The organism is Sphingopyxis sp. USTB-05 (genome assembly GCF_023822045.1).
Lineage (GTDB): Bacteria > Pseudomonadota > Alphaproteobacteria > Sphingomonadales > Sphingomonadaceae > Sphingopyxis.
Genome location: NZ_CP084712.1, coordinates 3712672 through 3828014 on the forward strand (window position 1 = coordinate 3712672; position 115343 = coordinate 3828014).

87 protein-coding genes, 3 tRNA genes and 2 pseudogenes (2 of these 92 only partly in view) are annotated in these 115343 nt (G+C 62.6%); 46 read left to right on the plus strand and 46 right to left on the minus strand.

The genetic code is table 11. The features are described from left to right. Positions 1-1001, minus strand: the beginning of a protein-coding gene (locus KEC45_RS17255) for an S-layer family protein (RefSeq protein WP_062176032.1). It extends 11668 nt beyond the left edge of the window; 1001 of the gene's 12669 nt are visible here — the first part of the coding sequence; the start codon lies at positions 999-1001; its stop codon lies beyond the left edge, outside the window. 490 nt (positions 1002-1491) lie between these two features. Between KEC45_RS17255 and KEC45_RS17260 the strand changes: the two genes are divergently transcribed. Next, a complete protein-coding gene (locus KEC45_RS17260; RefSeq protein WP_152682252.1) occupies positions 1492-1986 on the plus strand; it encodes a PilZ domain-containing protein in 495 nt (164 codons plus the stop codon). 37 nt (positions 1987-2023) lie between these two features. Here the strand turns inward: KEC45_RS17260 and KEC45_RS17265 are convergent, their stop codons facing one another. After that, the gene (locus KEC45_RS17265) at positions 2024-15991 is read right to left on the minus strand and encodes an autotransporter-associated beta strand repeat-containing protein (protein ID WP_252171181.1); all 13968 of its coding nucleotides are present in this window, start codon (positions 15989-15991) and stop codon (positions 2024-2026) included. A gap of 548 nt (positions 15992-16539) precedes the next feature. Between KEC45_RS17265 and KEC45_RS17270 the strand changes: the two genes are divergently transcribed. Then, positions 16540-17781, plus strand: a complete 1242-nt coding sequence (locus KEC45_RS17270; protein ID WP_252171182.1) for a serine hydrolase — start codon at positions 16540-16542, stop codon at positions 17779-17781. Between the two features lie 92 nt (positions 17782-17873). Here the strand turns inward: KEC45_RS17270 and KEC45_RS17275 are convergent. Then, a tRNA-Gly gene (locus KEC45_RS17275) sits at positions 17874-17948 on the minus strand. 169 nt (positions 17949-18117) lie between these two features. Between KEC45_RS17275 and KEC45_RS17280 the strand changes: the two genes are divergently transcribed. Both KEC45_RS17280 and KEC45_RS17285 read left to right on the plus strand, forming a co-directional pair. After that, a complete protein-coding gene (locus KEC45_RS17280) occupies positions 18118-19029 on the plus strand; it encodes a tetratricopeptide repeat protein (RefSeq protein ID WP_062176023.1) in 912 nt (303 codons plus the stop codon). Positions 19030-19036: 7 nt separating this feature from the next. Continuing rightward, a complete protein-coding gene (locus KEC45_RS17285) occupies positions 19037-19687 on the plus strand; it encodes an LON peptidase substrate-binding domain-containing protein (RefSeq protein ID WP_062176019.1) in 651 nt (216 codons plus the stop codon). A gap of 155 nt (positions 19688-19842) precedes the next feature. Here the strand turns inward: KEC45_RS17285 and KEC45_RS17290 are convergent, their stop codons facing one another. Continuing rightward, positions 19843-21084: an FAD-dependent monooxygenase gene (locus KEC45_RS17290; RefSeq protein WP_062176016.1), complete on the minus strand. Its 1242-nt coding sequence runs from the start codon at positions 21082-21084 to the stop codon at positions 19843-19845. A gap of 124 nt (positions 21085-21208) precedes the next feature. On the opposite strand from KEC45_RS17290, the gene KEC45_RS17295 reads away from it, so the two are divergent. The 4 genes from KEC45_RS17295 to ribA all read left to right on the plus strand — a co-directional run bounded on the left by KEC45_RS17295 (position 21209) and on the right by ribA (position 26600). Further along, on the plus strand, positions 21209-23521 hold the full coding sequence (locus tag KEC45_RS17295; protein WP_062176013.1) for a DNA translocase FtsK: 2313 nt from the start codon (positions 21209-21211) through the stop codon (positions 23519-23521). Between the two features lie 125 nt (positions 23522-23646). Next, on the plus strand, positions 23647-24279 hold the full coding sequence (locus tag KEC45_RS17300; protein WP_062183235.1) for an outer membrane lipoprotein carrier protein LolA: 633 nt from the start codon (positions 23647-23649) through the stop codon (positions 24277-24279). Positions 24280-24741: 462 nt separating this feature from the next. Next, positions 24742-25536 (plus strand): exodeoxyribonuclease III, encoded by a 795-nt coding sequence (locus tag KEC45_RS17305; protein ID WP_062176011.1) that lies wholly within the window; start codon positions 24742-24744, stop codon positions 25534-25536. Positions 25537-25553: 17 nt separating this feature from the next. Then, positions 25554-26600 carry a GTP cyclohydrolase II gene (gene ribA / locus KEC45_RS17310; RefSeq protein ID WP_062176007.1) on the plus strand — a complete coding sequence of 349 codons (1047 nt, stop codon included), beginning with the start codon at positions 25554-25556 and terminating at the stop codon, positions 26598-26600. Positions 26601-26639: 39 nt separating this feature from the next. On the opposite strand, the gene KEC45_RS17315 is transcribed toward ribA, so the two are convergent. From KEC45_RS17315 to KEC45_RS17325, 3 genes are all read right to left on the minus strand, one after another. Next, complete coding sequence (locus tag KEC45_RS17315; protein WP_062176005.1) at positions 26640-27446, minus strand: LytTR family DNA-binding domain-containing protein; 807 nt, start codon at positions 27444-27446, stop codon at positions 26640-26642. Beyond that, on the minus strand, positions 27443-28567 hold the full coding sequence (locus KEC45_RS17320; RefSeq protein ID WP_062183233.1) for a sensor histidine kinase: 1125 nt from the start codon (positions 28565-28567) through the stop codon (positions 27443-27445). The genes KEC45_RS17315 and KEC45_RS17320 overlap by 4 nt, the downstream gene beginning before the upstream one ends. A 64-nt stretch (positions 28568-28631) precedes the next feature. After that, the gene (locus KEC45_RS17325; protein ID WP_062176002.1) at positions 28632-29156 is read right to left on the minus strand and encodes a helix-turn-helix domain-containing protein; all 525 of its coding nucleotides are present in this window, start codon (positions 29154-29156) and stop codon (positions 28632-28634) included. 125 nt (positions 29157-29281) lie between these two features. Between KEC45_RS17325 and KEC45_RS17330 the strand changes: the two genes are divergently transcribed. Both KEC45_RS17330 and KEC45_RS17335 read left to right on the plus strand, forming a co-directional pair. Continuing rightward, positions 29282-29617 (plus strand): hypothetical protein, encoded by a 336-nt coding sequence (locus KEC45_RS17330; protein WP_252171183.1) that lies wholly within the window; start codon positions 29282-29284, stop codon positions 29615-29617. Positions 29618-29810: 193 nt separating this feature from the next. Further along, a complete protein-coding gene (locus tag KEC45_RS17335) occupies positions 29811-31904 on the plus strand; it encodes a bifunctional (p)ppGpp synthetase/guanosine-3',5'-bis(diphosphate) 3'-pyrophosphohydrolase (RefSeq protein WP_062183230.1) in 2094 nt (697 codons plus the stop codon). Between the two features lie 3 nt (positions 31905-31907). Here KEC45_RS17335 and KEC45_RS17340 read toward each other — a convergent pair whose 3' ends face one another. From KEC45_RS17340 to gdhA, 5 genes are all read right to left on the minus strand, one after another. Beyond that, on the minus strand, positions 31908-36248 hold the full coding sequence (locus tag KEC45_RS17340; RefSeq protein WP_238586513.1) for a hypothetical protein: 4341 nt from the start codon (positions 36246-36248) through the stop codon (positions 31908-31910). Between the two features lie 115 nt (positions 36249-36363). Further along, positions 36364-38295 (minus strand): hypothetical protein, encoded by a 1932-nt coding sequence (locus KEC45_RS17345; RefSeq protein WP_238586512.1) that lies wholly within the window; start codon positions 38293-38295, stop codon positions 36364-36366. A gap of 3 nt (positions 38296-38298) precedes the next feature. Further along, positions 38299-40272, minus strand: a complete 1974-nt coding sequence (locus KEC45_RS17350) for a heme-binding protein (RefSeq protein WP_062175996.1) — start codon at positions 40270-40272, stop codon at positions 38299-38301. 4 nt (positions 40273-40276) lie between these two features. Beyond that, positions 40277-41704 (minus strand): multiheme c-type cytochrome, encoded by a 1428-nt coding sequence (locus KEC45_RS17355; protein WP_062175993.1) that lies wholly within the window; start codon positions 41702-41704, stop codon positions 40277-40279. Between the two features lie 50 nt (positions 41705-41754). Then, positions 41755-43110 carry an NADP-specific glutamate dehydrogenase gene (gene gdhA / locus KEC45_RS17360; RefSeq protein WP_062175989.1) on the minus strand — a complete coding sequence of 452 codons (1356 nt, stop codon included), beginning with the start codon at positions 43108-43110 and terminating at the stop codon, positions 41755-41757. A gap of 158 nt (positions 43111-43268) precedes the next feature. Here gdhA and KEC45_RS17365 point away from each other — a divergent pair, with 158 nt between their 5' ends. Further along, positions 43269-44195 carry a hypothetical protein gene (locus tag KEC45_RS17365; RefSeq protein WP_062183221.1) on the plus strand — a complete coding sequence of 309 codons (927 nt, stop codon included), beginning with the start codon at positions 43269-43271 and terminating at the stop codon, positions 44193-44195. A 207-nt stretch (positions 44196-44402) separates the two neighbouring features. Here KEC45_RS17365 and putA read toward each other — a convergent pair whose 3' ends face one another. Continuing rightward, positions 44403-47498, minus strand: coding sequence for a bifunctional proline dehydrogenase/L-glutamate gamma-semialdehyde dehydrogenase PutA (gene putA, locus KEC45_RS17370; RefSeq protein WP_152682251.1), 3096 nt, complete (start codon positions 47496-47498; stop codon positions 44403-44405). A gap of 97 nt (positions 47499-47595) precedes the next feature. On the opposite strand from putA, the gene KEC45_RS17375 reads away from it, so the two are divergent. From KEC45_RS17375 to KEC45_RS17430, 12 genes are all read left to right on the plus strand, one after another. Further along, positions 47596-48066 (plus strand): Lrp/AsnC family transcriptional regulator, encoded by a 471-nt coding sequence (locus KEC45_RS17375; RefSeq protein WP_062175982.1) that lies wholly within the window; start codon positions 47596-47598, stop codon positions 48064-48066. A 49-nt stretch (positions 48067-48115) separates the two neighbouring features. Further along, a tRNA-Gly gene (locus KEC45_RS17380) sits at positions 48116-48189 on the plus strand. A 165-nt stretch (positions 48190-48354) separates the two neighbouring features. Continuing rightward, positions 48355-49563 carry an integrase arm-type DNA-binding domain-containing protein gene (locus KEC45_RS17385; RefSeq protein ID WP_252171184.1) on the plus strand — a complete coding sequence of 403 codons (1209 nt, stop codon included), beginning with the start codon at positions 48355-48357 and terminating at the stop codon, positions 49561-49563. Positions 49564-49572: 9 nt separating this feature from the next. Beyond that, positions 49573-50424, plus strand: coding sequence for a hypothetical protein (locus KEC45_RS17390; protein WP_252171185.1), 852 nt, complete (start codon positions 49573-49575; stop codon positions 50422-50424). Between the two features lie 178 nt (positions 50425-50602). Next, positions 50603-50776 carry a helix-turn-helix domain-containing protein gene (locus KEC45_RS17395; RefSeq protein WP_252171186.1) on the plus strand — a complete coding sequence of 58 codons (174 nt, stop codon included), beginning with the start codon at positions 50603-50605 and terminating at the stop codon, positions 50774-50776. After that, positions 50766-51368, plus strand: coding sequence for a hypothetical protein (locus tag KEC45_RS17400; RefSeq protein ID WP_252171187.1), 603 nt, complete (start codon positions 50766-50768; stop codon positions 51366-51368). The genes KEC45_RS17395 and KEC45_RS17400 overlap by 11 nt, the downstream gene beginning before the upstream one ends. A gap of 207 nt (positions 51369-51575) precedes the next feature. Further along, positions 51576-51944: a hypothetical protein gene (locus tag KEC45_RS17405; protein ID WP_252171188.1), complete on the plus strand. Its 369-nt coding sequence runs from the start codon at positions 51576-51578 to the stop codon at positions 51942-51944. Beyond that, positions 51941-53842 carry a type IV secretion system DNA-binding domain-containing protein gene (locus tag KEC45_RS17410; RefSeq protein ID WP_252171189.1) on the plus strand — a complete coding sequence of 634 codons (1902 nt, stop codon included), beginning with the start codon at positions 51941-51943 and terminating at the stop codon, positions 53840-53842. The genes KEC45_RS17405 and KEC45_RS17410 overlap by 4 nt, the downstream gene beginning before the upstream one ends. Then, positions 53842-56646: a MobF family relaxase gene (mobF, locus tag KEC45_RS17415; RefSeq protein WP_252171190.1), complete on the plus strand. Its 2805-nt coding sequence runs from the start codon at positions 53842-53844 to the stop codon at positions 56644-56646. The genes KEC45_RS17410 and mobF overlap by 1 nt, the downstream gene beginning before the upstream one ends. A 40-nt stretch (positions 56647-56686) precedes the next feature. After that, complete coding sequence (locus KEC45_RS17420; protein ID WP_252171191.1) at positions 56687-57607, plus strand: nucleotidyltransferase and HEPN domain-containing protein; 921 nt, start codon at positions 56687-56689, stop codon at positions 57605-57607. 219 nt (positions 57608-57826) lie between these two features. Further along, complete coding sequence (locus tag KEC45_RS17425) at positions 57827-58318, plus strand: hypothetical protein (RefSeq protein ID WP_252171192.1); 492 nt, start codon at positions 57827-57829, stop codon at positions 58316-58318. Further along, a complete protein-coding gene (locus KEC45_RS17430) occupies positions 58315-58827 on the plus strand; it encodes an RNA polymerase sigma factor (protein ID WP_252171193.1) in 513 nt (170 codons plus the stop codon). Before KEC45_RS17425 ends, KEC45_RS17430 begins: the two co-directional genes overlap by 4 nt. 189 nt (positions 58828-59016) lie before the next feature. On the opposite strand, the gene KEC45_RS17435 is transcribed toward KEC45_RS17430, so the two are convergent. After that, complete coding sequence (locus tag KEC45_RS17435) at positions 59017-60375, minus strand: hypothetical protein (RefSeq protein ID WP_252171194.1); 1359 nt, start codon at positions 60373-60375, stop codon at positions 59017-59019. A 75-nt stretch (positions 60376-60450) separates the two neighbouring features. Here KEC45_RS17435 and KEC45_RS17440 point away from each other — a divergent pair, with 75 nt between their 5' ends. Continuing rightward, positions 60451-60858: a hypothetical protein gene (locus tag KEC45_RS17440; protein ID WP_252171195.1), complete on the plus strand. Its 408-nt coding sequence runs from the start codon at positions 60451-60453 to the stop codon at positions 60856-60858. Between the two features lie 10 nt (positions 60859-60868). After that, positions 60869-62413, plus strand: coding sequence for a hypothetical protein (locus KEC45_RS17445; protein WP_252171196.1), 1545 nt, complete (start codon positions 60869-60871; stop codon positions 62411-62413). Positions 62414-62416: 3 nt separating this feature from the next. On the opposite strand, the gene KEC45_RS17450 is transcribed toward KEC45_RS17445, so the two are convergent. From KEC45_RS17450 to KEC45_RS17475, 6 genes are all read right to left on the minus strand, one after another. Then, positions 62417-63010, minus strand: coding sequence for a DUF4406 domain-containing protein (locus tag KEC45_RS17450; RefSeq protein WP_252171197.1), 594 nt, complete (start codon positions 63008-63010; stop codon positions 62417-62419). Between the two features lie 281 nt (positions 63011-63291). After that, positions 63292-65148 carry a DUF2357 domain-containing protein gene (locus KEC45_RS17455; RefSeq protein WP_252171198.1) on the minus strand — a complete coding sequence of 619 codons (1857 nt, stop codon included), beginning with the start codon at positions 65146-65148 and terminating at the stop codon, positions 63292-63294. A 3-nt stretch (positions 65149-65151) separates the two neighbouring features. After that, the gene (locus tag KEC45_RS17460; RefSeq protein ID WP_252171199.1) at positions 65152-66888 is read right to left on the minus strand and encodes an McrB family protein; all 1737 of its coding nucleotides are present in this window, start codon (positions 66886-66888) and stop codon (positions 65152-65154) included. A 3-nt stretch (positions 66889-66891) separates the two neighbouring features. Then, positions 66892-68382: a DNA cytosine methyltransferase gene (locus tag KEC45_RS17465; protein WP_252171200.1), complete on the minus strand. Its 1491-nt coding sequence runs from the start codon at positions 68380-68382 to the stop codon at positions 66892-66894. Continuing rightward, positions 68379-68789, minus strand: a complete 411-nt coding sequence (locus tag KEC45_RS17470; RefSeq protein WP_252171201.1) for a very short patch repair endonuclease — start codon at positions 68787-68789, stop codon at positions 68379-68381. Before KEC45_RS17470 ends, KEC45_RS17465 begins: the two co-directional genes overlap by 4 nt. Positions 68790-68887: 98 nt before the next feature. Then, positions 68888-69157, minus strand: coding sequence for an HNH endonuclease (locus tag KEC45_RS17475; RefSeq protein ID WP_252171202.1), 270 nt, complete (start codon positions 69155-69157; stop codon positions 68888-68890). A gap of 870 nt (positions 69158-70027) precedes the next feature. Here KEC45_RS17475 and KEC45_RS17480 point away from each other — a divergent pair. From KEC45_RS17480 to KEC45_RS17495, 4 genes are all read left to right on the plus strand, one after another. Next, positions 70028-70471: a DUF2958 domain-containing protein gene (locus tag KEC45_RS17480; protein ID WP_252171203.1), complete on the plus strand. Its 444-nt coding sequence runs from the start codon at positions 70028-70030 to the stop codon at positions 70469-70471. Positions 70472-70569: 98 nt separating this feature from the next. Continuing rightward, complete coding sequence (locus KEC45_RS17485) at positions 70570-72297, plus strand: ParB/RepB/Spo0J family partition protein (RefSeq protein WP_252171204.1); 1728 nt, start codon at positions 70570-70572, stop codon at positions 72295-72297. Between the two features lie 160 nt (positions 72298-72457). Beyond that, positions 72458-72910 (plus strand): MucR family transcriptional regulator, encoded by a 453-nt coding sequence (locus KEC45_RS17490; RefSeq protein WP_252171205.1) that lies wholly within the window; start codon positions 72458-72460, stop codon positions 72908-72910. A gap of 53 nt (positions 72911-72963) precedes the next feature. After that, entirely contained in the window at positions 72964-73815 is an 852-nt protein-coding gene (locus KEC45_RS17495) for a hypothetical protein (protein WP_252171206.1), read from the plus strand. Positions 73816-73883: 68 nt separating this feature from the next. On the opposite strand, the gene KEC45_RS17500 is transcribed toward KEC45_RS17495, so the two are convergent. From KEC45_RS17500 to KEC45_RS17520, 5 genes are all read right to left on the minus strand, one after another. Beyond that, positions 73884-74393, minus strand: coding sequence for a GIY-YIG nuclease family protein (locus KEC45_RS17500; RefSeq protein ID WP_252171207.1), 510 nt, complete (start codon positions 74391-74393; stop codon positions 73884-73886). A 311-nt stretch (positions 74394-74704) separates the two neighbouring features. After that, a complete protein-coding gene (locus KEC45_RS17505) occupies positions 74705-75823 on the minus strand; it encodes a Shedu immune nuclease family protein (protein WP_252171208.1) in 1119 nt (372 codons plus the stop codon). Between the two features lie 135 nt (positions 75824-75958). Then, complete coding sequence (locus KEC45_RS17510; protein ID WP_252171209.1) at positions 75959-76897, minus strand: plasmid partitioning protein RepB C-terminal domain-containing protein; 939 nt, start codon at positions 76895-76897, stop codon at positions 75959-75961. After that, the gene (locus KEC45_RS17515; RefSeq protein ID WP_252172044.1) at positions 76884-77786 is read right to left on the minus strand and encodes a plasmid partitioning protein RepB C-terminal domain-containing protein; all 903 of its coding nucleotides are present in this window, start codon (positions 77784-77786) and stop codon (positions 76884-76886) included. Before KEC45_RS17515 ends, KEC45_RS17510 begins: the two co-directional genes overlap by 14 nt. Continuing rightward, entirely contained in the window at positions 77783-79276 is a 1494-nt protein-coding gene (locus KEC45_RS17520; protein WP_252172045.1) for a recombinase family protein, read from the minus strand. The genes KEC45_RS17515 and KEC45_RS17520 overlap by 4 nt, the downstream gene beginning before the upstream one ends. Before the next feature lie 187 nt (positions 79277-79463). Between KEC45_RS17520 and KEC45_RS17525 the strand changes: the two genes are divergently transcribed. Beyond that, positions 79464-79823 carry a hypothetical protein gene (locus tag KEC45_RS17525; protein ID WP_252171210.1) on the plus strand — a complete coding sequence of 120 codons (360 nt, stop codon included), beginning with the start codon at positions 79464-79466 and terminating at the stop codon, positions 79821-79823. A gap of 22 nt (positions 79824-79845) precedes the next feature. On the opposite strand, the gene KEC45_RS17530 is transcribed toward KEC45_RS17525, so the two are convergent. After that, positions 79846-80151, minus strand: a complete 306-nt coding sequence (locus KEC45_RS17530; RefSeq protein WP_252172046.1) for a hypothetical protein — start codon at positions 80149-80151, stop codon at positions 79846-79848. 751 nt (positions 80152-80902) lie between these two features. Then, positions 80903-81679 carry a transglutaminase family protein gene (locus tag KEC45_RS17535; protein ID WP_062175979.1) on the minus strand — a complete coding sequence of 259 codons (777 nt, stop codon included), beginning with the start codon at positions 81677-81679 and terminating at the stop codon, positions 80903-80905. A gap of 60 nt (positions 81680-81739) precedes the next feature. On the opposite strand from KEC45_RS17535, the gene KEC45_RS17540 reads away from it, so the two are divergent. Then, entirely contained in the window at positions 81740-82993 is a 1254-nt protein-coding gene (locus KEC45_RS17540; protein WP_152682250.1) for an MFS transporter, read from the plus strand. Here the strand turns inward: KEC45_RS17540 and KEC45_RS17545 are convergent. Beyond that, positions 82966-83727 (minus strand): molybdopterin-binding protein, encoded by a 762-nt coding sequence (locus tag KEC45_RS17545; RefSeq protein ID WP_062175976.1) that lies wholly within the window; start codon positions 83725-83727, stop codon positions 82966-82968. The genes KEC45_RS17540 and KEC45_RS17545 overlap by 28 nt on opposite strands. Positions 83728-83829: 102 nt before the next feature. Between KEC45_RS17545 and KEC45_RS17550 the strand changes: the two genes are divergently transcribed. Then, positions 83830-84468, plus strand: coding sequence for a glutathione S-transferase family protein (locus tag KEC45_RS17550; protein ID WP_062175975.1), 639 nt, complete (start codon positions 83830-83832; stop codon positions 84466-84468). A gap of 1017 nt (positions 84469-85485) precedes the next feature. On the opposite strand, the gene KEC45_RS17555 is transcribed toward KEC45_RS17550, so the two are convergent. Together KEC45_RS17555 and KEC45_RS17560 are read right to left on the minus strand one after the other, a co-directional pair. After that, entirely contained in the window at positions 85486-85668 is a 183-nt protein-coding gene (locus tag KEC45_RS17555) for a hypothetical protein (protein ID WP_062175972.1), read from the minus strand. A 285-nt stretch (positions 85669-85953) separates the two neighbouring features. Next, on the minus strand, positions 85954-86682 hold the full coding sequence (locus KEC45_RS17560) for a Bax inhibitor-1/YccA family protein (RefSeq protein ID WP_062175970.1): 729 nt from the start codon (positions 86680-86682) through the stop codon (positions 85954-85956). Between the two features lie 166 nt (positions 86683-86848). Here KEC45_RS17560 and thpR point away from each other — a divergent pair, with 166 nt between their 5' ends. Then, entirely contained in the window at positions 86849-87466 is a 618-nt protein-coding gene (gene thpR / locus KEC45_RS17565) for an RNA 2',3'-cyclic phosphodiesterase (protein ID WP_083435871.1), read from the plus strand. Here the strand turns inward: thpR and KEC45_RS17570 are convergent. After that, positions 87373-87864 carry a low molecular weight protein-tyrosine-phosphatase gene (locus KEC45_RS17570; protein WP_062175965.1) on the minus strand — a complete coding sequence of 164 codons (492 nt, stop codon included), beginning with the start codon at positions 87862-87864 and terminating at the stop codon, positions 87373-87375. The two genes, thpR and KEC45_RS17570, sit on opposite strands and share 94 nt — an antisense overlap. Before the next feature lie 107 nt (positions 87865-87971). Here KEC45_RS17570 and KEC45_RS17575 point away from each other — a divergent pair, with 107 nt between their 5' ends. Next, positions 87972-89570 carry an MFS transporter gene (locus KEC45_RS17575; protein ID WP_062175961.1) on the plus strand — a complete coding sequence of 533 codons (1599 nt, stop codon included), beginning with the start codon at positions 87972-87974 and terminating at the stop codon, positions 89568-89570. 90 nt (positions 89571-89660) lie between these two features. Here the strand turns inward: KEC45_RS17575 and KEC45_RS17580 are convergent, their stop codons facing one another. From KEC45_RS17580 to KEC45_RS17605, 6 genes are all read right to left on the minus strand, one after another. After that, positions 89661-90203 carry a superoxide dismutase family protein gene (locus KEC45_RS17580; RefSeq protein ID WP_062183216.1) on the minus strand — a complete coding sequence of 181 codons (543 nt, stop codon included), beginning with the start codon at positions 90201-90203 and terminating at the stop codon, positions 89661-89663. Between the two features lie 156 nt (positions 90204-90359). Continuing rightward, positions 90360-91013, minus strand: coding sequence for a glutathione S-transferase family protein (locus KEC45_RS17585; RefSeq protein ID WP_062175958.1), 654 nt, complete (start codon positions 91011-91013; stop codon positions 90360-90362). A 929-nt stretch (positions 91014-91942) separates the two neighbouring features. Further along, the gene (locus KEC45_RS17590; RefSeq protein ID WP_062175955.1) at positions 91943-92368 is read right to left on the minus strand and encodes a biopolymer transporter ExbD; all 426 of its coding nucleotides are present in this window, start codon (positions 92366-92368) and stop codon (positions 91943-91945) included. Positions 92369-92403: 35 nt separating this feature from the next. Then, positions 92404-92925, minus strand: a complete 522-nt coding sequence (locus KEC45_RS17595) for a biopolymer transporter ExbD (RefSeq protein WP_037517271.1) — start codon at positions 92923-92925, stop codon at positions 92404-92406. A gap of 129 nt (positions 92926-93054) precedes the next feature. Continuing rightward, positions 93055-93867 carry a MotA/TolQ/ExbB proton channel family protein gene (locus KEC45_RS17600; RefSeq protein ID WP_193749069.1) on the minus strand — a complete coding sequence of 271 codons (813 nt, stop codon included), beginning with the start codon at positions 93865-93867 and terminating at the stop codon, positions 93055-93057. Positions 93868-93925: 58 nt separating this feature from the next. Beyond that, positions 93926-94582, minus strand: coding sequence for an energy transducer TonB (locus KEC45_RS17605; RefSeq protein WP_062175952.1), 657 nt, complete (start codon positions 94580-94582; stop codon positions 93926-93928). A gap of 340 nt (positions 94583-94922) precedes the next feature. Between KEC45_RS17605 and KEC45_RS17610 the strand changes: the two genes are divergently transcribed. The 3 genes from KEC45_RS17610 to KEC45_RS17620 all read left to right on the plus strand — a co-directional run bounded on the left by KEC45_RS17610 (position 94923) and on the right by KEC45_RS17620 (position 98050). Next, positions 94923-95732: a hypothetical protein gene (locus KEC45_RS17610; RefSeq protein WP_238586510.1), complete on the plus strand. Its 810-nt coding sequence runs from the start codon at positions 94923-94925 to the stop codon at positions 95730-95732. A gap of 118 nt (positions 95733-95850) precedes the next feature. After that, positions 95851-97170: a homoserine dehydrogenase gene (locus tag KEC45_RS17615; RefSeq protein WP_062175949.1), complete on the plus strand. Its 1320-nt coding sequence runs from the start codon at positions 95851-95853 to the stop codon at positions 97168-97170. 55 nt (positions 97171-97225) lie between these two features. Next, positions 97226-98050 carry a hypothetical protein gene (locus tag KEC45_RS17620; protein WP_062175946.1) on the plus strand — a complete coding sequence of 275 codons (825 nt, stop codon included), beginning with the start codon at positions 97226-97228 and terminating at the stop codon, positions 98048-98050. On the opposite strand, the gene KEC45_RS17625 is transcribed toward KEC45_RS17620, so the two are convergent. Beyond that, entirely contained in the window at positions 98047-98448 is a 402-nt protein-coding gene (locus KEC45_RS17625; RefSeq protein WP_238586509.1) for a hypothetical protein, read from the minus strand. The genes KEC45_RS17620 and KEC45_RS17625 overlap by 4 nt on opposite strands. A 136-nt stretch (positions 98449-98584) precedes the next feature. On the opposite strand from KEC45_RS17625, the gene glpX reads away from it, so the two are divergent. Continuing rightward, on the plus strand, positions 98585-99556 hold the full coding sequence (glpX, locus tag KEC45_RS17630) for a class II fructose-bisphosphatase (RefSeq protein WP_062175939.1): 972 nt from the start codon (positions 98585-98587) through the stop codon (positions 99554-99556). Positions 99557-99792: 236 nt separating this feature from the next. Here glpX and KEC45_RS17635 read toward each other — a convergent pair whose 3' ends face one another. Next, on the minus strand, positions 99793-100278 hold the full coding sequence (locus KEC45_RS17635) for an NAD(P)H-dependent oxidoreductase (RefSeq protein WP_062183208.1): 486 nt from the start codon (positions 100276-100278) through the stop codon (positions 99793-99795). A gap of 65 nt (positions 100279-100343) precedes the next feature. On the opposite strand from KEC45_RS17635, the gene KEC45_RS17640 reads away from it, so the two are divergent. The 6 genes from KEC45_RS17640 (at position 100344) to KEC45_RS17665 (ending at position 108420) form a co-directional block, all read left to right on the plus strand. Next, complete coding sequence (locus KEC45_RS17640) at positions 100344-102305, plus strand: alkyl/aryl-sulfatase (RefSeq protein ID WP_062175937.1); 1962 nt, start codon at positions 100344-100346, stop codon at positions 102303-102305. Between the two features lie 202 nt (positions 102306-102507). Beyond that, a complete protein-coding gene (locus KEC45_RS17645) occupies positions 102508-103038 on the plus strand; it encodes a PH domain-containing protein (RefSeq protein WP_062183205.1) in 531 nt (176 codons plus the stop codon). Continuing rightward, the gene (locus KEC45_RS17650; RefSeq protein ID WP_062175934.1) at positions 103035-104552 is read left to right on the plus strand and encodes a PH domain-containing protein; all 1518 of its coding nucleotides are present in this window, start codon (positions 103035-103037) and stop codon (positions 104550-104552) included. Before KEC45_RS17645 ends, KEC45_RS17650 begins: the two co-directional genes overlap by 4 nt. After that, positions 104549-106327 (plus strand): single-stranded-DNA-specific exonuclease RecJ, encoded by a 1779-nt coding sequence (gene recJ, locus KEC45_RS17655; RefSeq protein WP_062175932.1) that lies wholly within the window; start codon positions 104549-104551, stop codon positions 106325-106327. Before KEC45_RS17650 ends, recJ begins: the two co-directional genes overlap by 4 nt. A gap of 114 nt (positions 106328-106441) precedes the next feature. After that, positions 106442-106517: transfer RNA gene (locus tag KEC45_RS17660), tRNA-Glu, on the plus strand. Between the two features lie 88 nt (positions 106518-106605). After that, on the plus strand, positions 106606-108420 hold the full coding sequence (locus KEC45_RS17665; protein ID WP_242774398.1) for a site-specific integrase: 1815 nt from the start codon (positions 106606-106608) through the stop codon (positions 108418-108420). Here KEC45_RS17665 and KEC45_RS17670 read toward each other — a convergent pair. From KEC45_RS17670 to KEC45_RS17695, 6 genes and pseudogenes are all read right to left on the minus strand, one after another. After that, entirely contained in the window at positions 108361-108840 is a 480-nt protein-coding gene (locus KEC45_RS17670) for a phage integrase N-terminal SAM-like domain-containing protein (protein ID WP_242774396.1), read from the minus strand. The genes KEC45_RS17665 and KEC45_RS17670 overlap by 60 nt on opposite strands. Before the next feature lie 167 nt (positions 108841-109007). Further along, a complete protein-coding gene (locus KEC45_RS17675; protein WP_242774387.1) occupies positions 109008-109565 on the minus strand; it encodes a hypothetical protein in 558 nt (185 codons plus the stop codon). A gap of 61 nt (positions 109566-109626) precedes the next feature. Next, the gene (locus tag KEC45_RS17680) at positions 109627-110778 is read right to left on the minus strand and encodes a major royal jelly family protein (RefSeq protein WP_242774385.1); all 1152 of its coding nucleotides are present in this window, start codon (positions 110776-110778) and stop codon (positions 109627-109629) included. Beyond that, positions 110775-111074, minus strand: a pseudogene (locus tag KEC45_RS17685) (tRNA-dihydrouridine synthase); the annotation flags it as partial. The gene KEC45_RS17680 and the pseudogene KEC45_RS17685, both read right to left, overlap by 4 nt. Continuing rightward, positions 111068-111157, minus strand: a pseudogene (locus KEC45_RS17690) (VOC family protein); the annotation flags it as partial. The pseudogenes KEC45_RS17690 and KEC45_RS17685, both read right to left, overlap by 7 nt. Then, on the minus strand, positions 111157-111966 hold the full coding sequence (locus KEC45_RS17695; protein ID WP_242774383.1) for a type 1 glutamine amidotransferase domain-containing protein: 810 nt from the start codon (positions 111964-111966) through the stop codon (positions 111157-111159). The gene KEC45_RS17695 and the pseudogene KEC45_RS17690, both read right to left, overlap by 1 nt. A gap of 96 nt (positions 111967-112062) precedes the next feature. Here KEC45_RS17695 and KEC45_RS17700 point away from each other — a divergent pair, with 96 nt between their 5' ends. Then, positions 112063-112941: a LysR family transcriptional regulator gene (locus tag KEC45_RS17700; RefSeq protein WP_242774382.1), complete on the plus strand. Its 879-nt coding sequence runs from the start codon at positions 112063-112065 to the stop codon at positions 112939-112941. A 31-nt stretch (positions 112942-112972) separates the two neighbouring features. On the opposite strand, the gene KEC45_RS17705 is transcribed toward KEC45_RS17700, so the two are convergent. Then, on the minus strand, positions 112973-115219 hold the full coding sequence (locus tag KEC45_RS17705; RefSeq protein ID WP_242774381.1) for an alpha-galactosidase: 2247 nt from the start codon (positions 115217-115219) through the stop codon (positions 112973-112975). A 1-nt stretch (position 115220) separates the two neighbouring features. Here KEC45_RS17705 and KEC45_RS17710 point away from each other — a divergent pair, with 1 nt between their 5' ends. Continuing rightward, a protein-coding gene (locus KEC45_RS17710; RefSeq protein WP_242774380.1) for a UDP-glucose--hexose-1-phosphate uridylyltransferase crosses the window boundary here: on the plus strand, positions 115221-115343 show its beginning. Its footprint extends 912 nt past the window's final position; the window shows 123 of its 1035 coding nt (coding positions 1-123); the start codon lies at positions 115221-115223; its stop codon lies off the right edge, out of view.

Sequence of the window (115343 nt, forward strand, 5' to 3'; positions counted from 1 at the left end):
CCCGTCTCGGGCGCAAAGCTTCCTGCCGCAACCTGGTCGGTGTCGTTCCGCGCGGTCGGCACATCGTCCACGACCGAAATCGTCAGCGTCGCGGTCGCGGTGTCGCCGTCACGGTCGGTGACGACCACGGTGAACGGATCGGTCACATTGTTGTTCGCGTTGGTGTTGTCGGTCAGCGTGTAGCTGTAGCCCACATTGCCCGGCGTCAGGCTGGTGATGGTCAGTTGGCCGAGCGGGGTCGTGATGACCTGGCCGACTGCCGTGATGGCGGTGCCGTTGATCGTGAGCGTGTCGAGGCCGTCGCCAGCGTCATAAACGATCGAGCCCGTCGTCGTTTCGCTGTTCGCGGCGCTGTTGCTGCCCGCGGGCTCGTTGCCGCGCGCCGGCAGGCCGGCTTCGTTGACGCTCGCGGTCGCGGCGGCGATCCCGGCGGGCTGGTCCGGGGTGACGATGACGATCGTCGGTTCCTCGTCGGGAACATCGGGCAGCAGCTCACGCTCTTCGGGCTGCGGAAAGGCAAGCTGCGTATAGGGCAGCAGGTCGCCCAGCGCATAGGCATCCTGGATCGGCCCTTCGGGATCGGCGAAATTGCCGCCCGAGCTGCGGACGCCGGCTTCGGGATTCAGCTCGCCCAGATTTTCCAGCAACTGCGCGACCGTGCTGGCGGGTACCGTATCGCCGTCGACGACGATCGCCGGAACATCGACCGCGCCGCCGGGAATGACGAAGACCTGACCGTTCGGCAGGGTGATGATCAGGTCGGTGCCCGAGATGGTGATGTCGTCGATCGACGCGCCGGCCGGCAGAACGATGCGGCCGCTTGCGTCGGGAACGAGGATCGCCTGGATCGCCAGCGGAATGATCGACGCGGCGGCTGTCACATTTGCGGCGGCGGCCAGAAACTCGCCGCCCGCGACCGCCCGGTTCGATGGCTCGCCCGATGCGCCGTCACGCTCGGGACCGGTCATTCCATTCCGCGCCGGATTGTCGAAAGCATCCATGTCAATTTCCCTCGAACGCACCTCGCCCTGCCGCAAAAGCGGCACAGCAAAATTGTCACCAATGTCAGTGCGACCTCTGTCCGAGCGACTCGGACCTTCCCCACTCATGAGGAGAGCATGGATTCTCGAGAGTCCGCAAGCGCGTTAACACATTTTTAGCAATGGTTAATTTGCGCTGAGCAGCCATTCATTCCGGCTCAATGGGAAAAATAAATAGAACTGTTATTCAATGGCTTGAAATATCGAGCCGTTCCGGGATGAACGTCCGAAAAAGCCGATTCACGTCCCAATTCGAGCCATAACTTAACACAGCTCGTCGCAAACATCCGACCCTTCTCGCGGGGAATCGGCCCGATTCTGCGCATTGGGTTAAGCGCATCTGACACCGGCATGCAGATAGGATTCCATCCACCCGGCGGGCCGGAAAACGACTTGCGAAAATGCAATATTAAGGGTTCGGGCCGATGACTATTCGCCTGAGGAGACGTTGGTGAGATCCTTGCTGGCCCATATCGCGGCTCCGGTCGAAACGCCGAACCGTCGGCGGATGGAACGCCGTACGCTCCGGCTCGACGTCGCCGCGCGTTCAGCGACCGACGAATCCGCCGTCGTCATCCGCAACCTGTCGCGAACCGGCCTGCTGATCGAGACGGACGCTGCCTTTTCCATCGGCGAGACCTTTCTGTTGGTCCTGCCCGAACTGGGCGCCGCCCCCGCGCGCATCGTTCGCAACGAAGGCCGGCTCTTTGGGTGCGAGTTTCTGACGCCCGTCCCCGCGAGCGCGATCAGCGCGGCGCTGCTCCGGGCGCCGCACGACGGGGAAGCCGACGATATTGCCGACACCGCGACCGCAGGCGATGCGGGCGGGCTCTATGCCCGGCGGCCATCGAGCGCGATCCTTTTCACCGCGCTGACGGCGGTGTTCACTGCCGTCGTCCTTCTCTTCATCGTTGCGCTGGTCTCGCTAAACTTCACGGCCAATTAAACTCCCGCGCCGTCGTCGGCGCGAGAGGAGGACCGTATCAGAACCGCACCCGGAACCCCGCAGTGCCCTTTAGATTATAGCCCGCACCAAAGTCGGCGATCGCCGTATCGCCCGACACTTCGGTGTAGAGGGTGAAGCGGTCGTCGCCCCAGCTATAGCTGCCGCCAAGCCCCAGTTCGCCCGTCAGGCGGTGGTCGCGATTGGCGATCGGCGTCCCCGATACGTCGGCAACCGCGCCATCGAGCCATTCGTATCCGAGATTCATCACGGTGTAGAGGCGCGTGCGGCGCGTATCGCCCGCGCGGCCCTTCCAGCTCGTCTGATGATCGATCGCCAACCCCCAGCGCGTCTTCAGGCTTTCGCCTTTCGCCACCGAAACCGCGGCCGCCGAAGGGTTGGCGAAGCGATCGAAATCGACCTTGGCATAGCTCATCTGGACCTGCGGCGTGATGCTGAGGTTGCGGCCGATCGGGGTCTGCTTGCCGAGTTCAAGGCTGAACGCCTGTCCGTCGCCCTTGTTGCCGCGCGCGAGCGATCCGAGGATGTTCGATTCAAGATCGCTGTCGAACCAGCTAAGCTTGACCTGTCCGTCGACATAAAAGCCCTGCGGCCCGTACCAGGTCATCGTCGCGCCGACGCCATAGCCCTGCGTGTCGATCGTGCCATTGCCGAAGACCGACGCGATATTGCTGTCCGCCGTGCCATAATGCGCGGTCAGTCCGCCGACGAGCGTGGCGCCGTCGCCCCGCTCTGCCAGGACCGCGTCGAGCCCGAGTTGCGCCTGCCACTGATCGACATTGCGGTCGGCGCCGCTTGTCGAAACAAGTGCCTCCGGACGCTGGCGTTCCGATTCGAACCGGCCCCACAGTCCCGCACCGGCAATCGGCGACGCCGCCCACGAGCGGTTGCCGACACGCTGTTGCAGGGTCGGTAACCGGTTCAGCGACTGCAACGCGCCGACATAGGCTTCGTACACGGGCACGCCCGGCTGATAGAGCGGACCTTGCGGATTTTCGCCGGCAAGAAGCGCGGAACGGAGATACCAGTCGCCGTCCTGCGGCGTCGAAACACCATTCTTGTAGAGACGATAGCCATAGGCGCCGAGAACCACGGCCTGCTCACCGTCGAAAAGATAGTCGCCCTCAAGCGTGAAGATACCGTTCGACGCGCCCGCGACGTCGACGATCTTGATCCCCTCCACCGTCTGATCGCCCAATCCGCCGCGGTTGATCACCGTGACTCGCGTATTGCCCGACGTGGCGCCGTTCACGATCAAGCGGTCGGCCGCCGAGGCGTCGCCGCCGAGTGCAGCTTCGATCTCCAGCACGCCGCCATTGCCGGCATAGTCGCCCGCGACCGTCAGCGAGCCGATGCCGCTGCCCGGTGCGACGACGCCCGCGTTCGCGAGGCTGCCGACGCGGCCGGTGCCTTCGAGACGGGCTGCCGCGCCGACGGTGACTGCACCGCCAAGACTTCCCTGCACCGCCAGCGTGCCGCCGGCGACCGTCGTACTGCCGCCGAAACCGCTGTTATCGGCGGTAATGAGCAAGGTGCCCGCGCCATTCTTGGTCAGCCCGCCCACACCCGAGAAGAGCCCGTTGTAGGTAAAGACCGTATCGACCGCGGCCGAAATCGTGCCGCCGCCGGAGACGACGAAGCCGCGCGCGCTGGCGAGGTTTGCGGTCGTTTCGAGCGTGCCGCCATCGAGCGTCACGTCGCCGCTCGCCGCACCAAGGTTGGCGTCGTTCGAAATGCGGAGCGCGCCGCCGACGATCTGGGTGCCGCCGGTGTAGCTATTCGTGCCGCCGAGGACGAGCGTCCCCGCGTCGGTCTTGACCAACTGTGCCGTGCCGGTGAGCGCCGAATTGACCGTCGCGGTAAAGCCCGCGCCCCCCGTGCTGCCGTCGCCGACGCGGATCGCCGCCTGCACCCCGTCGAGGGTGATGGCGTCGCCGGTGATGACATAGCCGTTCGTCGCGAACTGCATCCGCGTGGCCGTTACGGCGCCCGGTGCGTTATCGACCGTGACCGTACCCGCCGTGCCGCCGAAGATCGCAAAGGCGCCATTGGCGTAGGGCGCACTGAGATTGCCCGTCGCGTCGGTCCAGTTGTTGTTGCCCGCGCTGCTCTGCCACACGCCGTTGCCGCCGTTGATCACACCATCGACCTTCGGGCCGGCCGCGCCATCCCAGAAGTTCAGCGTGAGGCCACCGGAATTGACCAGATTGACCTGCCCTGCAACCGAGGTCTGGATGGCAGCGTTGGCGCCCGTCGGCATGGTGCCGAACGTCACGCCGTTGTTCGTCAGCGTGCCGCCATAGTTGAACATGCGATAGATGCCGACGTCGAACGCGCCACCCGTCGGGACACTGACGTTGAGCACGCCGTCGAGGACAAGGTTGCCTCCTACGTTCACAAGGTCGTTGAGCGCGCCGCCTGCGACACCCGCCTGCCCGAATTCGAAATCGAGCTGCGTCCCTGCCGCCAGCGACAGATTGCCGTTGATTGTCAGCGTACCCGCGCCGCCCGCGCCTGGCGCCAGCCTGGCTCCACTGGCAAAGTCGACATTGCCGCCAATCGTCCCCGTGCCACCCAGCGTCGCGGCCGCGGCGACACTGGTTGCGCCCGTCGCCGCCGAATAGTCGCCGTTGACGAACAAGCTGCCCGCTTCGACGGTCGTCGCACCCGTGAAAGACCCGGTGCCGCCAAGCGCAAGCGTGCCCGCGCCCGCTTTGACCAGACCGCCCGCGCCGCCGACCGGCCCGGTCAGCATCAGCGTGGTGCCCGCATCACTGCGGAACACGCCGGCGCCGATCAGCGTGACGGTACGGCCCGAGACAATATCGGTGGTGGTGTGGAGAGCGCCGCCGCCGATCGACAGGCCCCCGGCCGCATCGCCCAGATTGGCATCGCTGCCGATCCGGACCGTGCCGCCGTTGATCAGTGTGCCTCCGCTATAGCTATTGGCGCCGGTCAGGACGAGCGTGCCCGCATCGGTCTTCAGCAGTTGCGCCGTGCCGGCGATCTCCGCATCGATGGTCGCAGTATAGCCCGCGCCTGCGGCGCTGCCATCGCCGACCTGAACGATCGCCTGCGCCCCCGTTAGCGTCAGCGCGTCACCCGTAATGACATAGCCGTCGCTGGCGAACTGCATGCCCGACGCGAGGACATTGCCGCCGCTGTTGTCGATCGTGACGGTGCCGGGAGCCGCGGCGAAGACCGCAAAACTGTCCTGCGCATAATCGGCGTTGATCGAGCCATTGGCGTCGGTCCAGTTGTTGAGGGCGCCCGCAACGCGCCACACGCCATCGCCGCCGTTGAGGGCGCCGTCATGCTTGGGGCCGGCCGCGCCGTCCCAGAAGCTGAGCGCCAGTCCCAACGAATTGACGAGGTTCACCTGACCCGCGACTCCGGTCTGGACCGAAATACCGCCGGTGCCGCCCGGGATAGTCCCCAGCGTCAATCCGTTATCGATCAGCGTGCCGCCATAGTTGAACACGCGATACACGCCGGGGCCAAAGCTGCCCCCGGTCGGGACCGTCACATTGATCGTCCCGTCGAGCGTCAGGTCGCCGCCGACATTGACCAGATCATTGAGCGCGCCGCCTGGGACATCGGCCTGCCCGAATTCGTAGTTCAGGATCGAGCCGCCGGCGAGCGACAGATTGCCGTTGATCGTCAGCGTGCCGGGGCTTTCGCCCGGCGCAAGGATCGCGCCGTCGAGCATCGAAACATTGCTGCCGATGGTCCCAATGCCGCCGAGCGTCGCGCCCGACAGGACCGTCATTGCTCCGGTTGCAGCCGACTGGTCGCCGTTGACCAGCAAGGTTCCCGCGTTGACGAAGGTTGCCCCCGCATAGCTGTTCGCACCGGTCAGCGTCAGCGTGCCGAGGCCTTCCTTGGTCAGCCCGCCTGCACCGACGAAGCGCGGCGAGATGCCGATGTCATGACCATCGGTATCGATGATACCGCCGTTCGCGCCGAACGTGATGTCGTGCGTATCAAGATCGGTGAAAAAATAATCATTGTCCGCGATCGCGCGCAGCACCCCGCCGTCGAGCGTGACGTTCGCGTCGCCGAGGCCGCCGATAAATCCGGCGGTTTCCACGACCGCACGATTATTCGCCGGCCCCTGCAGGGTCAGCGTTCCATCGACGCCCGCTGCGGCGCCGAGATAGACTCCGCCTTCGGACCGCACGCGGCCGCCGTTTTCGATGAGGAGCGAACCGTCCGCCTGATTGCCGATCGTCAGAGTGAAATCCGTCACCAGCCAGTTCGACCCTGCGCCCGTCACGACGGCGCTGCCGTTGGCGTTGGCGCCGATATAGCCCTGGTTACTCGAAACGCTTGCGCCGTTTTCGATGCGCAAAGTGCCGGTACCGAAGCTGCCGATATTCAGTTGCTGGGTGTTGATCCACGTCGAACCCGCACCGGATATGATCGCATCGCCATGTCCCGAAGCACCGACAACGCCGTCGTTGCTGGAGACCGACGCGCCATTTTCGATACGCAGGGTGCCAGTACCGGAACCGCCGACGTTGATCCGTCCGCTGTTTTCCCACAACGAGCCGTCACCGCTGACCAGTACCTGGCCGACACCGTCGCTGTTGGCGCCGATTTGACCACCGACGCTGACGACCTTGCCGCCATCGGTGATGTTCAGCGTACCATTGCCGTCATAGCCGACCCGCACATCGCCGGCATTCGTCCAGGTCGAAGCCACACCATTCGCGCCGACGCCCGAGACGTTGACGATCCCCTGACCGCCGACGTTCGAACCGATCCAGCCCGACTGGGTGCCGACCTGACCGCCCGCGGTGATGTTCAGCGTTCCGCCGCCGAACTCGCCGATGACGATGTCGCTCGTCCCCGTCCACGTCGACGCATTGCCATTGGCGTCCTGCCCCGAAACATTCACTGTCCCCTGGCTGCCCACATCGTCGCCGATATAAGCGATGTCCGCGACGGTCACGAGGCCGCCGTCGAGGATGTTGAGCGTGCCGGTGCCGAGGCGGCCGACACGGAGAATCCCCGTATTGGTCCAGGTCGAAGCGTTACCGCTTCCATCGGTGCCGATGACGGTGACAATGCCCTGCTCGCCGCTTTCGCGGCCAATCATGCCGTCAGCATTGGTCAGCGTGCCGCCGTCCGCGAGCCGCAGTTCGCCGCCGCGGACGTTGGTTTCGCCGGCGAAACTGTTTGCGCCGGTCAGCATCAGCGTGCCGCGGTCAGTCTTGATGACGTCGCCGATGCCGGTCAGGTTCGACGCGATCGTCGCCGTATAGCCCGCACCCCCGATCGTGCCGTCCCCGACGCGAATGATCGCCGCCGCATCGACGAGCGCAACATCGTCGCCCGCGACGAGATAGCCGTCGCTGGCGAACTGCATCCCCGAAGCCGTGACAGCACCGAGCGAAGCGTCGACGGTTACCGTCCCGCCGACGCCCGAAAAGACGGCGAAGGCCGCATCGGTGAACGGCGCGTTGGCCGATCCGTCGAACTCGGTCCAATTGTCGTTGCCGGCGCTTGCCTGCCACAAGCCGTCGCCGCCGGTGATGACGCCGTCATTCTTGCCGCCGTTGACGCCGTCCCAGAAGCGCATGGTGAGGCCTGTGGTGTTGACCAGGTTGATCTGGTTCGCGACCGAGGTCTGCACGAAATAGCCCGCATTGACCGTCAATCCGTTGTCGGTCAGCGATCCGCCATAGTTGATGATGCGATAAACGCCCGGCTCGAAATTGCCCCCAGGGGTTTCCTGGACATTGAGCGTTCCGTCGAGAACCAGGTTGCCGCCTACATCGATCAGGTCGTTGAAAGTACCGCCAACGACATTCGCCTGGCCGAAGTCGACGTTGAGCGTCGCCGCCGGCGCGAGGTAAAGGTTGCCCGCGATCGTCAGCCGGCCCGGAACCCCACCGACATCGCCGGGATTGAGATTGCCATCAAAGATATCGACATTGCCGCCGATCGTCCCCGTGCCGCCCAGCGTGCCGCCGGTCGCTACGCTGACGAGGCTCACTCCCGCCCCAAGAATGCCGTCGACGAGCAGCGTGCCGCCAGCGACCGACGTCGTGCTGATCAGGGCCGAGCTGTCGCCGGTCAGGCGGGTGGTCCCCGCCACATGGTTGATCGTGCCAAGGCCCGTCATGCTGTTGGCGAACAGATAGTCGGTCTCGGTGTGGTTGAAGTTCAGTTCGCCGTTGCCGAGTCCGAATATGATGTTGCCGTTGATCATACCGGCTGCGGCGGCCGCGCCGCCATCGACGCCGCCAATGTTGACCGTACCGGTGGAACCCGCCTGCGCGGCGAGCTGGAGGCCGGACCCTGCGATCGCCTGGCCACCGTCAGCGACCGTCAGAACCGCGGTGCCGGTACCGCTACCGATAACGAGATCGCCCGTCGTGGCGAAGCTGGAGCCCGCGCCCGATACCGTCAGGCGGGCCGCCTGTGGCGCCGTGCCGAACGTCGCAGATGCGAAGGTCGCTGCACCGTTCTGATCGACCGTGAAATTGCCTGCCGTCATCAGCAGCGAACCGACGCTCGTCCAGTTGGAGCCCGCGCCAGTGATCACGACGGCGATGGGGTTGGTGTTACTGGTCGCGGTGCCTATCTGGCTCGCCCCGGCCGTGCGCAGCGTCCCGCCCGCGCCGACCGTGAGGTCGAAGGGCGCGTTGAAGCTCGTGCTGCCCCGAATGCCGCCCGACACATCGGCCAGCGAGTTCGCGCCGGCAATGTTGATCCGGGTCGTCGCGGAGAGAGTGCGCAGATCCAGGTCGCCTGCCCGGATCCGGAGCGTACCGCCGTCCGTCACATTCACGATGGCCGAACCCGCGAAGGGAACATTATTCCCACCGATGGAGTTCGTGCTGAAGAGCGAGTTCGCGCCGTCGATGCTCAGCGTTGAGCGGCCCATGATCGTGCCGCCGCCGGAAATGACGTTGGCCCCGCCAACAATGCGAAGCTCGCCGCCGATTCCGTTGATGGTCGTCCCACCCCCGTAATTGCTGTCGCCCGTCAGCGTGGTCACGCCGGTGCCCGTCACGGAAACACTGCCGGTTCCGGTGATCGATCCGCCATAGGTGTAAGCGTTCGAACGGAAAATGACGAACCGGCCGTTGTTTACCACGTCGCCGACGATCGACCCCGTCGTACCGCTGTTGCTGCCGATCTGCAGCGTACCTGCCTCGATCGTGGTGCCACCGGTATAGCTGTTGTCGGCGGCAAGCGCGAGCGAGCCGGCACCGAGCTTGGTCAACCCGCCATTCCCGCTCATCGCATTGAGAATGCCGTTGGCGGTCGCGGCGTTGGCAATATCGATCGCGCCACCGTTCGCGCCGAGAATATAGGTGTGCGAATTGGCCGAGTTCGGACCGGTCATCCGCAGCGTCCCGCCGTCGAGCGTGATCGTGCCGGAGGGAGCACCAAGGAAGCTGTCGTCGGCGACCGAAATCACGCCGCCCTCGATCCGTGTGCCGCCGGTATAGCTGTTCGTCCCCGTCAGCACGAGCGTGCCGCCGTCGGTCTTCACCAGTTGCGAGGCACCCGTGAGATTGGCGCCGATTGTCGTGGTGAAGCCCGCGCCAGCGGCGGTACCATCGCCGACACGAATGATCGATTCGGGCCCGACCAGCGTCAGCGGTGCGCCGTTCACGACATAGCCGTCCGTCGCGAACTGCATTCCCGCCGTGGTGACCGCACCGCCGCTGTTGTCCACCGTAACCATGCCCGGTGCGCCCGCAAAAATTGCGAAGGTGCCGTCGGTATAGGCCGCGTTGATCGCGCCGTCAGCGCCTGTCCAATTGTTGTCGGCGCCGCCCAGGTGCCAGTTGCCGTTGCCGCCGTTCACGACATTATTGAACTTGGGTCCGACGCCGCCATCCCAGAAGCTGAGCGCCAGGCCTTCGCTGTTGATCAGGTTGACCTGACCCGCGATCGAAGTCTGCACTGTGACATTACTGCCCGCAGGCATCGACCCCAGCACCAAGCCGTTGTCGACGAGCGTGCCGGCATAGTTGAACACGCGATAGATGCCGCCGCCAAAATAGCCGCCGCCCGACCCGGTGACGTTGATCGTACCGTCGAGCGTCAGATTGCCGCCGACGTTGACCAGATCGTTGAGCGCGCCGCCGACGACATTCGCTTCGCCGAACTCGAAGTTCAGGACCGAGCCACCCGCCAGCGTCAGATCGCCGTTGATGTTCAGCGTACCGGGGCTGTTGCCCGGCGCGAGGATGCCGCCGTTCAGCACATTGACGCTGCCGCCGATCGTCCCGCTGCCCGCCAGCGTCGCGCCCGACGCGACGGTCACAAGGCCCGTTGCCGCGGACTGATTGCCATTGATGCGGAGCGTACCGGCGTTCACATTGGTCGCGCCAACGTAGCTGTTGTTTGCGCTCAGCGTCAGGATGCCCGCGCCCGATTTGGTCAGGTTGCCCGCACCAGAAATCAGGCCACCCAGCGCGAAAATCGTTCCCGCGTCGGTCAGGATCGTGCCCGTGCCGGTCAGGCTCGCATTGCGCGCGCTCGCGAAGGATGCGGTCGTGCGCAAGGTACCGTTCGAGAAGGTAAGGCCGCCCGCCGCCGCGCCGAGATTGCCATCGGCCGACACCTGCAATGTACCGCCGAGGATCGACGTGCCGCCCGCATAGCTGTTGATGCCCGAAAGCACCGTCGTGCCGCTGCCAATCTGTTGCACGGCGCCGCTGCCCGAGATCGTTCCCGCAAAATCGACAAGATCGGAACGGTTGAACAGGAGCAAGCCATTGTCGACGACGTCGCCGACGATGCTGCCCGTGGTGCCGCCATTGCCGAGCTGGAGCGTGCCCGCGTCGATCGTCGTGCCGCCGGTGTAGAGATTGGTACCGGTTAGGACGGTCGTGCCCGTCCCCGCCTGTCGCAGCGCGCCGGTGCCGACGATCTGGCCGCCATAGGCCAACAGGTCGCTGCGGTTGAAACCAAGCGTGCCGAAATTGTTGACGAGCGCACTGGCGATCGACCCCGTCGTCCCGCCGCCGCCGACGAACAGCGTGCCGCCGTTGATATTGGTCGAACCGGTGTAGCTGTGGTTGCCGGTGAGCACCCAGGTCCCGCTGTCGTTTTTAGCGAGCGTCGTGACGCCCAACCCGGCGTTGCCGATCGAGCCCGCGAGCGTGTTGTTGCCTGTATTGGTGCCGCCAAGCGCGATCGTGCGCGCCTGGTTATTGCTCGCCAGCGTCACCAGCCCGGTATCGGTGAAGACGATCGCGCCGGTGCCCGACGATTCGATGAAGGTTACACCCGCCGACAAGGTGAAAAGGCGGTTCGTCGTATCGCCCGTACCCGTGTAACGGAGCGTCGAGCCATTGCCGATGATCAGGTTCGACGCCGCCGCCTGCGAGGCACCGATGCTGCTGGCAAGCCCGCCATCGGAAAGTTTGTCGACCGCAAGAACACCGCCGCTGATCGTCGTGACGCCGGTATAGGTGCTGTTTGCATTGGTCAGCACCCAGGTACCCGCGTCGGTCTTGGTCAGGCGAGTCAGGCCCGTGCCATTGTTCGTGATCTGCGCGCCGAAGATGTTGTTGCCGGTGTTCGTACCGCCAAGCGTCAGCGTTTGCGCCGTGTTCGCACTGGCAAAGGTCAGCGGACCCGCATGGGTGAAAGCGATCGCACCGGTGCCCGATGCGTCGAGCTTGCTCGCCGTCGAGGCGCCGAGCGTAAACTGGCGGTTCGTACTGCCGCCCGTGCCGACATATTGCAGCGTCCCGCCGCTAAGCACGAGATTGCTCGCCGCCGCCGAGGACGAACCGATTGAGCTGTTCGCGCCGCCATCGCCAAGACAGGAAACGGAGAGAATGCCGCCGTTGATGACGGTCGTCCCGCCATAGCTGCTCGCACAGCCCGACAGTTGCTGGAAGCTGCCGCCATTCTTGATCAGGCCGCCGCTGCCCGAGATGGCCCCGCCGTAAATGACCCCGGCGCCGCCGCCATTGTTGATCGTCAGCGTCGCCCCGTCCAGAGCGATATTGCCGCCCGTGGCGCCACCGCCGATAAGGTAGAGGACATTATTGTTGAAGCCGTCGAGGTCGAGCAGGACCCCAGCCGTGTCGTCGAGGGATACCCAGCCGCTTCCCAAGGCCGTAGTCGACGCGGCCTGCAAAGTGCCATTTATGACGCGGAAGTTGCCGGCCGCCTTGTTAGACCCCGACAGCAGCAGTGTCCCCGCTCCATCCTTGTTCAGTTGTCCGGCGCCGGCAATATTTCCGGAAAATTCCAGCGTCGTTCCTGCGTTAAAGACGTTGAGGTTGCCGTTTCCGGTCATCGCGAAGCCGCGATCGGTCGAGACGCTGGCGCCCGTATAGACGAGCGTACCACCCGCAAAAACAAGGTTCGACGAAGCCGACGACGAGGCACCGATACCGCTGGCCTGTCCGCCATTGGCGATGCAGTCGATCGAAAGCGCGCCGCCGATCGTCGTGACGCCGGTATAGTCGTTGTTGCAGCCATTCAAAATCTGGGTGAAGCCGCCGGTGCGCGTATAACCGCCGGTTCCGGTAATGCGTCCGGTAAAGAGGCCGCCCGCACCGCCCGTCGTCAGCGTGCGCCCGCCAAGGTCGATCTGCCCGCCGCCGATGATCGCCGCGACGCCGATGTCGAACCCGCCAAGATCCAGCGTCGCCCCGCTATTCACGGTCATAAAGCGGCCACCCGCACCGAACGCCCGCGCCGACCCGGCGCGCAGGATGCCCGCATTCACGGTCGTATCGCCGGTATAGCTGTTGGTGCCGCTAAGGATGAGCGTGCCCGCACCATCTTTAAAGAAGGATCCGGCGCCGGTGGCGACCCCGCCGATCGTCAGCGTCGCCGCCGCATTCGCCACATCGATGCCGCCCTGTCCGGCCGCAAGCGTAAAGCCGCGGTCGATGGCGACGGTGCCGCCCGTATATTGCAGCCGGGCGCCGTTGCTGATCACAAGATTGGCCGCATCGCTGCTCGCCGCGCCGATGCCGCTCGCCACGCCACCGTCGGAAAGCGTGTTCACCGAAAGCGTGCTATTTCCGGCCGACGTCTGGGTGATCGTCGTGACGCCGACATAATCATTGGCGGCGTTCGATAGAACCAACGTGCCCCAACCAGTCTTGGTCAGCCCCGCATCGTCGGGGCTGGTGACCAGGCCGGAAAACTCGACCGTACGTCCGGCCTCGACCTGGATTGCGCGCTCGGCGCCGCCGTTGACAAGTGTGATTCCGCGATCGGTGACCGCATCGACGCCGCCCGTATAAGCCAGCGTGCCGCTTTCGAGGACAAGGTTCGCTGCGGCGGCGCTCGATGCGCCGATGCCGCTCGCGATACCGCCATTGGCAAGTTGCGCGACTTCAAGACGACCGCCGCTCAGCGTCGTGCCGCCGGTATAGCTGTTCGCCGCGTTCAGGCGGACCGTTCCGCCGCCGCTCTTGGCAAAGCTCGTCGCGCCGCCATTGTCGACGATCGTCGAGGCGATGGTGAGCGCGCCCGTGCCGTTATGCTGAACGCCCAGCGTTCCGCCCCCGTTGCTGCCGGTCAGCGAACCGCCCGTGATCGTCTGATTTGTCGCCCCCGTGCTCGGCGCGACGATGATCGTACCGTCGATGCCCAGCCGGTTGCCGGCGCCGATCGTCACGATCGATCCGGACGCGGCGGTATAGCGCAGGCCGCCGAGTTGGACATTGCCGGTCACGGTGCCAAAGAAAGGCGTGTTAACGGCGCCCGCAGTATCGCTGATGATATCGCCGTTCGCCCAGGTTCCCGCATCGTCCTTGGTCGTGTAGTCGCTGGCGTCGAAGGCGAGGATGCCGCCGCCGACGACTTTCGCATAATCCGATCCGTTGATCGTTGCCCAGCCGCCGAGCACGCCATCGGCATTGCTCGTCGTGATTGCACCGCCCGTCGGCAGCACGAAATTGACCAGACCGCCCGCGCGCACGATCGCGCCGAGGTTGAGGTTGACGATACCGCCCACGCCGCTCACCGCACGGACCGTGTTGCTGCCGGCACTGACCGTCAGGCCGTTGAAGCTCTGGTTATTGGTCTCGCCCGCCGCGCCGACCACTTCGAGCGTGCCGCCCGTCAGGACGAGCGCCGACGAGGCCGACACGATATTGCTGACAGGGCCGCCCGCGCCCGAAAAATCGAGCCCGAGCCTGCCGCCGCCAACCGTCGTCGCACCGGTGTAGCTGTTCGCGCCGGTCAGGGTCAGCGAGCCCGCACCCGTTTTACGGAGGCCGCCGGTGCCGGTGATGGTGCCGCCAAAGACCTGCGTGGTCTTGGCATCGACGGTCAGTGTCTGCGCGCCAAGTGCGACGGCCCCGCCACTCCCGGTAAGCGACGGCGCGACGAGATCGAAGCCTCCGAGGTCGAGTGTGCCGCCGTTGACGATGAGCCCTGTCGCCGCACCAAAGGCACCGACAGAGCCAGCGCGCAGCGTGCCATTGTTCACAGTTACAGTACCGCGTTGGCTGTTCGCACCGCTCAATACCCACGTACCGGCGCTGTCCGCGACGATATTGCCATTGCCCGACATGGCACCCGAGAAGATGTTGGTACCTGCGAAGCTGCCACCCAGAGTCAGCGTATCGGGGTTCGGGCTCGCCACGTTGAAGACAAGAGCGCCCGACAGGTCGAGTGCGCCGCTGCCGTTATTGCGGATCGAATTGGTGGCTCCGTTGACGAGCCATTCGCGATTGCTGGCATCGCCCGCCCCGTCATAGGCGAGCGTCCCGTTGACGAGGCTGATCGTGGTGCCCGCGCCAAGCGAGCTCTCGTTGCCGATATCGGCGAGCTTGCCGACGCGAATTTCGCCCGCGAGCGCCGCCACGCCGGTAAATGTGTTGGCATTGCCCAGTTGGACATGCCGCCCCGCCGAGGCGTTGAAGGCATAATTGCCGCCGCTGAGTGTGCCGAGCAAGCGGAAGTCCGCGGTCTCGGCATAGAAACCGCCGCCAACCGAAATATCGACGTCGCCCGTGATTTCGAGCGTGCCCGTTCCCTGATTGCGGACGAGCCCGGCATCGCCGTTGATGTCCCAGTTGCGGTTCGAGCTGTCACCGTCGCCGAGATAGATGATGCTGTCGCTGTACTGACTGGACTGGGCGAAGACGATCGTACCGTTGGCGACCGTCACCGGCGCTCCGAGCGAGCTCGCCTCGCCGAGATTGCCGATCGAGGTAAAGCGTGTCGAGCAGGTGCCGTTGCAGCCGTTAAAGAGTGTGCGTCCGGTATAGTCGCTGAGATCGTTGCTCATCGTGATGCCGCTGGCGGCAAGCTGAACCGATCCGTCACCGCGTATCCGGGCGGCACCCGCGCCCGTTCCTTCGAGGATCAAATTGCCGCCGTTGCCGATCGTTACGGTCCGCGCGGTGTTCGCGCCGCCGATCGATAGCCGGACATTCGACGCCGCCGCGGTGAAGATATTGTTGCCCGCTGCTCCCAATGCACTGTCGGTCAACGCATAGAGGCTGCCTGCGTTGATGTTGATATTGCCCGTGAAGCTGTTCACCCCGCCGAGGACCAGTCCGCCGCCGCCTGCCTTGATCAATCCGTTCGCCCCCGCGAGCGCCGAGTTGATCGTGGTGTTACCGGTGGTCGCGGTGATCGTCGAACCGGCACTACCAAGCGTGATCGTGCCGCCGTTCAGGACGTAGCCTGCCGAACTGAAGGTGATATTGCCGACCGTCACCGGCGCGCCCACGGTTACCGTGCCTGCGGTGCTGCCGAAGATCGCATTGTCGAGGTCGCCGTTGACCCAAGGCTCGACAAATGGACCGCTCACCCCATCGCCATTGGGGCTCCAGTTGAGGTTTGCGAGGTTCCAGGTGCCCGTTCCGCCCGAGCCGACCGCGGTGCCATTGGCGTCCCAATACCGGTCCTCGGCATGCGCGGCCACCGGCGCACATGCCAGCACCGCCGCGAGCGAGGCACCGCAGAGAAGGCGCCGCGAACGCGCCTTCGCGTTCAGATCGCGGCGGCGGGGCATTTTCTTCTCGGTCATGGAATATCCTCGAACGCAAAAAAGCCCGCCCGAAGGGCGAGCGAGACAATGGAGATGATTATTATTTGGCGGCGAAAGGGCGCGGCTTTGAAGGGCGCGCGGCCGACGGGTTATCGTAACCGGACGGGATGCAAGGAAACACGCAACCTCTATTCATTCGACGACCCCCGGCTCCGACGCAGCCGCCAGCAAGCCCGGCAGCGCCTTTCCTCGATTGCTGCGCGAGCCTTTGGCGACCCGCTCAATCTGCCCCAGCCGCCCTGCCTCCGCCGCCGAAACGGGTCATCGCGGAGAACAACGCCAGATTCATCCACCGGAGCGCCCGAAGGATGATGTTGGCGGAGCTACAAAATAATGGTTTTCAATTGATTACCAATCCACCGTAAATCGGTGCATGTTACGGTATCGACAAGAAAATCTGGAACTGGGGTCACATCGCAGATGGCGAAATTTTGCTGCCTTGCGAACATGCGGACGCATCCTCTAATCCTCGTCCGGACAAATGCGCGATAGGGACGCGACCATGCCCGCAGGGGGAGCGAACAAGGATGAGTAACGGCACGATCGCCGGGCGACGGGCCGTGCTGACCGGCGCCGCAGCGCTGATCGCCGGTGGCCAGGCGGCCGCTGGCACCGATGGAGGACCGCCTCGATGTTCGAGCGGCAATGCCGCGTGGATCCCGTCCGACGATTTGGTTCGCGACCTGCCGCGACTGATGCGAATTGCCGGGGTGCCCGGCGTCGCCATCGCGGTCGTGGACCGCGGGACACTCGCGTGGAGCCGGGGCTTCGGCGTCAAAAACATTCTCACCCGCGACCCTGTGCAGGGCGACACGCTGTTCGAAGCGGCGTCGATGACCAAGCCGGTCTTCGCTTATGTCGTGATGCGGCTGGTCGACGAGAAGCGCCTCGACCTCGACAAGCCGCTCGTTGCCTATCGTCGGCCGGCGAACCTTGGCAGCGATCCGAATCTCGAGCGCATCACCGCCCGGCATGTGCTGGAGCATTCGACCGGCCTGCCCAACTGGGCTTCCGCGCCGCTCGTCACGAACAGCGCGCCGGGATCGGTCTACAGCTACTCGGGCGAAGCGTTCATCTGGCTCCAGTTGGTCGTGGAAACGATCATGGGAATGGGCCTCGGCAGCGTGATGCAGGCAAAGCTGTTCGGTCCGGCCGAAATGACCCGCAGCACCTTCGGCTGGGACGAGGCGATCGCAAGCTCGGCAGTCTTCGGCCATTCCGAACCGCCCGAAGGCGAACAAAAGCTTCCGGCCCAGCCGACGCGCGAGTTGGGCGACCGGCTGCTTCGGGTCGCCTCGAAGAGGCGCAAGCCGATCGCGTCGTGGACGTGGGAGGATTCGGTCGCGGCGATGCGCGAGACGGATCCAAAGACGCCGCCGTCGACGCACGATCTTCTTGTCAATTCCGCAGGCGGGCTTCTGATGACGGCGTCCGACTATGCGAAATTCATGACGCTCATGATGGACCGGCCGAACCGTGCGGGGTGGGAGATCAGCGATGCGGCCAGGCGCGCGATGCTCGCCCCCCGGCTCGACGTGCGCGGCCGCGACATTATGCGGGGGCTGGGCTGGGAGATCGAGCAATCGTCAGCGGGTCCGCTGTTCCAGCACAGCGGAAGCAATTACGGGATCTTCAAAACCCTTGGCGTCGGCGACGCGCGAAGCGGGCGAGCGATCGTCGTCTTCACCAACGCAGCAAACGGAAATGCGCTCGCGGCGCGGATCGTTAGGGAGGCGACGGGAATCGACCGGCTGAAGTCACTGATCTGATCGAAAGGGACTTTTGCCCAAAAGTATCGGTGGCAGCGCACAGCCCCCGGCCCCTACGACCGGATCGTTCGCGACGGATTATCGTGGAAAACTGGAGCGGGCGAAGGGATTCGAACCCTCGACCCCAACCTTGGCAAGGTTGTGCTCTACCCCTGAGCTACGCCCGCTCTGGCGGCTGGAAACCGGTCGGTTCCAGCGGGTGAGGCGGGCGATTAGCACCGGCTTTTTGACTCGGCAACCCCTGATTGCCCCGATTGCGCATTTTCTCCGAAGGGTTGGCATATCGCCTGAAATTCCCACATAAGCGGACATATAGATAATAAGGAGCTTTTCCCCGTGGCCACGCTCGGTCTGAACCCCTCTGAAAAGGAAGCCGTCGAAGCCTTCCGCCGCGATGTCGTCGAACCGTCGATGACGAGCCTCGTGATTCTCGATTTCTGGGCGGAATGGTGCGGCCCCTGCAAACAATTGGGGCCGGTGCTGGAAAAGGTCGCCGCCGATTATGCGGACAAGGGCGTCGTGCTGGTCAAGGTCGACGTCGATGCGAATCGCTTCATTGCCGGCCAGTTCCAGGTCCAGTCGATCCCGACCGTTTATGCGATTTTCCAAGGGCAGCCGGTCGCCAACCTGACCAATGCGCGCACCGAAAGCCAATTGAAGTCGATTCTCGATCAGCTTCTCGCGCAGCTCCCGATCGAAAGCGAAGCGAGTGCGCGCGCGGTCGAGATCGCGCCGCTCATCGAAATGGGCGATGCCGTCCTCGCCGAGGGCGACGGGCCGCGCGCGGCGAGCATCTTTGCGCAGATTCTTGAAATGGCGCCCGACAACGCCGCGGCGCACGGCGGGCTGATTCGCGCGCTGATCCTCGCGGGCGACGTCGAGGGGGCAGAGGCCGCACTCGCCATGATCCCCGCCGAAATCGCCGACGATCCGGCCGTCGCGCAGGCGAAAAGCGCGCTGGCGCTTGCCGCCGATGCGCCCGACGCGGGCGAGCTGGCGGCATTCGAGGCCGCGGTCGCTGCAAACCCCGACGATCATCAGGCGCGCTTCGATCTTGCGAGCGCGCAGATCGGTGCGGGCCAGCGTGATGCCGCCGCCGACAATCTGCTCCACATCGTCGCGGCCGACCGCGAATGGAACGATGACGCGGCCCGCGCCAAGCTGCTTTCGCTGTTCGAGGCCGTGGGTCTCGAAGACGCCTGGGTCGCGGCGCAGCGCCGCCGCCTGTCGCTGATTCTGTTCGGCTAAAGCACCCATGGCCGATACCGCGCCCTTGACCATCCAGCGGATCGCGATTTTTCCGCTTACCGGCGCGGTGCTGTTCCCGGGGCTGCACCTGCCGCTCCATATCTTCGAACCGCGCTATTCGGCGATGGTGCAGGAGGTGCTGGCGCGCGACCGGCAGATCGGAATGATTCAGCCGCGCGTCCTGCCCGGCGAAGAGTCGCGCGAGCCGCCCGCACTCTACGACATGGGCTGCGTGGGCCGCATCATCGACGTCGAGGCGCTCGAGGAAGGGCGTTTCAACCTCGTCCTCGAAGGCGTCGCCCGCTTTCGTGTCCGCCGCGAACTCGACGTGACGACGCCGTTCAGGCAGGTCGAGGCCGAGATCGAGTTGGAAGCCGAAGAGGATGCGGTGCTCGCGAGCATCGAACGCGCCAGCCTTGAGCGCGAGGCCAAGCGCTTTGCGGCGCGGCAGGGCTATGTCGTCGACTGGGATTCGGTCGGGCAGCTCGACGACGCCACCCTCGTCAACGGCATTGCGCAGGTCGCGCCGTTCGACGCCGCCGCGAAGCAGGCGCTGCTCGAGGCGTCGCCAATCGACGCGCGCGCCGAACTGGTCGTCCAGTTGATGCAATTCTTCGGCCGTTTCGACAGCGACGACGGCCGCGCCACGCTGCAATAGGCCAAAAGGCCAAGCCCCTAGAGTCTGATAACTTTGGATTGACCCACGTCGTCATTGCGAGCGGAGCGAAGCAATCCAGAGCGGTTTGCGCAGGCTCTGGATTGCCGCGCGGCTTCGCCGCTCGCAATGACGAGTCCATTCAATGTAATCACGCTTTAGATTTCGGCGCCGGCTAGCAAACGCGGCAGGTCGCCGGCCTCGCCGCGCGCTTCATCCATGAAGAAGCGCTTGAGCATCGGCATCCGCTGCACCGCGCCAAGGCCGGTGCGCCGCACTGCGGCGGCGGTACGGCCTGGGATGCCGAACAGGCGGGTAAGCCCGTCGGTTGCGAGGCTGACCATCATATTGTCGAGCCCGCGCCAGCGCTGATAACGTGCGAGAAGCGCCGCATCGCCAAGGTCAAGACCGAGACGCGCACCCTCGACCAGCACTTCGGTGAGCGCCGCGACATCGCGCAGGCCAAGGTTGAGCCCCTGCCCCGCGATCGGATGGATACCGTGCGCGGCATCACCCACAAGCGCGATGCGGTCGGCGACGATCGACGCGCTATGATGAAAGCCGAGCGGATAGGTCATCCGCGGCGCGACAAGCTCCATTGCGCCCAACACGCCACCGGCGCGCTTCTGAAGTTCTGCTATAAAGCCGCGCTCGCCAAGTTTCGCGAAGCCGGGGCCATCCTTTTCGGACACCGTCCAGACGAAGGCCGAACGGTGCCGCCCCTGCGGGTCGTCGACGAGCGGCAACAGCGCGAAGGGGCCCGACGGATAGAAGATTTCATGCGCGACATTGCCGTGCGGTTTTTCGTGCGCAACCGCCCCGATCATCGCATGATGATGGTACGACCAGTTCGCGATGCTGAACCCGGCGGCATCGCGCGTCGGCGAGCGGCGCCCTTCGGCGACGATCAGCAACGGCGCCGCGAGTCTTGTCCCGTCGGCGAGCGTCAACAGGGCACCATGCGCGTCAATCTCTCGCGCCACGACCGCGGCGGGCATTAGCAGACGCACTAGCGGCGCATCGGCCAGCGCGGCAGCGAGCGCGAGGCGAAGCTGGCGGTTCTCGACCATCGTGCCGAGCGGCGGGTCGCCTTCGCCAGTGACAAAGTCGAGTTCGCCGCCGCGGCCGCTGTCGGGAGCGCCGTCGCCCACTTTAATGGCACGGATCGGGCAACCGTGCCCGGCAAGGCGGTCGGCGATCCCCAGCACCTCGAACATCTGCCAGGTCGCGCTGGCGATCGCCGAGGCGCGGCCGTCGAAGCCGGGCGCGATCGTCGCAACGGGATCGGCGGGATCGACGATCTGGACCGACAGGCCGTGATGGGAAAGGGCAAGGGCGAGCGCCTGGCCGACGAGGCCGCCCCCCGAAATCAGGACATCGCTGCGCAGCGTTTCACTCATTTCGTTGCCCTAGCGTGCGGCGGGACGGTTGGAAAGGCCGTGGGCAGGCTCGGGGCCGCGCTTGACGGCGAGTCCCCCCCATGCGCATATCGCCGTGGTTAACTGACAGGGACCGGACAAGAGCATGGCTAGCCGCAAGGCCGCACCAATAAAGGCTGATTGGCGCACCGTTTTCCGCCAAAGCATCGCGCGTTCGCTCGTGATCGCCGCATCGGTGGCGCTCGGCCTCTTCACACTATTCCTCGCGCTCGCGCTGGTCACATATGACAGCACCGATGCGGCGCTGAACACGGCCGCCCACGGCACCGCCGCCAACTGGATGGGCGGCGCGGGGGCGTGGTTCGCCGACCTGGGCCTGTCGATCGGCGGCGTCGGCGTCGCGCTGCTGCTACCGCTGCTCGCGATCATCGCCTGGCGTCTGTGGCTCGGCGAAGAGCAGCCTTATTGGCCGCGCCAACTCGCATACAGCTTCATCGGCATCCTGCTCGTCGGCCTTGGCGCCGAACTCTGGGCGCCCGCGACAAACGCGCCGATGCCAGCGGGCTGGGGCGGGATCATCGCGCTGCTGATCGGTGGCGCGATAACGCCCCTGTTCGCGCAGGCAGGCGAGCCCGCGGCGGCGCTGATCCGCTTTGCCACCATATTGCTGCTCATCGGGCTTGGATTGTGGCTCGCATGGCGGGCGCTGCGGCTGGAGAAGGGCTGGGCCTCGCGCTTCAAGCTGCCGGCGGCAGAGAGCAGCCGCGTCGTCGAGCCTGCGCGCGTGCCAACTGAAGAGGCGAAGACACCGAACCTTATGGAGCGTGTCGTACGCCCGCGTGCTGTCGCCGAACCGAGCGACCGCGCGCCGCCCGAAATCGCAGATCCTGCCGAGCGTAGTCTACCCTCGAAGCCCAAGGCAAAACCGCAGACAGAGCTGTTCACCAATTACCAGCTGCCGTCGATCGACCTGCTCGCGCCGCCGCCGCCGGGGCCGACGGGTCAGATCGACAAGGCGGGGCTGGAACGCAACGCGCGCCTGCTCGAATCGGTGCTCGAGGATTTCCAGGTCAAAGGCGTCGTCACCGCGGTCCGCCCCGGCCCGGTCGTCACCATGTACGAACTCGAACCCGCGCCGGGGACGAAGGCAAGCCGCGTGTCGAACCTGGCCGACGACATCGCGCGCAACATGTCGGCGCTGTCGGCGCGTATCGCCCCCATCCCAGGGCGCACCGTGATCGGCATCGAACTGCCCAACGCGCACCGCGAGTCGGTCGTGCTGCACGAAATCATCGGCAGCGCCTTGTTTCAGGACCAGACCGGCGCGCTGCCGATCATCCTCGGCAAGAATATCAGCGGCGACGCGGTGATCGCCGACCTCGCCCCAATGCCGCACCTGCTGATCGCGGGTACGACGGGTTCGGGTAAGTCGGTCGGTCTCAACGCGATGATTCTCTCGCTGCTCTATCGCCTTGGTCCCGACCAGGTGAAGATGATCATGATCGACCCCAAGATGCTGGAACTCAGCGTCTATGACGACATTCCGCATCTGCTTGCCCCCGTGGTGACCGAGCCCAAGAAGGCGATCCGCGCGCTCAAATGGGCGGTTGAGCAGATGGAGGACCGTTACCGGATGATGTCGTCGCTGTCGGTCCGCAACCTCGCGTCCTACAACGACAAGGTCCGCGGTGCGCTCGCCAAGGGCAAATCCCTGGGGCGCCGCGTCCAGACGGGTTACGACCCCGACACCGGCCAGCCGGTCTATGAGGAAGAGACGCTCGATTATGCGCCGCTGCCGCAGATCGTCGTCGTCGTCGACGAGCTCGCCGACCTGATGATGACTGCCGGCAAGGAAGTCGAATTCCTGATCCAGCGCCTCGCCCAGAAAGCACGCGCGGCGGGCATCCACCTGATCCTCGCGACGCAGCGCCCGTCGGTCGACGTCATCACGGGCGTGATCAAGGCAAACCTGCCGACGCGCATCAGCTTCAACGTTACGTCAAAGATCGACAGCCGCACGATCCTTGGCGAAGCCGGTGCCGAACAACTGCTCGGCAAGGGCGACATGCTCTATGTGCCCGGCGGCAAGCAGATCACGCGCATTCACGGCCCCTTCGTCTCCGACGATGAGGTCCGCGCCGTCGCCGATCACTGGAAAGGGCAGGGCCGCCCCGACTATATCGAGAGCGTCACCGAGGACCCCGAGGACGGCGGCTTCGCGATGGAGGGCGCGCCCGCGGGCGGCGACAGCGCCGAGGATCGGATGTACGCCAAGGCCTGCCAGATCGTCGTTGAAAGCCAAAAAGCGTCGACGAGCTGGCTCCAGCGTCAATTGCGCATCGGCTATAACAGCGCCGCGCGCCTGATCGAGCGGATGGAAGAAGAAGGGCTGGTCAGCCCGCCCAACCATGTCGGCCGCCGCGACGTGCTCACCGACCAATATGGCCAGCAAAGGTGAGGAACCTTCGCGCGCCTTGCGACTTGAACAACATCTGACGACAGGTTCAGCGCGGGTTCAATGCCCGGCTGCGATGACCGGCCACCATGTTTGAAAATGAGAGCCCGATGATCCTGAAGACGAATATGACCCGCCTTGCCGCCTGGACGCTTGCGCCTTTGGCAGCAGCCAGCCTCGCGATCGGCGTGCCCGCAATCGCCCAGTCGTCGAACGCGCTGGCATCGGTGCAGTCGCACCTGAAGTCGACGAGTTCGATGACCGCCAGTTTCGTGCAGACCGACCGCAACGGTCAGCGGCTGAACGGCCAGCTCACATTGAAGCGGCCGGGCAAGATCCGCTTCCAGTACCAAAAGGGCGTGCCGCTGCTGATCGTTGGCGACGGCAGTTCGCTGACGATGATCGATTATGAAGTGCGGCAGGTGCAGCGTTGGCCGGTGAAAAATTCGCCGCTCGGCGCGCTGCTCGACCCCGACCGCGATCTTACCAAATATGCCAAGGTCCTGCCGACCGGCAACGACGATGTGCTGAGCGTCGAGGTCAAGGATCCCAAGCGCCCCGAATATGGCACCATAACCATGGTGTTCGTGCGCGACGGCGCTGCGCCCGGCGGGCTTCGCCTGCGTGGTTGGGTTGCGCTCGATTCGCAGAACAACCGCACGCGGATCGATCTCAGCAACCAGAAATTCAACGTTGCTGTCGCCGACTCGGCGTTCAAATGGACCGACCCGCGTCCCAAGCAGCGCGGCCGCGCGGGCTGATACGGGACCCGTCTCAGCCGCCAAATCAGGGCGCCGAATTCGCGAAATGAATTCGGCGCCTTTTTTCCGGACCAACGGACGTCTCGTATCGACGAACTGCAGGAATGGCGCCGGAGCGTCGATTTTGTTCAGCTTGGCGACAGGGAACAGAGGCTATTTCATATCTCGAAGGCGCCAACACGGCCCCCGGATTTGGGTTTCCCCCTGTTGCCCCACCCGGACTGCCTGGCACCTTCATTCAAGAGCGTGACGAACGCTGACCTTGAACCCCCGTTCCACCGCCCCTGGGACGGGGGTTTAATTTGTCCGGCGTCGGTTTCTGCCGCTGACGCGGCGGGCGCACCAGCCCGCTCCCCCACCCGGCCTCCCATTTCAGGATACGCTGTTGGGACGCTGGGTGGGGGAGCGGGCTGGTACCGCAATCACATTGCGAACAGCGTCACGCGCCGATAGAGCCACCGCATGACTCGCACCAGCATCGCTTCGTGGAACATCAACAGCGTTCGCGCCCGCATCGGCATCGTCGAAAAATTCCTGCGCGAAGAAGCTCCCGATATTCTGTGCTTGCAGGAAACCAAGGTCGAATGTGGTCTGTTCCCGCCCGAGATGTTCAGGCGGCTCGGATATGATCATATCGTCACGCACGGCCAACGCATGCATCATGGCGTGGCCATCGTAAGCAAAGTTCCGCTGTCAGACGTGCGCAAATATGACTGGCAGGCAAATGGCGAAGCACGCCACGTCGGTGTAACGCTGCCATCGGGCGTGCGGCTCGACAATGTCTATATTCCCGCGGGCGGCGATATTCCCGACCGCGAACTCAATCCCAAGTTCGGCCAGAAGCTCGATTTCTTCGGCCGCATGACCGAATGGTCGGGTGCGCTGGCCGATACGCCGACGGTGCTGACGGGCGACTTCAATGTCGCTCCGCTCGAAAGCGATGTGTGGAACCACAAGGCGCTGCTCGACGTCGTCAGCCACACGCCGATCGAGGTCGAAACGCTCGCGCGGCTTCAGGCGGCGTCGAATTGGGTCGACCTTGGGCGTCACTTCGTACCGGCGCCGGAACGGCTCTACACTTGGTGGAGCTACCGCGCGAAGGACTGGGAAGCGTCGAACCGTGGCCGCCGGCTCGACCATATGTGGGTCACGCCCGACCTGATGCCCAAGGCGATATCGCACCGGATCGTCCAGCCCGCGCGCAGTTGGGAACGGCCGTCGGACCACATCCCGCTGATCACCGAGTTCGACTTTTGAGCCATGCCGTCGACCCTGTGGGCGCTCGGAACGCCGCGCGCGCGATCGATGCGCTGCGGCGCGGCTGGCCCTTTCGTCTGATCGGCCCCGATGGCGCGCTCGACCTGATGGCCGTCGAAAGCGCGCGCGACGCCGCGCTGGCCGAATTCGGCAGCCACGACATATTGTTGTCGGGCGAGCGAGCGGTGACGCTCAAGCTCACGAACCAGCGTGTCGCAGCTACGCCGGGTCCAGTGCGCCTCGCGAATGCCGCCCCCGTGGTGGCCGCGGCGCTCGCGATCGCCGATCCCGCGCTCGATCTTGCCAATCCGCTCAAGGGCCCTTTTCATAGCATTGCTACCGGCGGCGACGCGGCTGCGGCCACAGCGATGGCCATGGCCCGCCACGCCGGCCTACTCCCCGCCTTCTTCGTGCGCGAAGCAGCAGGCGCCGCCGAAACCATGTGCAGCATCGAAGATGTTGTCGCCCTGCTCGATCCCGTCCGCCTTGAAATCGCGGCGCGCGCAAAGCTGCCGGTAGAAGCCAGCGAGACCGCAGAGATCGTTGCATTCCGCTCGCCCGAAGAAGCCTCGGACCATGTCGCGCTCGTCATCGGCAAGCGCGACGGCAATCCGCCCGTCGTGCGTTTGCACAGCGAATGCCTGACCGGCGACGTACTCGGCAGCCTCAAATGCGATTGCGGACCGCAGCTCCATGCCGCGCTCCACGCGATGGCCGACGCTCCGTGGGGCGTATTGCTTTACCTCAGACAGGAGGGGCGCGGGATCGGCCTCGTCAACAAGCTGCGCGCCTATGCGCTGCAGGATCAGGGTTATGATACGGTCGATGCCAATCTGCGGCTCGGCTTCCCGGTCGAAGCGCGCGACTTCGCGATCGCCGGGCGGATGCTCGAACTGCTCAACATCCCGCGCATCCGGCTGATGACGAATAATCCTGAAAAGGTTGCGCGGCTGGAGAAGGAGGGCGTCGAAGTCGTCGAGCGCATCCCGCTCGCACTACCGACGAATAAATATAACGAGCAATATCTCGCGACGAAGCGCGATCGCACGGGACACCAGCTCTAAACGAAAAAGGCGCCGGACGATGCCGGCGCCCTCATCAAATCAATGCACGAAGCGCGCGACCACGTCGCGATAGCTTCGGCTGACCTTCACCTGCGCGCCCGAACCCAGCACGAGGAAGCATTCGCCGTTGGTGTGCGGCTTGACCTGCTTGACCTGTGACAGATTGACGATCGTCGAACGATGAACGCGCTGGAAGTTGCGCGGGTCGAGCCGCTTTTCCAGATCCTTCATCGTCTCGCGCAGGATCAGGCTGTTGTCGGCCGTATAGATGCACATATAATCGCCCGCGGCGTCGATGCGTTCGATGCTGTCGACGTCGACGCGGAAGATCTGGCCGCGATCCTTGATGTTGATCATCTTCTCGTAGCGATCGGCAGCGTGCGCGTCGGGCGCGACCTCAGCGTCATAATCCTCGACAGCTTCGGGCGCGACTTCGGCCAGCACGGTCTTGAGCCGTTCGACCTCGGCCACACCGCGCTTTTCGGCGAGGCGTTGACGGACCCGATCGAGCGCATCGGCCAGCCGCTCGGGCTCGACCGGTTTCACCAGATAATCGACGGCCTGCGCCTCGAAGGCGCGGATCGCATGGTCCGAATAGGCGGTGACGAACACCACCAGCGGCGGCTCGACCTCCATCAATCCCTGAATCACCGAAAACCCGTCAAAGCCTGGCATCTGGATGTCCAGGAAAACGAGGTCAGGCTTGTGAGTCTTGATCTTTCGGATGGCTTCGCGGCCATTTTGTGCGGTGTCGACGATTTCGACGTCCGTATGCGGTTCCAGCCGCAACTGCAGGCCCTGAGTGGCCAATTTTTCATCATCCACAAGGATGGTTCTGATCGTCATGTTCTCTCGGTTCCAATCGTCATTTGCCCATCGGGCTGGAACGGAAACTCGATAACCACCGTGAATCCACCCTCAGCGCCCACATGGACATCGAACCGGTGCTGGTCGCCAAAAGCCTGCGCCAACCGGTCCCTGATATTGGCTAAACCCACACCGGTCGATTCCGTTGCAAAGCCAGTGGTGGGGTCGGTCGTTTCGGCTGACAATCCCGCGCCGGTGTCGGACACGGTGATGCGAACATTTTGACCGGCCAGTTGTGCAGAAAGCGTGATATCGGCGCCTTCTTCCTGCGGCGTCACCGCATATTTGATCGCATTTTCGATCAGCGGCTGGAGCAGAAGCGAGGGCAGGCGCGCACGCGAAACCGCAGGATCGATCGCAAAATGGGGCCGCAATCGTTCCTCGAAGCGCATTTTTTCGATGTCGAGATAGAGTTTCAGCGTCTCAATCTCTTGCGCCAGCGTCACCTGCGCGGTCGGCTCGTTCGCGAGTGTGTAACGGAGGAACGCCGAAAGGCGCGACAGCATCGCGTTCGCGGGTTCGGCCTGTTTCAGCAGCACGAGCGTCGAAATGCTGTTCAGCGTGTTGAAGAGGAAGTGCGGGTTGAGCTGGTAGCGCAGCATCGCAAGCTGCGCCGAGGCCGCCTGCGCCTCGAGCCGCAGAACGCGGTCATTCTGTTCCTCTAGCTGGAGGAAATAGTTGATGGCGAAATAGAGCGCCGACCAGGCTGCGAGCGAGGTGGCATCAATATACATGGCGCCGAGCAACAGGCTGGTGAACCCCGCCTCGCTCGCCGGGTTCTGAATCTGCGCCACCCATGCATCGATAAAGGCCCAGAGCGCAGTCGCGACCCCCGCCAGTCCGAAACTGACGCCCCACATCAAAAGCGGGCGGCGACTGATCAGCGCGCGATAACAGGCCGACAGGATCAGCGTCAGCGAGAAACCGGTAATCGCAGAAATCGTCTGCGGGATGAGGAAGGTGAATGCCTGGCCGTTGGCGAGCCCAGACACCCCGCGCAGACCGAGCCAGGCAGCCCAGCCCAATATCTGCAGGTTCCAGAAAGCCCGGACCTTGTTGTCAAAGAAGGGGCCCGGCGAGGACAGTCGGAAGAGCGGCATGGGCGTCTGTACGATGGCGATGGTCAGTCGCCGCGCGGGCGATATCGGAAACCAGTGCGGCCGATCATTCGGCGGCGACCGGCGGCGCCATCGCACCCTCGCCGCGCACGCGCGCCTGACCAAGCGGCTGCAGTTCGGCGCGATGCTTCCACAGCAATTCCTTATAGCCGATCACGCGGCCATCGTGCGCAGTGAGCGTGACGGGACCGATCGGCTGCTCGTCACGCGCATCGACAAGCACCGGGGTAGAGGGCACGCCCGCACCCCATTTTTCGCCCCATTGGCGCAGCGCAATCATCGCCGGCAGCAATTCGATACCCTTTTCGGTGAGCTGGTACCTGACCTTGCGCCGGTCTTCGGCCATGACTTCGCGGGCCATGATTCCATGATCGACCAGACGTGACAGCCGGTTCGACAATATGTTGCGCGCGATGTTCAGTTCCTGTTGGAACTCTTCGAAATGATGAACGCCGTTAAAGGCCGCGCGCAGGATCATGAACGACCATCGCTCGCCCATCGCTTCCAGCGCCAGCGGCAGGGCGCAATTGCCCCCATCCATGTCGTTCAGCAGTTCGCGTAATTTTCCCATAACCGATGCCCTAACGTAAAATCGCCCCGTGCGCCAAAAAAATATAGGGCCTCCGTTGCATTTCGCAACTCAAAGTCTAGGGAGCGCTTCGTAACCTTTCGGTTGCGCAAAAACAGGAGGTCAAGATGCCCAAATTAAAGCTTTCTCCCCTCACCCGATCCTTCACGCTGACGAGCTCCGTACTGATCGGTGGCCTCGCATTCATATCATCGGCCGCGACCGCCGCCGGCGGCGCCTATTATCGCGCCGAACTTGCCAGCCCTGCGCCCGAGGCACGCTTCGTTGCGCGCGACGTCGTGTGGGCTTGCACGGATGCCGGCTGCGTAGCGAGTCAGGGGACCAGCCGTCCGCTGATCATGTGCTCGGCACTGGCCAAAAAGGCGGGTCCGGTGACGAGCTTTGCCGCCGGTGGAAAGGCACTCGAAGCCGACGACCTCGCGCGCTGCAACGCCGCGAAATAATCTGGCCACAAGCCTTTGAAAGCCGCCGCGCTTCATCCGCTTTTGCAGGCGGGGGCGCGGCGGCTTTTCTACATCTTCGCCGGCACCGCGAACGATGCTTCCAACCGACTTTATCAAAGTTGCTGATCTCAAGCAGTTACGCGCAAGCAAATTTCGCATTGCAATATTGCCTGCATGAACGACATTGGACGCGATGCTGAGGCAATATGAACTTGTCGAGCGCGTACGCGCTTATGATCCCGACGTCGACGAGGCGCTGCTGAACCGCGCCTATGTGTTTACCGTCCAGAAGCACGGGAGCCAGAAACGCGCCTCGGGCGACCCCTATTTCAGCCACCCGGTCGAGGTCGCCGGGATTTTGACCGATCTCCACCTCGACAGCGAAACAATCGTTACCGCACTCCTCCATGACACGCTCGAGGACACGCTCACGACGCCGGAGGAGATAGAACGCCTGTTCGGCGCCGACGTCGGTCGGCTGGTCGACGGCGTCACCAAGCTGTCGAAGATCGAGGCGCAGACCGAAAACGAACGCGCGGCGGAAAATCTGCGCAAATTCCTGCTCGCGATGTCGGACGATATTCGCGTGTTGCTGGTCAAGCTGGCGGACCGGCTGCACAATATGCGGACGCTGCATTTCATCAAGAATCCCGAGAAGCGCCGCCGCATCGCCAAGGAGACGATGGATATCTATGCCCCGCTCGCCGAGCGGATCGGCATGTATGAATATATGCGCGAGATGCAGCTTCTCGCGTTCAGCGAGCTGGAACCCGAAGCCTATTCGACGATCACCGGCCGCCTCGCCAAGCTGAGCGCGGGCGGCAAGGACAAGGTCGCGGGGATCAGCCGCGAATTCAAGGAACTGCTCGCCAAGAACGGTATCGAGGCCGACGTGTCGGGGCGCGAGAAGCATCCCTATTCGATCTGGCGCAAGATGCAGGAGCGCCATGTCAGCTTCGAACAGGTGACCGACATCATAGCGTTCCGGATCATCACACCGACCGATGCCGATTGCTATGCGGCGCTCGGTCTCCTCCATCGCAAATGGAAAATGGTTCCCGGGCGCTTCAAGGACTATATCTCGACGCCCAAGCGCAACGGTTACAAATCGCTGCACACGACAATCATGCACCAGCAGAATATGCGGATCGAGATCCAGATCCGCAGCCTCGGCATGCATCAACAGTCCGAATTCGGGCTCGCCGCGCACTGGGCATATAAGCAGGGCGGTTCGGTACCTGACGGGCAGGCGGGATGGATTCGCGACCTCATCGAAATCCTCGAACAGACGCACGACCCCGAAGAGTTTCTCGAAAACACGCGCATCGCGATGTACCAGGATCGCATCTTCGCCTTCACACCGAAGGGGAGCCTGCACCAATTGCCGAAGGGCGCCACTCCGGTCGATTTTGCCTATGCCGTCCATACGGGGCTTGGCGATCGCACCGTCGGGGCCAAGGTCAACGGACGACTGGTGCCGCTGCGTACCCAGCTTGCGAACGGCGATACGGTCGAAATCCTGTCGTCCGACAAGCAGACGCCGCAGCCCGCCTGGCTGGGCTTTGCCGTCACGGGCAAGGCGCGCGCCGCGATTCGCCGCCATGTCCGGTCGAAGGAAAAGGTCGAACTCGCGGCTCTCGGCCGCAAGATGTACGACGAGATCGCCCTGCGCCTACCGAACAAGGTCGGCGACAAGGCACGGATCGCCGCGCGCGAGCGGTTAAAACTCGACGACGATACCGCGCTCTATGTCGCGATCGCGAAGCAGCGCATCACCGACAATGCGCTGCTCGAAGCGCTGGTCCCCGGCATCACCGCCGAGATGAAGACCAAGCCGGGCAAGCTCGTGCAGGGCGCGGCCGTATCGATTGCGGGGCTGACCCCGGGCGTCGCCTATCAACTCGCCGATTGCTGCCATCCCGTTCCAGGTGACCGTATCGTCGGCCTGTCGCGGCCGGGCGAAGGGATCGAGGTGCATGTCATCGACTGCCCGAAGCTCGCCGACGGCATCGACGCGGACTGGATCGATCTGCGCTGGCAGGAAGACAGCGAGGGCGGCAATGCGCGGCTGTGCATCGTGATCCTGAACGAGCCGGGGACGCTGGCCGAAATGTCAGGGATACTCGCGGCCAATTCGGCGAATATCACCAATTTGCGGCTGTCGAACCGCGAGGGCGGCTTTCACACCTATGACGTCGTCGTCGAGGTGCGCGACGTTCAGCATGTTATGCGGATATTGTCGGCGCTGCGCGCGTCGGACACGGTAGTGCAGGCGGAGCGGCAATAACCTCTAGTTCGCGTAGAGCAACGGCGGTCGCCAGGAATTCTGGTCGACTTCGTCGCGGACCTTGTAGACGATCCCGCGGCTGTTGAGGAACAGCTTCTCCATTTCGGGCCGCGTGAAGGGGCGTGAGCCGAGGCGGCCGAACACCGCCATCTGCCCGCCGGTCTCGTCAACCGCGCGGTCGCGGTCGAGGCCCTTCGACAGCGCCAGCGCCGGCGACGGGGTCTTCGCCCATGCGATCAGCTCGGGTGTCGGTTTGGGTGAGAAGCCATAGAGGCCGGGATTGTCGGGGCTGGTGAGCTGCAGCACCTTGATGCCGTTCCGCCCGTCGGCGACATAGCCGAACAGCGACGCATTGGTCGATGCGACGATCACATCCTCGGCATCGGTCAGCGCGCCGCCAAAGGTCAAGCCCGGCCAGACGACCGGCGCCGCGGGGCGCGTGACGTCGACGATGACGAGCCCGTCCTGCTTCGCCGCGACATACATATAGGTGCGCGCGAGATAGATTTTGCGCGCATTCGCAAGGCGTATCGTGCCCGCGGGCACCGCGACGGGCTGTGCCAGATTGGTGACGTCGAACAGCTTCACCCCCTCGGCGTCGGTGACCCAGAGATAGCGGAACTGCACCGCGCTCGCGCGCGCGTCGGTCAGCGGCAATTGCGCGGTGACCTTCGGCTGGAGCGGCGTCGACAGGTCGAGCACGACGAGCCCGGCGTCGGTGGTGATATAGGCCATGCTGCCCGCCAGCGTCACATGCCGCGCGCCGGCGAGCACATTGCCCTCGTTCCAGGTCAGCGCGCGCTTGAACTTGTTGTTGCGGAACTCGGCGTCGGCGAGCGTGTCGATGTCGACGAGCACGAGCCCTTCGATGCTGTCGGTGATGACGGCATAGCGATAGATGTCGTGCATCACCTGTTCGTGGTTCTCGGGGAAATTCTTCACGATATTCTCGTTGCGCGAGACGCTGATCGGCTGCGTCGTCGCAATCGCCATGCACGTCGCATTCTTCGTCTTCACATGCGTATTCTGGCCGAGCGGCGAGAAGGGCGCGCGGATGATGCGTTCGGAGAAGCCCTTGTTGCCGATCGACGCAATGTCATAGACGCGGAACCCGCCCCTGCCTTCCGCTACGAACATATATTCGCCGCGCTGCTGCAGGCAGTTCACCCGGCCGCTCGTGCCCTGAACGATATTGGCGAATTCCTCGAGCGCGTGTGTTTCGCCCGAACCATCCTTGTCGAACGTCTTGCCGCGCACCCAGTTTTTGAGCTCGCGTCCATTCTGTTCGACGTGCAGCTTCCAATAATCGGGATAGGCATATTTCTGGAGATAGGAGCCGATCACCGCCTGCGGCTCGTCCCATTCGGTGACGCGCGTGGCCTGGAAACCGCCTTCCATCCCCGACCACACGTTGAGCCCGACGAAGTTGACGAAATTGGTGCCGAGCAAATTGAGCTGCGCCATGATCGCATTATTGTCGTCGGCCGCCGACAAATGGCAGTCGGAGCATTGCTTCGTTTCCGAACGCCGCACCGTATGCGGGAAGTGCGGCGCGAATGCCTGGCTGGAATAGCCCGCCGACGAGATCGGCGGCTGCTGGATATAGATGCGTTCGCGGTTGATGTTCGTCGATGACAGGACGAGCGCCGAGGTCGACCGCACCGGGGTGATGATACCGCGCGCTTCGCCGTTCGGGCCGGGCTCGCCGGGCTTGGTCAGCTGATGGCGGCCGAGCTGGAACATTTCATCACGCGCCACCTGCGGGTTGTAAGTCGCGAAATTGCGCGTCTCCTCGCCCTCGAAATGGTGCATCTTGGTTTTCCAGTTCGCCTCGATGGGCAAATGGCAACCGCCGCAACTCGTCGTCCATGACAGGTGGCAGGTGAAGCAGGTCATCTTATCTTCGCCGTGCGCGCGATCTTCCTTCGCGACCCCCGGACCCCATTCGAACTTGCCGTCGTCGGCCCCCGCGCGTGCCATCAATTTGGCGCGCGCCGCCTTGGCGTTGAAATGTGGCCCCGGCGTCACCGCCTGCTTGACGAGGCTGACCTGCCATTCGAGCTTGGGATCGACGATCGATCGCTGGATCAGCCCGATCACCTCGGCATCGTCATTATATTGGAATTCGAAGCGGCGGCGCCCATCGGGGTTGCGCAGCAGCGCCAGATTATTTCCCTGCGGCCGCGCCGCGACGTTCGAGGTGAGCAGGTTCGGGAAAGCGTCGGCGGTGCCGTGGCAATCCTTGCAGCTGATCTCGACCGCATTCGCGACTTCGCCCTGGATATAGCCATTGCCATGGCTATCCTGCGCGAAGTGACAATCGGCGCACTGCATCCCCTTTTCGGCGTGGATGTCCATCATATGGACCGCCTTGCCGGGGTTCAGCCCCGGCGGAACGAACTTGCCCTCGACGCCGGGACGGCCCGGGTCGGCGCTCGACAGGCAGAGGTCGCGTTCCTTGGGATCGCTGTAATGGCTGCAGCTCTTGCGCCACTTTTCGGGGTCCTTCGGATCGATGATGTTCGCGGTGTCGGTGCCATAGGTCGACATATTGCCGTCGGCAGTCAGCAGATTTCCGTTGCGGTCGCGCTTGAAGATGCCGCGGAAGTTCCAGCCATGGCCGTGATAGTCGGCGAACTGCGTGTCCTTGTTGCTGTCGTTGACGTCATAGACGTCGCGCAGAAACTCGACATCGGCCCAAAGCCCGCGCGTCGCCGCGCCTTCGGGATTGCGTTCGAGCACCTTGTGGACTTCGGCCGCGGTCGGATAGCGCTGCTGCTTGTATTTCTTCTGATATTCCTCCTCGCTCATCCCCGGCGGGCGCGGCGCGGTGTTTTCCGGCCCCGGCCACATTTGCGGCGCGTCGGATTCATAGTCCCACATCGTGTAGCCGAGGTATGAGTTCAGGAAGATGTTCGGCTGGTGCATGTGGCAAGTCATGCACTGCGCGGTCGGGATCGCGCGCGTGAAAGTGTGGCTGATCGGATGGCCCGATTCCCGGCGTTGTTTCGGCGGTTGCTGTTGCGGCCCTGCGGCAGCCGCCACCGGATCGATCAGCGAACCATGTCCACCGTCGCTGCCATGGCCGTCGTTCGGCGCCATATGCGATGCGTCCGAATGGCCTCCGCCTGCGGGCTTTTTCTCGCCCCCATGGCCGTCATCATGGCCATCGCCGCCGGCCCGGAGCTTTTCGCGGATCGTTGGATCGACCGTGTCGGTCTCGCCGTCGCGGCCGAATTTGGCATAGGTCAGGCTGTGCCGCGGCTCGCGGTCGTTGGCATAGATGACGTGACAGCCCGAACAGCCCGAGTGGCGATAGTCGCCGGGCTGATCGTTCGTCCCCATGAACCACATCAAGGGATCGTTGAGGCGCGTCTTGTGGATGTTGAGGACGGGGATCGAGACGCGCAGGCCGGTGCCGGGTCCACGGTTCGACTGTTTGAGGTCGGGACGCCCCGGCTCCTCGAGCCGCTGGATGCTGCCGGTCGGGTTCGGCAGCCCGATTTCGGGGAATTGCGTGTTGATGTTGCGCCCGCCGCGTTCGAACACGCGGAAAACGTCGCCGGGCGGAATGACGCTCCAGCGCGGCAGTGGGTACATTTTCGCGAGCGCGCCGCGCTTCTTTTCTTCGTCGGTCAGTATCTTGTCGAACCCGAAGCTCGGCTTGCACGCTTCCTTATATTCCTCCGCGGTCAGCCGCGACGAAGGCGACAGGACGCACGCGGGGGCGCCGGTGCGGGTATAGGCCTCACCGAACACATAATTCTTATACGGCACGATGCCGTTGTTATACGCCGCCCCGCCCCACAGCATCGCGCCGGTCGACATCATCGACCGCTCGGTCGCCTCGATCACTTCGAGGTGGCACGAACCGCACGCCTCGCGCGCGACGCGATAGTCGCTGGGGTTCACGAAACGGATGAATTCGGGCGATTCCTTGTTGAGCAATGTATAGCTGCGCTCGGGGTTCGCCGAGCTGTCGTGCCACGCGCCGGGCAGGGTCGGCTGCGGATGCGCGAGCTTCATCACCGCCTTGTTCGTCGGATGCTGATAGCCGAGGCTGGGGGTGCCGCGCTGGGTCGCGTCGCCACCATGGCAGTCGGTGCAGCCAAGCCGGACGGCGGGGCTCGCGTGCATCGACGGTTGGTCGGTGCGCGTGTGGCAGCTGTAGCAGCCTTCCGATTTCTGGACGACCTCGGCTTCGCTCTGCTCGCGCGGCGCGGGCGGCGTGAAGCGATATTCAATCTTGAGCGGCTTTTCTTCCTCCGCGGCGCGGCCAACGCTCGCGCCAAAAGCGGCGCACATCGTCACGAAGGCGATCAGGGCGAAGAGTTTGCGCAGCATCATTTGCCCCCCATCCCGTTCGCATCGAGCGAAGTCGAGATGCCGTGAGAGCACGCGCTTCGGATGGGCGTCTCGACTTCGCTCGACGCAAACGGATGAGAGAAGAACAGCGCCATCAGAAACTCACGATCACATTGGCGAGGACGGAGACATAGGCGTCATTCTTTTTCTTGTTGTCGAACAGATCCTTGAACCCCTTGCCCGGCACCAGCACCGCGGCGCTGAGGCGACCGACGATATTCTGCGTCGCCTTGGGCCGCCAGATCGTCGCGACCGACAGGTCAAAGCCGATGTCCTTGGGGATCGATCCCTCGGTGCGCAGCGCCTGCAGCGACGACGTGTTTTCGAACCACAGATGGTTGAAATTGGTGCTCACGCGAAATTCGGGGGTCAGGTCGAAATCGGCGCCCGCGCCGATGAATACCGTGCCCGGATTGTTGAAGTTCGACTGCCCCTCTTCCTTCGATGAGCGCAGCGAGTTCAATATGCCGTTGCGCCCACTGATCGAAATGACGCGGCCGCCGCCCGCAAAGGGGATCGTCTGGCGGATCCAGTAGCTCGTATCGGCGCCGCCGAAGATCGGATTTTCGAAGATCGCGTCGAAACCGCCCTCGGTCTTGTTATACGGATTGCCGTCACCGGTCGCATAGAGCCCCGACAGGCGGAAGCGCATCCAGTCATGGTCGTAGCTGAGCTCGACCGCACCGAAGCCCGCACGGATTTCGGCGGGCTTGCTGGTGAAAAAGCTGTTCCGGTCCTCGCCGAGCGCGGCATAGAAGCTGGCGGTGACGTTGATCCGCCCGATCCGACCATCGGCGCTGTAACCCAGATAGGCGACGTCATATTCGCGCCCGCGCAAATCGCCGAGCAGCGCCGGGCGCACCGGAAAGCCATTATGGTCGATCTGAACGTCATTTTTTTCGCGGTTCATATTATAGGTCACGCTGACCTGGCTGGTCAGCCCGACGACCGGGAAATCTTGGCGATAGAGATTGGCGGTGAGGACGAAATCGCTGCGCGGTGACTGGGTGATATCGTTGAGGCCGCTGTTGGTGTCTTTTTCGAGCCGCCAGAAGGCCGCAAGATTATATTGGAAGCGATTGTTGTCGCGGTTGCCGAACAGGCGGATGCCGAGCTGGCTGTCGTTGAACAGAAAGCCGCGGAAATCGCTCTGGAACGGCTGGATGCCGAGGCGGATCGAATAAAAGTCGAAGCGGTCGGACGTGTTGCCGAGATGCTTGTCGACGAACAATTCCTGCACCCCAAGGAAACTGTCGTAACGATGGCTCGCCTTTGACGGGCGCACGTCGAGAACGCGCCGTTCGGGCACGTCGACATAATTGGCCTGATAGGCGAAGGTGGCGCGATATTCGATGTCGGGCGGCTTGAATGCCGTCGAACCCTTGATCAGCGCGGCCCCGACGATGAACGTCTGCGCAAAGACGAAGCTGCGATCCTTGCCGAACACGTCAAGGCTACCCGGTCGCTCGGTCGTCTGGACGCCGACGGGAATCGGAAAAGTGCGCGGTTCGAACACCGTGTCGGACACCGCATTGCCGACGAAGAACCAGTCGTCGCCCTTGATCGGCAGCCATTTGACCTTGCTGCGGTCGATCGCGCGGTCGCCCTTATAGGTGTTCTGATGATAGGGATCGAACCAGCGTTCCTTGACGACGCCCAGCGTTTCGATGAGGCGCCAGCGATCGGGAAGCGGCAGCTGATCCTCCATCCCCGGAAACGCCTGCGGCGGCGGCGGGCGCAATGCGCCGACATTGTCCTGCGTCAGCGCATCGGGCAGGTCCGGGCGATAGCCAGGACGGCGGCGGCCTTCGATGATGTCGGTGACAAGGTCGTCCTTGACCATCTCCTGCCAGTCGACGGGCGGCGGCGGCGGAGTCAGTTCTTCGGCCTGCTGTTCGGCCGGCGCTGCATCGCCCAGGACCGGCGGCCCCTCAGGCGTAGGAGGCGGCGGCAACGCCTCCGCTCCCGGCGCGCCCTGCGCCGCGAGTGTCGCGATGACCGGCCAAAGGCTGCCGCCCGTCATCATCGCCTATAGCCCGTCACAGACATTCTGGTTCGCCGTGTCGAGGAACGGCGCGAACGGGCAGCTGATATAGCGGAGGCGAACCCCGGCGCCGACATTGACCACGACGTTGTCCGACCGGATCGCCTTGGGCGCATTGCCGATGCCGCCGATGCGCGCACCGCCATTATGCGCGCCGAGGAAGCTGATCATATCATCCTGATCGATGCCGTCGCCCGACACGCCGATCGCGCCGACCAGTTGATTGCCGCGATAGATGGGGACCGATCCCGGAAAGATCTGGATGCCGTTTTGCAGCCGGTTCTGCCCCGCCGCGACATCGGGCAGGGTCGTGCAGCGCGCGGGGGTATCGGTCGGGCTGGCGCCCGACACAAAGCCCAGATGCGCGCCGAGATTGCCGATGATCAGCGCCGATTGCAGCCCGGTCGAGAAGGGATTGAACTGCGCGATCGGGCGCGACAGCGGCCCTTGCGGACGGCCGACCTCGCCATCGGGGAAATAGGGGCGCGCCAGATTGCCGACCGCGCGATCGGCATAAGCGACATTGCCGGTGAGCGCTACCGGACTGTTCAGGAAGGTCCGCGTCGCGGTGACGAACTGGCTGACGTCGGCGCTGGCATTGGCGCTGAGCTCGGCGCCTGCCTGTGCGTTCGAGAAGAAGGCCGCCGTGCGCGCCTTTTGCAGACTGACATCGGTGCCGAAGATCGGCGCGTCGGGCGAACGCACGATGCCCAGCACCGATCCGTGCGTGTCGACGATGCTGATCGTCACCTGCGCGCGGCTGTCGAGCGGGCGGCGGATCTGCGCGCGGGCGCGGCTCATCACCGCAAAGGCTTCCTCGAGCACCGCGCGCGCCTCGGCCTGCGTCAGCGGCGCGCTGTTCGTCGCGCCGTCGGTGCCCGCGCGCAGCGGATAGCGGTTGGTGCCGCTGCCGTCGGTGAGGACAAAGGCGTCGCGGTTCGAAAATTCGGCGGCGGTCGAGGCACGGATGCCCGAGGCTTCGCTGCCATAGGTGATCCCCGCGGTCACCGCGGCATTGGCATAGCCGATCACCGCAACCAGATTGCCTGCAACGCCGTTGAGGCTCGCAAAGCTGGCGCTGCCGCTGCTCATCACTCCGGCAAAGGTCGCGTCGGAGAAGCGCAGCGACGTGCCGTCGACGGTGATCTTGTCGGCGGTGATCGTGCTGGGCGCCTCGAACCCGCGGGTGCCTGCGAGCGCGATAAATTCTTCGGGATCATTGTCGATGTTGAGGATGTTGGAATCGCTGCCGTAAATCCCGTCGCCCATCACCCCGACGCCGCCGACGAGCACGCCATTTTTATAGAGCGGCAGTCCGCCCGGATCGGCAGCAAGGCCGAGCGGTGAGCGTTTCGGACCGATCAGCGCGGCGTTGCCCGCCGCCCCGAAGCGCGCCGACAGGTCGCTGCACGGGAGTTGACTGAACTGCACCCCGAACAAGGGTCCGCTTTCGAGGCCGACGGTCGTGGGAGCAGGCGGAAAATGTTCCTGGACGATCTGGCTCGCCGTGCGGGTCGAGAAGGCATTGCCGCCGCTCGACAGATAGGCGCCGGTCACGGCTTTCGCGATCGCGCCGCCCTCGGCGGGAAAGGTCACATTTTGCGCGTCGATATTCACGCCATTGGGAGCGGGCGCGGTCGTCGCGGTCGCGCGCGCTCCATTCATGCGAAACACGCCAAGCACATTGCCGACGCGATCGGTCACCGCAATCACCGACGGCAGTCCGCGCGCCTGTGCCTCGGAAATCGCCTGCGCGAGCACGCGTTCGACGTCGGCCGTCGTCAATGCTTCGGCGGCGGGCGGCGTGTAGACCGTCGTCGGCGTGGGCGTCGGGGTGGGTGTCGGCGTCGGGGTCGGCGTGCCGCCGCCGCCTCCTCCGCCACCGCCGCAGGAGGTGAGGAGAAGCGCGCCCATCGCAGCGACGGCGGCCGAACGGAAGAGATGGGTCTTGCTTTGCATGATCTTATCGCAGCGCCCGGATCGCGCTGACCGCGCTGCCAAATGACGCCTGAAATTCGGTCGGCTTATAGGCATTAGGGTCCTTCACCGCGGCATAGGCGCGGTCGATATCGCCGCGAATGCCCGCCGCCGCACCGACGGTGACACGCCCCGACGACACCATGGCGTTGAGCAAAGTATCGACGCCCATCACCGCCTGCTGCGACCCCGAATAATCGGTGTATCGATCGTTGATCGCCTTCGCCGAAATCGCATCGACCATCGCAAAGGCGTCGGCGCCCGAGAAGCTCCGCGACGCAAAGGCGCTTTTGAGCGAAGCGACCGTCTGCGACAGCTGCGCCGCCGCCGCGACCGCGCTGGCCCGGTCGGTCGCCATCGCCTTGTGGAACGCCGCGGTGCGCACCGCGAGTTGATCGGCAAGCGCCGGCGCCGCGAGCCGCGCCGCGGCGGCGAGCATGATCAGATTCTCGTCATTATAGGGCGGCATCCCTTCGGGGATCGAGCGCCCGGGGTTGTTCACGCTGGTCTTGACCGGCTTCGCCTGATCGAAAATGCGGCGGTGGCAGCTATGGCAATCGAGGAAGTAGAATTCGGGGAACATCCCCTCGGTCCCGCGCTTCGTCTGGAACAGCGCCAGGCTGCGTTCGAGCGCGGTTGCCTGTCCGACCGCCCACATCTGGACATGATCGGTGCGCCGGTTCGCTGCCCCGAATTTGCGCCAGCCATAATCCGCATCTTCCTGATGATGCGCCTGGAGCGACGAGAAAAGATCGAGTTCGAACGCGATGCGCGGATGCCCAGCCGCCATGATGCGGTGGGTGACGAACTGGCCGTCCGCGGCCGAACCGAAGTGGCAATCAACGCAGACGCCTGCGCGCACGACCGGGTCCTCGAGCTTCTTCAAACCAGCCGACAGGTTCGCAAGATGCTTGTCGCGCATTTCGCGGTCGGGATCGGCGTTGGTTCCGACCCCCGCATAATGGCTGGCGAGCCATCCGCCCGCCGGGCCATGGCAGGATTCGCACCCGACGCCATCCTCGGCCGGGACGGCGCGCGCGACGCCCGCCGTGCTGTGGCAACCGAGGCACATTTGCGCCTTCGCCGGGTCGCCGATGCCGAGGTTGCGCGCAATGAACTGGCTACGATTATTGCTCAGCACCGCCCAAGCGCGGCTGTGCGCGCCACCGGCGGTCGAGGGTTCCTGCCATTTCATCAGCTCGTCCTGGCGAACGACGGTGCCGTCGCCTTCCATCCGGCCGTGACAGGTCGAGCCCGCGCAGGAGGCAACGCCGGTATAGCGCGCACCGCTTTCGCCCTGCGATTGCGCGGGGGGTGCGAACACGAACGCCGCGATGGCGAGCAACATCAAGCCCAAGGCGGCAAAAGCCGCCCAAGCCCGATCGCCGCGCTCCTTCCCAGCGTGCGTGGTCATCGCAGTACCCCTTTTCCCCAGCCCGGCGCCTTTACGCCTGATGCTGATATTTACACCACCCCAAAAGCCAGCATGGCGTCGGCGACTTTCTTGAAGCCCGCAATATTTGCGCCCTTCACATAGTCGATATAGCCGCCGCCGCGGTCACCATAGGTCAGGCAGCTTTTATGGATGCCGTCCATGATGTCCTTGAGCATCTGTTGCAGCTCGGGTTCGCTCCAGGCGCGGCGGCCGCTGTTCTGGCTCATTTCGAGCCCCGACACCGCAACACCGCCCGCATTGGCGGCCTTGCCCGGTGCAAACATGATCTTCGCATCCTTGAACACATGCACGCCTTCGAGGTTGGTCGGCATGTTGGCGCCTTCGCTGACCGCGATGCAGCCATTTGCGACAAGCGCCTTGGCGTCGTCGCCGAGCAGCTCATTCTGCGTCGCGCACGGCAGCGCGACATCGCATTTGACGCCCCATGGGGTCTTGCCCGCCGTGAAGCTCGCGCCCTTGAACTCGTCGCAATATTCCTCGATCCGGCCGCGGCGATGCGTCTTGTGCGCTTTCACCCAGTCGATCTTTTCCTGCGTGATGCCGTCGGGATCGTGAATGAAGCCGCCCGAATCGGACAGAGTCAGCACCTTGCCGCCGAGCTGGACGATCTTTTCCGCCGCGTGCGTCGCGACATTGCCCGAACCGGAGATCACCGCGGTCTTGCCGACCAGATCCTGCCCTTTCGCCGCGAGCATGTTCGCGAGGAAATAGACTGCGCCATAGCCCGTCGCCTCGGTGCGGATCAGCGAGCCGCCCCATTCGAGCCCCTTGCCGGTGAGCACGCCGGTGAATTCGTTGGTGATCCGCTTATACTGGCCGAACATGAAGCCGATTTCGCGGCCGCCCACGCCGATGTCGCCCGCAGGCACGTCGATGTCGGCGCCGATGTGGCGATAGAGCTCGGTCATGAAGCTTTGGCAGAAGCGCATGATCTCGCGCACGCTCTTGCCCTTCGGATTGAAGTTCGATCCGCCCTTGCCGCCGCCCATCGGCAGCCCGGTCAGAGCATTTTTGAACGTCTGTTCGAATGCCAGAAATTTGAGCACGCTTTCTGTGACGCTCGGATGAAAGCGAATCCCGCCCTTGTACGGGCCGATGGCATTGTTGTTCTGGACGCGCCAACCGCGCTGAACGCGGATATTGCCATTATCATCTTCCCAGCAGACGCGGAAAGACACGACCCGGTCGGGTTCGGCAATACGCCGCAGGATTTGCTGTGCGTGATATTCTTCCTTGTCGGCAATGAAATCGAAGATGTCCTCGGACACCTCCTGCACCGCCTGGACGAACTCGGGTTGCCCCGGGTTACGTTTTTTCACGCCTTCCATGAACGTCGAAAAATCGACGTGATCCGAAACTGCCATGCACCCCTCCCCTGTATGACTGGGAAAGCCGGTGCGACCCCTGACGATTTTATCGTTGACCGACCTTGTATGCCAAAGGCTACACCATCGCCAAGCAAAGGCAATATGACAGCGCGCACACTCCGTATTTTTTCGCGGCGCGCACAAAAGGGACAAAAATGAGCGACAGCAAGGGCATGACAGGCGCAAACCGGACAATCCTGATCGCTGCATTCATATTGCTGGCGACCGCCATCGGCTATGCAATTTGGCGCGATAATGGAGCCGCAAACCCCGATCCCGTGATCGAGAGCGGGGCCGCGCCATCCGACCAGATCGCCGAATTGGAAGCGCGGACGAAACGCGAACCGAACAGCGCCGAGGCATGGACAGCGCTTGGCGCGGCGAAATTCGATATGAGCGATTTCTCCGGTGCCGCCGCCGCCTATGAAAAAGCCGTTGCCTTGTCAGCCGAATCGGCAGGCCTGTGGTCGGCGTTGGGCGAAGCGCGCGTGATGGGAAGCGACAGCGACCCGATGCCTGCCACCGCGCTCGAAGCCTTCAAAAAGGCAATTGCGCTCGATGCAAAAGACCCGCGCGCACGCTATTTCCTTGCTGTGAAGAAGGATATCGGCGGCGATCACAAAGGCGCGATCGACGACTGGTTCGCGCTGCTCGCCGACACGCCACAGGGCGCACCGTGGGAGGCCGACCTCCGCCGCACGATCGAACAGGTCGGGCAAATCCACAAGATCGACGTCGCGGCGCGGCTTGCAAGCACCCAGGCTAGGCCGCTGACCGCTAATGAAATGCCGGTGGCGGCGCGAGCGATTCCGGGCCCCAGCCGCGCCGACATGGAAGCCGCGTCACAGCTACCCAAAGGCCAACAGGACCAGATGATCGAAGGAATGGTGAGCGGGCTCGAAGCCAAGCTGAAAGCCAATCCGGCCGACGTCGACCGCTGGATCATGCTGATGCGCAGCCGCATGACACTGGGCGAGACGGCGAAGGCGGCACAGGCGCTGAAGGACGGGATTGCGGCGAACCCTGCGGCGGCGGGACGCTTGAAAGCGCAGGCACAGATGCTCGGCGTACCGGGAGCTTAAAAAACCGGATTGGCGGGCGGTTTCGAAAGCCATAGACTGCCCGTGCTGCGGGGGGCGCAAAAACATAAGGTCGCCGCGGCCCAATGCCGCGAGACGCTTTCGGACGTATTTGCCCGGGACAGTTGTCCACTCTGTATCGGGCCTCGTGGTTTCCACCTGCCGACTGATGCACGAGACGGTCACGCCTCGCACATCAGCCTTATACGGTCAGCTCGCCATCAGAGCGGCATTGCCGCCCGCCGCGGTAATGTCGGTCGAAATCGACTTTTCTTCGGCAAAACGGTGCAGATAGTGCGGGCCGCCAGCCTTGGGGCCGGTGCCCGACAGACCGCGCCCGCCAAAAGGTTGCGAGCCGACGATCGCCCCAATCTGGTTCCGGTTGACGTAAACATTGCCGACCTGCGCGCGCGCCGCAATATGCGCGGCGACGCCGTCAATGCGCGTGTGAACGCCAAGCGTTAGCCCGTAACCCGACGCGTTGATCGCGTCGATGAGCGCGTCGAGTTCGCCACCCTTCCATGTAGCGACGTGGAGCACGGGGCCGAAAATCTCGCGCTTCAGGTCAGTGACATGGTTGAGGCGGATCGCCACCGGTGGCACGAAATGACCGTCGTCGGGCAGGTTCGTGCGGCCCGCCTCGGCAATCACGCGGCCCGCAGCCCGTGCTTCGGCGACATAGGCAGCGATATTCGCCTGCGCCTCGTCGTCGATAATCGGCCCCACGTCGGTGGCGAGGATCGAAGGATCGCCAATATTGAGTTCGGCCATCGCACCCGCGACCATTTCGACCATTGTGTCGGCGACATCTTCCTGCACGCAAAGGAGGCGCAGCGCCGAACAGCGCTGCCCCGCCGACTGGAAGGCGCTGGCGACGGCATCGCGTGCGACCTGTTCGGGGAGCGCGGTCGAATCGACGATCATCGCGTTCGCTCCGCCGGTTTCAGCGATCAACGTCGCGATCGGACCGTCCCGCCCAGCGAGGCTGCGGTTGATCATCCGCGCGACCTCGGTCGAGCCGGTGAAGGCGACACCGATGATGTCGTTGTTGCTCGTCAGCGCCGCGCCGACGGTTTCGCCGCGGCCGGGGAGGTAATGAAGCACATCACCGGGAATGCCAGCTTCGAGCAGGAGTTCGACCGCGGCGTGCGCGATCAGCGGCGTCTGTTCGGCGGGTTTCGCGAGCACGCTATTGCCCGCAGCTAGCGCCGCGGACACCTGACCCAAAAAGATGGCGAGCGGGAAGTTCCAGGGACTGATGCATACGAACACGCCCTTGCCCTCAAGCATCAGCTCATTGCGCTCGCCCGTCGGGCCGGGAAGCGCGACGGGGTAAGTGAAATCGGTACGCGCCTGCGCGGCATAATAGCGAAGGAAATCGACCGCTTCGCGTACTTCGGCAACCGCGTCGACGAGCGTCTTCCCCGCCTCGTCGATCGCGAGGCCAAGGAAAAGCGCGTCATTTTCTTCCAGCAAATCAGCCGCGCGTTCGAGCCGTTCGGCGCGGAAAGCGCCACCGGCCAGGCTCCAATCGCCCTGCGCCTTGCTAGCCGCCGCGACGGCATCGGCGACCGCCGCCGCATCGGCTTCGATCACCTGACCGACGACGGCACCCGTTGCAGGGTTGCGTACGGGTTCGGCTTTGCCCTTTTGCGGAACGCCCCCGACAATCGGCGCCGCGACGAGGTCGCTCCGCCGTGCCGCGCCGATCGCCGAAACCAGTGCTTCAGGCACGCCGGGTTCGCCGAGGTCATAGCCTCGCGAATTGCGGCGAATGGGATCGAAGAGACCAAGGCCCGTCGCAATATTCGAGGTCGCCGCGCTCGCGACGCTGCGCGGATCGACTGCAAGCTGTTCAGCAGTGACGCCGGGATCGGAAAATTGATGGACGAAGCTCGAGTTCGCGCCATTTTCGAGCAGGCGGCGGACGAGATAGGCGAGCAGGTCACGGTGCGTGCCGACCGGCGCGTAAACGCGCACGGGGCGCGGCGGCGGGAAGAGCGCTACGAGCGCGTCATGCGCACCCTCGCCCATACCGTGCAGCCGCTGCAACTCGTAATCGGCGCCCGCGAACAATTCGGACACGAAGGCGAGTGTCATCGCATTATGGCTCGCGAAGGCAGGATAGATGCAATCCTGGCAATCACGCAGAAGCTGCGCGCAGCGCATATAGTTGAGGTCTGTGTGAAGCTTTGCCGTAAACACAGGGAAATCGCCAAGGCCGAGCGTCTGCGCGCGCTTGATCTCCGTATCCCAATAAGCGCCCTTGACGAGGCGCATCGACAGCTTGACCCCGCGCGTCCGCGCGCGGTTCGCAAGCCAGTCGATCACCGCCGGCGCGCGCTTCTGATACGCCTGGATCACGATGCCGAGACCGGTCCAGTCGTCGGCAATTCCAGCGTCGATCAGCGCCGCGAACACGTCCATATGCGGTTCCAGCCGGTCGCTTTCCTCGGCATCGATCATCAGCGGTATGTTTACCGCGCGGGCCGCCTTGGCGAGTTCGATGACATTGGGGATCAGTTCGTCCTGCACGCGGGCCGCCTGCAGATATTCATAGCGCGGGTGGAGCGCCGACAGCTTGATCGAAATGCCGTGGTTCGCGTGCGGGTCGCCCGGCTTCGCAGCCTTGCCGATGCGCGCGATGGCATTGGCATAGCTGTCATAATAGCGCCGCGCATCTTCTGCGGTCCGCGCGGCTTCACCAAGCATGTCGAAGCTCGCGAGTTCGGATTTTTCCTTGTCGGCGCGTTTGACCGCCGCGTCGATCGTCTCGCCCATCACGAATTGCTGGCCCAGCATCTTCATCGCCGCGAGTGCCGCTTGGCGAATCACCGGTTCACCTGAGCGCCTGATCATCGATTTGATCAAGGTGAGTGGGTTCGCCTTGCTGCCCATCGCGTCAAGCATCAGCGTTGCAGAGCCGAGCGACAGCCCGCGCGACGACAGCGCGACGATCAGCGGGCTGTCCTCATCCTCGCCATCCTTCCAATGGCGTCCGGCAATCTTGTCGCGAATAAGCGCATTGGCGGTCGCATTGTCGGGCACGCGCAGCAGCGCTTCGGCGAGGCACATCAGCACGACGCCTTCCTCGGTCGACAGGCGGTAGCGATTCATCAACTGCGCGACGAGCGTCTCGCGCTCGCCCTCTGCCTTCGCCTTGCGGATCAGTTCGAGCCCGCGACGCGTCACGGCGTCGACGCTGGCCGAAGAGGTGGCGAGAGCGTTGCGCAGTTCGGCGACGATGTCAGATTCACTGCGGCGAGCGAGGGCGCGGATGGGGGCGCGATCAGGGCTTTGGGTCATGGCGCCCGATACCATATCGCTGCAAGTCGATCCGACTTGTTTCGGCGTGTTTCATATATGAATTGACCAAGTTTTGGATCAATCCTAGTTCGTATGCATGAAAAATGCCTCATCGACAGTCGAATTGGATGAATTCGATCGCAAGATTCTCGCGATTCTCGGCCGCGACGGACGGATCACCTTTACCGAGCTGGCATTGCAGGTCGGATTGTCGAAGACTCCGTGCCAGCAACGGGTGAAACGCCTCGTCGACAGCGGGCTGATCGTCGGCTTTCGTGCAATCGTCGATCCCGCCAAGGTCGGCCTCGACCATGTGGCTTTCGCCGAGGTGAAGCTCTCGGATACGCGAGAGGAAGCGCTCAAGCAATTCAACACCGCAGTCCGGCAGATTCCTGAGGTCGAGGAATGCCATATGATCGCAAGCAGCTTCGACTATCTGCTCAAGGTCCGCACCCCGGACATCCGTCGCTATCGCATCGTGTTGGGCGAAAAGATTTCGAGCCTGCCGCATGTCGCGAACACATCCACCTTCGTCGCGATGGAAACAATCTGCGAATCGGCCCGCTAATGCCAAGAGATTGACCGCCGCGCGCGGCTGTGCCAATCGCGCAGGCCATGCGGGTGTAGCTCAATGGTAGAGCAGAAGCTTCCCAAGCTTACGACGAGGGTTCGATTCCCTTCACCCGCTCCATCTTGCTGCCCACGCGCAGTCGCTGATGGTTGAAAAAACCCCGAAAATCCGCTAGTTTTTGAGCATTCACTGGCTTCCGGTGATTGTCCATGATCGCACGTAGCTGAACGATTCGGGGGCATATCTGGGGGCCTTTCAAAAGCCCCTGATGTGCGAGGCCCCCAAATGGCGCTCACCGACACCGCGATCCGCAAAGCGAAGCCAAAAGATAAGCCCTATAAGGTCTCGGATTCGGGCGGCCTTTATCTTTTGGTCAATCCGATCGGCAGCAAGCTTTGGCGCGTTAAATATCGCCTTCATGGGGTGGAGCGTAAACTGGCGCTCGGCGCATATCCTGCAATTACACTCGCCGAAGCGCGAGCGGCGAGAGATGATGCGAAAAAGCAGCTCGCCCATGCCGTAGATCCCAATACTGCCAAGCGGCAGGCTCGAATCGCTGCGAGCATCAGCGCTGGCAACAGCTTCTCAGCGGTGGCTGAAGAGCTGATAGCGAAGCGCGAGAAGGAAGGTGTCGCAGCCACAACACTTGAAAAGCATCGCTGGCTTTTGCGTTTGCTAGGCGCAGAGTTCGGGCGGCGGCCGGTGGCAGACATCACGCCTGCGGAGTTGCTCCACGAGTTGAAGAAGCAGGAACGGCGCGGGCGTTTAGAGACGGCCAAGCAGGTCCGGGGTTTCGCGAGCCGCGTCTTCCGCTACGCCGCCGCTACAGCGCGAGCCGAACGCGATCCCGCACAGATGTTGCTTGGCGCGCTCATCCAGCCGACCGTGAAGCATTTCGCGTCGATCACTGATCCAATGGAGTTTGGCGGCCTACTCCGTGCGATTGAGGGATATGTGGGTGACCCAGCGGTGATGCATGCGCTCAAGCTGACCCCGCATGTCTTTCAGAGGCCCGGTGAACTGCGCCAGATGGAATGGACTGAAATCGACTTCGCGAAGGCAGTTTGGACGCTGCCTGCAACCAGGATGAAAATGCGCCAACCGCATGCGGTGCCATTGTCGCGCCAAGCACTCGCTATTCTGGAAGGTATGCGCGGGCTTTCTGGTAACGGCAAATATGTGTTCCCCTCGGTACGAACACGGGCGCGACCGATCAGCGACAACACGATCAACGCAGCGCTTCGCCGTCTTGGCTTTTCCAAGGAGCAAATGACGGCTCATGGATTCCGGACCTCCGCCTCCTCGTTGCTCAACGAGTCGGGCAAGTGGAATCCCGATGCCATCGAACGCGCCCTCGCTCACATGGTCGCGGGGAGCATCCGGCGCATATATAACCAATCGGCCTATTGGGCGGAACGCGTCGAGATGGCCCAGTGGTGGAGTGATTATTTGTGTCAGCTCCGTGATGGAGGCAATGTAGGCTTCCCTCGCTAGGAGAAGATGGTGGACGACCGGAAGGAAGTATTGCCGCTCCGCGTCGTCGCGGCTCGATTCATCAGCACGGATGACCAAGCCGGACTTACCGAGCTCGACCGTATCACGGCGGAAGCTTGGCGCGTCATCCAGAGGCGATATTGGCTGTTATCTACCTCTTTCACGGCGGCCGCTTCTGTAACCGTCGCTACATTACTGACTGGGATCGCGCTCACTTGGAGTGAAACGCCTGGGGCCGAAATCGTCACGCTGATCGGATTGGGATGCTTCGGTTCAATGCTGGCCATCGCCGCGTCGTGGCGCGTGTTTCAGTATGGCGGGATGAAAGCTGCCGCGCCTCAGGAGCCCACATACGCGGACGTGGAAGACCCGGCCGTGCGGAATCTCGAACGCCTGTTCGCCATCCTCCAACTCGAATCGACGCCGCGCGCCTTTTACTTCGCGCGCAATGGCCGGCGTCGCTACGTCGATCATCGCTATTTCTTCGGCAAGCTTCGCGCCGCCCATGTTGCTAAGGGCGACACCATCCGCAACGCGCTCTTCGGACCGGTGGGCCTCTGGTTCGCGCGCGAACTGTTTCTGGAACTGGACGTCGACAAACTGATCGCTGAAGCCAAGGCGGATCCGAGTCGCAAGGGCGCACCGAAGCAATATGATCACACAAATGCGATCATCGCGCTGATTGATCACCCAAAGGTGCGGGCGCTCGATATCTCAAAGAAGCGCGGCAATCAGAAGGAAATCATCGAGTTGATTGAGGATTGGTATCGCGACAGACGCCTGAAGGTGCCAAGCCAGACGCAGCTTGCGCCTTACGCAAATCAAATTCTGGAGACGATCGCGAAAAATCGTTCGTCTTAATCCTACTCTGAATTACCGGGGAACCACGCATTTGCGTGGTTTCCGGAGGTAGGTAATTACCGGGGAACAGCCACGAACGGCAGATTTCTGGTGCATCCACATGCTGTTGGAACTGTCGGCGCTTAGCTGCAAATGATCCTGTCGCCCGCCGCATCGCGGCACTCCAACGGAGGCGACAATGGATGAACTCGCATACTCGATTAACCGCACGGCCAAGGCGCTCGGCGTGGGCCGGAGCACAATCTACAAGCTCATCAAGACCGGTCAGGTCGATGCGCTCAAGATCGGCACGCGCACGCTTATCACGACCGCGTCGATCGCGCGGCTCACCGAGGCGCGCCGTGAAACTTGATACCGGGACGGCAAATGCCTCGCCCGCACTGTCCCCAACACAATCGATTTTAGGAGGGCAGACCATGTCTGTGATTCGCAATGCGCTCGCCCGCATCTTTCGCTCGCGCGAGACGTCCACCTTACATTTCGACGCCGATGTGCGGACTGCGGCTTTCATGCGTCCGATCATCGAGAAGTTGCTCGCAGATGGAGAGGACGGCGACACCTACCGCGCTGCGATCAATTTCTGGCGCTACGCCGAGCGGCCTCCGTTGGCGGTCTATGATGGCGATGTAAGCCACTGTCAGATCGACGGTCCACTTCAACTGGCAGGTAATCACGCGCTTCCCTTGGGCGGTGAAATCTTCAGCAACGGCGTCACGATTGATCTCGATCCTTTCGAGGCGAACGACCTTCGCGAGCATATGAGAGCAGCTATCGAACGTGCCATCCTGGCTTGGCTTGCGGACAATGGTCGCCGCAAATTTGTGCCGGCCGTAAATCCATATGATCGCCCAACGGCCGACCGCGAAGCCAAGGCAATGATTGCTGATTGGGTCGCTCGCGGAGAAGTGATGCGCCCCGTCACGGAGGGTCCGGATCATGTCTGATACGGACGTCTTTGCGGCAAGGTCGCAGGGCCGCGATGCTACGCATCGGACCCGTAATTTGGATACACACCTCACGCACGGGTGCATCCAGCTTTTCCGCCACTTTTCGAGGGTGCGATCAGGGTGCGCTCCGCCGTCGCTTCGCCGAAGCGACGTAATTCCGCCAAAATTCGAGGGTGCGATCCGCACCCTCAGGGAGGCGGCGCGATGAAGACCATCCAACATTCCATCCGCCTGCCCGCGGCGCTCGATACGGCGCTTCGCGCGCTGGCCGATCGGCAGGGGAAGACGGTTTACGCGATGCTCCGCCGCTGCGTGAAGACAGGGATCGACGGGCAGGCCAATCCTGCGATCAGCAGCTCAGACGATCGCGAACTTGTCGCCGAGGTTGCGTCGATCAGTACGCGATTGGCCGATGTCGAACGCCTGCTAGACCGAACCTTGCACACGGCCTGCGCCGCTTATTGCTATGCGCGCAGCGCCGCGAAGGGGGGCGGCAAGAGCGACGAGGTCATCAGCGCCGAGACTCAGCGGGCCTATGATCGGCAACGGGCGGCAGCGGGGGAACGGTCATGAGCGAGCCTCCCGATCTCCGACTTCATGCCGAGACGCTGCGGCGTCATCTTCGCTACAGCCAGACGCGGCGGTTCAAACGACAGCTCGCGATCTTGGTCTCAGCGATCGCGCTCGGCGGTTTGGCGGCCCCCTATCTGATGCTCGACCCGAGCATCCTTCGGGATACCGGCACCCATTATCACGCGAAGATGCTGTCATGGTTTTCCGGCAGCGCTGGCGGCGATCCCGGGATGGTGATCCATTACGAGGGCGCGGACTATCTGACTCCCGCCCGTACGGTCGCGACCGATCCTTATTGGGTTCGCCGGGCGAGCATCGCCAAATCGTTCGTCATGCGCGGCGCCATGCTGGGGTTTGTCGCGTGGCTTTCAGGTCTTTTCCTGCTCCGCGATGTTGTCGCGCGTAGGCGCGAACGCGCGCTCCGGGATCGCGTCATCGACGGCACCAAGGTGACGAGCGAGAAGAAGCTTGCGAAGCTGGCGCGGGCCGAAGCAGGTTCGCACCCGCTGGCGATCGGTCCCGTACCCTTTCCCCGCCGCCTCGAAACCCGCCACATGGCGATGGTGGGCACGACCGGCAGCGGCAAGACCACGGTGCTGCGCCAGATGCTCGACGGGATCGCCGCGCGCGGCGAAGCCGCGCTGGTCTATGATACCAGCGGCGAGTTCATCGCCCATTATTACCGGCCCGAGTGCGGCGACATCATCCTCAACCCGTTCGATGCCCGCTGCGTCTATTGGTCGCCTTTCGCCGAGATCGCCCACCCCGCCGACGCCGATCGCATCGCGCAGCAGCTCGTTACCGAGACCGGGAAGCAGGACGATGACGTCTGGCTGGAGACCAGCCGCATCCTCGTCGCCAACATGATCCGGGAGCTATGGAAGGAGAATAAGTGCACGCTGCTCGATCTGCTTGAGGCGCTGCAGAAAATGGACAAGGACAAGCTCAAGGCCTGGCTCAAGGACACGTCGTCGGCGCGCACCTTCTCCGACGACGCCGACCGGGCCACCGGCAGCGTGCTCTTCATGCTCGCGAAGGCCGCGAACCTGATCCAGTTCCTTCGGATGCCAGAGGAAGGCGAGAAGGTCTTTTCGTTCCGGGAGTTCATCGCCGGCCTCGACGAAACGAAGGGAGCCAAGCCCTGGATCTTCGTGCCGCGGAAGGAAGAGCAATTTGCGGCATTGAAGCCGCTGCTCGCCTGTTGGCTCGAATGCGCCGCGAGCGCCATGTTGGCCCTGGCTCCGTCATCCGACCGCCGCGTCTGGTTCCTGCTCGACGAACTTGCCGACCTGCCGCGCGTCGATAATCTGACGCGGTTGCTGCCCGAGGGCCGCAAGTTCGGGGCAGCGGTCGTTCTGACCTTTCAGGGCGTGGGGCAGATGCGGCATCGTTACGGCGACGACCTTGCCGAATCCATGCTCGGCTGCTGCAACACCAAGCTCTTCCTCCAGATGGGCGATGGCGAGTCCCGCCGCTGGGCGAGCGACACGATCGGCACCTGCGAGGTCGAGATCCAGACCATGACCGGCGCGCTTGGCGATGGCGACGACAAGCCACGAATGACGCTCGGCCGCCAGCGCAAGACCCGTCCCGCCGTGTTCGAAAGCGAACTCCGCCTCGCACGCTACGAGGGCTATCTGCTGTTCCCCGACGGGCTTCCCGTCGCGCGCATCGGGCTCACCGCCGACCATATCGAGAAACGGGGCCAGCCGCGCCAGCCAGCTTTCGTCGCAGCGAATCCGGAGACGACGCTCTGGCACCGGTCGTTGGAGGCGGCGCCTAAAGAAGAGTCCGACAGCGCGGTGCCGCCACCGGCCGAGGCGCCGGTCGTCGAAAAGCAGAAGGCAAGGAAGAAGCCACCAGCGCCTCTGCCGACTGACGATGGTGGGCCGATCTGATGGTGGCGTCGGTATCTGCGCTGACCAGTTCGTCGCAAGCGAGCAGCTATTATGAGGCCGACGACTATTATGCCGAGGGCGGGCTGTCGCCGTCCGAATGGCACGGCAAGGGCGCCGAGGAGCTTGGGCTGTCGGGTGATGTCGATCGCGACCGATTTCGGGAATTGCTCGACGGCAAGGTCGCGGGCCAGCAACTCGGCACGGTTCGGGACGGCCAGCTCGAACATCGGCCCGGCTGGGATGTGACACTCAGTGCGCCCAAGTCGGTGTCGATCATGGCCGAGGTCGCGGGCGACCGGCGGTTGATCGAAGCACATGGGCAGGCGGTGAAGACCGCGCTCGCGCATGTCGAGGCGCATATGGCCGCGACCCGTGTTCGGCATGGCGGCAGCGTAACGCGCGAGGCCACCGGCAATCTCGTTGTCGCCAGCTTCCAGCATGGGACGAGCCGAGCTCAGGATCCGCAGCTTCATACCCATAATGTCATCATGAATGCGACGCAGGGCGAGGATGGATCGTGGCGCAGCCTCGAACCGCGCGCCATCTATCAGCTCCAGAAGCAGATCGGCGCCATCTACCGGCAGGAGCTGGCCTTGAAGGTTCGCGAACTCGGCTATGAGATTGCACCGGGCAAGGAGTCGATGTTCGAGATCAAGGGGGTCTCGGCCGACGTCATGGCGGCATTCAGTACGCGAAGCGCGGCGATCGAAGCAGCGCTCGGCGAACGGGGAACGACGCGGGAGGACGCCAGCGCCGCCGAAAAACACGTCGCCGCGCTCGACACGCGGCAGGCGAAGGTTGCAGCCGACCATGGCGCGCTTGTCGCCGACTGGCGCGAGACTTCCGACCGGGCGGGATTCGATGCCGAGGCCCAGCTCGCGTTGGTGCGCGCGGCCGAGGCTAGGGCCGCGAGCGGCGTTCATCTTCCCGATCCATCGATCGCCGATCGCGCCGTCGCCCATGCCGCCGACAAGCTTGGCGAGCGGCAGTCGGTGTTTGCGGTCGCGGCGCTCCACGAAGAAGCAGGGCGGGTTGGACTTGGGAAGGTCGGCTATGCCGAGATTGGCGAAGCGATAGGGCGGGCTGCGCAGGAGCGCGAGTTGGTCGACCGTACCTTCGTCGATCGGCGCGGTGCGACGTTTGCCGGGTTCACAACTCGCCAGAATATCGCGGCCGAGAAGACGCTGCTTCGGATCGAGACCCACGGACGCAGTGCGCTAGCGCCGATCGCCTCGCCGCTTGCCGCCGCCAAGGCGGTTGCGGCAGCGGCGGCGCAATCGGAGCGGTCCGGCTTTGGCTGGAACCATGACCAGAAGGCCGCGACCGAGCAGCTCCTTACCAGCCGCAATCGCATCACCGCAGTACAGGGCTATGCCGGGACCGCGAAGACCACGACGGTACTCGCCACCTTCGCGCGCGAGGCCGAAGCGCGGGGTGTGTCGGTGGTCGCGCTGGCGCCGACCGCATCGGCGGCTATGACACTCGGCGAAGCGCTTGGCGCCCGCGGCGATACGGTGGCGCGCCATTTGCTCGTGCCGGAAGATTCGGCGCACGGTCAGCCCGTCGCATGGATTGTCGATGAAGCTTCGCTGTTGTCCGCGCGCGATACGGCACGGCTGTTCGGCCTTGCCGAGCAGCATAATGCCCGCGTCATCCTGGTGGGTGATGTGAAGCAGCTCGGATCGGTCGAGGCCGGCGCGGCATTTGCGCAGCTCCAGACCGCCGGTATGGAAACCGCCACGCTCGGCGAGATCGTCCGGCAAACGAACGACGCGGCCAAGGAAGCCGTGTTGGCGTCGATCGAGGGCGATGCGAAGAAGGCGCTCGCCGCGCTCGATCGCGGCGGCGGCCAGATTGTGGAACATGAAGATCGCGCCGACCGTTTCGCGGCGATCGCCGACCGCTACGCAGGGCTCGGCAAGTCCGGCCGAGCTCGCACGCTCGTCATTGAGCCATCGCGTGAGGGGCGCGACACGCTGACGGCGGACATTAGGGCGGCGCTGGTCAGGGCGGGCGCGCTTTCCGGTCCCGCCGTCGCCGTCGAAAGCCTCGTCAACAAGGGCCTCACCCGCGCCGAGGCGCGCGATCCGATGAGTTACGATCGGGGCGATGTCGTTCGCTTCACCCGCGATTATGCCGACAAGGGCGTCATGCGGGGCGAAGCCTATCGTGTCGAAGCCGTCGATCCGGCGAAAGCCGCCATTGCGCTGAGGTCCGAGGATGGGCGCGAGGTCGACTGGCGGCTTCGCCAATGGGGTGCCGGCAAGGCGCAGGTGTTCGCGCCTCAGAATATGGACCTCAGGACTGGGGACAGCATCCGCTTTACCCGTAACGATCGCGAAGCCGGGCGGATCAATGGCGCGCGCGGCGAAGTCACCGCAATTGACGAGCAGGCGCGGACGGCGACGGTGCTTGGCGCGCGCGGACAGGTGCAGACGCTCGACCTCGATGCCGCGCGCGACCGGCATATCGCCCACGCTTATGTCGATACCGCTTTTGCCGCGCAGGGACGCACCGCCGATTATGTCATAATCCACGCCGACAGCAAGGCGACCAATCTGGTCGACCAGAAAAGCTTCTATGTCGGCATCTCGCGCGCAAAGGAGTCGGCGACGATCGTCACCGATGATCGTGCGAAACTGACCTCGGCGATCAACGAGCGCGCGGGGGCCGTCCAGACCGCGCTATCGCGGGCACCCGTCGCGCAAGCCGGCATATCGCAAGCAGCCATCGCTGCGCCCGACAAGGCGATCAGCGCGGCGGTCTCGCAAGTCGCGACCTCGCTGCCCGGCATGGGGCTTTAGCTCTTGCCAAAGCGCCCGATCTTCTCGAAGATTCCGCTACATGCGTAACGATCTCACCCATCTTCCCGCCGCCAAGCAGCGCGAGCTCGAACGGATCGTCGAGACGATCTTCGAGGAGTTTCGGGGCGCGACCGAGAATGCGACGGGACCGCGCAAAGGTGCGCGCATCCTCAAGATCATCCTGTTCGGCAGTCATGCGCGGGGCGACTGGGTGGAAGCGCCGCTGTCGGCGAACCAGTATAAATCCGATTATGACATCCTCGTCATCGTCAGTCAGAAGGAGATGACGGACCGCGCCGCCTATTGGGCGGCCGCCGAGGAACGTCTCATTCGCGCCTACACGATCGAGAAGACGCTCCACACGCCGGTCAACTTCATCGTCCACAGCTTGCACGAGGTGAATGACGGGCTCTCGCATGGCCGCGTTTTCTTCATGGAGGTCGTGAAAGACGGGATCGCGCTCTACGAAGCCGATGACCGAGAATTGGCTACGCCGAAGCCAAAGACACCGGAACAGGCGTTGGAAGCCGCCAAGGAATATTTCAACGAGTGGCTGACCAGCGCCATGGATTTTTACGATCAGGCAAAACATGCGATGGAGCGCGGGCGTGGCAAGATCGCAGCCTTTGAACTTCATCAGGCGACCGAGCGCTTGTATTCCTGCGTCCTGCTGACGCTGACTCTCTACACGCCCTATAACCATAACATCGCGTTCCTGCGTTCGCTGGCTGAGGGGCTGGACCGCCGCCTCTACGTAGTATGGCCCGAGGCGACGCATCGCGAACGCGCGATGTTCCAGAAGCTGAAAGAAGCGTACACGAAGGCAAGGTATTCAAAACATTACCGGATCAGCGAACAGGAACTCGCATGGCTCAGCGAACGCGTCGAAGAACTGGGCCGCATCGTCCACCAGGTCTGTTCGGACAAGATCGCCGAGCTTGAGGCTGCGGCGCGCCGATAGGCGCTGGGGTCGGGCGACTTGCCGGAACTCCCGGATTCTGACATAATCCGTCTCACGGAATGGAACGACTGGCGGCCATTCCGGGGATTATCCTGCCAGGCATCATGTAGGTCCGGCCGCGTGTCGGACGGTTGCTGATCGCCGCTCTGGCGGCACCACAGCGAACACCGCTTGCCCATCCGCGCCCAATCGTGCGGACCGCCGCGGTGCGAGCTGCAAATGACACCCCCAACAACTGACGTTTACGCGCGCGAGGTCGTGATGGCGCGCGTCGGCCATCTCATCCGGCGCAAGCAGCGCGAAATCGAGCGCATCACCCGCATTCTCCGCAGCCTGTTCGACCCCTCGCAAATCCAGGCGCCCGAGCCGGGATCGATCAAGCGGATCATCCTGATCGGTCCCTATGCAAGGCGATCTTGGTACGAAGACAGCCGGACAATCGAATTTTCCGATTATGAATTTTGGGTCGTCGTCAATCACCCCCTTTTTACTGACGAACGCTGCTGGCGGAGGGCGCGAGAAACCGTCGAACGGGAACTTGTAAATCGCTGCGCCGTCGACGTCGAAATCTATTGTAAGTCCGACGTTCGTACGGCCAGGGCGGAACGCGACACTTTCATTCTCGACCGGATCGAGGCCGGCATCACCCTTTACCGCGCTTCGCGGGATGCACCTCTGCCCTCTGTCGGACGTCGGGGGGGCCGACCATGACTGCCCCCGGTCCGTTCGCTTCGTTCGACGAATTCTACCGCTGCGAGAATCGGCAGCTGTTCCACTTCTTCAGGCGTCGCGTGGGGCGTGAGGAAGCCTCTGACCTCACGCAAGAAGCATTCACGCGCATGTTGCGGACCGGCGCATTCGAGCGGGTCGAGAATCCGCGTGCCTATCTCTTCCGCGCTGCTCACAATCTAGTGATCGAGCGCGCACGCCAGAGCAAACGCAAGGGAAAGGGATTATTCCCGTTCGATGAACATCGTGATGGGCCAGCCGGCCCAGAACAGACGTTGGCCATAGAAGCATCGGATTTGCGGCGAGGTTTACGACGCGCAATTCTTTCAATGCCGCGTCGCACGCGGCGCATATTTCTGATGCACCGGTTGCGGCGCCAGACTTACCGGGAGATCGCCGAAGAAATGGGCATTCGCGAACAGGGTGTCGAATACCACATGATGCGCGCGCTCTCGCGATGTCGGAAGGCGGTAGCGTTTCAACGGTGGTAGCCGTGACGGCGGCGCCGCGCCCCATGCCGGGAGATACACCATTGCCATCTGTCCGAAAAGAGCACCCGATCCGCGCCGTATGACAACGCCTTCGCGGCTCAACCCGCACCGTCACATAACGGGCGTGACCAGCGCGCGTCGTGCGGGAGGACGGGAACGTCTCCCCCTACGATCCGCGCTCTGATCGATTTAATCGCGGTTCAATCGTGCTGGTCTGCCCCATTTTCGTAGCACATCCGCGATATGGCTCGTCAGTCCAACGTCCCCTATGACGTTGACGCCGGCGTTGTCCGGTACTTGCTCAAGAAGCAGCCGAAGCGCTGGCAGTCCTGCAGCTACCTCGAAGTCGATCCACTCCTCGGCATCGCCTTCAACGAGCGCGTGCAGGCTCGTTTGCGTCGCGCCCACGTGGAGCTGCACGACCCACGGCTGGTTGCCGTCGTGGACCCATTCGATCCGCACCGGACCAAGCGCGGCGCTCAGCCTCGCATGCAACCGAACGACATCCTCGACGATCGCCTCGGGTAGTTCTTCCGGCAGGCTTTCGCCAAGCATCAGGCTGTCGCCAGCGCCGGCCTTGCCTTCGATGAACACCATATCGTCGGCGCCGACAAGCGCCGCGCCAGACCATAGGGGGGGCACGCCCTCTTGCGCCAGAACGGAGGCGATCTGGCTGGCGTCAGGATCCTCCTCGGCGAGAAGGGCGAACGGATCGCGCCAGCCGCGCGCGGTGGTGAACAGCCCCGGTTGGGGTTCACGCGGACATGTGCGGATCCAGCGTTCGCCCGATCCGGTCGGACGCCCGAAAGTGAAAGGCGCGACACGGCGCGCGACGACGCTGGTCGAAGGCACGGGCGCGTCAAACCAGTTCGCCGCCAGCAGTCCGAACGCCTTGTCGCCGATATGCCGGCTAAATCGGTTGGGCCAGCGCGGTACCGGTGCGGTGCGGGCGCCCGCGTCGGCTTCGATTTCCCATAGGAGCACGTTGGTCTGGCGCCAGCCGCGCGGACCAGGGTGGATGCTGAATTCGACTCGGTCGCGCGCGTCTCCGGGAATGTCCGGCGCGAAACCATAAACCTGTTCGAGGATGGCCAAGCCCATGTCGCGTGGCAGTGAGGCGATGTCGGGCTTTTCGACCGCGCGCGGGGTGTCATCCGGCGCGAACTCAATGATGGCGTCGTGCGCGACCCCTGAAACCCCGCCATCGCCGACGTCGATCGTCTCGTTGAGAATGAGATGAAGGCCTTCGGCGGCGAGCCGCTCCATATGAAGAAGCACATCCTCGACCCGCGTCAGGCCGTAAACAAATTCGCGGCTGCGCGGATCATCTGGAAGGTAGCTGCGGATATTCACCCGGCCGTCCTGGCTCGCCAAGAGAAGCGCGCCCGCCGCTTCCGCGATGCTGACGAACTCCGCGTTTGCGTCGCGGCCGATGAGTCGCGAATAACTTTGTCGGAGTTCTCCCTCCTCCGGGCGCCAAGCGATGAACTGCGCGACATTTCCGATCCCGGCGAGCCGGTCGAGAGCCTTGTCTTTGTGAAGTGTCATATCCGTCCGGTTTGAGATGTGCGTGTCATATGTAGCCGCATTGGCCTGAAATGCGCCAGCCCTAGTAGCGGCGTAATGGGTGGCGATTATGGTTCTCAAGCCAATTTGAACAAGCTGATCCATATTGGAGCAAGTGCCAACGCGCGATTGCGGGCGGAAAATAGCCGCGCTATTGCCATTGGCAACAACAATGAGTACATTAGGGGAACGATGACAGGCCTTTTGCTAACCCTGTTCGTGATCGGGATGAGCTATCTCGCGGCACGCCTCATCAACGCGCTTCGGCATGTGCTCGCGGGCGGCGTCGATCAGACGGAGGAGTTTCTTCGTTCGGGCGTGACTTTCTCGGGACTCTGGAAAGGCGATGTGCCGGAACAGGAGAGCGGGTCACTGATCACGGTGCGCGAGGGCATTCGCCTTTCCACGAAAAAGGGAAAGGTGAAACTCGTCCCCACCTCTACCATCTCGCGCGACCTTTACTGATCCATCCATCATGGTCGACACCGCTTGGGCGACAAGTGATCTGTCCTTCGCCGGATGGGTCCCCAATGTCGGCAGCCACCTCTCCTTCAGTCTGATCGGCTCGCGCGCCGGCGGCGGCGTCAGCCGTTTCTCGCTCCGCGTACGAAAGCCCGGGCGGATTGCCCGTTTGGTATGCGCGTTCCAGAAGCGCGTGATCGACGATTTTCTGCTTCCGCCCTCGATCGTCAAATTCTGCTATCCGGATATCGAGCATCATTGGTTGTTGCTCGGTGAGACCGAAACCATCGAGGTCGCCCAAGCGGTTGATTGCGCAACCGACGGTGTTGAAAATGCCACGATCCAGACCGCGCCCGACGAACAGGGGGTCTTGATCGGAACGATTTACGCGGTGCCATATGAGGAGGATGGTGACGAGCGCAAAGCGCAGAAGGCCGCGCTCGCGGCAATTCGGGCGCGTATCGACCAAGCCGTGCGCCGAGGCGACGGCGAGGCCGCGATCGCCGACATCCGGGAACGCATTCTAGCGGCCAGCGACGGTGTCAGGGCCGTGCGGTACGCCTTGATGCGCACGGGCGAGGTTCGCGTCTGGTTCGACGAACGTCTGGAGGGCTTCGACGATCACCAGCATGAGCATTTCGCGCGGCAGGCCTATTTCTTCATCAAGGATATGACCCACCGGCACGTTCACCATCATCCATCCGAGGACCAGATCACCCCGCTGGTTCGCTTCGAGACCGATGACAGCGAGACGAGGCGGCGGTGTGAAATTGGATGGCGCCGCGAAACCGTTTGGAACCTGACGCGCTTCAGCGAAAAGCGAATGGGAAATTCACGGCTCAACGAGATGCGCGAGGCGGTGGGCATGCTCGCTTACGCCGACGCCTTTCAGAAAAGCCTTCTCGATCATGTCCGGGATCCGGACGACCCGCTCAAATATGTCCCCAACAGTTCGGTCTACGGATATGATTTCGCCCATATCCGGGCATCGACGCAGGTGCGCATCGATCAGACTGCGGCCACGCGGACCGCCACCGGGCAACTTTTGATTGCGATCTTCGCCGGAGCGCTCGCCTCGCTCTCCCTTCTGACCGGCCTAGTTACCGCTTTCAACATGAGGCTACGCGACGCGAAAGCCCCGAACCTGGTCGATATCGAACTGACGGAATGGCTGCTGCGCTGGGGCGCCGCGCATCCTATCTCGACCGTCACCATATCGGGCATGATCCTCTACACGATATTCGCGCTATTCTTGTCTGACGTGCTCTTCAACAAGCCGAACCGCCCAGCTCAAGGTCTCAGGGGATTGATGCTAAGCCAGGCAATCCGGCTTCGTCTGTCGTCGCGGCGTGCTCATCAGCTTCTCATCGCGGCCTATGTCGTCGTCTTCGCGCTCGGCTTTCTTCTGGCCTGGGGCGGGATAAGCTATGTCACAAGCGGTCAGGCGGCCGCGCATGTCATGATGATATGGGAGGGCGTCGTCGCGTTCGCCTACGGGATTGGTCCAGCGCTCGCCAATTTTTTCGGCTGCGGCTGCGTAACCGTCGCCGCTTCCTGACATTTACGCGGAGTGCGGGAGGACGTGCCCCGGGGCGACCCGTTCGAGGACCGCGCGAAGCCGATTCCGCAGTGGCAGCAGCGCTGGCGTCCGCGCGCCCCGGACTCCCAAATCCTCAATAGCGGCCGCGAGCATCGCGAACCCAGTGCCGGTTGCTAGGGCGTTGCCCTCGATGTCGAAGGCCGGAAGGCTGTGAATGAGCGCCCGTTCAAACTCGAGCGCGCAGCCAATGCTATATTCCCAGCCGGGCATGAAATAGATATCTGCCGCGTGGCGTTCTATCAGAGTCGTCCAGAGCGTCAGATAATCATCCTGTGACCATTCGCGCACGCTAAGACTGGCGGGCTCAACCACAAGTCGAGGGGATCCGGCTCGAAGCTTGCGCGCGGCCGCTAGGATGGCGGCCGAATTGTCTGCGATCACGCGCGCTCGGTCATAATCTTCGCCTTCATGCTCGAGCGCGGCAGCCCAGCGCGGCCCAGTGGTGATCGGACCGCTGAGATAGCTGATCCGGGCGTCTCCGAGCACGCAGAGCCACGCCGACAGGATCAAGGCGTGATCCCGCTTCGCGTCATGGCCGTTTGTGTCGTTGCTCATACCGCTTTCGCCCCTGAATTCCTCGAACTCCTTCTCTGCCAGCGCGCAGGGCGCTTGACCACAGACAATATGCCACGCCGGACCTCGCAATGCGGGAGGGCGGCGAGCTGCCTTAGAGGTGCCATTCGCCGCGTTTCAAGGCAGCTAAGCTCAGCCGAAAAGTCGATCTATATCGTTAGAACGGCCGCAACGTGGTAGTTCGGCCGCTTAGGTGTCACATTATGCGAGCCTTGGCCCGCTGCAGGAAAGAGGAAGCCGATTGCGTTGATGGCAGAGATACCTCAATTGCGAGGAAGGCGATGTTTATCTGCCAAGTAATCCAGAATATCCGACAAAAAGGCTTGTAAAGTTGCCTTGCCCTCAGCCTCTTGTTGAGGCCTCACGACGAACGCGCCCAGACCCGGAAGAACCTCATGATATTCACGCCAAGCGGAATTTCCACCGGAAGGTTCAGAAGCTGATCCTGGATAAAGGATGTAGGCGCCTTGTGAGCGCCTGATGGCATCCTTGTAGGCGTGCATTTTCAGTAGATCGGCCCTTTTGTAGCTTCCGGCCCTTTGCAGCCTCTTTTCATCTCCTAGGTCGATTTCGGTGGGACCGAATAATTCCTCTACAAAATCAACGCTATATTTTGCGTCGAAGTGCACATGGGCTATCGCCTCTTCGAGTTCCGCCCGATCGCTATCTAATGAGGCGGGCCAAATCGAAAGTGTAAAGTCCGGACGCATGGCCTTAGTCCATGACCCAGGTTCAGGGTGATTGCCCGAATATGGTATTCGCATACTGACCGTGCGGGTTTTGGCCGCCTTGAATGTGCGATTATAGCTGAACTGGATGCTCAATCGAACGCCGTTGTGAAGGATTTCGAAGCCTTTCGCAGGGAAGAAGCGACCGGTCTTGAGTTTCAGCCCAAATCCGTTGGTGGATTGCTCCAGAATGTCCTTACTCAGGAGTTCTGAGGCAGCATCACCGAGGCGTGCCGACACGACATCCCATAGAACGAAGAACAACCAATATTCATAAAGCGTCGCAATGTCCCGTTTACCCCCACCGAAAACATCGTCGCCGCCGCTCCAGACGAGACGGGCGGTGCTGCTGAAGCGAAGCCAGCTCCGCAAAATCTCCCGGTATCCCGCCTTTCTTTGAAGAACTGGGCTTGAGAAGGCGATTTTTTCGACTGATCGGACGTCTTCAAAAAGATCGTGGTTCAGTAGCTCGCCGATCTTCATGCGTAGAGGCTCGACCTCTCTGCTTGCAAAGGACGCGTTGGCAGCGCCGGCGGCCTCCAGTCGTCGCGCGATCAGATCGAGGGTATCGAAGAATTCGGTTAGCACGAACTTTACAAACCGGTTTTCAGGTGTGTCGACCGTTTCTTCCAGCGATACAGCCGCGATCCTCGACGGTAAGCTTGGCGTTACCTTGCCATGGCCAGACAGTCGGCCGGCCAGCGGATGAGTCGCCGGGAGGGGGAGCCGCCTCCCCGCGGCGGCGAGATCCCGTCCGAGATTTTGCGTGGCACGGAAAGATTTTGAAAGGTTACGGGTATCGGCGACCGGGATTAGGCGGCTGTGCGGCGTTCGAAGAATTCGCGCAATGGCCTCAGAAAACTCCTCCCCCTCTAACAACCCGCGGATGAAGAAAAACTGCTGCTGTATGCTCTCCGCGGAAGAATTTTCATCCATTTCAAGGCGAACTTGGGATGTCTCGGGGAGATAAGCCAACAAATCGAGCGATGCTTCTGCAATCCGCTCAAGCATGGCGCGATACTCTTCTCGGTAATTGAGTTTAGCCGATCTGACCTCGACAGACGCCATGGCAACACGTTGACCCGACTCCACAACATATAGGCGTAGCAGCCCCGTATGCAGCCCAGTTGAGAGCTCGCCACGGTCGCGGTCTTCGGCACCGACAAGAAAGCGTCTGACGATTGCGGTTTCTTCGATGGTGTAGCCAGGCTTATTGAGTTCGTACTGGTATCGAACGCCCTCCAAAAGTTGCAGAGCCTCCTCGCCATTTTCTGCCGCTTGGGCGGTCGTTATTCGCAGAAATGGGCGTCCTTTTGATTCCGCTACTATTTTTGCGACCGCCACCGTTCCGCCACAGGGACTTTTGAACTCAAGGAACTCTTCAACTGGCATTCGCTATGCCTCGGCGAAGCTCGCAAAGCCGTTTCTGCGCACTCGGTCCAGTAGCCGCACGATCTTGTCGTGCGACGTCGGCAGAAAAGCGCCGCTGTCTTTTGCCGGCAAGGAACCTTCTTGCACCGCGGATTGGGTCGTGAGCTGCAAAGCGCTCAAGTCTCCAGCGCTATCAGCCGACCAAGCGCGATCCAAAGCGCAATAGGTCCCGAGTTCCAGCAATATAGGTTCCAGATGCTTTCGTGCACCGTGGAGCCTTGGCAAGATCTTTTGGCAAACTTGCTCGTCGAAAGCCTGACGCAGCAGATCGCGTTCGGCGTCCCACGGCAAACCCGCTTCGATATTTCGCGCCAGAGAGATATATCGCATAATCTCGTGAGCAGTTCTGAAGCCGAACTCCAGCTCGTATTTTGAGAGCACATCGAAGAGAAACATCATTTCCGCGCTGAAAATGGCCGAAACCGTGGCGTCTAGCTCTGAATCTGCGTTCGCACGGGCCACGAATTCGGCCGCGTGTGCTTCGCCGCCCTTGGCGATGGTATCGGCTTCGGCTTTTCGAGGATTTTCCAGAAATCCGCGCATAGCATGAGGATCGGCGCGAAACTCGATTACATTTGCACGATCCAAAACCTTCGGCGAAAACATGTAGGTGGTCTCGTCGACATTGACCGTCCCAATCACAAAAAGATTGCGGGGCAGGCCCTTCAGAAAGGGTGGAACGTCCCCCCGTTCGGCTGCGTCGCCATGTAGATGCAGGGGTTCGTTCGGTGACTCAATGGCCGACAGGAAATCTGCAAAATACCCTTCAACATGCGACAAATTCATTTCATCAAGAATTAGAATGTGAGGCTCGTCAGGCGCCGCGGAGGCTCTTAAAATGATTTCAACCGCAGCAGTTTTTACATATCGATCCGGGCTTAGAGCGTCGGGATATCCAAGAATGTTTTCGTTGGAAGTCCAATTTGATCCCACCGGCACAACAACATAATTTTCTGCGGAGGGAGAAATCCACTTCGCGAATAGGCGTGCCAGCAGAGTCTTACCGGAACCTGAGAGGCCGGTGAGGATGACAAATCGTTTTGTCTGAAGTGCCAATGGCAGGCGTCGTTCCACGCTCCTGCTAGCGATGAAACCGGACCCTTTAAGATCGGAAAGCCAAGCCTCCATCATCGCCTTGTGCGCCATAAGAAGCTCCCCCGCTTTTGGAAATACGGCCGTTATTTGTTGGGTAATGTGGGCGGCCTTATCAGGATCAATCAACCACATGCTCCGGTCGCTTGGGCCGAGCAGAGCAAGTACGGCCGAATAAAGTTGACTCTCTTCCACTGGAACCGTTCGCGAGCTATCGCCGCCTGACCGGATTGTGATCCAAGACAGAGTATTCGTGGATTTATCGAAGACCATGAACATCAGGTCTTGGGCTCGCATGTCGTATTTCGGCCCAGCGATAGCCTCGCCGGCCAGCCTCCAATTCTTTCCCCCGCCTTGATTGCGGATGGTGCGAGTATCAGCCTTTATCGTGTTCCCTGTCAGGTCAAAGCCATCAAGGTACCGGGAAGAAATATCGATGGGATCTTCATTCGCATCATCACGATCCGGGAACCATTCGTCCAAGACATTGCGATTGATGTTAATAGCTCGCTCTTTGCCAGCGTCTTCGCCGACGGTGCTTCGGGTAAACAGGAACCAACCGAGACCTGATGCTGCAAGGCTCCGCGCGGCGAATACGAGCTCGCCCATTAACTATTCTGCCGCATCTAAGAGGGCGTCCGTGTCGACAATTGATTTGCTTGCACGGTCAATTTGTTTCCGCAACGAATGCGCCACAGCATACGCAAGCAGAGGCGGCACAGCATTGCCGATCTGCGTGAGCTGCGTGTTCATGCTGCCCTCCAGATGAAAGGCATCTGGAAAGGACTGAAGGCGCGCGGCCTCCCGAACGGAAATACAACGCGCTTGGCTGCTGTCGAAATGGATGTGCGAGTACGAGTCCTTGCCAATGTGGGCTGGAACAGTCCTCGCCGGCTCATTCTTCGACATCTTTCGGAATTTGTTAGGATACCGATGATCTTTGTACGGCGGAACGATGCTGTCGCGGAGCAAGGCCCATTCCGGACTTCCCTCAGATATCTGTTTCCCTAGTTGCAGTTCCTTTTCGGCAAGCCGTTCCCGAAAAATTTCCCAAGCTGTTTTCAACGCCTCCGGATACATTCCGCCGCTTGGCATGCGACGAAAGGTTTCATAGTCCCTCGGAGTGTATCGGATCACATTACCAGAAAATGTGTCGCCGGCTTCGAATTCCGGCCATTGTTTCATCTCGCGGGAGAATTCGGAATCTTTTTTCGTGTAACGGAATTGCTCGTCGATTTTGCGCTTGTTCCCTTTGCCCCGGCGGCCATCGAGGTGTTCCGTGATTTTTGGCAAGTCGGCGAAGGCGTCCCCCGCAGAAACAGCAGGCTTCAGGCTAGCTTCCGCATCTGCGTGATCGACGTAGTGGTCTGACGGCTCCAACACTTGCGAGAAACCGGTACCGGAGCGAGAAGTGGAGTATCCTACGGGAATGTCGCAATCGTGCCGGATCAGAGGGAATTCGGGTACGAAACCGAGCTCCTTCCGGACCGCAACAATAAACATGCGCTCGCGCAACTGCGGCACGCCGTACCAAGCCGCATTCAGTAGGCAATAACGGGCCTCATACCCCATCTCATCCGCCGTAACCGCAATTTCCTCCGCGATATTGCGGCCAACGAATTTTCCGATCTCGCGAACATTCTCCATCACAAAGGCGATCGGTCGAAGCTCAGCGACATAACGCAAATAGTGGTGGTACATCGTTGCGCGCTCGTCTTCCCCGTGCGCGTGATCTTTTCCGGCAAGGCGCCAAAGCGCCGCACGCCCCAAACGCGAAAATGCTTGGCACGGCGGTCCACCGATTACGACATCAACAGCTTCGTGAACCTCTTCCAAATCGGTGAGATGCGCCACGGCCTCTTGCGGCGTAGTCTTCGTGACGTCGGAGAAAGAACGATAATGACCTGGAGCTGCGCGCCGACCAAAGTTCTTCTCGTGTGATAGTCTCGCGGCCTCATTAATTTCGACGGCAGCCACCGATTGGAATCCCGCGCGATGGAACCCCAAGCTCATTCCGCCACAGCCGGCGAACAAATCAATCGTCCTTAAATAGCCGCGCGACTGCGCTGCCGCCAACTTTTCAGCCACCCACTTGTCACTCACAAATTCAGCTCCCGAACCAGGCGGTCAACCAGCGCCGCCCGATCTTTCAATTCGCATTCCCATACCGTGATAACGCGCCACCCGATCTCTTCAAGCGCCTTCGCATTTCTCACGTCCCTAAGCGCGTTGGCGCTCAACTTTGCACTCCAAAACTCCCGCCTGGAGTTTGGGAGACGTCCTTCCCGGCATCCGGAATGCAGATGCCAGAAGCAACCGTGGACGAATATGACCGTGCGGTGTCTGGCTAGTACGATGTCCGGGCGTCCGGGCAAATCCTTTCGGTGTAGTCGAAAGCGGAAGCCCATCCGGTGCAGGATTGACCGCACCATCAGCTCCGGTTTCGTGTTACCGGACTTTATGCTCGCCATGATCTGGCTGCGCTTTTCCGGGGTGAAAATGTCTGCCATTGATCGGTTATATCAATGCCGAACATCATGGAAAGGCGCTCCCACGATCTGGTCCAGATGACCGGTAGACGTGTGGGCATCAACGACTTTCCAACCTATCAGTTTGTCTCCTGCAAGAGCAATCCGTGCCATCGTCCCAATTGTAACTGGCGACGTACCTTGCTTGCATAGGCATCGGGTGACAGCACGTCGCGGCCCTTGTGGCGGCTGATATTGCAATAGACACAAGCTGCGACGATATTTTTGTCGCTGTCGCATCCGCCGTCGGCGCGTGGGGTCAGATGTTCGGCAGTGACTTGAAGCAGCCGCGCCTGCCGCAATGTGATGCCGTTTTTGGCGGCAAATGCGGCGGGATTGTCCTTCCACATTGGCTGCTCGCAATAATAGCAGGCCCAGCCCTGGCTTAGGGCCTTTCGATCACGGATCTTCTGTAGTTTGCACATAGCATTCTCGCTTCGACAATCTGGTCAAAGCGGATGCGCCGCGGCCGTATCTAAACGGTTCCGCCCCTCGATTGGGAGCCTTATGGCTTCGCGCTGGACGACACCAAATAATGTCACCCCGCAGTCCGTCAGCGGCAATCTCGAATCCTTTTGGATACCGAGGGTGCGGGATTGTCTGAGCGACTAATCCGCCGAGGTTAAAGCCTTCGGCCCGCTCGCGACAAATAATGCATGGGTTGGAATTGGGCAAGGGAGGGGAAGGCCTTCCCCTGACGTCCGGCCGAAGGTCCGTTCGCACCCTTTCCGCAGGGGCTGGCCGCCCCCGCGACGCCCCAAATTGTGCGCGGTTGCAAATGAGCGCGCGCTGCCGGCGGCAGGCGCCGACAGGGATCGCACGTCTGCCCTGACCGCGCTGCGCACTCGGTCCGCCTATCTTGCCGGTGCGACGGCTAAGCACATCTGCGCACGCACGCCGCACCGCCTGCGGTCGGTCCAAGAGCGCTTTTCTTTTCTCGATCCGCCGGAGGGGCGGATAGGTCCTCGTCGCTGACGATCATGTCGGCGCCGCGCGGCGCGCGGCGGCGTTGTCGATCGGCCTCCCGTCTGTCGCTAGGTTGGCCGGCTCTCCCCTCTGGGCGCGTCCCGGCTTCCCGCAAGCCGCTGCGCGGCTCTTCCTCTTCGTTCCAGCCCTTCGGGTGCGTGCCGCCTTCCTGGCCGCGCCCGGCAGGTCGTTCTCGCCGCCCACCCCCGCTCCGCCGGGGGCCTGATGGTTAGGGGGCGGGAATGGAGGATAGCATGGGAAAGACCAGCGAACGCCGTGATGGGGGCAAGCTCCTGTCCGTTGAACTTCATGACGCCTTGCGTGCCAATGATGAGGCGCGGCGTGCCGCCGTGAGGGCGGGCGCGGTGGAGCCGGACTTCGTGCCGGTTGCCAAATTCTTCTCGCCGGTCGGCGCGGCGACATGGCTCGCGACCGAATTGTGCGAGGATGGCGATACGCTGTTCGGGCTGGCCGATCTTGGTTTCGGCTGTCCCGAACTTGGTTCGTTCAGCCTGTCAGAACTCGCATCGGTGCGCTTGCCCTTCGGTCTAGGCATCGAGCGCGATCTGGGCTTTGCTTCCGAGGTTCCGCTGTCGGGCTGGACCGCTGCCGCCCGCCGCGCGGGATCGATCATCACCGCCGAACAGAATTTCCGCCGCGCTGCGCGTGGCGACGAGCTTCCGAAGTCCGAGGGCTGAGGTTGACGCGGGCGGCGCGTCTCGCCGCCAATCCTAAGCCGGTCCGCCCAATCGCGAAACTCGACGGACCGGCACCTTCCAGAAGAAAGGTGAAGACAATGAAACTCGACTTTATCGACCTTGGCAAGCTGTCGATCAGCAAGACCAATATGCGCTATGCCAAGAAGTTGCCCGATATGGCGGATATTCTGCCTACCGTCCGTGCGCGCGGTGTTCTCGTTCCGCTGATCGTCCGTCCGAACTGCGCCGAGGGTGCTTTCGAGATCGTGGCGGGCGCACGGCGCTTCTCTGCGGCAGCCATCGTCGCGGGCGAGAAGGGGGACGCCGAACCCCTGCCCTGCGCGATCCTCGAAGAAGGCGACGATGCCGCCGCACTCGAAGCCTCGTTGATCGAGAATGTCGCGCGGCGCGATGCCGACGAGGTCACTCAATGGGTCAGCTATACGCGGCTGGTTCGCGAGGGGCGCAGCATCGCCGACATTTCCGATACGTTCGAAATGCCCGAGGCAATGGTGAAGCGCATCCTCGCGCTGGGCAACCTATTGCCGCGCATCCGTTCGCTCTATGCAAAGGAGAAGATCCGCGCGAGCACGGTGCGGCACCTGACGATGGCCTCCAAATCTCAGCAGCGCACATGGCTGGCGCTGTTCGATGACGCGGACGCCTATTGCCCGCAGGGCCAGCAGCTCAAGAATTGGCTGTTCGGTGGCGGCGCGATCAGCGCGGCCCATGCCCTGTTCGACGTCGAGGCGAGCGGCCTTGTGATCATTGCCGACCTGTTCGGGGACGAACGCTATTTCGCGGACAGCGATGCTTTCTGGACTGCGCAACTCGCCGCCGTCGAGGAACAGCGGGCGCGGTTTCTGGACGCGGGGTGGAACGAGGTCGTCGTCCTGCCGAAGGGCGGAAATTTTCGCGAATGGGAGCATCGGCACGCGGCGAAGCACAAGGGCGGGCGCGTCTATATCGAGGTTCGCGATAGCGGCGAGGTCGATATCCACGAGGGCTATGTAACGGCAAAGGAAGCAGTACGGCTCGAAAAGGGCGAGAAGATCGAAGCCGCGCCCAAGGCGTCGCGTCCGGAACTAACTTCGCGGATGCAGACCTACATCGACCTTCATCGCCATGCCGCCGTGCGCGCCGAACTGACAAGCCATCCAGCGGTCGCTCTGCGCTTGATGGTTGCCCACGCCGTCGCGGGTTCGCCGCTTTGGAACGTGCGTATCGAGCCGCAATCGACGAAGGACGACGATGTACGCGAGAGCGTTGAGGTCAGCAGGGCCGAGGCGGTGTTCGACGAGAAGCGGCGCGCGGTGTTGGCGCTGCTCGGTTTCGATGCCGAGGAGCCGACAGTAACCAGTGGTAATTCGATGCCGCTCGCGGAGTTGTACCAGCGACTGCTCGACTTGCCCGACCGTGCCGTGATGGATGTGATCGCTATCGTCATGGGCGAGACGCTGTGCGCCGGGAGCGCGGTCGTCGAGGCGGTGGGCCTCCAAATCGGTATCGACATGGCCGCATGGTGGAGCGCCGACGATGCCTTCTTTACGGGTATTCGCGACAAGGCGTTGCTGACTGCGGTTGTTGCCGAGGTTGGCGGAACGGAGGTCGCAACCGCCAATGCCAAAGAGAAGGGCGCGACCTTGAAGGCGATCGTGCGCGATCATCTGGACGGCAATAATGGCCGCACCAAGGTCGAGGGGTGGGTGCCGAGGTGGATGGCCTTTCCACCTGCCGCCTACACCAAGCGCAGCGGGGTGGGCACCGCTACTGCACACACCGAGGCTGTGACGCACAACGCAAAGGCGCAGCGCGAAGCGGCGTGAACTTAGGGCGGCGGCATCCCGCCGCCCTCCATCCTTGAGAGTGAAAAAATCGCGCACCGCCCGCCCTTTCCGGGCGCGCGGCGCGATGCCCCATCGGTCAAATAGTCGTGGCCGGATGATCAGGCAGTTGATAGGGGACGGGCAGAAAAGGAGATCGCCGATGTCTGACGACACCGAGGATAAGCTGCTCGCGCTGACCGCCGATATTGTCGCGGCGCATGTATCGAACAACAGCGTCGGCATGGCCGATCTACCCGACCTGATTTCACGCGTGCATGGCGCGCTCGCGGGACTTGGTTGCCCGGTCGAGGAACCGGTAGACGAGCAGAAACCGGCTGTGTCGATCCGGGCTTCGGTAAAACCCGACTACATTGTGTGTCTGGAAGACGGCAAGAAGCTGAAAATGTTGCGCCGTCATTTAATGACGCACTACAGCATGACGCCCGATGAATACCGCGCCAAGTGGAACCTCCCGAGGGATTATCCGATGGTCGCGCCAAACTATGCGGAAAAGCGCCGCGCGCTTGCCAAGGAAATCGGCCTCGGCACTAAAGGGCACGGAGGCGGCCGCAAGTCTGCCGCCAAGGTTCCAGCGCGCCGCGGTCGCGACTAACTATCATGCCTTTGGGCTGAGCCCTAGTTTAGGGATTTGGGGGAAGCTGGTCGGTGAATATTCGCGCTTGGCTCGACAACGGCACGGTGTCGGCTCAACGCATGCCTGCCCTCCTTCCCATCCTAATTCGCCAAGCGCGGCTGGAGACCCCGATTACCTACGGGTCGGTGGCTAGGGAACTTGGCATTCACCACCGAGCTGTACACCACATCGCCGGCCATATCGGCCATACGTTGGCCGCTATCGGAGCGCTTCGTGGCTGGAAGGGACGACCGCCGCCGCCGCTACATTCGCTCGTGGTCAACGACGTCACTGGCCTGCCCGGTTCCGGCATCAATGGCTTTTTGTCCAAGACCTACAGTCGTGCTCGCACGAACGACGCCAAGCGCGCGGTTCTGAAAGCAGTCTATGCCGATGCTGCCACCTATCAACACTGGCCCGAACTATGTGAACTCCTCGATATTCCGTTCGACGCCGGCTCTCTGGCCAAGGCTGTCGAGAGAGCGCGTAAATCTAAGGGGCGAGGCGGCGAGGGACCCGATCATTTCAGGCTTAAGACACATGTCGCAACTCATCCTGAGATAGTCGGGCTCTTTGCAGGCAGCACGCATGGCGTAATTGAACGCGCAACCGCGTCGGGGGACTGCATTGACATTCTATTCGAGCGACGCGGTCTTCAGTTCGCAGTTGAGGTAAAACCCCATCATGCGAGCGAAGGCGATATGGTGCGAGGTGTTTTCCAGTGCCTCAAATATCGGGAGGTGTTAATGGCCGAGGCCATTGTAGCTGACAAGGAAATACGGACCCGCGTCGTCCTGGTGCTTGGAGGGAAAGCGACATCCGCGGTCGTAAGCATAGCGCACAGATTGGGTATCGATTTCCTCGAACAGGTTCGAGACCACTAATCGGTAAATTCTCCCCGTGGATTATGCGCCTCGCATTCCAACGATTTGGAGGCGGCTCCAAGCCGTCGTCATCCGATTCCCTGCATGTTCCATTCGGGTTGGACGAGACGGATCAATCCGGCTTCGAGTCCGGGAGCCGTCAGTACAGGAAGCTCCTTCCATTCGGTCGGTTCAGGGGTCGCGACTAGGACTTCGACGCGGCGGCCCTCCGCCAAAGCTTCTAGAATACGACCTTTAATGCGCGCACTGGTCCGCTGACGACTATGGCCACGAACATAATGAGCCATACGGGTTCGAATGCCTCTCTGTGTCAGCCCGATGTAACGGATGACACCATCGACCACGAAGGCATAGACGCCAGGTTCACGGGGCGCCGAAGTGTCTAGCACGAAGACTTCTTCGCTCACTGAGGTCCACTCGCCGATTCGGATGAAACCGGCGTCAAGGAGCTTAGACGGAGGAAAGGGCTCAATAGCCGTTGATGCTGACTTTGCTGTGCGCTTCGCGAGCGCTTCCACCCTATCGACCGGAACTGAGATGGCGTCGATGCCGGCGCTGCGGATCTTCCCAAGGCTCATTCCCGAGCGTTCGAGAACATGCCGTACATGCTGGTAGCGTATCTCCAGAATGCTCGCGATCTCGGTTCTAAAGTAACCCGCCAACGCAAGGGCGCGGATTCGGTCTGCCTTAGTTATGAGGCCGGCTACTACGCTCTCGGGGGAGGGGCGCTGGGCCTCCAAGACCGGTCCAAAAGCCTTAGGCGACATCAATAGTCGCCAAGAATGTTGCCGAGCTGTCGCGCCGCTTCATTTCATCGCCCATACCAAACAGAATTTGGAACTGCGCCCGTTAATCTGCGACGTCGCAGCGCGCATCGAAGGTGGAAGACCTAGAATGGCGCTACCCAATCGTCGTTACCGAAAGCTTCGTCCTTCGCCTCACCCTCATCGATGCTGACATTCTCCACGATGCAACGCGCACGCTGATAGAGTTCGTCGAACGTGATAATTTCCGGCGACCGGATATTTCGTCTATAGAGTTCAAAGCACGCAACCTTGTCGTCATTCCCCATCAGCTCAGCCATGTGGCCAATAACGAGGTAGCTGCGGGGCTCAATCGAATAGGCGAACTCACCGGTATCGTTGCCCTGTTCGTCCTTCAACGCGTCCCGGAACCTTTTGCGACTGAATTCGAACGCGGTTTTCTGCGTTTGCGTCACCGCGGCAGATAGTTCGCCGGAAACGGCCCAGCAACCCGCGCGATACGCGTCTTTCCGTAACAGGTCTGTTGCGTCCCTTTTTATCTCAATCAGCACATACTGGCTGATTTCGGCACGTGTCCGCATTAGTGCGTCCGCGGTTTTGCCGGGAGTATCAAACGAATTGCCGGTTGTTCGCGACTCCAGCTTTTGACCCACCTTATCCAAAAAAACATAGTTCAAACCATGCCCAAAAACCCATGGATTGCGCTCGAAGAATGCCTGCCAAGTGCGCTCATTTTTGGCGCTGCCCAGTAACGCCTCGAATTCCGCAAGAGCCTGTCGTTTCCCTGCGACAGCGTAAATGTCATGGGGCAGCGATGGAGTTTCGGCGATTTCCTTTATGATTGCCGCGCCCTTATCAGTGCCGAGAAGCATACCCAACGCAGCCACATCAACGTTCTCGAGCGAAACTCGCGCCTTCGTGGCCTCCGACAGGTCGAGATGCGAAATGATCGAGAGGAGCTGCGCCATCTGCGCTGTTTGGCAGTGGTTGACTTGGACATGGCCATCTTCTTGCCAGCCGAAGCGCTGATGAAGGCGAAGCTTTGTGATCTTCAACGAGCCGAAGTCCCGACGATCGGACACATAAAAGGCTTTCACCGCTAACTTACAGCGTGAGGTGAGTTCGACTTCGCCTACATCTTCTTCGCTCTCTGCAACGATCGTAGCGAACGCTCCCTTCTTCGCGGGATGAGTGTAAAGCTGATTTGGCTTATAGTTCGCCAGATAATCGACGTCGTCGGACATGGCTTATGCTATCACGACCTACAGGCGGGATCGATAGGCAGTGATGCGATCGCCGGCTTTCCCCAATCTGCGATTGGGGTCCGGCCTCCTAGAACAGTAAACCGGACGGAACGGAATTGTTGCCGGAGGCCCCGGCTAGACGGTCGCCAAATATTGTTGGGGGGCGGGCTCGGTTGCCACTCCCAAGGTCTCTATCTCTGCTATGCGCTCGAATTCGACGAGATATTCTTGGCGATGCAGCGTTAGCCAGCGCGCCACGTTCGGATTGGCAAGTAGCTTCGAGAGATAACCGCGCGCGAGCGTTAGATGAAGATTGTCGATGCCGTAGCTATCCTCAACCGACGTAATACGGCTCTGAAGGACCGCAAGCTCCCGTTCCATTCGGGCTATTTGCTGTCCGTCGGGTGTAGGGGTTCGTCCGGGCCTGCCCTTGTGCTTAATCAATTGGTCGGGTGACGTCGCGGCGAGGAGAGCGCTTGCAAAAACCGAACTGAAATTGTTCTGCCCAGCCATGAGATCGGCGGCTTCGATTTGGCGAATGGGAGACATGCGCCTCAGAATATCGAACACCTTGATCGAGCAATTGGTCTCTTTCAGCTTCTCCGCCACGTCGGGGCTGATTCCATCCAGTAGCCTGAAGCGCTTCACGATTGTGTCAGCCTCAAGGCCGAGCGCTTCTGCTATCTGCGCCGGTGCGACACCTCGTTCGACCGCTCGCACGATCATCCTGTGCTCCTGAACGGGCGGAAGGCGGCTGATACGCTTGTTGTATGTGTAGGTGTCCTCTTCCGTCGCGAGCAGGCATTCGACTTCTTCTATGCCAAGCTGCTTGAGGGCTTCGATCCGCAAATGCCCGTCGAGAAGATAATAGCGTTGATCATTTCCCGGCGCGGCGATCACAGCTGGCGCCTCGACCAGCCCAATGGCTTTTATCGAACGCAATATCTGCCCGTATTTACCGCTTTCGAGTGCGCCTTGCCGCAAGCTTTTAAGCGGCACGATGGCGGCGATCGGTACGGTGACAAAGTCCCTGTCGAACGCCGCGCGGACCCGGCCTTCATCAATCGGCTGCATGACCTGCCATCCTTAGTTCAAGCCAGCGCGGAACCTGGTCGAGGCTCTCGGCGCGTAACATCGTGTGAAACCCATCGTCGGCCAGCAATTCCTTCATCGCCTCGACGACGAAAAGTAGGCGAGTTTGCGCGAACTCGGATTTCTTGACCAACAGTCGCTGCTTCTCCGCTTCGCGCTGGTAAATTTCCATCAACTGACTGGCGGTCAGCCGACGCGATGTCCGCTTGCGGCCGAGCCTCCCATCTGGAAGGCCCTTATTACGGGCTTCGAGACGGGCTTCCAGCAATCGCCGAACCGCCGTCAGCTTCTTCCCTCGCAGATCGCCTTTTTCATATGCGTCGAGCAATATTCGCTGCGCCTCGTCCGATTCCGCGCGTGAAATTTCGATCGCCAAAGTGATAGGGATGAGCCCCGTCTCTACCGCCGAGAGAAGTCGCTCCTCACCACGCGAGATCAAGTTGAGAACCAGATTTACCCAAGACGCCGACACGCCGATTTTTTCCGCGATCGCTGTTTCGGTATGTCCCCGCTTCCTGAGTTCGCCAACCTCGCGGATGAGATCGATTGGCCGGTGATGCCGCCGCGCGATGTTTTCGACGAGGCTCATGACAAGGCACTCGCTTTCGGTCGCCTCGATCACGACCGCAGGTATTTCCTCTTCTCCGAGCATCTGGAATGCCTCCAGACGCCCCTCGCCGCAGACGAGGTCATATACGAGCCCCCCACTACCCGCCCTTCGGCTCACCGTGATCGGGCGCTTCAAACCGATCGCCTCGATATTATCGACAATCTCTCGGTGCTGACGCTTGTTCCGCCCGCGCGGATTTAGGACATTGATCCGGGATAACGGGATCATCTCTATATGCTGCGGGCGTGATACGTCGCTCATGCCACCTCGCTCAGCGGCACCGGTGCCGCGATGTGGTATAAATAATCGAGGCACTCGAACCGATAGGCATCGAGACCCAGTCCATTGTCCTCCGCCAGCCGTAGCCGTCGCGCCGCGAGATCGATGCGGGGAAATAGATAATAGTCGAGCGGTCTCCGGTTCATTCGGTCCATCCGGACGACGATCGTGATGTCCGGGAGAAGGGCGGTGTCGAACCGTGGCTTCCATCGCAGCAAGCCGGTCGGCGTGGACGTGCAACGGGCTATGACTATCGAAAGGCTGAACTCGCCGTTGACGAGAAGCCGCTCGCCTTTGTCGTCCTGGCCGACGACACTGCCCGTCTCGACCAGACCCTCCAGAACATCTTTCACCACATCGGGGTGCAGGCGTCGAAGGGCTCGGTTGATTTCAATATAGCGGTAATCGTGGTCTGGCCGATAACCCACTAAACTGTAGGCTTGCAGCAGGCTCCCGAAACGCGATCCATAAGCACTGCTTGAGGCCATTCCGTCGGATTCGTCGATGATGAGGCCGGAGAGTAGTCCCCGGCGTTCGTAAAGATCGCGAAGTGCGCCGAGCATTTCTTCGTCGCTGAGTCGGAATGAGCGTGCCCCGATAATGGATCGCGCCGCTTCGAACAGATCGCGCTCAACGATCGCATCAAAGGCGCCCTCCGCCCGGATCCAGATGCCCGGATCGTTTCGAACGCGCTTCTTCTTGAGCTTGAAGGATTGTCGGTTCCAGACATTGTCGCCGACATATTTCTCGTTGATCAGCACCTGATGAACTGTGCCTCGGGTCCAAGGACGATCGAGGTCGGTGCGGATTCCGCGGCGATTGAGCCCGTCAGCGATTTGAGCCTCAGTCTGCCCCTCATGAACGAAGGCCCGATAGACATCGCGAACGACCTCCACTTCCTCGCTCGGGCCGAGAGTGAGGATAACGCGATCGGTTTGAATGCTTTTGTGCTCTCCACGCCTCAGCACGGCCTTCACATGACCCTGTTCGTCGACAAGCGTCCGCCGAAGCCCGAAACCCGCGCCGCCGCCTTGGCGGAACCCTTTTTCAATTAGTCGGCCTTGACCCGCGAAAACCTTCGCCGATAGCTCGCGACTATACTCGCCAGCCATGGCGCGCTTGACGCCCTTTACGATCGTCGAGACCGGGCTGCCGTCATTGTCGAACTGCTCCGCGCAATATTCGACGGCGATCCCTGCCCGCTTACAGATATATTCGTAGTAGGCGCTCTCGTCGGCGTCCTGGAACCGGCCCCAGCGACTGACATCATAGACCAAAACCATCGTGAAATCGGCTGTCCCGGTCTGAACATCCTCGATCAATTTTTTGAGAGCGTCCCGGCCGTCGATACTCAATCCGCTTTTTCCGGCGTCGGCATAGGTTCTGACGATCTCAATTCCGCGAGTCTCAGCGTACCGGCGGATTGCCTCACCTTGATTCTCGGTGGAGTAACGCTGGTGATCGGTCGACATCCGCACATATTCGGCAGCGCGAACCGTCGGCGACAGCGCTTCGCCTTCTTTTCGGAACTGATCGGACCATTCTGCCACTTCACCAGCCCCAAATCTAAAGAGGATGGCTCGCAGGGTTCGGCCGTATGCGATCCCCACGAGTCGATGACGCAACGCGGGGTGAGTATAGACGGCGAGGAGAGGTAAGATGTTGCCGAAAACGGGCAAGAGTTTACCGCAACGACAGGCCGACATCACCTTCGCGGAACTGGTTTCAGCCGCGCTCACGGAGGAAGTCGGAGAGACCCATCGAGGGGTCAAAACGCTGATGCGATGGACGGGCGCCAGCGAGCGATGTGTGAAGCATTGGCTCGCTGGAACTCACGCTCCTAGTGGATCGCACCTACTCGCGCTGATGCGACATTCGGACGAACTTCTGCGTCACCTGCTCATCGCCGCCGGGCGGCGCGAAGCTACTGTTGGGCTCGAGCTCGCCAGCTTGCGCTTTAAGCTTCGCGAGCTCTTACTGTTGATGGACGAAGGAGGCGCGCCGCCAATACGTCACTGACGCGCTGCCTCCTCCGAAACTATCATTCGCCCGGCATGGTATTGGTCGAAGCGTAGTCCTTGAACTTGTCCGTAAAGTTCGCGTGATAGTCGTCGATCTGCATCTGCGCATTTTCCTCGGCATCGGCTTGCGAATCGCCGCCCGCCCGGTTGGTCGCCGTAACCGCTGCCTTAAATGCCGATTGTTCTGTGTCGCACGCCGACTTCACGGAAAGTTCAAACTCCGCCTCCGTCACCTTGGCCTCAAGCTGCTTCTTGAGATGCTCGCGGAGGCATTTCGTGAAGGCGGCTCGCGTCGCGTCGACATTGCCGGCCGGTGCTGGCGCCATTGCAGCCAAAAGAATTGAAGCGATAAGCATCCTGCGACTCCCCGTTTGCAGATGTTCTGTGGTTAGAAATTAGCGCAGCCCGAAAAAAATTGGGAGCGCCATTTTGCGCCACCATTCGATCCGGTCGTTCGCCAAGTTAGCCCCTGCAACCAACGCATGCCTCCGCGCGATATTGAATCTGAAGCCAAATGATGGAATTCGCCGCAAGCCGTCAGGCTAGCGCGATGGGTGCCCGGTTCTGGGCTCCCTATCCCTTTCGGGACTGGGCCGGGCACCAATTCCTATTTCGTACGTCAGAACAAGAACTCGGGTTTCCTACAATATTCGGTCGTGTCATTGTCGGCATATGGCAAAGCAAGCGAGAAAATGGCGGGACAGGGCGCTCGCGATCGAATTTTGGATCGCGACCTGTGTGGTGGGCGGTTCCTTTGTTGTTGGCCTTCTCAGAGCGCTGGGTTATCTTTTCGATTAGAGGAGAAGTCGTCGGCCGAACATGTTCAACAAGCTCCACGGTCGGAATCGAACCTCCGGACTTTTAAGTACAGTACTTACGGGGGCTTTTTAGGGGGCCTCCAAATTAGCATCGGACTGAATGACTAGCCTTCCCTTCGGTTCTTGCGATTATTCGATTCCCTTCACCCGCTCCAGCTTTCGTAGCGCTTTGCCACGCTAAATTGCGATCCGCGAAAGCCCGGCCGACCTTGCACAGCGAGGATCGACTGTATGGCTTTGCCACGACGGACCGTTGGATTTATGCCCTCGCCACCGAGACCGACTGGCTAACGAACGCAATATCGCGATAAGCCGTCAGGAAGGATATGTCGGCTGCATCGCGACCGACGCAGATGCGCGCCATCTCCGACGCACTCGCCATGCCTGTCGCATCGACCAGGTGCCAATCGCCGTCCAGATAGACCTCGGCGACGGCGTGAAAATCCTGCGGCGAAACGCGAAGTGCATAAGCGCTGGCCATCCGCGCCGGAATATGCGCGGCGCGGGCGAGTGCGATCATCACATGCGCATAGTCGCGGCACACCCCGCGGCGCTCGACGAAGCTGTCGAGGGCGCCGGTCTCCGAAGTGCTGGAACCCGAAACATAGGTGAAGCGGCTTTCGATCCAGTCCCGCATTCGGCCGATCTTCGCCCCGCCCTCATGATCGCCGAAGCGGCGCTCAACAAAGGCGTGGAACTTGTTCGACGGGCAGTAGCGCGATTCGTTGAGATAGGGGATCGCCTCGGCCGGTAGACGGTGGAGCGGCACCGCGGCGAGCGAGCGAAAGTCGGTGTCGGGCCGGTCGATCTCCACCCGCGCGCGATATTCGGCGCGGAGGCTTCCCTCGGCGCGCAGCCAGATCGGCTCGCAAATGCCATCCGCCGCGGGAACGCGCGCGATAAATTCGGGCGTGCCAACGTCGAGCGAGGCGTCGAGGATGCGCTGGCCATGGCCATTCGCCGCCTCGATCTGCAGCATCAGATCGACGGGTTCGGACAGCCGATAATTTAGGGAGGCGGAAATTTCGAGTTTCATCTATCGGCAACGCATGACGGAGGGTTCGGTGGCGCTAGGGACAGCAGAAAGAAAGAGCAAGTGACGCCGGCGCGGACCATCCCGTTCATTGTCGTGACAATCTTCATGGACGCGGTCGGCTTCGGCATCATCATGCCGGTGCTGCCGCAGCTCGTGATGGAGGTCGGCCGGATCGACCTGCCACACGCGATCGAGGTCGGCGCGTGGATCGGGCTCGTCATGGCGGTTGCGACCTTCCTTGCCTCGCCGGTACTCGGCAATCTGTCGGACCATTTCGGGCGGCGGCGCGTGCTGCTGCTCGCGCTCGGTGGGCTCGCGGTCGACTATGCGCTGCTGACGATCGTCGAGACATTGCCATGGCTGTTCATCGCGCGCGCCTTGTCGGGCATCTTCGGCGGCAGCTATGCGGCAGCGCAGGCCGCGATCGCCGATATCACCAAGCCGGAAGAACGCGCGCGCAACTTTGGCTTCGTCGGCGCCGCGTTCGGCGTCGGCTTTGTCGCAGGCCCCGCTATCGGAGGGTTCCTTGGCGAGATCAGCCCTCGCGCGCCCTTTGTCGCCGCCGCGATCCTTGCGGCCGCCAATATGCTCTATGGCTATTTCATCTTCCCCGAAACGCTGTCGCCCGAGCGGCGCCGCCGCTTCGACTGGCGTCGCGCCAATCCGCTCGGCGCATGGAAAACGATGCGCACGCTGCCCGGCATGGACGGCGTCGCGGGGGTGCTCGTGCTGTGGCAGATCGCAAGCCTTGTCTATCCGATGACGTGGAGCTTTTATTGCATCGCGCAGCTCGGCTGGACGCCGGGGATGATCGGCGCGAGCCTTGCCGCGGTCGGCGTAATGATCGCGCTGGGGCAGGTTTTCGTCGTTGGCCCCGCGGTTGCGCGCTTCGGTGAGCGCGACGCCGCGACGCTCGGGATTCTCGTCGCGGTTGCGGTTTATGTCGGTTACGCCTTCACGACCTCGACCATCGGCGCCTTTTTGCTGCTGATCCCCGTCGCCCTGCAGGCGCCGGTGCAGCCGTCGCTGATGGCGATGATGTCGCGCCGCGCGACGGCGGAGACGCAGGGCGAGGTGCAGGGGATTTCGGCGATGGCGATGGGGCTCGGCCAGCTGTTCGCACCCCTGCTGCTCACCGGCACAATGGCCTATTTTACCGCCGACGGCGCGCCGGTGCATTTCCCGGGCGCGGCATTCGTCGTTGCGGCGATCTTTGGCCTGCTCGCCATCCTGATGCTCCGCCGCCTGCCGCGCGCGACGCGGACGAGCGAAGATGAGGCGGCCGATCAGATACCGCCGTCGGTCACGGCATAGCCGAGCGCCTCGAAACCTGTCGCCAGCATCGCAACGCACGCCGCCACTTGCGTCGCATCGGTCGAGCGGATGACGAAATTCGCGCCGGTCTTGCCTTCGCGGAAGAAGGGATAGCTGCCGATCGCAACGCCGGGATAATCCTTTTCCCCCTGCCGCAGCAGGTCGGCGATTTCGCTTTCGGGCGCCCACGCCCCGATCGTATGCGCAATCAGCGGCGCGCCGCCCTCAAGCTCACCAGTCAACGCGTCGAGCATGCCCGCGGTGATGTGCGGCACCCCCGCCATCACGAACAGATTGCCGATGCGGATGCCGGGCGCGCCCGACATGCGGTTGGGGATCAGATCGGCGCCGTCGGGCACGCGCGCCATGCGCAGGCGCGCCTCGGTCAGTTCGGCACCACGCGCGGTATAATATCGCTCGAGGATCGCGCGCGCCGCCGGATGGATCATAACGCCGACGCCGAGCGCCTTCGCCACCGCGTCGACGGTAATGTCGTCGTGCGTTGGACCGATGCCGCCGGTGGTAAAGACATAGTCATAGCGCGCCCGAATCGCGTTCAGCGCATCGACGATCTCGTCCTCGACATCGGGGACGATGCGCACTTCGCGCAGGCGGATCCCCTGCACTTCGAGCCAGGTCGCGATCTGCGACACATTCTTGTCCTGCGTGCGGCCCGAGAGAATCTCGTCGCCGATCACCAGCACGGCGGCGGTCCATATGCGTTCGTCGCTCATGCCTTTGCCTTAACCCGGAACGATGACAAAACAAGCCCGATGGATCATCGCAATCGTTCCTGATATGTTCCACCCGAATCACGCTGATATGGGAGAAGCGCAATGGCCGACGAACTGATTTTCTTCACCAACCCGATGTCGCGCGGGCAGATCGTCCGCTGGATGCTCGAAGAGGTCGGGGCGCCATATGAACAGCGTATTCTCGATTATGGCACGACGATGAAGGACTCAGAATATCTGGCGGTCAATCCGATGGGCAAGGTTCCCGCGATCGTTCATGACGGCAAGGCCGTGACCGAATGCGCTGCGATCTGCGCTTATCTGGCCGATGCCTTCCCCAAAGCCGGCCTTGCTCCCGATGTCGCCGACCGCGCCGATTATTATCGCTGGCTGTTTTTCACCTCGGGCCCCGTCGAGCAGGCGATCACCGCCAAGCATTTCGGGGTCGAGCCCGACACAGAGCAGCAGCGCATGGCGGGCTTCGGCTCGCTTCCCGCCGCGCTCGATGCACTCGAAAGCGCCGTCGCGGGCAAAGCCTTTGTTGCGGGAGATCGCTTCAGCGCCGCCGATGTCTATGTGGGCAGCCAGATCGACTGGGGCCTGCAATTCGGCACCATTCCGTCGCGTCCGGCGTTCGAGGCCTATGTCGCGCCGCTTCGGACACGCGCTGCGTACAAACGTGCGAAGGAGATCGACAACGGCCTGATTGCCGAAATGCAGGGAGCTGGCACCGCCGGATAGGACTGCAAAAGCCATCGTCTCTGAGGGGCTGTTTTGGGGTGGGGAGCTGTGTCATTGCCCTCTTTGGACATCGCCCGGCTGGATCCGGATCGGATCGGCGCAAGGGCGGCGCAATATTCCAAAGTTCAGGAAAGTTCAGCCCTGTGAGCGCCCCGATTTGCAAGTGGCGGCGTGCAGGATGTGCGCGGCACGTCCTATCATGGTCGTAACCGTAAGCCGGGCCGCGACCGCTTTTTGTTCACCGAATGAAAGAGCCGGATGAAGGCTGGCACGGCCGGATAATGTAGGAAAGACCTTTTTTTGAAGGCGATGTCTGTTTTGGGGTGCACATCCTTATCTAAAGCTCCCGCTCGTTACCCACCGTTCGTCATCCCGGGCTTGACCCGGGATCCCGCTTTTTGACGCGCTCACTGGCTTCGACTTCAAGCGGGACCCCGGATCAAGTCCGGGGTGACGAGGATATATAGGGCAGCTCCCGGTTGCTTCCGGCCATTCCATCCTCATTGACCGTGAACGGCGGATATGGGGTGGAGAGCGGACATGTCGGTGGGCGACGGCGAAGCCCGGCAGCGGACCTAAAATTAGCGGTCCTCCTTGTGCCGGGAGTGATAGCGAAGACGCTTCATCTCGTCCTTTCGATTGGATTTGAACCAGATTGTCCGTTGATCAGGTGTCATTTCTGCGGGCATCGTCCAAGAGCAAGCCTCAAATATTTCATCAGCCATTCGACCAGCTTCCGAATTCGACAACGGCTTTTTCGCCCGAAACAGTTGCTTCGTTGCTTCGGCTCCCGTGCATTGCGAGAAATCGACAACCCAAGGTAGCGGCGTAGTTGCGTTAGCAACAAGCGGAAGGATTGCGACCACTGCGGCGAAAGAGTTTGAAACCCAGTTCATAGCCATCTTATCGGACGATCGACGGCATTTCGGCAAGCCTTGGAATGCCCCAATAGCAGCAATCGGTCGTTTGCCGCCCTTGGATCCGGATCGGGAGCGAGTGTTGGAAACGACGCGGAATCTAGGCTTTCAGGTCGGTGACGAACCCGCGCCAAATCAGCGCCAAGTTCAAAAATGTAAATCCACCAAGAACTGCAGGCCAGTTGCCCCCGAAACCTCCGTCAGCCCATTGCAGGCCTAGGCCTATCAGGATGCTTACGTAAGCAATCCCAAACAATATCTGTTCCGCTGTCGACAGATTCATCGCCGGCCTCCTTAGCGGGGACCATTATGCATAAGTTCGATGTCTGCAATCGGTCGTTTCCGGACTTCGACATCCCGGGCTTGACCCGGGATCCCGCCTTTTGAGGCGCCCACTGGCTTCGACCTCAAGCGGGACCCCGGATCAAGTCCGGGGTGACGACGAAAGATAGGTCGGCTTCCGGCCGTTTGCTGCCGTTACGACCACAACCTACAGGGCTCCTCAGCCCAAAAAAAGAGCCCGGCGAACGCTTCGCCGGGCTCTCTCGGTTCGTGTCTGTCCGACCGCTTAGTCGCGGCTGCCCAGCAGGTTGAGCAGGAAGGTGAACATGTTGACGAAGTCGAGATAGAGCGTCAGCGCGCCCATGATCACCGACTTGCCGACAAAGTCGGTCCCGCGGACATAGAAATACATGCTCTTGATCTTCTGCGTGTCATAGGCGGTGAGGCCCGCGAACAGCAGCACGCCGATCACGCTGATCGCGAGGCTGAGCGCGCTCGACTGCACGAACAGGTTGATCAGCATCGCGACGAGGATGCCCACGACGCCCATGATCAGAAAGGTGCCGAAGCCCGACAGATCCTTCTTGGTGGTGTAGCCATAGAGGCTGAGGCCAAGGAAGGCTGCCGCGGTCGCGAAGAAGGTCGTTGCGATCGACGATGCCGTAAAGGCGAGGAAGATCGTCGACATCGACAGACCCATCACCGCCGCATAGACCCAGAACAGCGCCTGTGCGGCACCGGTCGAGAGCTTGTTGATGCCGAAGCTCAACACCAGCACGAAGGCCAGCGGTGCGAGCGCCACCACCCACATCAGGGGGCTGCCGATCAGCGAGGCGGTAAAGCCGCTGTTATACGCCAGCATCGCGACGATGCCGGTGAGCAGCACGCCCGAGCCCATATAGTTGTATACCGACAGCATGTACGACCGCAGGCCGGCATCGACGGCCTGGTCCATTGCGTTCGCGCCGGCGCCAAAACCGGAAGCCGCCATATTGGGGTCGTTCCAATTCGCCATTTTTCATCTCCATAACCGGCCAGCCCATACCGGCCGTGGATAGTAATATCGGGGGTTTGCCCTCTTGTTTCAAGCGAAACCGGACATCAGCAATATTCCAGCAATATATTAGCTTGTCTGGAAGTTGGGGATCGCGGTTCCTGTCGGCACCGCTATGCTGTCAGCCATGTCCAAGCACCGCCTGTTCGTCGCGTTGCGGCCGCCGCGCGCGATCCGCGACATATTGATCGCCGCGATGCACGGCATAGCCGGCGCACGGTGGCAGGATGACGAGCAGCTCCACCTGACGCTACGCTTCATCGGCGAGGTCGATCACCATCAGGCCGAGGATATAGCGGCGGCGCTCGGCGGGCTTTACGCGCCCACGGTCACAGTGCGGATCGCGGGTGTCGACCTGTTCGAACGGCAGGGGCGGCCGCACATGGTGTGGGCGGGAGTGGAACCGCACGAAGCGCTTGCGGCGCTGCACCGCAAGGTCGACCAATTGCTCGCGCGCGTCGGCGTGGCGCCTGAAACGCGGACATTCATGCCGCATGTCACACTCGCCCGGCTCAATCGCGGATCGGGCCCGGTTGCGCCGTTCCTGGCGCTGAACAGCGATCTTGTGAGCGCGGACTTCGCTTTCGACCATGTCACGCTCTACGAAAGCGAGCTTGGCCATGGCGGGTCGCGGTACCACCCCGTCGCGCGTTATCCGCTGGGCAGCGAGAATTCGGCGACAAGCGCGGCCGCGACGGCGTCGACGTCGTCCCAAGTCGTGGCAAAGCCGTCGTCCGCGCCATAATAGGGATCGGTGACGCCCTGTCCGCCGCGGCCGGGGAGCAGATCGAGCATCAGCCGGAGATCTGCGGTCGCGTCGGCCGGGCGGATTGCGAGAGCGTCGCGCAAATTGCTCTTGTCGGCGGCGAGTATCAGGTCGAAGCGGTAAAAATCTTCGCGTGACAATTGGCGTGCGCGCAGGCCCGATATGTCGATGCCGCGGCGACGGGCTTCAGCCTGCGCGCGGCGGTCGGGCGCACGACCGACATGCCAATCGCCGGTTCCCGCCGAATCGAGCGTCGCGTCGATGCCGGCGCGTGCGAAGGCGGCGCGAGCCGCGCCTTCGGCAAGCGGCGAACGGCAGATATTGCCGAGGCAGAGGAAAAGGATGGCGGGCCTCGCAATTTCTCCATTGCCTCGCATATCGATATGCCTCCCCATAAAGTTGAACCGACTTTCAACTTGCGCCTGTGCCCGGCTCTGCTAGCCATGCTGCATAACAGATAGAGGGTCAGGGAGAGGGTTGCCAGATGGCCGAGACCGCCAGCGAGAATGTCACGTCCGGTGCGCCGGTTCCGGCCGAACCGAAAGCCACCGGATATAGCTGGTACGTGCTGTCGGTACTCGTCGTCGTCTATATCCTCAATTTCATCGACCGGCAGATCATCAGCATCCTGGCCGTCGACATCAAGGCCGACCTTGGCCTCTCCGATGGCGACATGGGCTTCCTCGGCGGGGCCGCCTTCGCGGTCTTTTATGCGCTCTTCGGAATCCCCCTGGGCCGCCTCGCCGACAATTGGAACCGCGTCCGCCTGCTGTCGATCGGGCTGACATTGTGGTCGGCGATGACCGCGGCATCGGGTTTTGCCTATAATCAGGTCAGCCTGACCCTCGCGCGGATGGGGGTCGGCGTCGGCGAGGCGACCGCCAGCCCGACCGCCTATTCGCTGATCTCCGACTATTTTCCCAAGCGACAGAAGGCTACGGCGCTCGCGATCTATTCGTCAGGCCTCTACCTCGGCGGCGGGGTGTCGTTGTTCATCGGCGCGCTAATCGTCGAGGCATGGAACCGGAATTATCCTGCGGGCGGTCCGATGGGGCTCGTTGGCTGGCAGGCGGCATTTCTTGCCGTCGGCGTCCCCGGACTGCTCCTCGCGCTTTGGGTTGCCAGCCTTCGCGAACCGGTGCGCGGCGCGATGGACGGCGTCGCAAGCCCCGGCTGCCCGACCCCCTTTCGCGAGTTCGGCAAGGATCTGTCGATGATCGTCCCGCCGCTGACGCTGTGGGGTGCGGCAAAGCGCGGTCCCGCGGCGCTCGCAATCAACATCGGCTTTGCCGTCGCAATCGCCGCCTTCGCCTGGTGGATGATCCGCCTGACGGGCAATTTCCCCCAATGGTCGGCGGTAGCGCTTGGCTATTATGCGGTCTTTTCGTGGGCGAGCGCGCTTCGTGCCCACGACCCGGCGACTTTCCGGCTGATCTGGGGCACGCCCGCCTTCATCTGCACGACATTGGGCTATGGCCTCGTCAGTCTCGCCGCCTATGCGATCGCCTTCTGGTCGGCGCCCTATGCCGAAATCGTGCTGGGATTGCCCAAGCAGGAACTCGCCTTCATTCTCGGCGCGAACGGCGCGGTCGCGGGTTTCGTCGGGGTGATCCTGGGCGGCCGCCTCGCCGATCATCTGCGCGCGAAAAATCCGGCGGGTCGCATCCTGATGATCATCTTTGGCGTCGTCGCGCCGATCATTCCGATCTGGATCGGCTACACGACCGAAAATTCGACGCTTTTCTATGTCATGAATTTCCTTGCCGGCATGTTTGGTGCCGCCGCACTCGGCGCAGCCGCGGCGACGACGCAGGACCTCGTCCTGCCGCGAATGCGCGGCACGGCGACCGCGGCCTTCTTTTTGGGCACCACGCTCGTCGGCCTGTCGTTCGGCCCCTATATGGTCGGGCAGATCTCTGACCTGGCGGGAACGATCGTCGATGGCAAGCCGGTCGGCGACCTGCGCACCGGCATATTGTCGCTGATCGGGGTTGCGCCGATCGCGCTCGGCCTGCTGCTCTATGCCTATCGCGCGGTGCCCGGCGCCGAAGCGACGATCGCCGAACGCGCGGCGGGCGCCTGACCCTTCGGTCGCGACGCCCGCCAGACGAATCGATCGGGTCTTACGCTCCGCCACCCCCGCCTAAGCAGGAGCGGCTAAGGGGAAGCGCTTTTACTTCGCGGTCTCTTTGACGATCACACCGCACGCGACGCGGCCGCCGCTGTTGCCGCTGGGGTCTGTCTTGTAATCGTCAGGGCCGGCGTGGATCACAAAGGCCGCACCGTCGGCGTCGAGCAATCCGCCGTCGCCCTCAAACCGCGAACCGACCAGGCGCAGCGTCGCACGGCCGATCTGGTCGGGTTCGATGACAAGGTTGGGGAGGTCGCCATGATGCGCACCCATCGGATTGTCGCGGCCATGCTGGACGCCGGTCGGGTTCCAGTGCGGGCCCGCGCTGGCGAAATCGGGCGCGTTGCACTGGCCGACGGCATGGACGTGCATGCCATAGGTGCCAGGCGCAAAGCCGCGCGCAACGAGTTCGATGCGCAGCCCGGTCGTGTCGCGGTAGATGTCGGCACGGCCGCGGTCGGCGCCCTTATTGTCATAGAGCTGGGCATAGGCGTCGGCGGGGGGCAGCGTCGTCGTGGATTTCTTCCCCATTCCGGCGCAGCCGGCGAGCACGAGCGCCCCGATAACAACGGCCCCCTGGGCCATGATCTGTTTCCGGCGTGAACCCATCGTCATCTTGCTGCTGCTCCCTATCGCAAAGTCTGAATCAGAACGTCGCGGCAGCGCGTTTCGATCCCGGTCCGTCGACGATGCCCGCAATCGCCGTCAGTTCCAAGGGCATAAGTCGGCATCGACCATCATTCATTCGGCGAAGGGGGCGGATTCGATCGGGTCGGTTGCTCGCAAAAGATCGTGGCCGGTCAGACGATCCCACCATCCTTGCAAGGCCGTGTGGCGCGCAAGCGCGGCCCTTCCCTCCTCGACACGCACGAAATAGTCGATCATCGGCGCAAGGTGCCAATCGGCAAGCGTGATGTGCCGCCCGGACAGGATCGCGCCCTCCGCCGCGACTTTGTCGAGGAAAGATAGCACTGGCTTTGACGCTGCAAGACCCGCCTCGACCTCCGCCCGGTCGGATTTCTCGCCCACGAACGGGCGAAAGAAGCCGTGCGACGCCACCTGCCGAACCATCGGCCAATAGCCATAGGCGTCGAGAACCGCGACGAGCTGGTCCATCCGCGCAAGACCCGCAGCATCTTCGGGCTGAAGCGACGGTCCCGCGAAGGCGCGATCGACGTAACGCGTGATCGCCCCTGTCTCGAAGAGGCGAAACTCGCCATGGGTGAGCAAGGGGACTCGGCCGAAGGGGTGCAAATCGAGATAGGCGTCGGGCAGTTTATCGAACGGGTCGACCTCGACCATCTCATGCTCGACATTCTTGGATAGCAGCGCCAACCGGGCGGTCCGGCTGTAAACGCTGTATCGATAGCCATGAAGATGAACCCGGTCCGGCATCTGTCCCTCCGCGCTATCCTGTGTTGGCTAAAAGCTATTGGGCGGGAGGGCAATGGTGGCGGTGAATAGCCGCTTTTGGGTGGGGAGCTGTCATTGCTCTCTTGGACATGGCCCGGCTGGATCCGGATCGGAACGGCGCAAGGGCGGCGCAATATTCCAAAGTTCAGGAAAGTTCAGCCCTGTGAGCGCCCCGATTTGCAAGTCGCGGGGTGCTGGACGTGCGCGGCACGTCCGATCTTGGTCGTATCCGTAGGCCGGGCCCCGACCAGCTTTTTGTTCACCGAATGAAAGAGCCGGATGAAGGCTGGCACGGCCGGATAATGTAGGAAAGACCTTTTTGGAGGCGATGTCCGTTTTGGGGTGGGAAGCGGACATCCCATTTTCGTCATCCCGGGCTTGACCCGGGATCCCGCTTTTTGACGCATTCGCTGGCTTCGACTTCAAGCGGGACCCCGGGTCAAGCCCGGGGTGACAATATGGAGAGGTCCGCCCCGACCCTTCCCGTCATTCCATCCAGATTGGCAGTGAACGGCGGATATGGAGTGGTGAGCGGACGTTTGCTACTATGTTGTACCCCGGCGAAGGCCGGGGCCCAGGGCTCTGGAAAGCCGAGCTGTGCGGATTGCCGCCCTGGACCCCGGCCTTCGCCGGGGCACACATTGCCGTCGTTACTGTCCGGTCGTTTCTTCGCTCTCGTCATCCCGGGCTTGACCCGGGATCCCGCTTTTTGACGCGCTCACTGACTTCGACCTCAAGCGGGACCCCGGGTCAAGCCCGGGGTGACGAGGAGAGAATCTGGCAGCTTCCGGTCGACATCGGACATTTCGGTTCGATGCAGACCCGGCCTTCACAGTCGACGCCGCCAAAAAAAAAGGGCCGCGAATTGCTTCGCGGCCCCATGTTTTTTGCCTGACGGCCCTGATCGAAGATCAGAAGACGCGGGCGTATTGCTCGTTACCGACGAAGCCCAGCTTGCCGACGCCGCTGCGCTTGATCACCGCCATGACATTGTCGACGACGATATAGCGTGCATAGGGGTCGGGCTGGACCTGCAGTTCGGGTTCGACCGGCAACGCCTTGGTCTGTTCCAGATACTGCGCCAGCTGAGCGAGGTCGACCGGCGAACCGTTCCAGGTGATCGTTCCCGCGGGATCGATCATCACCTTGTTCTTTTCGGGGTCGACGTTGCTCTGGCTGTCGGTCGGGACCGGCAGGTCGATCTTGACCGCGTGGGTCTGGACCGGGATGGTGATGATGAACATGATGAGGAGCACGAGCATGACGTCGATGAGCGGCGTCGTGTTCATGTCCATCATCGGTTCGTTTTCGTCCCGATCTCCAACTGCCATGGACATGCGATTATTCCTTCGTTCCTAAACGGAGCGCGCCCTTACAGGCGGCCCACCGTACCCGAACCAGGAGCCGGTTCCGAAATGAACCCGATCTTCTGGAAGCCGGCATATTGCATCGTGTAGATCACGCCACCGATGCACTGGTACGGCGTGTTAACGTCGCCGCGGATGTGCACTTCGGGGAAGTTTTCCTCGGTGATGTTCTGCGGACCGCCGATATCTTCGAGCAACTGCTCGAGCTTCTTCTGTCCACGTTCCAGCAGCTGCTTGGAATCCACCGGGGTCTGACCCCAATATACTTCACACGCCGTGCTCTCGGGGTTGGGCTCGCCGTCACCGTCGGTATCAGCCGAACGGATCGACAACAGCACATTCTCAGGCTTCGTCGTCGTCACCTCAAACGCCACGTCGGGCAGCTTCAGGTTCACCGTCTCCAACACCACGGGAACCGTGATGAGGAAGATGATGAGCAACACAAGCATGATGTCCACGAGCGGAGTCGTGTTGATTTCGGACATTGGGGCGTCTTCGCCGCCCTTGTCGCCTACACTCATCGCCATAGGATTAGCATCCTGTCACAAAATTTCTGTCACGGACATCGGGACGGCGTGCCTGGGCCCGCCTTCCCTGTCCAGCGGACCCCGCCTTGTCGCCGCGTGACGACAAAGGCGGGGATCCAGTAGACCCTATTAGGCCTTCTTCGGTGCCGCAGCCGGAGCAGCAGCCTTCGCCGGAGCGATCGAAGCCGGCTTCACCTGGCCGTTCGACATGATCGAACCGAGAACGTCGTTCGAGAAGGTCGACAGACGGCGGGCGATCGCCTTGTTGCGGCTCTGGAGCCAGTTGAACGCGAGCACCGCGGGAACGGCCACGATCAGACCGATGGCGGTCATGATCAGAGCTTCACCGACCGGACCGGCGACGGTGTCGATCGATGCCTGACCCGACGCACCGATCTTCACGAGGGCGCGAAGAATACCGATAACGGTACCGAACAGACCGACGAACGGAGCGGTCGAACCGACGGTCGCGAGGAACGCGAGGCCCGAGTTCAGCTTCGAGTTGATGTGGTTCTGCGAACGCTCGAGCGTGCCGTGCATCCAGTCATGCGCTTCGACGGGGTCGGTCAGCTTGTTATGCTCTTCGTTGGCGCGCAGACCGTCTTCGACGACCTGACGATAGGCGCTGTTCTTTTCGAGCTTCGAAGCGCCATCGGCGAGCGTCGGGGCGCGCCAGAAGTTGGCGTCGACGGCCTTGCCCTGGTTCATCACCTTATTCTGTTCGAACAGCTTGGTGAACAGGATGTAGAGCGTGCCGACGAACATGATCAGCAGGACGAGGAAGGTGACCTGCGAGACGATGCCGCCTTCGCACAGTGCGGGAACGAGACCGTAGGGGCTCGCGCCTTCTTCCTTCACGCACATCGCGGCGGGCATCAGGCTGAGCCCCGCGTCGTGGGCCGGTGCAGCCGCAGCGGCGGCATTTGCGATCAGATTAAACATACTGGAAAATCCCTCTCAAAATATTCGATAAGTTTCGAAACACAGATCCGTCGCGCGATCAGCGCGGAATCTGCCAACGGATACGATTGCTGTAGGTGCCGCCCGTGGGGTTACCCGCGCGATCCTTGCCCGGATTGAACCGGCCACGGCGCTGGATAAGCTTGCAGGTTTCGGCATCGAGGTCGGCATGGCCGCTCGACGAGGTCACGTCACACGAAGTGATGCGGCCGTCGGCGCCATAAGTGACGCGGAACCCGGTGGTGCCTTCACGCTCTTCGCGCATTGCACGGGCCGGATAGTCGTCGTTCGTCGCCCAGCGACCCGGGTTGCCCTTTGGCGTACCGGCGGCGCTGAGATCAGGCGTCGGCGGCGGCGCAGGCGGTGCCGGCGGCGTATAGACGGGCGGGGGCGGCGTCGGCGGCGCCTTCGGCACCGACTGGACCGTATTGGTCGTAACCGGCGGCGGAATCGGCGACGGCGGCGTCACAACCGGCGGCGGCGGCGGCAATTTATTGTCCGGCGGCGGCGGCGGCGGGGGTTCCTCCGGCGGCGGCGGCTCTTCAACGTCCACCACATCCAATTTTTCGGCGAGTTTCTTGACGATACTGATATTCAAGCCGTTAACCAGGCCGTAGCCCAGAACCGCTGTAAGCAGACCAACCAAGACAATCGCCACTACCCTGTTTTTAGGGTCGACATTATCACCATAAGCCATTCAGGGACGACGCTCCTTGCTAGATCATCCTGACACCAATTCCCAACCATCGGGACGGTTGCCAAATGCCCGGATGATTTCCGATGCGTTTTCACAGACCCGACGGCGCTGCATCCGGCTTATTATGTTTTTGCCGGACACTTCGGGCACGTCCTATCGCGGTGGCGGCACATTCGCAAACCCTTTATCAGCGGTTAATGTGCCATGTCCCATGATAGGGATTTCAACGCCGATAACGGTGTCATAAATGACGGAAAGTGGATCGATCATGCGCCTCCCCCACCCGGCCGCTATCGCCGGCATTCTTGCCTTAAGCCTTGGAATCCCCGGCGTTTCCGCAATGCAGGCGCCGATCGCTGCGCCGACCGCCAGCCCGTACAGCTATGCCGACATCGCCGATCTGGCGACCGCGGCGCCGATCGCCCTGCACGCGCGCATCTATAAGGCCGCGGCGCTCAAAACGGCACAAGCGCCCGGAGTCGCGGCCGGTCGCGCCCGATTCTATGTCGAAGCCGACGTCGTCAGCCTGATTCGCGGCAAGGGACCCCTCGCATCGCGAATCTCCTATCTCGTCGACCTGCCGCTGGACGCGAAGGGCAAGCCGCCGAAGCTGAAGAAGAAGCAGCCAGTCCTGCTCTTTGCCCGCCCCGTCGCGGGCGCGACGGCAGGAAGCAGCAACACCGGCAGCGTCCAGCTGATCGCGCCCGACGCCCAACTGCCATGGGATCCGGCGACCGAGGCGCAGCTGCGCGCGGTGCTGACCGAACTCGTCAAGCCCGGCGCGGCGCCGGCGATCACCGGCATCGCCAATGGTTTCCACGTTCCCGGCACCCTGCCCGGCGAGGGCGAAACACAGCTATTCCTCAACACCAGCACGGGCGAGCCGGTGTCGCTGACGATCCTGACCGCAGCCGACGGATCACGGCGCTGGGCCGCGGCATTCGGCGAGATCGTCGACGGGTCAGCCGCGGTGCCGCAGCGCGATACGCTGGCCTGGTACCGGCTCGCCTGTGGGCTGCCGCGCCAACTTCCGCTCGGCAAGCTTGCGGGCACGGCACCCGAAGATCGCCGAAAGGCCGCGTCGGATTATGGCATCATCCTCGGCGCGCTCGGCGAATGCACGCGCACCCGCAAGCCGCCGGTGAGTTAGTTGGGATAAAGTTCTGCTTCGGCGCACCTAAGGCGCGCCAGGCTTGTTTCCGCGACAAAAGCCGATAGGGCGCTCGCAACGGCGGGGCGCAGCCCCGCGTCTATACGGAGTCCCCAGCATGTCGCCCTATTCCGCCCCGACCGCCCCCCGCCCGCCGCTGCGTGTCGCGCTGGCGGGTATTGGCGTCGTCGGCGGCGGGGTCGTGCGGCTGCTCGAAGCGAACCGCGACCTGATCGCGCGGCGCGCGGGTCGGCCGATCGAGATCGTCGCGCTGTCGGCGCGCGACCGGCACAAGGATCGCGGCGTCGACCTGTCGCCCTATCGCTGGGAAGACGATATGGATGCACTCGTTGCGGCCGACGATGTCGATGTCGTCGTCGAGATGATCGGCGGCGCCGATGGGCCGGCGCTGACGCTGGCGCGCCACACGCTCGGTGCGGGCAAGGCGCTGGTCACCGCGAACAAGGCGATGATCGCACATCATGGGCTCGACCTCGCGCGGCTGGCCGAGGAAAAGGACACCCCGCTGAAATATGAGGCCGCGGTCGCGGGCGGGATTCCCGTCATCAAGGCGATCCGCGAGGGCGCGTCGGCGAACGAGATCGCGCGCGTCTATGGCATCCTCAACGGCACCTGCAATTATATCCTGACGCAGATGGAGCGGAACGGCGCGAGCTTTGCCGATGCGCTGAGCGCTGCGCAGGCCGAGGGCTATGCCGAAGCCGACCCGACCTTCGACGTCGACGGAATCGACGCCGCGCATAAATTGTCGATCCTCGCGGCGCTCTGTTTCGGGACGCGGCTCGACATCGGCGCGGTGACCGCCGACGGGATCCGCGGGCTGATCGCCGCCGACATCCGCGAGGCCGAAGCCCTGGGGCATCGCGTCCGCCTGATCGGTATGGCCGAACGCGATTCGAATGGCCTCTATCAGCATGTCCAACCGTGCCTGGTGCCGGCCGACCACCCGCTCGCCTATGTTCCCGGGGCATTGAATGCCGTCGTCGCCGAGGGCAATTTCGTCGGCCGCCTCTTCTTCGAAGGCGCGGGCGCGGGCGCGGGACCGACGGCGTCGGCGATCGTCGCCGACATCATCGACATCGCGCGCGACGAATATGGCCCTGCCTTTGCGATGCCGGTCGATTCGCTCGACGCGGCGCCCGTCGCCGACGCGGGGGCGCGGATCGGCAAACATTATGTCCGCCTGATCGTCGAAGACCGGATCGGCGTGCTCGCAGAGATCGCGACGGCGATGCGCGACGCCGGCGTATCGATCGAAAGCCTGATCCAGCGCGGCAGCGACGACGACAGCGGCGTCGTGATCGTGCTCGTTACACATGAGGGTCCCGCCAGCACGATTCATGCTGCGCTCGATATTCTCGCCACTTCGGACCATGTCGTCGGCGCGCCGATGCATATGCCCATTTTGGCGCTTTGACCTGCTTGTAATCGCCTAGCCCCCTGTTACCCCTGACGAGGGGAATGGGGCGGATATGGATATCGAAATCAGACGGGGACTGGCCGAGGCGCGGACACTGGCGGTCGAGCATTGGCGACCGCTGCTCGCCTATATGCTGCTGGGCGTCGTACTGCCTTACCTGCTGCTCGCCAGCGAGCCGGTCCTCAGCATCGAGGTACTCGTCGCGCTGGCCCTCGTGCCCGAGGATTTCCGCTTTACCGGCTCGATTGTCGGCCCGCTCTACCTGCTCGGTATCTGTGCCGCACTGCTATGCGGCGCGATGCTCGCGCTGTGGCGCGCCATGCTCGCCGAGATTCGCGAGGGCTATGTCGCCGAAATCATGTACGGCATGGTTGCCGGCGCCGCCTATCTGATCGCCGGCCTGCTTTTCTATTATTTCCTGGGCTTCCTGCTGTCGCTGCCATTCCAGCTGACCGTCGGGGTCGAAGCGATGCGTGCCGAAGGCTCGCCGATCGCGATCGCGCGCCAGATCCTGCTGGCGCTGCTAAGCGCTTGGTTCAACGCCCGCCTTTGCCTGATCGGACCGATCATGGCCGAAGCGGGGAAGCTGGAACCGGTGACGGCTTTCGCCGAATCGTGGCGGCGGACCGCGCGCCGCCAATGGTCGCTCGCCGCGCTCTATCTGACATTCAATATCGTCGCCGCGATGCTGATCGGGCTCCTTTTCGCGTCGCACAGCTATCTGATCGTGAGCGGCGAAACGATGCGGATCGCTTCCATGGCGATGAGCAGCGTCTGGCTGATTTTCTGGTGCGGCTATTTCGCGGTCACCACGCTGGTCCCCGCAGGCTTGTATCGCGCGGCGAACACCGGAGTCCCGGCGGCGACCTTCGCCTAGGGTTCGTCCTCGGGCGTCGGCGGCGTCCCCGTCTCGGGATCGGTCGCGCGCTTCACCGCTTCATAGAGCGCATTATATTCGGGGCCGGGCTTCATCCGGCCGCCGATCGAAATCCAGCTATAGGGTAATTTGTCCCCCACCACTCCGTGCGCCTCGGCGCGCGGCAGCTTTGGTGGTGCCTCGCGGCCTTCGTTCGCGATCGCGCGCAGTTCGGGCGACAGGCGGTGGCGTTCGGTATCGGTGCCGCATACGTTGATCGAGCCGTCGTCGGCTGGTTTGCAGCGCTTGATCGGGTCGACCATTTCCTTTGCCCTGGCGGCGGCCTCGTCGGCTTTGGATTTGGTCGACGGCGGCGCCGGGGGCCCGACCATCTGGGCGCCGACGGAGGGCACCGTCATGCCAATGACACAGGCCGTCGCGAGAGCGGCTCCGAATCGGGCGAAGTATCCTCGACAAGCGACGCGGGCGACCATATGGCGCCCACCATGCCCGACCGGGGCGCCAAGGCAAGATCAAAGACGGAGAGCAGCAAACATGACGGATACCGGCAGCAACCTCGACCGGGTGCTCGTGCTCGAAATGGTGCGCGTCACCGAAGCCGCGGCGATCGCCGCCGCAAAGCTGATCGGACGCGGCGACGAGAAAGCCGCCGATGCCGCCGCCGTCGAAGCGATGCGCACGGCCTTCAACACGCTTTATATGGATGGCACCATTGTCATCGGCGAGGGCGAGCGCGACGAGGCACCAATGCTCTATATCGGCGAAAAGGTCGGCAACGCGCCGGGTAAGGGCCCCAAGATCGACATCGCGGTCGACCCGCTGGAAGGCACGACGATCACCGCCAAGGCCGGCCCCAACGCGCTCGCGGTGCTCGCGATCGCCGAGGAAGGCTGCCTGCTCAACGCCCCCGACGTTTATATGGACAAGCTCGCGGTCGGCGCAGGCTATTCGCCGAACATCGTCAATTTCGACAATAGCGTGCGCGAGAATGTCGAAGCCGTCGCGCGTGAAAAGGGGTGCAAGCCCGAACAGATCATCGTCTGCGTGCTCGACCGCCCGCGCCACGAGGCGATCATCGCCGAACTGCGCGCGATCGGTTGCGGCGTCGCGCTGATCCCCGACGGCGACGTCGCGGGCGTGATCGCAACGACGAATCCCGAAACCAACATCGACATCTATATGGGATCGGGCGGCGCGCCCGAGGGCGTGCTCGCCGCAGCGGCGCTGCGCTGCGTCGGCGGCCAGTTCAAGGGCCGCCTGCTGTTCCGCAACGACGACGAGCGGCTGCGCGCGAAAAAATGGGGCATCGAGGATCTCGACCGCGTCTATGACCTCGAAGATCTTGCCAAGGGCGACGTGATCTTTGCCGCGACCGGCGTCACCGACGGATCGCTTCTGCGCGGGGTCAAGCGCCGGCGCGATGGCATCATGACGACGGAGACGGTCGTGATGCGCGCCTCGTCGGGCACGGTGCGCTGGGTCAAGGGCGAGCATCGCGCGCACTGACGGGTTTCGAGCGAAAGCGGACCTCATCCGTCATCGTCACCCCGGACTTGATCCGGGGTCCCGCTATTTCGTGAAGCGGGCCAGTATGTTCGAAAAGCGGGATCCCGGGTCAAGCCCGGGATGACGAAGGGTGGCGATGTCCGTTCGCCACCCCCAGGACAACGCCCGGCACTTGACCTTCGCACCATCCTTGCCGTATTATTTCGATAATACAGCTTGGATAACCCATGGCATTGTCAGAAAATCCCCGCCGCCAGTCCCTCCGCCAGTGCGGCGCCAAGGTCGCGGGCTTCGGCGAGGCGATCCGGCGCGATCGTCTTGGGCGCGAGGATCGCTTCGGGGGTCTGCGCCGCTGTATTCACGATGACCGGTTCGGCGACGCGTTTCAGCCGCCAGCCGGTCGCGATGCGATCGAGCTGGCGCTGGGCGTTTTCGCCGTCGGACCCTGCGCAGATGATCGTCGCATAGGGGCGTCCCTCGATCCGGCCGAGGCACGGATAATAGCAGCGGTCGAACATCTCCTTCATCGCGCCCGACAGCGCCGCGAGATTTTCGGGGCCGACGAAAAGATAGCCGCCCGCCGCTTGCAACGCGTCGGACGTGACTTCGTCTGCGGCGACGAGCCTGGCAGTCCCCGCCCCCTCGGCCGCCGCACGCGCGAGCGCTTCGCTGCCGCCGGTACGGCTGTGCCAGACGATGAGCAGGTGCGGCGCGTCGGTCATGCGCCGATGCTTGCCAAGCACCGGCACGCGGCGCAAGCTGCCCCGACATATGGGGGAGATATGACATGCGCCGATTGACCGCCCTGCTGCTCGCGAGCAGCCTGCCCTTCACCGCCACTGCTCAGGATGCCGCCAGCGAAGCGACACGCGCGGCACAGGCCGAGATTGCGAAACGCCTGCCGCTGAGCGATCCGCGCGACGAGGCGAATGTGATGCGCGGCAAGCTGGCCGAAATCCCGGGCGGGGTGATCCAGAGTGCCGATGGCAAGACGGTATGGGACCGGCGGCCCTATGAATTTCTGAGCAAGGCCGAGGCACCCGATACGGTGAACCCGTCGCTGTGGCGGCAGGCGCGGCTGGATGCGGTACACGGATTGTTCGAGGTCGTGCCGGGCAAGATCTGGCAGGTCCGCGGCTACGATATTTCGGTGATGACGATCATTCGCGGCAAAAGCGGCTGGATCATCGTCGACCCCCTATTGTCGGAGGAAGCCGCGGCGGCGAGCTGGAAATTGTTCGCCGACACGGTCGAGGCGAAGAGCGGCAGGCTGCCGATCAGGGCGGTGATCTTTTCGCACAGCCACAGCGACCATTTCGGCGGCGTCGGCGGCATCGTCACCCCCGAACAGGTCAAGTCGCAAAAGATCCGCATCATCGCGCCGCACGGTTTTTCGGAGGAAGCGACGTCGGAAAATGTGCTCGCGGGCGGGGCGATGGGGCGCCGCGCGCTCTATATGTTCGGCGCGATCCTGCCGCCCGGAGAGAAGGGGCAGGTCGACACCGGCTTGGGACCCAAGCTGTCGTCGGGCACCGTCGGCTATATGGAGCCGACCGAGACCGTCGGCGAAAAGGGCGGGACGCTGACGATCGACGGGCTGGCCTTTGACTTCCTGGACGCGGGGAGCACCGAGGCGCCGTCGGAGTTCGTCTTCTATATCCCCGCCTATAAGGCCCTCCACACGACCGAGGTCGTGACGCACACGCTGCACAATGTGCTGACGTTGCGCGGGGCGCAGGTCCGCGATGCGCTGCACTGGTCGAAGGTGATCGACGCCATGCTGCTGAAATGGGGCGGCACGGCCGAGGTCGCGATGGCGTCGCACCATTGGCCGACGTGGGGCGCGGGCGAGGTGTCGTCGCTGCTGGCGAACCAGCGCGACGCATATCGCTATGTCCACGACCGTACGCTTTTCCTCGCGAACCGCGGTGCGACCTTGCACGAGCTTGCCGACCAGACCCCGGAAGCACCGGTACAGGGGCGCGATTTCGCGACGCGCGGCTATTATGGCACGCTCAACCACGACATGAAGGCGGTCTATCAGCGCTATTTCGGCTGGTGGGACGGCAATCCCGCCAACTTCAATCCGCTGCCGCCCGAGCAATCGGCGCCCAAATATGTCGCGCTCGCGGGCGGCGCGGACAAGCTGCTCGCGGCGGGACGCGAAGCGCTGAAGGCGGGCGATTACCGCTGGGCGGCGGAGCTATTGAACAAGCTCGTCTTTGCGCAGCCCGACAACAAGGACGCGCGTGCGGCGTTGGCTTCGGCCTATGACCAGATGGGCTATCAGGCCGAGTCCGGCGCCTGGCGGAACTATTATCTTGCCGCCGCAGCGAGCCTGCGCGGCAATGCCGTCGATGCGGCGACCGGCAACGGGCAGAGCCGCAGTTTCGTGAGCGCGATCCCGACCGCGGTGTTTTTCGATGCGCTGGCAGCACGTTTCGATGCCGCGAAGGGCAGCGCGGTCAAGGGAACGTTCCAGTTCGTGCTGCCCGACAGCAAGGAGACAGTCGCGGTGGTCGTCGGCGGCGGGGTCGAATTCCCGCGCTATGGCGTGACCGAGGCGGCGCCGACCGCGACGGTAACGATCGACCGCAAGATCCTGGACGAGGCGATGATGGGGCGCGCGCAATTCCCCGCGCTGATCCAGTCGGGCGCAATCAGGATCGACGGCGACCGCATGGCGTTCCTGTCGTGGTTCGCGCTGCATCCGCCCGCCGATCCCCGCTTCAATGTGGTTGTGCCTTAGAATCCATGACATCGCACATGTCCAAGCCGTTCGCATCGAGCCCTTCGACTGCCTTGCAAGCGCTCAGGATAAACTTCCGGCATTCGCCGGAAGTCGAGATGCCCATCGGGAGAGCACGACCTCACAGTGTCTCGACTTCGCTCGACACGAACGGAGAGATAAGTGGTTCAGTCTCGATCGATCACCCCCTAAAGGCCTTATGATGACCGACACCCCCGCCGCGCGCCCGACCGATCCTTTCGCCCCCGACGCGCTGAATGCCGCCGAGGGACTCGACCCGGTCGCGCCGGCCTATGCGCAGGTTTTGCGCGTCGCGACGGCGCTCAACCTGATCCCGCTCGCGATCGGCGCGAGCGTCTTCGACGCGCTGCTGATCCGGCACCTCGAGGGGCCGTATGGACTGATCACCGCGGCGGCGTGGCTGATCGCGATCGTCGTGATCGTCACCTTCCCGTCGCGCCGCGTGTCGCGCTGGGGATACAAGATCGGCGAGGGGCAGCTCCGCGTCGCGCGCGGCTGGCTGTTTCGCACCGACACGATCGTGCCGTTCGTGCGCGTCCAGCATATCGATGTGGGACAGGGGCCGATCGAGCGCTGGTTCGGGCTGTCGCACCTGATTGTCCACACATCGGGCACGCATAACAGTACGGTGACGCTGCCGGGGCTGCACAGCGACCTTGCCGCCGCCATGCGCGAGACGATCCGCCGCCATATCCAGACCGATTTCGCATGAGCGACGCCGCCGCCATAGCCATGAGCGAAGCCGAGCCGAACTGGCAGCGGCTGCACCCCGCGACGCTGGCGCTCGCCATCGTCGAACTGGGGCCGCGATCGCTGCAATTCCTGCCCGCGGTTGCGGCGCTGGGCTTTACCGGCAACTGGATCTGGATCGTCCCGTCGATCCTTGCCTTCATCCTGATCTCGCTGCTCGCCGCCTGGTTCCAGTGGCTCCGCTTCCGCTTCCTTGTCGGCGACGACGAGGTGGTGATCGAAAGCGGCGTCTTTTCCCGCCAGCACCGCACCATCCCCTTTGACCGAATCCAGGACGTCAGCATCGAGCAGGGCCTCGTCTCACGCGCGCTCGGTATCGCCAAGGTCGGGTTCGAGACAGGCGCGGGCGGCAAGGAGAATGACGCGAGCCTCGACGCGATCGCGCTGGATTCGGCGCAGGCGCTGCGCGCCACGATTCGCGCGCATCGCAGCGGCGAGGTCGCGGCGCCGACGACAGCCTCTGAGGCTTCCGAAGCGGCGCCCGCCGGCGAGGATCGGCTGCTGTTTGCGATGGGGCCGCGCCAGTTGCTCGTCGCGGGGCTGTTCAACTTCTCGCTCGCCGCGCTGGCCGTGGTCGGCGCAGGCATGCAGTTTTTCGACGGGCTGCTGCCGTTCGATTTCAACGTGTTCAACCCGATGGACTGGATCGATATCGCCGAGAATTACGGACTCGACCAATGGCTGCTCGCTCATCGCTGGATCGCGGGAGTCGGCGCGGCGCTGTCGCTGTTGCTGATCGGTTTCGCGAGCGGGATCGCGACGATGTTTTTCGCCAACTGGGATTTCCGCCTGACGCGCGAACCGCGCGCGTTGCGCCGCACGCGCGGCCTTACGACACGCACCGACGTCGCGGTGCCGGTGAAGCGGGTGCAGGCGGCGATCCTCGTCACCGGCTGGTTTCGCCAGCGTTTCGGCTGGCACGAGCTACGCCTGCAAAGCCTGGCCAGCGACGGAGAGAAGGAACGAGACCATCAGGTCGTCCCCTTTGCCAAGCTCGACGAAATCGATCCTGTGCTGGACGAGGTCGCGATTTTGCGCCCCGATGCCGCGCAATCATGGCAGCATAGCCACCGCATTGTCGCGCTGGGGCCGATCGTCGGCGCGGCGTGCGCAACGATCGGCGGCGGCGTCGCGCTCTACCTGGGCAATGACGTCGGCTGGCTCGCGCTCATCGCAGCGCCGCTCATCGCGCTCATCGCCTTCTGGGCCGCGCGCTTCCACCGCTGGGCCGACCTTGGCGAGCAGATTGCGATCCGTCGCGGCGCATGGAAACCCAAGATGACCTTGCTGCCGCACGCGTCGGTGCAGAGCGTCGACCTCAAGAGCGATTTCATCCTCCGCCCACTCGGCCTGGCGACCCTGGTGTTCGGAGTGCCCGGCGGCAGTTCGCTCGCGACGCACGAGATTCCCGCGATCCCGGCGGCGATCGCGCAGGACCTTCGCACGCGCATCCTCGCCGCGAGGACGCGGCGATGAGCGACACCGCAAGCAGCCTGGCTTTGGGCATCACGCATTCGATCAAGGGCCAGCCCTGGCATTGGCGGCGCGCGAGCGCCGACATGGCGTCGGAGAATCTCGCGCCCGACGATCTCGTCACGCAATTGCTGCTCGCGCGCGGGGTGGCACGGGGCGATCTCGACCGGCAGCGGACGCCGACCTTGCGCGGCTTCATGCCCGACCCGTCGTTGTTCCGCGACATGGACGCCGCCGCCGCGCGGCTTGCCGATGCGGTCGAGCGCAAGGAAGCGGTGACGATCTTCGGCGACTATGACGTCGACGGCGCGACCTCGGCCGCCTTGCTCGTGCGGCTGCTGCGCGGCCTCGGGCTTCCGGTCGGCGCCTATATCCCCGACCGGTTGATGGAGGGATATGGCCCCTCCGGCGCCGCGCTGGTGAAAATCGGCGAGGCGGGATCGAAGCTTGTCGTCACGGTCGACTGCGGCGCGCAGGCATTTGATGCGATTTCGGAGGCGAAGGCGGCGGGGGTCGAGGTGATCGTCGTCGACCATCACCAATGCGCGACGACCCTCCCCGAAGCCTTTGCGCTGGTGAACCCCAACCGGCTCGACGAAGAGCCCGATGCCGCGATCCACGGTAATCTGGCGGCGGTCGGCGTCGCCTTCCTGCTCGGCGCGGCGGTGCTCCGCACCTTGCGCGCGCGCGGTTTCTTTAGCGGCCGCAACGAACCGGCGCTGATCGATCTGCTCGATCTTGTCGCGCTGGGCACCGTCGCCGACGTCGCGCGGCTCACCGGTTTCAACCGCGCGCTGGTGACGCAGGGGCTGAAGGTGATGGCGCGGCGCGGCAACACGGGCCTTGCGGCGCTGATGGACGCCGCGCGCCTGACCAAACCGCCAAGCGCGAGCGACATGGGCTTTGCGCTCGGCCCGCGGATCAACGCCGGCGGGCGCGTCGGCAAATCCGACCTTGGCGTGCGGTTGCTCACCACCAGCGACCCGCAGGAAGCGGCCGATATCGCGCTCGAACTCAACCGGCTGAACGAGGAAAGGCGTGCGATCGAAGCTGCCGTGCTCGAACAGGCGATCGAAGCAAGCGCAGGGTGCGGCAACGCTCCTGTCGCGATCGTCGCGGGCGAGGGCTGGCATCCCGGCGTGATCGGCATCGTCGCCGGGCGCCTCAAGGAACGCCTCCACCGCCCCGCGATCGTCATTGCCGTCGACGACGACGGCATCGGCAAGGGATCGGGACGCTCGATCAACGGCGTCGACCTTGGCGCCGCGATCCTCGCCGCGAAAGAAACCGGCCTGCTCGTCGCGGGCGGCGGCCATGCGATGGCGGCCGGCCTCACCGTCGCTGCGGACAAGGTCGATGCGCTTGGCGCTTTCCTCAACGATCGCCTCGCCGCCGATGTCGAGCGCGCGAGCGGCGACAAGTCGCTGCTGATCGACGCGGTGCTCGCGCCGCGCGGCATCAATCCTTTGTGGTGCGATGCCATCGAAAGCGCGGGCCCCTATGGCGCCGGCTGGCCCGCACCGCGCGTTGCGACGGGGCCGGTTCGAATCGTCGAATCGGGGATCGTCGGCACCGACCATGTCCGCCTGATCGTGTCGGGCGACGACGGCGCACGGTTCAAGGCGGTCGCATTCCGCAGCGCCGAAACCGAATTGGGGCAAGCGCTGCTCCACGCACGCGGCCGCAAATTATGGCTGGCGGGGCGCGCGAAACGCGACGATTGGGGCAGTCGCCCGGCCGCCGAACTGCATCTGGAGGACGCCGCGTGGGCCGATTAGCGGCCGACCAGGAGCGTAGCGGGGGCGGACCGGCACGCTGCGGCGCAATATTTTTACGTGGCGCGCTTGACCCTATGGACATGCGAGTCTAATGCGCCGCTTCACCGATCAGACGGCCCCTTCGTCTAGCGGTCTAGGACGTCGCCCTTTCACGGCGAAAACACGGGTTCGAGTCCCGTAGGGGTCACCAAATCGCCGCAAAGGCGCAGAAGTCTCGGTTTTCTGTTCGTTAGTGACTCGGTGGGTACACCAAATGAGTACACAAAGGACGAACAATCATGAATCCGAAGGGACTCTGGCGCGATCCACGCAGCGGCATTTTTTATCTTCGCCGCCGTATCCCGCTGCCGTTGCAAAGCGCCTTCGCTTGCGGCCAACTTTACAAGGTAAGCCTCGGCACCGCCGATCAGCGCCATGCCGAACGCAAGCTGGCGATTGCCAATGGTGAATATGAGCAGAAGTGCGAACAATTTCGCGACGCGCTCGCAAACGACGCTCCAAGATCCTTCACTTCCGACGAGGCGCGTGTCTTGGTTGACCGCCTCCTCACCGCCAGGTCCGCTACCGGGTTTGCGAGCGGCGGTATGGATGTCGCTTTCTTGCTCAAGGAGCTCGACGACGCCGTCGCGGACCAATCGGGAGACCATCGGGCCACCGCACAAGACATGAGTCCAACCGAATGGATCGCTTATCGCAAGAGGTTGGCGGGAAGCGACGCCGACGATGAGTTTTCTCCCGAAACACTCGCTCGGATCGAGGCTCACCATGCTTCGGTCCATCGCGACCTTGGCGATCTGTGGTTCAGTTTTCAGAAACGGGTACCGCACCGCCGTTGGCGCCCCCTGCTCAGCTTCGCCGTCGCGAAAATAAAGCGTGAACTAAAACTACCCGAGGAGGCGAATCGCGGGATCGACGAACCGCTCGCCGATGCACTGGCCGATGCGCTGGGTTCGCCGCAAGTCCGCGAACAAGTTCCCGTACTCCCCTCGGCCCGGCGCCGCGCAAATTCGAGCCGGCTCCAACCGGACATGAAGCTCGACGCCCTCGAGGCGAAATGGATCGCGGCGCGCAAGCCGACGCCGAAGGCGCAGGCCGCGACGAAAACGGCCGTACGCTATTTCAAAAGCTATATCGGCGATGTCGGCATCGGCGAAATCACGCCCAACGATCTGTTCGAATTTCGTGACGCGATAGCGGTGCTGCCAAAAAGTATGCCGCGAGTGCATCGCATGATGGAGTTTGTCGACATTCATGCGCTCTATGCGGACAGATCGGGCGTAGACCGCATATCCCCGCAATCGATCAAAAAATATCTCGGCGCGGTCCAAGCCCTCCTCGGGTTCGCTTTCCAGGAGCGCTTCATCCCTGCGAACACCGCCGCCGGTATCAAAGTCGAAGGATACACAAAAAAGAGCACGCGGCGCCCATTTACCAAGGACGAACTCGCTCAGCTATTTGCGGCCAAGCTGTTCACCGCGGCTTGGTCTCACCCTCTGAGCAAGTCAAAGGTCTCCGATTCGACGCTGCGCTGGTTGTTCCTGCTCGGGCTTTGCACGGGCGCTCGAATTGAGGAACTTGGTCAGATATTGCTCGCGGACATCAAGTCCGAGCAAGGGATCCCTTATATCGACGTCACGGACTACGTCATGGACGAGATTGACGAGCGCAAACGGGTGAAGACCGACGGTTCTATTCGCGTGATACCGCTCCATCCCAAACTGATAGCGCTCGGGTTTCTCGACTACGTCCAACGGATGCGGTCAAGCGGAGCAGTCCGGCTTTTTCCTGACCTCGAGGCTGATTCGCTGGGCGTAAAGACCAAGGAGGCGAGCCGCCGCGCCAACCGCCTAATCGACAATGCCGTCGGCGACGACCCGCGCCTCGTGTTTTATAGTTTCCGACACAGCTTCAAGGATCTCTGCCGCGACGCCAACATTCCCAAGGACGTGCACGACCAGCTTATGGGGCATTCGCCCGCAGATGTGGGCGGAGGCTACGGTTTGGGACGGGCGATCGGCAATCTTGCAGCCCACCTAAAGCGAGTTCGGTTCTTTTTCATCGATTGGGATTCGATTAATGTTGCTGCCAAATAAGCGAACCGCTGTCCGGCTACTGTTCGGCCTGAGCTGGCCGTAAGCGGTCTGTAGGCTATCGTTGAGAGTTTCAGACGCCGCCGGCGTCGGAAAGTCCTCAATGCCCGAACCGCAAGGGTCATGCGCTGAGCTACGCGCGAGATCGGAGCGGTCGAGGGTGTGCATGAAGAAAAACCTAGGCGCGCCGACGATGCTGTTCATCGTTGGCGCCCACACGCCCGACTGGTGCTGCTCGAACTGAAACTGCCGGATATCCTCGGTGCTCGCGGTGTGGGGCGAGCGACGCAGCCAAGTTGCGAACCGTCCGACGTCGAGAAGATAGTTACGCTGCGTCTCCGGAGAGAACCCGCGCAAGGTCATATTGTCGATCAGGCACTGGCTCAGCGGGCTGATCGCGTCAATCTGGATAAGCTCGTCCATCGTTCGACTCCTCAGTCGATGGAGCCGAAAGGGTCTACCTACGGCACTCGACGTTCAATGAGGTGTGGCGCCCGCTCGACGGCTTTACGTCGAGAACCGAGCCAATCTGCCGAGCGGTTCGTGCATCAGCGATCTCGCCCCGTTTTCCGCCGTATCACCTTCGAAGGTCAGAACTTGCAAACTCGAGAGAGCACCCGCCACAGCCCGGCAAACCGGTTGCCATGGCGCAGATCCTTGGCGAGGCGCATCAGGACCCCCGGGAAGCCCAATACGGGGATTGCCTCCTCTATGGCGACCACCTGTTTGCGGGCAACGCCATGCCGAACCATGCCAATGCTTGCGTCGATCCAGTCGGCCTTGCGCGCGGCGTTCACGATCTCGGCGTCTGGCCCCGCGAACGATAGCAGCTTGTGATGCCAGTGTATGATGTTGGCCACGAGTGTGGGATCGAGATGTGGCGCGTGCTGGGTTCGCACGCGCTCGGCCACTGCTTCCGACGGCTCCAGATAAGCCAGTTCGTGATCGGTCCACATGCCGACGTCGTGGAAAACAAGTGCAAATGCGATATGTTCGCGCCCCCTCGGATCGTCGCCGAGGAAGTGCGCTGCGTAACTCAGAGCCCGGTAAATGTGGTTGCGGTATGCGGCAAAGTCTGTGCCGACCGCGTCGGCAATTTGCGGCAGATAGCGCTCGACCGTAGGGTCAGAGACAATTGGCTCAACCATAGAAGGTCTCCATTGGGAAGGCCGGGCAGGCGCGATGTCGAGCCTGCTCGGTCGGATGGGATCACTTCGAGCGCAACAGGACGGGACCGGCGCCCACCCTGATGCGCAGCAGTTCATAGGGCTTGCGGCGCAGGTCCCGCCCGCCGTGGAAGCCGGGCTGGCGGTGGAGCTGGTTGGCGGTGAAGTAGAGATAGCCGTTGGTACCGATCGACAGCGTGTCGGGCCAGCTGATGCGCGGGTCGCTGACCAGCGTCGACCAACGGCCTTGGTCGAGCACGCGGATCGCGTTGTTCTCGTAGTCGCCGGCGAACACGCGGCCCCGGTCGTCTTCGGCGATCCCGTCCGAAGCACCCTTGCGCCCCATGCTACGAACGGCGCGGCCGAGTTCTTCCTCAGACACCGCGGGATCCCGCAGCATGGCCGTGGGGACCGCGTGCAGCGTGCGGCCAGATAACGGGCCGTAATAGAGTAGGCTGCCGTCGGCGCTAAGCCCGATCGCGTCACTCGCCACTGCGAACGGCGTCGCGGGTCCATCGGCCGGGCGGTTCATCAGCACCGCGCCGTCGGCGGTCGGGGTGAAGCCGGGCTCGGGATTGGTAGTCGCATGGTTCGACAGGCGGCGGATCGCACGCCCGCTGGCGATGTCGACGACGATGATGCCGCCGACGCCCGTGTTGCTGCTGTCGGTGATGTAGGCGACGCCCTCAGCGCCCGTGCGAAGATCGAAGCGCACATCGTTGAGATAGGTCGTGGACAGCACGACGCTGGGCGGCAGGACGATTGTCTTCACCACTCGGTTGGTCGCGAGGTCGATCGCCACCAGTTTTGCACCGCCAACTTGCGGCTGCGAGAAGTTGGGCGCCGCCGTATCGAGCACCCAGAGGCGATTGGCGCCGTCGGCAACCACGCTCTGCACCGAGATAAAATGCCCTGCCGGATCGGCCGCATCGGGACGGTTAGTCGCGGCGTCGGGATAGGGCACCGCCCTGCCATTGACCAGCTCGGCCACCGTGAACGGCGCGTTGTCGCCCCATTGCGGGAAGTTGACGAAGATGCGCCCATTGGGGGCGACGGTCACGCCAGTCGGCATCGCGCCATCGAAGGTCGCGACCTGTTCGATCCGGGGCGCGGATGCACCCTCGCGGGTTGTCGCGCAGGCGGCGAGCGAGAGGACCGCGCCAGCGGCCAGAAGCAGTTTGACGGACGTTTTCATGGTGTCATTTCCTTGAGGATGTGGCCCGCTTCGTGGGGCTCGGACCGGAGATATTGTGGCGCCGCGCTGACCGATGCGCCCAGCGCAGCGGCGGCGTGCCAAGGCCAGCGCGGATCCCATAGGGCAGCGCGAGCTATGGCTATTGCGTCCGCATGCCCGTCTTCAAGGATGCGTTCCGCCTGATGCGGATCGTTAATCATGCCGACGGCGATGACAGGTATGGCGACCGCGTCCTTGACCGTCCGGGCCAGCGGCACCTGATAGCCAGGACCGACCGGGATGTGCTGGCGCGGGTCTCCTTGAGACCCAGCAGCGTGAAAAACCGCACCGCCGCCTCGGGATCGGCGACGCGCAGCATCGTGTGGAGATAACGCACGATCAGGCCACCTTTTCCTTGAGGGCTTCCATCACAAGCTCCGCGGTGCGGGTTGCGCTGGCGGGATTCTGGCCAGTTACCAAATTGCCGTCGCGCAGAGCGAACGGAGCAAAGTCCGGGCCGCCATCATGCTTGCCGCCCAGTTCCTTAAGGCGCGTTTCAAGGAGGAACGGTACCGCCTGATCGAGGCCGACTGCACGCTCCTCGCTGTCAGTGAAGCCTGCAACACGGCGACCAGCCACGAAGGGCGTGCCGTCGGCCTTCTTCGCCGAGACCAGGCCCGCCGGTCCATGGCAGACGGCGGCGACGATCTTGCCCTCGCGGTCGAAGCGTTCGACCATCCGCGCCAGTTCGTCGCTGCCGGGATAATCGAACATGGTGCCGTGGCCGCCGGGCAGGAACAGCGCGTCGTAGCCAGCGGGATCGATGCTGGTGAATACAGGGGTGCTGGCAACCTCAGCCTTCAGCGCTTCGTCCTTAAGATAGCGTTCGACCGAGGCGTCGTTCTCGCCGTCTGCGTTCACGCTGCGCTGATCGACTGGGACGGCGCCGCCCTTGATCGAGGCCAGCGTCACTTCGGCGCCGGCATCGCGGAATGCATAATACGGCGTAGTCAGTTCTTCCAGCCAAACGCCCGTCGGTTCAGTCCCCGGAGTCATTCGGTCGGCGGAGGTGGTCACCATGAGTATGCGATTCATCGTCAGATTTCCTTTTCCTTTGATGTAGCGAGGACGGGCGAGCGCGCTCGGTGTGACCGCGCCCGCCACAATTGCGGCGGTGAGTGTCTTCAGAAGCTGGCGGCGATCGGGCATTCATCCGTTCATTTCGACGGCCAAGATACGCGCTGCCCGGCATCATGAAATCCAATTGAAATTGCGATCAGCCATAAATCTTCTTATGGAACGAGAATGTCCTTGTTGCAGTTGCGCACATTCGTCGAAGTCTATCGCTGTCGCTCGCTCACCGAAGCGGCTCGGGCGATCGGCATTACCCAACCGGCCGCGTCGCAGCATATCGCCTCGCTAGAAGCGCAATTGGGTCACCCCTTGTTCGATCGCCATTCGCGCGGCGTTTGGCCGACAGCGATTGCCGACGATCTCGCGGCTTCGATCGGAAGCAGTCTCGACACGGCGGAAGTGGCGCTGGCCACCGCTCGGGCCCGATCTTCGCGCATTTCGGGCACGGTTCATATTGCCGCTCCTTCGGATCTTCTGGGCGAGATGATCACGCCGCGACTGGCGCCGCTGCTGGACGTAGGCCTTGACCTACGCCTTCATATCGGCGGGCGCGACGCGCTCTATTCCATGTTGATCGAGGATAAGGTGCATCTCGCCGTGACCGCCTCGCAGCCCGATGATCCGCGACTGGCCTTTCAAGTGCTGGGCAAGGAGCGTTTGCGTGCTGTCGCATCGCCTGCGGTAGCCGAACGAATAGCGGACGGACCCTTGGACGACACCCTAAACCGAATGTCGCATCTGGCTTATGATCTCGATCGGCCGCTGCTGCGCACATGGCTAGAAGCAAACCAGATCGAGTTGACGCGTCAACCCGGATTAACTGCGCCCGACCTTCGGGTGCTTCGCTCAGGGTTGTGCGCAGGGCTCGGCTGGTCGGTTCTGCCCGCCTATCTCACTCGTGCCGAACGCGCCGCCTGCACGCTCGTTGAGATAACGGCCCCGATCACCGTGCCACATAACACATTCTATTTGGTATGGGCCCGCTCATCGCTGCGCCATCCACGCGTGGCAATAGCACGCGACGCGTTGATTGCGGCGCTTCGAAATTGAGTTTGGTTGGATAGCGAACCGTAGTTTCCGTTTAAGCGACCCGCTCTAGCGAAATTAACCAAGCAGTCTCGGCTCCCGACATTGGAAGCAGGATACCTCGTTGCAAGAGCTCCTGACCGGATTTCACCGTACCGGAATGCCATAATTCGGGTTGAGCGACCGACGCATCGCTTGGTGGCGACCCGGGAAGCAGAAGGCGAATATGATAGCTCGCCGAGGGATCCAAGCCGCGCAGCCTTGCCGGCGGGGATGAATAATAATCGGTGAACTTCGTTTGCGCCACTAATGCCAAGCCACGTGCCCCCGACAACGCAAGGTACCCAAACGCACCTGGCAGGTTCTCAACTGTCCGGGTAATGGTACCACGATGGATAACGTCCCTCCATTCTTTGTAGAGCGCAATATGCGCCGCGAGCGACGCCCTATCCGATGTCGACATTGAGGCCGGATTAGCCTCTACGCCCATATGACCAAACATTGCGACCTTCGCCCGGAAATCCATTGGCAAGCAGCGTCCGGTTATTGGATTTGGGTTCGGCCCCACATGATTGCCGGTGGCGCCAAGCGGCAGAAAATCGAACCACGCTGAGTTGATGCGAAGCCGTTCAATCGCATCATTGTTGTCGCTGGCCCAATATCGCGCGCAGCGGCGGAGGATTTCGTAATCGACCCGGCCTCCGCCACTGGCACAGGTCTCGATCTCAACATCCGGATGCGCGGCCCTGACCCGATCGAGCAATGCGTAAAGTGCTATAACCTGCGCGTGCCCTTTTCCTGCCAGCGGAAACAATTCGCGATTATGATCCCATTTCAAATAGGATATTTCGTTTTCCGACAGGAGCGTATCGAGGCGCTCATAGACGTAATTGCTGACTTCGCTTTTCGTGAGGTCGAGAACGAGCTGATTGCGCTGGGTGGGGCGTTCTTGCCCGGCAATGTGGATACACCAGTCCGGATAGTGGCGATAAAGATCGCTTGTTGGACTGACCATTTCGGGCTCGACCCACAAACCAAAATCGAGACCGAGGCCACGAACATGATCGGCAAGGGGTTTTAACCCTGCCGGGAATATATCGGGGTCCGCGATCCAATCGCCTAGGCTGGTGCGGTCGTTGCGTCTGCCCTTGAACCAACCGTCATCCACGACAAAACGCTCAACCCCGATCGCTGCTGCTGAGTCGGCCAGCTGGGTCAGCTTCGGCATATCCATCGCAAATCCCAAGGCTTCCCAACTGTTGAGATGGACCTTGCGCGGCGATCGACTGCTGCTGTTCGGCAACACCTCCGAATTGGCATGGCGATGAAAAGCATGACGTGTCGCCATCACGCCCACATTGCTCACGGTGAACAGGGCGCGCGGCGTGTCCCAGTTCTGCCCCGGAGGAACCATGATTTCGCCGGGGTCGAGCCGGACCCCCATCATCAGCATAGCGCGGCCGTCAGCATTGCACTCCACGCTCAGCCGATAATCTCCACTCCACGCAAAATGAGAAGAAATCGCATGCCCATGGTCTTCGCCAAGATCGGCGGATTCAATCCGTATCCAGTTGCCACCACCAAAGCCTGGTCGCCCGCCATAGGATGCGCTTGCAATTCCCCCGTCGGCGAGCCTGACGCGCGTTTGCTGCATCTCCGCAGCCCAGCGGCCGGAATATCGGGTCGCGTGACTGGCCCAGCTTGGCAGGGGAAGCGCAAGCGAAGCAAGGTCGAGGACGTCAACCGGCTCGCGACCGAAATTGGTCAGGCGGGCGCGCGCTTCAATCACCCCCGAACTCAAAATCCGCCAAGACACCTCGATACCGATACCATTCGCCTCATCACGATGGATGAACAGAAGCGACGAGGGAGATTGTAAGACTTCGACCAGACGCAGATGCAAAGGCAGCAAAGTTCCGCAGCGCATCAAGCCCACGGCGGGCGTAGAAGAGTAGCCCCATCCTGTTTGCGGCAAGATGGAAAACGGCGCGGGTTCATCGGGCTGTGAGGGTCGCCGTCCTTGCCGAACGCTGTTGCAAAGGGCCAGTAAATCCTGGTCCACTGGCAGTGGCTCACCGAGCCACACGAGTTCGGCGGCGCCTCGGCGCAAATCGAATATCATCGAGTGGGCAGATCGATCGAGGCGGACAGCTGGCGGCAGGTTGCTCATGACCGTCACATCGCGCTTATTGCATAGATCGTCAATAATGCTAAATGCGCTTTCCACGGTGCGCAGGCGTTCATGGTCAACGTCATGATCAGGTTGCCGATATTTGTGCTCGATCGCTGCAAGGAATAGCAATATGGATCGGTCGATGGCGGTTCACCGCCGATATAACCCGCTAGCAGAGCGCTGGATATTGGTCTCCCCACACCGGGCGCAGCGGCCTTGGCAGGGCGGAACAGAAGATCCCGTGGAGCGCCTG

What these genes read in the sequence shown, in the direction of transcription:
- KEC45_RS17265 (WP_252171181.1), bottom strand. Translation starts at nt 15,991, where the DNA reads ATGACCGAGAAGAAAATGCCCCGCCGCCGCGATCTGAACGCGAAGGCG.
- KEC45_RS17270 (WP_252171182.1), top strand. Translation starts at nt 16,540, where the DNA reads ATGAGTAACGGCACGATCGCCGGGCGACGGGCCGTGCTGACCGGCGCC.
- KEC45_RS17285 (WP_062176019.1), top strand. Translation starts at nt 19,037, where the DNA reads ATGGCCGATACCGCGCCCTTGACCATCCAGCGGATCGCGATTTTTCCG.
- KEC45_RS17290 (WP_062176016.1), bottom strand. Translation starts at nt 21,084, where the DNA reads ATGAGTGAAACGCTGCGCAGCGATGTCCTGATTTCGGGGGGCGGCCTC.
- KEC45_RS17295 (WP_062176013.1), top strand. Translation starts at nt 21,209, where the DNA reads ATGGCTAGCCGCAAGGCCGCACCAATAAAGGCTGATTGGCGCACCGTT.
- KEC45_RS17300 (WP_062183235.1), top strand. Translation starts at nt 23,647, where the DNA reads ATGACCCGCCTTGCCGCCTGGACGCTTGCGCCTTTGGCAGCAGCCAGC.
- KEC45_RS17305 (WP_062176011.1), top strand. Translation starts at nt 24,742, where the DNA reads ATGACTCGCACCAGCATCGCTTCGTGGAACATCAACAGCGTTCGCGCC.
- KEC45_RS17315 (WP_062176005.1), bottom strand. Translation starts at nt 27,446, where the DNA reads ATGACGATCAGAACCATCCTTGTGGATGATGAAAAATTGGCCACTCAG.
- KEC45_RS17320 (WP_062183233.1), bottom strand. Translation starts at nt 28,567, where the DNA reads ATGCCGCTCTTCCGACTGTCCTCGCCGGGCCCCTTCTTTGACAACAAG.
- KEC45_RS17325 (WP_062176002.1), bottom strand. Translation starts at nt 29,156, where the DNA reads ATGGGAAAATTACGCGAACTGCTGAACGACATGGATGGGGGCAATTGC.
- KEC45_RS17330 (WP_252171183.1), top strand. Translation starts at nt 29,282, where the DNA reads ATGCCCAAATTAAAGCTTTCTCCCCTCACCCGATCCTTCACGCTGACG.
- KEC45_RS17335 (WP_062183230.1), top strand. Translation starts at nt 29,811, where the DNA reads ATGCTGAGGCAATATGAACTTGTCGAGCGCGTACGCGCTTATGATCCC.
- KEC45_RS17340 (WP_238586513.1), bottom strand. Translation starts at nt 36,248, where the DNA reads ATGCTGCGCAAACTCTTCGCCCTGATCGCCTTCGTGACGATGTGCGCC.
- KEC45_RS17345 (WP_238586512.1), bottom strand. Translation starts at nt 38,295, where the DNA reads ATGATGACGGGCGGCAGCCTTTGGCCGGTCATCGCGACACTCGCGGCG.
- KEC45_RS17350 (WP_062175996.1), bottom strand. Translation starts at nt 40,272, where the DNA reads ATGCAAAGCAAGACCCATCTCTTCCGTTCGGCCGCCGTCGCTGCGATG.
- KEC45_RS17355 (WP_062175993.1), bottom strand. Translation starts at nt 41,704, where the DNA reads ATGACCACGCACGCTGGGAAGGAGCGCGGCGATCGGGCTTGGGCGGCT.
- gdhA (WP_062175989.1), bottom strand. Translation starts at nt 43,110, where the DNA reads ATGGCAGTTTCGGATCACGTCGATTTTTCGACGTTCATGGAAGGCGTG.
- KEC45_RS17365 (WP_062183221.1), top strand. Translation starts at nt 43,269, where the DNA reads ATGAGCGACAGCAAGGGCATGACAGGCGCAAACCGGACAATCCTGATC.
- putA (WP_152682251.1), bottom strand. Translation starts at nt 47,498, where the DNA reads ATGACCCAAAGCCCTGATCGCGCCCCCATCCGCGCCCTCGCTCGCCGC.
- KEC45_RS17375 (WP_062175982.1), top strand. Translation starts at nt 47,596, where the DNA reads ATGAAAAATGCCTCATCGACAGTCGAATTGGATGAATTCGATCGCAAG.
- KEC45_RS17385 (WP_252171184.1), top strand. Translation starts at nt 48,355, where the DNA reads ATGGCGCTCACCGACACCGCGATCCGCAAAGCGAAGCCAAAAGATAAG.
- KEC45_RS17395 (WP_252171186.1), top strand. Translation starts at nt 50,603, where the DNA reads ATGGATGAACTCGCATACTCGATTAACCGCACGGCCAAGGCGCTCGGC.
- KEC45_RS17405 (WP_252171188.1), top strand. Translation starts at nt 51,576, where the DNA reads ATGAAGACCATCCAACATTCCATCCGCCTGCCCGCGGCGCTCGATACG.
- KEC45_RS17410 (WP_252171189.1), top strand. Translation starts at nt 51,941, where the DNA reads ATGAGCGAGCCTCCCGATCTCCGACTTCATGCCGAGACGCTGCGGCGT.
- mobF (WP_252171190.1), top strand. Translation starts at nt 53,842, where the DNA reads ATGGTGGCGTCGGTATCTGCGCTGACCAGTTCGTCGCAAGCGAGCAGC.
- KEC45_RS17420 (WP_252171191.1), top strand. Translation starts at nt 56,687, where the DNA reads ATGCGTAACGATCTCACCCATCTTCCCGCCGCCAAGCAGCGCGAGCTC.
- KEC45_RS17425 (WP_252171192.1), top strand. Translation starts at nt 57,827, where the DNA reads ATGACACCCCCAACAACTGACGTTTACGCGCGCGAGGTCGTGATGGCG.
- KEC45_RS17430 (WP_252171193.1), top strand. Translation starts at nt 58,315, where the DNA reads ATGACTGCCCCCGGTCCGTTCGCTTCGTTCGACGAATTCTACCGCTGC.
- KEC45_RS17435 (WP_252171194.1), bottom strand. Translation starts at nt 60,375, where the DNA reads ATGACACTTCACAAAGACAAGGCTCTCGACCGGCTCGCCGGGATCGGA.
- KEC45_RS17440 (WP_252171195.1), top strand. Translation starts at nt 60,451, where the DNA reads ATGGGTGGCGATTATGGTTCTCAAGCCAATTTGAACAAGCTGATCCAT.
- KEC45_RS17445 (WP_252171196.1), top strand. Translation starts at nt 60,869, where the DNA reads ATGGTCGACACCGCTTGGGCGACAAGTGATCTGTCCTTCGCCGGATGG.
- KEC45_RS17450 (WP_252171197.1), bottom strand. Translation starts at nt 63,010, where the DNA reads ATGAGCAACGACACAAACGGCCATGACGCGAAGCGGGATCACGCCTTG.
- KEC45_RS17455 (WP_252171198.1), bottom strand. Translation starts at nt 65,148, where the DNA reads ATGCCAGTTGAAGAGTTCCTTGAGTTCAAAAGTCCCTGTGGCGGAACG.
- KEC45_RS17460 (WP_252171199.1), bottom strand. Translation starts at nt 66,888, where the DNA reads ATGGGCGAGCTCGTATTCGCCGCGCGGAGCCTTGCAGCATCAGGTCTC.
- KEC45_RS17470 (WP_252171201.1), bottom strand. Translation starts at nt 68,789, where the DNA reads ATGGCAGACATTTTCACCCCGGAAAAGCGCAGCCAGATCATGGCGAGC.
- KEC45_RS17475 (WP_252171202.1), bottom strand. Translation starts at nt 69,157, where the DNA reads ATGTGGAAGGACAATCCCGCCGCATTTGCCGCCAAAAACGGCATCACA.
- KEC45_RS17480 (WP_252171203.1), top strand. Translation starts at nt 70,028, where the DNA reads ATGGGAAAGACCAGCGAACGCCGTGATGGGGGCAAGCTCCTGTCCGTT.
- KEC45_RS17485 (WP_252171204.1), top strand. Translation starts at nt 70,570, where the DNA reads ATGAAACTCGACTTTATCGACCTTGGCAAGCTGTCGATCAGCAAGACC.
- KEC45_RS17490 (WP_252171205.1), top strand. Translation starts at nt 72,458, where the DNA reads ATGTCTGACGACACCGAGGATAAGCTGCTCGCGCTGACCGCCGATATT.
- KEC45_RS17500 (WP_252171207.1), bottom strand. Translation starts at nt 74,393, where the DNA reads ATGAGCCTTGGGAAGATCCGCAGCGCCGGCATCGACGCCATCTCAGTT.
- KEC45_RS17505 (WP_252171208.1), bottom strand. Translation starts at nt 75,823, where the DNA reads ATGTCCGACGACGTCGATTATCTGGCGAACTATAAGCCAAATCAGCTT.
- KEC45_RS17510 (WP_252171209.1), bottom strand. Translation starts at nt 76,897, where the DNA reads ATGCAGCCGATTGATGAAGGCCGGGTCCGCGCGGCGTTCGACAGGGAC.
- KEC45_RS17515 (WP_252172044.1), bottom strand. Translation starts at nt 77,786, where the DNA reads ATGAGCGACGTATCACGCCCGCAGCATATAGAGATGATCCCGTTATCC.
- KEC45_RS17520 (WP_252172045.1), bottom strand. Translation starts at nt 79,276, where the DNA reads ATGTCGACCGATCACCAGCGTTACTCCACCGAGAATCAAGGTGAGGCA.
- KEC45_RS17525 (WP_252171210.1), top strand. Translation starts at nt 79,464, where the DNA reads ATGTTGCCGAAAACGGGCAAGAGTTTACCGCAACGACAGGCCGACATC.
- KEC45_RS17530 (WP_252172046.1), bottom strand. Translation starts at nt 80,151, where the DNA reads ATGGCGCCAGCACCGGCCGGCAATGTCGACGCGACGCGAGCCGCCTTC.
- KEC45_RS17535 (WP_062175979.1), bottom strand. Translation starts at nt 81,679, where the DNA reads ATGAAACTCGAAATTTCCGCCTCCCTAAATTATCGGCTGTCCGAACCC.
- KEC45_RS17545 (WP_062175976.1), bottom strand. Translation starts at nt 83,727, where the DNA reads ATGAGCGACGAACGCATATGGACCGCCGCCGTGCTGGTGATCGGCGAC.
- KEC45_RS17550 (WP_062175975.1), top strand. Translation starts at nt 83,830, where the DNA reads ATGGCCGACGAACTGATTTTCTTCACCAACCCGATGTCGCGCGGGCAG.
- KEC45_RS17555 (WP_062175972.1), bottom strand. Translation starts at nt 85,668, where the DNA reads ATGAATCTGTCGACAGCGGAACAGATATTGTTTGGGATTGCTTACGTA.
- KEC45_RS17560 (WP_062175970.1), bottom strand. Translation starts at nt 86,682, where the DNA reads ATGGCGAATTGGAACGACCCCAATATGGCGGCTTCCGGTTTTGGCGCC.
- thpR (WP_083435871.1), top strand. Translation starts at nt 86,849, where the DNA reads ATGTCCAAGCACCGCCTGTTCGTCGCGTTGCGGCCGCCGCGCGCGATC.
- KEC45_RS17570 (WP_062175965.1), bottom strand. Translation starts at nt 87,864, where the DNA reads ATGCGAGGCAATGGAGAAATTGCGAGGCCCGCCATCCTTTTCCTCTGC.
- KEC45_RS17575 (WP_062175961.1), top strand. Translation starts at nt 87,972, where the DNA reads ATGGCCGAGACCGCCAGCGAGAATGTCACGTCCGGTGCGCCGGTTCCG.
- KEC45_RS17580 (WP_062183216.1), bottom strand. Translation starts at nt 90,203, where the DNA reads ATGGCCCAGGGGGCCGTTGTTATCGGGGCGCTCGTGCTCGCCGGCTGC.
- KEC45_RS17585 (WP_062175958.1), bottom strand. Translation starts at nt 91,013, where the DNA reads ATGCCGGACCGGGTTCATCTTCATGGCTATCGATACAGCGTTTACAGC.
- KEC45_RS17590 (WP_062175955.1), bottom strand. Translation starts at nt 92,368, where the DNA reads ATGTCCATGGCAGTTGGAGATCGGGACGAAAACGAACCGATGATGGAC.
- KEC45_RS17595 (WP_037517271.1), bottom strand. Translation starts at nt 92,925, where the DNA reads ATGGCGATGAGTGTAGGCGACAAGGGCGGCGAAGACGCCCCAATGTCC.
- KEC45_RS17600 (WP_193749069.1), bottom strand. Translation starts at nt 93,867, where the DNA reads ATGTTTAATCTGATCGCAAATGCCGCCGCTGCGGCTGCACCGGCCCAC.
- KEC45_RS17605 (WP_062175952.1), bottom strand. Translation starts at nt 94,582, where the DNA reads ATGGCTTATGGTGATAATGTCGACCCTAAAAACAGGGTAGTGGCGATT.
- KEC45_RS17610 (WP_238586510.1), top strand. Translation starts at nt 94,923, where the DNA reads ATGCAGGCGCCGATCGCTGCGCCGACCGCCAGCCCGTACAGCTATGCC.
- KEC45_RS17615 (WP_062175949.1), top strand. Translation starts at nt 95,851, where the DNA reads ATGTCGCCCTATTCCGCCCCGACCGCCCCCCGCCCGCCGCTGCGTGTC.
- KEC45_RS17620 (WP_062175946.1), top strand. Translation starts at nt 97,226, where the DNA reads ATGGATATCGAAATCAGACGGGGACTGGCCGAGGCGCGGACACTGGCG.
- KEC45_RS17625 (WP_238586509.1), bottom strand. Translation starts at nt 98,448, where the DNA reads ATGACGGTGCCCTCCGTCGGCGCCCAGATGGTCGGGCCCCCGGCGCCG.
- glpX (WP_062175939.1), top strand. Translation starts at nt 98,585, where the DNA reads ATGACGGATACCGGCAGCAACCTCGACCGGGTGCTCGTGCTCGAAATG.
- KEC45_RS17635 (WP_062183208.1), bottom strand. Translation starts at nt 100,278, where the DNA reads ATGACCGACGCGCCGCACCTGCTCATCGTCTGGCACAGCCGTACCGGC.
- KEC45_RS17640 (WP_062175937.1), top strand. Translation starts at nt 100,344, where the DNA reads ATGCGCCGATTGACCGCCCTGCTGCTCGCGAGCAGCCTGCCCTTCACC.
- KEC45_RS17645 (WP_062183205.1), top strand. Translation starts at nt 102,508, where the DNA reads ATGACCGACACCCCCGCCGCGCGCCCGACCGATCCTTTCGCCCCCGAC.
- KEC45_RS17650 (WP_062175934.1), top strand. Translation starts at nt 103,035, where the DNA reads ATGAGCGACGCCGCCGCCATAGCCATGAGCGAAGCCGAGCCGAACTGG.
- recJ (WP_062175932.1), top strand. Translation starts at nt 104,549, where the DNA reads ATGAGCGACACCGCAAGCAGCCTGGCTTTGGGCATCACGCATTCGATC.
- KEC45_RS17665 (WP_242774398.1), top strand. Translation starts at nt 106,606, where the DNA reads ATGAATCCGAAGGGACTCTGGCGCGATCCACGCAGCGGCATTTTTTAT.
- KEC45_RS17670 (WP_242774396.1), bottom strand. Translation starts at nt 108,840, where the DNA reads ATGGACGAGCTTATCCAGATTGACGCGATCAGCCCGCTGAGCCAGTGC.
- KEC45_RS17675 (WP_242774387.1), bottom strand. Translation starts at nt 109,565, where the DNA reads ATGGTTGAGCCAATTGTCTCTGACCCTACGGTCGAGCGCTATCTGCCG.
- KEC45_RS17680 (WP_242774385.1), bottom strand. Translation starts at nt 110,778, where the DNA reads ATGAAAACGTCCGTCAAACTGCTTCTGGCCGCTGGCGCGGTCCTCTCG.
- KEC45_RS17695 (WP_242774383.1), bottom strand. Translation starts at nt 111,966, where the DNA reads ATGCCCGATCGCCGCCAGCTTCTGAAGACACTCACCGCCGCAATTGTG.
- KEC45_RS17700 (WP_242774382.1), top strand. Translation starts at nt 112,063, where the DNA reads ATGTCCTTGTTGCAGTTGCGCACATTCGTCGAAGTCTATCGCTGTCGC.